The organism is Massilia sp. SYSU DXS3249 (assembly GCF_053668055.1).
Genome location: NZ_JBSIPX010000021.1, coordinates 1 through 96685 on the forward strand (window position 1 = coordinate 1; position 96685 = coordinate 96685).

At 65.1% G+C, this 96685-nt stretch carries 76 protein-coding genes; 31 read left to right on the top strand and 45 right to left on the bottom strand.

All coding sequences use genetic code 11. The features are described 5' to 3' along the window. From ACWCIA_RS19900 to rpsL, 4 genes are all read right to left on the bottom strand, one after another. On the bottom strand, positions 1-244 hold a 244-nt coding region (locus tag ACWCIA_RS19900; protein ID WP_229515617.1), incomplete at its 3' end, for a GTP-binding protein. Positions 245-338: 94 nt separating this feature from the next. After that, positions 339-2444 (bottom strand): elongation factor G, encoded by a 2106-nt coding sequence (fusA, locus tag ACWCIA_RS19905; protein ID WP_454166102.1) that lies wholly within the window; start codon positions 2442-2444, stop codon positions 339-341. A gap of 118 nt (positions 2445-2562) precedes the next feature. After that, on the bottom strand, positions 2563-3033 hold the full coding sequence (gene rpsG / locus ACWCIA_RS19910) for a 30S ribosomal protein S7 (RefSeq protein ID WP_454166104.1): 471 nt from the start codon (positions 3031-3033) through the stop codon (positions 2563-2565). Between the two features lie 135 nt (positions 3034-3168). Then, the gene (rpsL, locus tag ACWCIA_RS19915) at positions 3169-3555 is read right to left on the bottom strand and encodes a 30S ribosomal protein S12 (RefSeq protein WP_056336781.1); all 387 of its coding nucleotides are present in this window, start codon (positions 3553-3555) and stop codon (positions 3169-3171) included. A gap of 355 nt (positions 3556-3910) precedes the next feature. On the opposite strand from rpsL, the gene ACWCIA_RS19920 reads away from it, so the two are divergent. The 12 genes from ACWCIA_RS19920 (at position 3911) to ACWCIA_RS19975 (ending at position 20888) form a co-directional block, all read left to right on the top strand. Continuing rightward, positions 3911-5716: a phosphoethanolamine transferase gene (locus tag ACWCIA_RS19920; RefSeq protein ID WP_454166106.1), complete on the top strand. Its 1806-nt coding sequence runs from the start codon at positions 3911-3913 to the stop codon at positions 5714-5716. Between the two features lie 122 nt (positions 5717-5838). Continuing rightward, complete coding sequence (locus ACWCIA_RS19925; protein ID WP_454166108.1) at positions 5839-7014, top strand: FRG domain-containing protein; 1176 nt, start codon at positions 5839-5841, stop codon at positions 7012-7014. Between the two features lie 280 nt (positions 7015-7294). Beyond that, positions 7295-9088 (top strand): YbhB/YbcL family Raf kinase inhibitor-like protein, encoded by a 1794-nt coding sequence (locus tag ACWCIA_RS19930; protein ID WP_454166110.1) that lies wholly within the window; start codon positions 7295-7297, stop codon positions 9086-9088. A 363-nt stretch (positions 9089-9451) separates the two neighbouring features. Next, on the top strand, positions 9452-10720 hold the full coding sequence (locus tag ACWCIA_RS19935; RefSeq protein ID WP_454166112.1) for an efflux RND transporter periplasmic adaptor subunit: 1269 nt from the start codon (positions 9452-9454) through the stop codon (positions 10718-10720). Between the two features lie 33 nt (positions 10721-10753). Continuing rightward, on the top strand, positions 10754-11476 hold the full coding sequence (locus ACWCIA_RS19940) for an ABC transporter ATP-binding protein (RefSeq protein WP_454166114.1): 723 nt from the start codon (positions 10754-10756) through the stop codon (positions 11474-11476). A gap of 10 nt (positions 11477-11486) precedes the next feature. Continuing rightward, positions 11487-12797, top strand: a complete 1311-nt coding sequence (locus tag ACWCIA_RS19945) for an ABC transporter permease (RefSeq protein ID WP_454166116.1) — start codon at positions 11487-11489, stop codon at positions 12795-12797. A gap of 18 nt (positions 12798-12815) precedes the next feature. Further along, complete coding sequence (locus tag ACWCIA_RS19950) at positions 12816-14048, top strand: ABC transporter permease (RefSeq protein ID WP_454166118.1); 1233 nt, start codon at positions 12816-12818, stop codon at positions 14046-14048. A 30-nt stretch (positions 14049-14078) separates the two neighbouring features. Then, entirely contained in the window at positions 14079-15422 is a 1344-nt protein-coding gene (locus ACWCIA_RS19955) for a sigma-54-dependent transcriptional regulator (RefSeq protein WP_454166120.1), read from the top strand. 6 nt (positions 15423-15428) lie between these two features. Next, positions 15429-16760 carry a sensor histidine kinase gene (locus ACWCIA_RS19960; protein WP_454166121.1) on the top strand — a complete coding sequence of 444 codons (1332 nt, stop codon included), beginning with the start codon at positions 15429-15431 and terminating at the stop codon, positions 16758-16760. Between the two features lie 17 nt (positions 16761-16777). Continuing rightward, positions 16778-17377: a glutathione S-transferase family protein gene (locus ACWCIA_RS19965; protein WP_454166123.1), complete on the top strand. Its 600-nt coding sequence runs from the start codon at positions 16778-16780 to the stop codon at positions 17375-17377. Positions 17378-17420: 43 nt separating this feature from the next. After that, a complete protein-coding gene (locus ACWCIA_RS19970) occupies positions 17421-18200 on the top strand; it encodes a spermine/spermidine synthase domain-containing protein (protein ID WP_454166125.1) in 780 nt (259 codons plus the stop codon). 231 nt (positions 18201-18431) lie between these two features. Continuing rightward, positions 18432-20888 (top strand): TonB-dependent receptor plug domain-containing protein, encoded by a 2457-nt coding sequence (locus ACWCIA_RS19975; protein WP_454166127.1) that lies wholly within the window; start codon positions 18432-18434, stop codon positions 20886-20888. 121 nt (positions 20889-21009) lie between these two features. On the opposite strand, the gene ACWCIA_RS19980 is transcribed toward ACWCIA_RS19975, so the two are convergent. From ACWCIA_RS19980 to ACWCIA_RS20030, 11 genes are all read right to left on the bottom strand, one after another. Then, a complete protein-coding gene (locus ACWCIA_RS19980; protein ID WP_454166129.1) occupies positions 21010-21993 on the bottom strand; it encodes a gliding motility protein GldB-related protein in 984 nt (327 codons plus the stop codon). 31 nt (positions 21994-22024) lie between these two features. Continuing rightward, positions 22025-23548, bottom strand: a complete 1524-nt coding sequence (locus ACWCIA_RS19985; protein ID WP_454166131.1) for a hypothetical protein — start codon at positions 23546-23548, stop codon at positions 22025-22027. Further along, a complete protein-coding gene (locus ACWCIA_RS19990; protein ID WP_454166132.1) occupies positions 23545-25545 on the bottom strand; it encodes a DUF4175 family protein in 2001 nt (666 codons plus the stop codon). The genes ACWCIA_RS19985 and ACWCIA_RS19990 overlap by 4 nt, the downstream gene beginning before the upstream one ends. Continuing rightward, on the bottom strand, positions 25529-26524 hold the full coding sequence (locus tag ACWCIA_RS19995) for a BatA domain-containing protein (RefSeq protein ID WP_454166134.1): 996 nt from the start codon (positions 26522-26524) through the stop codon (positions 25529-25531). Before ACWCIA_RS19995 ends, ACWCIA_RS19990 begins: the two co-directional genes overlap by 17 nt. Then, positions 26521-27411: a DUF58 domain-containing protein gene (locus tag ACWCIA_RS20000; protein WP_454166136.1), complete on the bottom strand. Its 891-nt coding sequence runs from the start codon at positions 27409-27411 to the stop codon at positions 26521-26523. The genes ACWCIA_RS19995 and ACWCIA_RS20000 overlap by 4 nt, the downstream gene beginning before the upstream one ends. Position 27412: 1 nt before the next feature. After that, positions 27413-28417 (bottom strand): AAA family ATPase, encoded by a 1005-nt coding sequence (locus tag ACWCIA_RS20005; RefSeq protein ID WP_454166137.1) that lies wholly within the window; start codon positions 28415-28417, stop codon positions 27413-27415. Next, positions 28418-29038 carry a DUF4159 domain-containing protein gene (locus ACWCIA_RS20010; RefSeq protein WP_454166138.1) on the bottom strand — a complete coding sequence of 207 codons (621 nt, stop codon included), beginning with the start codon at positions 29036-29038 and terminating at the stop codon, positions 28418-28420. Then, on the bottom strand, positions 29038-30375 hold the full coding sequence (locus tag ACWCIA_RS20015; protein ID WP_454166139.1) for a TldD/PmbA family protein: 1338 nt from the start codon (positions 30373-30375) through the stop codon (positions 29038-29040). Before ACWCIA_RS20015 ends, ACWCIA_RS20010 begins: the two co-directional genes overlap by 1 nt. 19 nt (positions 30376-30394) lie before the next feature. After that, a complete protein-coding gene (locus ACWCIA_RS20020) occupies positions 30395-32032 on the bottom strand; it encodes a TldD/PmbA family protein (RefSeq protein WP_454166141.1) in 1638 nt (545 codons plus the stop codon). Positions 32033-32193: 161 nt separating this feature from the next. Then, positions 32194-33528: a TldD/PmbA family protein gene (locus ACWCIA_RS20025; protein WP_454166143.1), complete on the bottom strand. Its 1335-nt coding sequence runs from the start codon at positions 33526-33528 to the stop codon at positions 32194-32196. A 9-nt stretch (positions 33529-33537) separates the two neighbouring features. After that, positions 33538-35175, bottom strand: a complete 1638-nt coding sequence (locus tag ACWCIA_RS20030; protein WP_454166145.1) for a TldD/PmbA family protein — start codon at positions 35173-35175, stop codon at positions 33538-33540. A gap of 370 nt (positions 35176-35545) precedes the next feature. On the opposite strand from ACWCIA_RS20030, the gene ACWCIA_RS20035 reads away from it, so the two are divergent. Continuing rightward, positions 35546-36334: a class I SAM-dependent methyltransferase gene (locus ACWCIA_RS20035; RefSeq protein WP_454166147.1), complete on the top strand. Its 789-nt coding sequence runs from the start codon at positions 35546-35548 to the stop codon at positions 36332-36334. 70 nt (positions 36335-36404) lie between these two features. On the opposite strand, the gene ACWCIA_RS20040 is transcribed toward ACWCIA_RS20035, so the two are convergent. From ACWCIA_RS20040 to ACWCIA_RS20050, 3 genes are all read right to left on the bottom strand, one after another. Beyond that, a complete protein-coding gene (locus tag ACWCIA_RS20040) occupies positions 36405-36953 on the bottom strand; it encodes a PEP-CTERM sorting domain-containing protein (protein ID WP_454166148.1) in 549 nt (182 codons plus the stop codon). Between the two features lie 245 nt (positions 36954-37198). Further along, positions 37199-38830: a serine hydrolase gene (locus tag ACWCIA_RS20045; RefSeq protein WP_454166150.1), complete on the bottom strand. Its 1632-nt coding sequence runs from the start codon at positions 38828-38830 to the stop codon at positions 37199-37201. A 58-nt stretch (positions 38831-38888) separates the two neighbouring features. Next, entirely contained in the window at positions 38889-40739 is a 1851-nt protein-coding gene (locus tag ACWCIA_RS20050) for a M1 family metallopeptidase (protein WP_454166152.1), read from the bottom strand. A 184-nt stretch (positions 40740-40923) separates the two neighbouring features. On the opposite strand from ACWCIA_RS20050, the gene ACWCIA_RS20055 reads away from it, so the two are divergent. After that, positions 40924-41499, top strand: a complete 576-nt coding sequence (locus ACWCIA_RS20055) for a TMEM165/GDT1 family protein (protein WP_454166153.1) — start codon at positions 40924-40926, stop codon at positions 41497-41499. Between the two features lie 182 nt (positions 41500-41681). On the opposite strand, the gene ACWCIA_RS20060 is transcribed toward ACWCIA_RS20055, so the two are convergent. Further along, positions 41682-42614 (bottom strand): PfkB family carbohydrate kinase, encoded by a 933-nt coding sequence (locus tag ACWCIA_RS20060; RefSeq protein WP_454166155.1) that lies wholly within the window; start codon positions 42612-42614, stop codon positions 41682-41684. Continuing rightward, positions 42611-43225 (bottom strand): glutathione S-transferase C-terminal domain-containing protein, encoded by a 615-nt coding sequence (locus tag ACWCIA_RS20065; RefSeq protein WP_454166157.1) that lies wholly within the window; start codon positions 43223-43225, stop codon positions 42611-42613. The genes ACWCIA_RS20060 and ACWCIA_RS20065 overlap by 4 nt, the downstream gene beginning before the upstream one ends. Positions 43226-43372: 147 nt before the next feature. Here ACWCIA_RS20065 and purB point away from each other — a divergent pair, with 147 nt between their 5' ends. Continuing rightward, positions 43373-44752, top strand: a complete 1380-nt coding sequence (gene purB, locus ACWCIA_RS20070; protein ID WP_454166158.1) for an adenylosuccinate lyase — start codon at positions 43373-43375, stop codon at positions 44750-44752. A 233-nt stretch (positions 44753-44985) separates the two neighbouring features. Here purB and ACWCIA_RS20075 read toward each other — a convergent pair whose 3' ends face one another. Further along, positions 44986-46953 carry a TonB-dependent receptor plug domain-containing protein gene (locus tag ACWCIA_RS20075; protein ID WP_454166160.1) on the bottom strand — a complete coding sequence of 656 codons (1968 nt, stop codon included), beginning with the start codon at positions 46951-46953 and terminating at the stop codon, positions 44986-44988. A gap of 202 nt (positions 46954-47155) precedes the next feature. Between ACWCIA_RS20075 and ACWCIA_RS20080 the strand changes: the two genes are divergently transcribed. Genes ACWCIA_RS20080 through ACWCIA_RS20090 form a run of 3 tightly spaced genes read left to right on the top strand, consistent with a single transcriptional unit; the run spans position 47156 to position 48855 of the window. Beyond that, entirely contained in the window at positions 47156-47689 is a 534-nt protein-coding gene (locus ACWCIA_RS20080; protein ID WP_454166161.1) for a cytochrome b, read from the top strand. A 9-nt stretch (positions 47690-47698) separates the two neighbouring features. Then, positions 47699-48250, top strand: a complete 552-nt coding sequence (locus ACWCIA_RS20085; RefSeq protein WP_454166163.1) for a YceI family protein — start codon at positions 47699-47701, stop codon at positions 48248-48250. A 35-nt stretch (positions 48251-48285) separates the two neighbouring features. After that, on the top strand, positions 48286-48855 hold the full coding sequence (locus ACWCIA_RS20090; protein ID WP_454166165.1) for a YceI family protein: 570 nt from the start codon (positions 48286-48288) through the stop codon (positions 48853-48855). 82 nt (positions 48856-48937) lie between these two features. On the opposite strand, the gene ACWCIA_RS20095 is transcribed toward ACWCIA_RS20090, so the two are convergent. Beyond that, entirely contained in the window at positions 48938-50431 is a 1494-nt protein-coding gene (locus ACWCIA_RS20095) for a hypothetical protein (protein ID WP_454166167.1), read from the bottom strand. A gap of 297 nt (positions 50432-50728) precedes the next feature. Here ACWCIA_RS20095 and ACWCIA_RS20100 point away from each other — a divergent pair, with 297 nt between their 5' ends. From ACWCIA_RS20100 to ACWCIA_RS20110, 3 genes are all read left to right on the top strand, one after another. Then, on the top strand, positions 50729-50998 hold the full coding sequence (locus ACWCIA_RS20100; RefSeq protein WP_020656446.1) for a GlsB/YeaQ/YmgE family stress response membrane protein: 270 nt from the start codon (positions 50729-50731) through the stop codon (positions 50996-50998). Between the two features lie 69 nt (positions 50999-51067). Next, positions 51068-52345: a phospholipase D-like domain-containing protein gene (locus ACWCIA_RS20105; protein ID WP_454166169.1), complete on the top strand. Its 1278-nt coding sequence runs from the start codon at positions 51068-51070 to the stop codon at positions 52343-52345. A gap of 141 nt (positions 52346-52486) precedes the next feature. Then, positions 52487-54646: a S46 family peptidase gene (locus tag ACWCIA_RS20110; protein WP_454166171.1), complete on the top strand. Its 2160-nt coding sequence runs from the start codon at positions 52487-52489 to the stop codon at positions 54644-54646. A gap of 115 nt (positions 54647-54761) precedes the next feature. Here ACWCIA_RS20110 and ACWCIA_RS20115 read toward each other — a convergent pair whose 3' ends face one another. From ACWCIA_RS20115 to ACWCIA_RS20125, 3 genes are all read right to left on the bottom strand, one after another. After that, entirely contained in the window at positions 54762-56150 is a 1389-nt protein-coding gene (locus ACWCIA_RS20115) for an FAD-binding oxidoreductase (protein ID WP_454166173.1), read from the bottom strand. Between the two features lie 106 nt (positions 56151-56256). Beyond that, entirely contained in the window at positions 56257-56703 is a 447-nt protein-coding gene (locus tag ACWCIA_RS20120; RefSeq protein WP_454166175.1) for an SRPBCC family protein, read from the bottom strand. 178 nt (positions 56704-56881) lie between these two features. Then, positions 56882-58348, bottom strand: coding sequence for an APC family permease (locus ACWCIA_RS20125; RefSeq protein ID WP_454166177.1), 1467 nt, complete (start codon positions 58346-58348; stop codon positions 56882-56884). Positions 58349-58531: 183 nt separating this feature from the next. On the opposite strand from ACWCIA_RS20125, the gene ACWCIA_RS20130 reads away from it, so the two are divergent. Both ACWCIA_RS20130 and ACWCIA_RS20135 read left to right on the top strand, forming a co-directional pair. Next, complete coding sequence (locus ACWCIA_RS20130; protein ID WP_454166179.1) at positions 58532-58999, top strand: RrF2 family transcriptional regulator; 468 nt, start codon at positions 58532-58534, stop codon at positions 58997-58999. Positions 59000-59075: 76 nt separating this feature from the next. After that, a complete protein-coding gene (locus ACWCIA_RS20135; protein WP_454166181.1) occupies positions 59076-60269 on the top strand; it encodes a globin domain-containing protein in 1194 nt (397 codons plus the stop codon). A 205-nt stretch (positions 60270-60474) separates the two neighbouring features. On the opposite strand, the gene ACWCIA_RS20140 is transcribed toward ACWCIA_RS20135, so the two are convergent. The 8 genes from ACWCIA_RS20140 to astC all read right to left on the bottom strand — a co-directional run bounded on the left by ACWCIA_RS20140 (position 60475) and on the right by astC (position 74129). Then, complete coding sequence (locus ACWCIA_RS20140; protein WP_454166183.1) at positions 60475-61590, bottom strand: NADH:flavin oxidoreductase/NADH oxidase; 1116 nt, start codon at positions 61588-61590, stop codon at positions 60475-60477. A 308-nt stretch (positions 61591-61898) separates the two neighbouring features. Continuing rightward, positions 61899-62897, bottom strand: coding sequence for a succinylglutamate desuccinylase (locus ACWCIA_RS20145; protein WP_454166185.1), 999 nt, complete (start codon positions 62895-62897; stop codon positions 61899-61901). Between the two features lie 3 nt (positions 62898-62900). Continuing rightward, positions 62901-67592 (bottom strand): NAD-glutamate dehydrogenase domain-containing protein, encoded by a 4692-nt coding sequence (locus tag ACWCIA_RS20150; protein WP_454166187.1) that lies wholly within the window; start codon positions 67590-67592, stop codon positions 62901-62903. Between the two features lie 306 nt (positions 67593-67898). Further along, positions 67899-69242, bottom strand: a complete 1344-nt coding sequence (astB, locus tag ACWCIA_RS20155) for an N-succinylarginine dihydrolase (RefSeq protein ID WP_454166189.1) — start codon at positions 69240-69242, stop codon at positions 67899-67901. A gap of 3 nt (positions 69243-69245) precedes the next feature. Beyond that, complete coding sequence (gene astD / locus ACWCIA_RS20160; protein ID WP_454166191.1) at positions 69246-70727, bottom strand: succinylglutamate-semialdehyde dehydrogenase; 1482 nt, start codon at positions 70725-70727, stop codon at positions 69246-69248. Next, complete coding sequence (gene astA, locus ACWCIA_RS20165) at positions 70720-71751, bottom strand: arginine N-succinyltransferase (RefSeq protein ID WP_454166193.1); 1032 nt, start codon at positions 71749-71751, stop codon at positions 70720-70722. Before astA ends, astD begins: the two co-directional genes overlap by 8 nt. A 10-nt stretch (positions 71752-71761) precedes the next feature. Continuing rightward, complete coding sequence (locus ACWCIA_RS20170) at positions 71762-72793, bottom strand: arginine N-succinyltransferase (RefSeq protein WP_454166195.1); 1032 nt, start codon at positions 72791-72793, stop codon at positions 71762-71764. Positions 72794-72884: 91 nt separating this feature from the next. Next, positions 72885-74129: an acetylornithine/succinylornithine family transaminase gene (gene astC, locus ACWCIA_RS20175; RefSeq protein WP_454166197.1), complete on the bottom strand. Its 1245-nt coding sequence runs from the start codon at positions 74127-74129 to the stop codon at positions 72885-72887. A 709-nt stretch (positions 74130-74838) separates the two neighbouring features. On the opposite strand from astC, the gene ACWCIA_RS20180 reads away from it, so the two are divergent. Further along, positions 74839-75636, top strand: a complete 798-nt coding sequence (locus tag ACWCIA_RS20180) for a KilA-N domain-containing protein (RefSeq protein ID WP_454166198.1) — start codon at positions 74839-74841, stop codon at positions 75634-75636. Between the two features lie 101 nt (positions 75637-75737). Here the strand turns inward: ACWCIA_RS20180 and ACWCIA_RS20185 are convergent, their stop codons facing one another. Together ACWCIA_RS20185 and ACWCIA_RS20190 are read right to left on the bottom strand one after the other, a co-directional pair. Continuing rightward, positions 75738-76679 (bottom strand): GlxA family transcriptional regulator, encoded by a 942-nt coding sequence (locus tag ACWCIA_RS20185; protein WP_454166200.1) that lies wholly within the window; start codon positions 76677-76679, stop codon positions 75738-75740. 21 nt (positions 76680-76700) lie between these two features. After that, positions 76701-77603: a DMT family transporter gene (locus ACWCIA_RS20190; RefSeq protein WP_454166202.1), complete on the bottom strand. Its 903-nt coding sequence runs from the start codon at positions 77601-77603 to the stop codon at positions 76701-76703. Between the two features lie 280 nt (positions 77604-77883). On the opposite strand from ACWCIA_RS20190, the gene ACWCIA_RS20195 reads away from it, so the two are divergent. From ACWCIA_RS20195 to ACWCIA_RS20205, 3 genes are all read left to right on the top strand, one after another. Further along, the gene (locus ACWCIA_RS20195) at positions 77884-78309 is read left to right on the top strand and encodes a MarR family winged helix-turn-helix transcriptional regulator (RefSeq protein WP_454166203.1); all 426 of its coding nucleotides are present in this window, start codon (positions 77884-77886) and stop codon (positions 78307-78309) included. Continuing rightward, positions 78306-78587 (top strand): hypothetical protein, encoded by a 282-nt coding sequence (locus ACWCIA_RS20200; RefSeq protein ID WP_454166204.1) that lies wholly within the window; start codon positions 78306-78308, stop codon positions 78585-78587. Before ACWCIA_RS20195 ends, ACWCIA_RS20200 begins: the two co-directional genes overlap by 4 nt. Before the next feature lie 83 nt (positions 78588-78670). Then, complete coding sequence (locus ACWCIA_RS20205; protein ID WP_454166206.1) at positions 78671-79504, top strand: HDOD domain-containing protein; 834 nt, start codon at positions 78671-78673, stop codon at positions 79502-79504. Positions 79505-80147: 643 nt separating this feature from the next. Here the strand turns inward: ACWCIA_RS20205 and secF are convergent. The 5 genes from secF to queA form a co-directional block, all read right to left on the bottom strand. Then, positions 80148-81167, bottom strand: coding sequence for a protein translocase subunit SecF (secF, locus tag ACWCIA_RS20210; protein WP_454166208.1), 1020 nt, complete (start codon positions 81165-81167; stop codon positions 80148-80150). Between the two features lie 16 nt (positions 81168-81183). Continuing rightward, positions 81184-83061 (bottom strand): protein translocase subunit SecD, encoded by a 1878-nt coding sequence (gene secD, locus ACWCIA_RS20215; protein WP_454166210.1) that lies wholly within the window; start codon positions 83059-83061, stop codon positions 81184-81186. Positions 83062-83118: 57 nt separating this feature from the next. Continuing rightward, on the bottom strand, positions 83119-83451 hold the full coding sequence (yajC, locus tag ACWCIA_RS20220; protein ID WP_454166211.1) for a preprotein translocase subunit YajC: 333 nt from the start codon (positions 83449-83451) through the stop codon (positions 83119-83121). 291 nt (positions 83452-83742) lie between these two features. Continuing rightward, on the bottom strand, positions 83743-84882 hold the full coding sequence (gene tgt / locus ACWCIA_RS20225; RefSeq protein ID WP_454166213.1) for a tRNA guanosine(34) transglycosylase Tgt: 1140 nt from the start codon (positions 84880-84882) through the stop codon (positions 83743-83745). A 6-nt stretch (positions 84883-84888) separates the two neighbouring features. Next, complete coding sequence (gene queA / locus ACWCIA_RS20230) at positions 84889-85923, bottom strand: tRNA preQ1(34) S-adenosylmethionine ribosyltransferase-isomerase QueA (RefSeq protein WP_454166215.1); 1035 nt, start codon at positions 85921-85923, stop codon at positions 84889-84891. Positions 85924-86028: 105 nt separating this feature from the next. Between queA and recG the strand changes: the two genes are divergently transcribed. After that, the gene (gene recG, locus ACWCIA_RS20235; protein ID WP_454166216.1) at positions 86029-88089 is read left to right on the top strand and encodes an ATP-dependent DNA helicase RecG; all 2061 of its coding nucleotides are present in this window, start codon (positions 86029-86031) and stop codon (positions 88087-88089) included. Positions 88090-88199: 110 nt separating this feature from the next. On the opposite strand, the gene ACWCIA_RS20240 is transcribed toward recG, so the two are convergent. The 5 genes from ACWCIA_RS20240 to ACWCIA_RS20260 all read right to left on the bottom strand — a co-directional run bounded on the left by ACWCIA_RS20240 (position 88200) and on the right by ACWCIA_RS20260 (position 92444). Continuing rightward, the gene (locus ACWCIA_RS20240) at positions 88200-88535 is read right to left on the bottom strand and encodes a hypothetical protein (protein ID WP_454166218.1); all 336 of its coding nucleotides are present in this window, start codon (positions 88533-88535) and stop codon (positions 88200-88202) included. A gap of 100 nt (positions 88536-88635) precedes the next feature. Next, positions 88636-89622, bottom strand: coding sequence for a Gfo/Idh/MocA family protein (locus tag ACWCIA_RS20245; RefSeq protein ID WP_454166219.1), 987 nt, complete (start codon positions 89620-89622; stop codon positions 88636-88638). A gap of 11 nt (positions 89623-89633) precedes the next feature. Continuing rightward, on the bottom strand, positions 89634-90458 hold the full coding sequence (locus tag ACWCIA_RS20250) for a DUF3025 domain-containing protein (protein ID WP_454166221.1): 825 nt from the start codon (positions 90456-90458) through the stop codon (positions 89634-89636). After that, positions 90459-91508 (bottom strand): dihydroorotase, encoded by a 1050-nt coding sequence (pyrC, locus tag ACWCIA_RS20255; protein ID WP_454166223.1) that lies wholly within the window; start codon positions 91506-91508, stop codon positions 90459-90461. It lies immediately after the preceding gene. 210 nt (positions 91509-91718) lie between these two features. Beyond that, positions 91719-92444, bottom strand: coding sequence for an amino acid ABC transporter ATP-binding protein (locus ACWCIA_RS20260; RefSeq protein ID WP_454166225.1), 726 nt, complete (start codon positions 92442-92444; stop codon positions 91719-91721). A 194-nt stretch (positions 92445-92638) separates the two neighbouring features. On the opposite strand from ACWCIA_RS20260, the gene ACWCIA_RS20265 reads away from it, so the two are divergent. From ACWCIA_RS20265 to ACWCIA_RS20275, 3 genes are all read left to right on the top strand, one after another. Further along, positions 92639-93907 carry a dicarboxylate/amino acid:cation symporter gene (locus tag ACWCIA_RS20265; RefSeq protein ID WP_454166227.1) on the top strand — a complete coding sequence of 423 codons (1269 nt, stop codon included), beginning with the start codon at positions 92639-92641 and terminating at the stop codon, positions 93905-93907. Positions 93908-93990: 83 nt separating this feature from the next. Next, on the top strand, positions 93991-95280 hold the full coding sequence (locus ACWCIA_RS20270) for an amidohydrolase family protein (RefSeq protein ID WP_454166229.1): 1290 nt from the start codon (positions 93991-93993) through the stop codon (positions 95278-95280). Positions 95281-95343: 63 nt separating this feature from the next. Next, on the top strand, positions 95344-96432 hold the full coding sequence (locus ACWCIA_RS20275; RefSeq protein ID WP_454166230.1) for a type II asparaginase: 1089 nt from the start codon (positions 95344-95346) through the stop codon (positions 96430-96432). Positions 96433-96685: the final 253 nt, after the last annotated feature.

The following is a 96685-nucleotide window of genomic DNA, read 5'->3' on the forward strand; positions in this document are numbered from 1 at the left end:
AGTCGACGTGTGCGTAGTGACGGTTTTCCGTTTCGTACTCGACGTGCGCGGTGTTGATGGTGATGCCGCGTGCCTTTTCTTCAGGAGCCGCGTCGATCTGGTCGTACGCCTTGGCTTCACCGCCGAATTTCTTCGACAGAACGGTTGCGATTGCAGCCGTCAGGGTGGTTTTGCCGTGGTCAACGTGACCGATGGTGCCGACGTTGACGTGCGGCTTGGTCCGTTCGAATTTACCTTTTGCCATTTTGATCTTCCTTTAAAAGAACGACTTATTTATGTTTTTAAGCGTCGGCGCGGACCATGAGGTCCGCGCCAGGACGCGATTTTTTATTACTGAATTACTTGGCTTTTGCGGTGACGATTGCGTCGATCACGTGCTTAGGCGCTTCCGAGTAGTGCTTGAATTCCATCGTGTAGGTTGCACGGCCCTGGGTCGCCGAACGCAGCGAGGTCGAGTAACCAAACATTTCCGACAGCGGAACTTCGGCCTTGATGATCTTGCCGCCGCCGCCCGGGATTTCGTCCATGCCCTGCACCATGCCGCGACGGGACGACAGGTCGCCCATCACGTTACCGGCGTAGTCTTCCGGCGTTTCCACTTCCACGGCCATCATCGGCTCGAGGATGACCGGGTTCGCCTTGCGGCAGCCGTCCTTGAATGCCATCGAACCGGCCATACGGAACGCGTTCTCGTTCGAGTCGACGTCGTGGTACGAACCGAAGGTCAGCGTGACTTTCACGTCGACGACCGGGTAACCAGCCAGCACGCCGGTGGTCAGGGTTTCGCGCACACCCTTCTCGACTGCAGGGATGTATTCGCGTGGAACCACACCGCCCTTGATGGCGTCGATGAACTCGAAGCCCTTGCCCGGCTCTTGCGGCTCGATCGACAGGACTGCGTGACCGTACTGACCACGGCCGCCCGACTGCTTGACGAACTTGCCTTCGACGTCGGTGACTGCCTTGCGGATGGTTTCGCGGTAGGCAACCTGTGGCTTGCCGACGGTTGCTTCCACGCCGAATTCGCGCTTCATGCGGTCAACGATAATTTCCAGGTGCAGCTCGCCCATACCACCGATGATGGTCTGGCCCGATTCTTCGTCGGTACGCACGCGGAACGACGGATCTTCCTGTGCCAGGCGGTTCAGGGCCAGGCCCATTTTTTCCTGGTCGGCCTTGGTCTTCGGCTCGACAGCCTGCTGAATGACCGGCTCAGGGAAGACCATCTTTTCCAGCGTGATGATGGCCGAAGGATCGCACAGGGTTTCGCCCGTGGTCGCTTCTTTCAGGCCGACAGCGGCGGCGATGTCGCCGGCGCGGACTTCCTTGATCTCTTCGCGCTGGTTCGCGTGCATCTGCAGAATACGGCCCAGACGTTCCTTCTTGCCCTTGACCGGGTTGTAGACGGTGTCGCCCGAATTGACCATGCCCGAGTAGACGCGGAAGAAGATCAGCTGGCCGACGAACGGGTCGGTCATGATCTTGAATGCCAGCGCAGCGAACTTCTCGTCGTCGGCAGCCTTGCGGGTGACCGGCTGGTCGTCCTCGTCGGTACCGGCGACTGGCGGAATGTCGACTGGCGATGGCAGGTATTCGATGACCGCATCCAGCATGGCTTGCACGCCCTTGTTCTTGAACGCGGTGCCGCACATCATCGGGACGATTTCCGACGCGATGGTACGCTGGCGCAGGGCGGCCTTGATCTCGGCTTCCGACAGTTCGCCTTCTTCCAGGTACTTGTTCATCAGCTCTTCCGACGCTTCAGCGGCGGTTTCGACCAGCTTTTCGTGCCATTCGTTGGCTTGATCAACCAGTTCGGCCGGGATGTCGCGGTAGTCGAACTTCATGCCCTGCGAAGCGTCGTCCCAGATGATCGCTTTCATCTTGATCAGGTCGACCACGCCCAGGAAGTTCTCTTCCGCGCCGATCGGGATCTGCAGAGGAATCGGGTTTGCCTTCAGGCGAGCGCGCATCTGCTCGTAGACCTTGAAGAAGTTCGCACCGGTACGGTCCATCTTGTTGACGAAGGCCAGACGCGGGACTTTGTACTTGTTAGCCTGGCGCCACACGGTTTCCGACTGTGGCTGCACGCCGCCGACTGCGCAGTAAACCATGCAGGCGCCGTCCAGGACGCGCATCGAGCGCTCGACTTCAATGGTGAAGTCGACGTGGCCCGGGGTGTCGATGATGTTGATGTGGTGCGGCTCGAAGTTACCGGCCATACCCTTCCAGAAGCAGGTCGTCGCTGCCGAGGTAATGGTGATGCCGCGTTCCTGCTCCTGCTCCATCCAGTCCATGGTAGCGGCGCCGTCGTGCACTTCGCCGATCTTGTGGTTCACGCCGGTGTAGAACAGGACGCGTTCGGTGGTGGTGGTTTTACCAGCATCGATGTGAGCGGAAATACCGATGTTGCGGTAGCGCTCAATGGGGGTCTTGCGTGCCATAATTTTTCCTAAATCTTTGAATGGACAAAACCGGGCGGCATCTTGGAGTCAAAATGTGCCCGGCCTGAACAACAACTGATACTGCATGGCCGCACCCCCGGGGGGGCTGGCCTTTTTATTAGAAGCGGAAGTGCGAGAACGCCTTGTTCGCTTCAGCCATACGGTGCACTTCGTCACGACGCTTCATTGCGCCACCGCGCATTTCAGCCGCTTCCATCAGTTCACCGCCGAGGCGTTGTGGCATGGATTTTTCGCTGCGCTTGTTTGCGGCTTCGCGCAACCAACGCATGGACAGCGCCATACGACGGACCGGACGAACTTCCACTGGCACCTGGTAGTTGGCGCCGCCGACGCGGCGGGATTTCACCTCGACCATCGGCTTGCAGTTGTTGATCGCGGCCGCGAACACTTCCAGCGGGTCCTTGCCCGATTTCGACTGGATATGTTCAAACGCACCGTAGATGATGTTTTCAGCGACCGACTTCTTGCCGGACAGCATCAGAACGTTGACGAACTTGGCGACATCGGTATTGCCGAATTTTGGATCTGGCAGGATCTCGCGCTTGGGTACTTCACGACGACGTGGCATTTCAATTCCTTTATCTTCAGTTGAGTGCTTGTTCCGCACTCGCGAGGGCCATCATGACCACTCACTTACTCGGCCTTCCGGCCGGCTCAACTTAACGTTTAAATGTGACCTCGATATGACCGAGACCGCAGATGATTACTTCTTGGCGCCAGCTTTCGCGCGCTTCGCACCGTACTTCGAGCGAGCCTGCTTACGGTCTTTCACGCCCTGGGTATCCAGTGCGCCGCGGACCATGTGGTAACGCACACCTGGCAAGTCTTTCACACGACCGCCGCGCAGCAGCACGACCGAGTGTTCCTGCAGGTTGTGGCCTTCACCGCCGATGTACGAAATGACTTCGAAACCGTTGGTCAGACGCACTTTGGCGACTTTACGCAGTGCCGAGTTCGGCTTCTTTGGCGTGGTGGTGTACACACGGGTGCACACGCCGCGCTTTTGCGGGCAGTTTTCCAGTGCCGGCGACTTGCTCTTCACAACCGCGGCAACGCGCGGCTTGCGAATCAGTTGATTGATGGTTGGCATCGTTCCTAATCCAACAAAGTACTACAGTTGATGACCCGGACATGACGCCCGGGGACTGAAACCTAGTCCCGAGTTTCCGCTAGCGGAGGCGACGAAAGCCACTCACCGAAGGAGCGGCTGCGAATGCGTAAGCGATGTGCAGAATAAATCGAGAACTCGCGAGTATAGACTCCTCGCAAAATGCGGTCAACCAATTTGCTGATTTTCTGGGCAGCGGCCCCGTCGAAAGGGCGAACGGTTGTGGTAGCAGTGACACAATTGACAGCCATGCCAGCCGCATCCTTGCATGTGAGGAATAGCTTTCCCGGCGGTGATAAGCGGATAATGGCCGACTTTCCCCGGCCCTTCGTCCTGCATGCCGCCTTTCATTCCGCCTCTCATCCGACCGCTGCTGCGCCCCGCCAACCTGACGCTCGTGCTGACCTACCTGGTTTTGTCGCTGGTGCCGCTGTTCCCGCTGGCGCTGGGCCTGCCCGTTGCAGCCCCTGCCCGTCTCGTTGGCATGGCCGTGTTCGCCTGGATCGGCGCCTGGGCGCTCTTCAAGCGGCCCGCGTATTTCCACTGGCTGCTGCTGCCTGCCTTCCTCGCCCTGCCGGCCGAACTCTACCTGTATGCGTATTACGGCCAGGGCATCTCGACCCACCACCTGGGCATCATGGCGGAAACCAGCCCCCTGGAAGCCATGGAATACCTGGGCGGGCGCGTGTGGCTGATGCTGGCGGTGCTGGTGGCCGTGGTCGCCTGGTGGGCCGCCAGCTACCGGGCAGCCCTCGCCACGCGCGACCTCGACTGGAACGACCGCTCGCGCTGGCTGGTGCTGGGTGTACTGGCAGCGGCCGCCGCCCTGGCCGCCTATGGCCTCAAGGCCGGGGCGGCACCAAAGGCGGACGCGATGCGCCTCGACACGGCAGGCCAGGCTTCCGCCGCCACCCTGCCGCCGCTGCCCCGCTGGGCGCAGCCGCCCTTTGACCTCAAGGCCTTCGCCGGCTCCTGGCCCTTCGGCGTGGCCGTGCGCGGGCTCGACTTCTACAAGGAACGCGTGTACCTGTCCGCCCTGCACGAGCGCAGCGCAGCATTTCGCTTCGGCGCCGTCCAGGCCGATCCCGCGAACACGCCGGACGTGATCGTGATGGTGCTGGGCGAATCGGCCCGCTTCGATCGCTGGAGCCTGAACGGCTATGCGCGCGACACCAATCCCCTGCTCGCCAGGGAAGCGAACCTGGTGACGCTACAGGACCTGATCACCTCGGTGTCCGCCACCCGCCTGTCGGTGCCGGTCATCATCTCGCGCAAGCCGGCAATGCAGAGTTTGAAAGACGGGTTCACGGAAAAATCCTTCCTCAGCGCCTTCCGCGAAGCCGGCTATAAAACCTTCTGGCTGTCGAACCAGATCTCTTTCGGCAAATTCGACACGCCGGTGTCCGTGTTCGCCAAGGAGGCGGACGAGGTCGAATTCCTGAACCTGGGCGGCTTCACCAACCACTCGAACCACGACGAGGTGCTGCTGGCGCCTTTTGGGCGTGCGCTGCAGGACCCGGCGCCGAAAAAGTTGATCGTCCTGCATACGCTCGGCAGCCATTGGAACTACGCCCAGCGCTACCCGGCTGCCTTCGACCGCTGGAAGCCCTCGCTGGCGGGCGTGGCGAAACCGGTGCTGACCGACGGCGCCATCGAGCCGCAACTGAACAACAGCTACGACAACTCGATCCTGTACACCGACTGGTTCCTGGCCCAGCTGCTCGAGCGCCTCAAGGCGGACGACCGGGCGGCGGCGCTGATGTACGTGGCCGACCACGGCCAGACCCTGTACGACGGCGCCTGCCGCCAGGTCTTCCATGGCCACAACAACCAGCACGAATTCCACGTGCCCGCCTTCGCCTGGTATTCGGACACGTATGGAGAACGCTTCCCGGACAAGGTGGCGCAGCTGCGCGCGCACCGAAAGGCGCGCCTGTCGACGGAGAACATGTTCCATACGCTGGTCGACCTGGGCGACATCCGCTATCCGGGCGAACGCCTGGACCGCAGTATCGCCAGCAGCCGGCTGGCACCCCATAAGCGTTATGTGGACAGCTATGGCTGGACCGATTACGACGACGCACGCATGAAGGGCGATTGCCGGGAAGTGATTGCGAACGGGACGCCGCTGCCGCGCAGGTAATTCACAGATGCAGTACGAGAGATGTCAATTCAGACTACGACGTAAATAATGCCAACAAAAATTAGCGCCCTAAAAACTGTTCTCAACGTATATATGATCAATCAACACCTATTGGCAACCAAATGAACCTTCCGCTCCAGCTTTTTGGTTTTGTTGACACTCCCAATGGCCGCGCTCACGCAATTTTAACTAGAGATCAGGACCGCCCTAATGAAGCAATGCTTCAATGGTATGGCACTGAAATACAGGCTGGAGGTGTTCTTATGGAGATATTGTCGACTTCAGCTAAAAAATTTACACTTCGCCCGCTACGGTTCTATGAGCTGGATGCAGGTGGAGGCTTATTTGCGCCATCGCACATTTCAAACTTTGCGGAACTCATGAAATATTCAGCTGAGCTTTCCGTTCAAGCCGCACACCTTGCAGGAGTTTGGCGTAATCATCTCGGAGAATTGCGAGAAATAAGTTTCGCTTTAAAGACTCCTGAATTACGAGTTCGCGCTAAAAAATTAAAAACCTGGAGTGATTTTAAAAAGTGGGCAGGCGATCAACGTCGGAATGGAGAATATGAGGACTTTCGCGGCCATGGAAGCGATCAATTTGCACTTTCATCGACGTTACATAGGGCAGGTCGTGCCCGCCTCGAAAGATTTTGTTATGAGACAGTTCCCCATTTTCGAGGACTTGCTGAGGCAAATTTAGATATCAGATTTAAACCTGGGGATGCCGATGATTTCTCGGTCGTTTTGGGTCTAGCGCAACATCACGGTTTGCCTACACCTTTACTAGACTGGACCGCTTCCCCATATGTTGCAGCCTTTTTTGCGTTTTCGGATGCTTTAGAGAATTTGCAAAATCGACCTAAGCACAAGCATGTGCGAATATTTGCCTTAAGCAGAGAGGTAGCTAAACATGCGCCCGCGCACGTGACTCTTACGCTACCATCGCCCAACATTTCCCATCTTTCTATTTCGCCTAGAAAAAATCCACGCTTACTTGCGCAACAAGGCCGTTTTTTATTAACAAATATTGCGAACTTAGAATCGATGCTATGTTCAATCGAAAAAGATTCAGGGAAGAAATTGATTACTGCTGTCGACATACCGATCGATTGCGCTGCCGAGGCACTTGAGGATCTTTATTACATGGGCTTATCCGGCGCAACCATGTTTCCTGGCTTAGATGGTGTTTGCAAAATGATGAAGCATCAAATGGCTTATAGAGGACCAAGCGCACAAGCTGCACCATTACCAGAACCTCCTACGGAGCAATTACGATCATCCGAAAGTCAAAGCTGAAAATAGCATTTACGTTTAGCCACATTAATCGTGAACCTATATTAACAGCTATGGCTGGACGGATTGCGACGATGCCCGCTTCAAGGGCGATTGCCGCGAGGTGATCGACAAGGGGACGCCCCTGCCGCGCAAATAAGAGCGCCTTTTTGCCGGCCATGTGTGGCGTCCGCTGCACAGCGAGCCCGGCTACGTTCGTTTGCCCACATACCGTCATGCCCGGCTCTGTCAGGATGAAAAAACTGACATTCAACCGAGTCGATTGACGAGAAAGGAAGGCACGATGAAACGCGCGTTCGCGGCATCCCTGATGGCCATGGCCATTACCGGCGCCTGGGCCCAGCAGGGCGACGGCACCCAGGTCTCCATCAACAGCAACATCTTCAAGCCCAACAAGGTGGACCCGACGCCCGAGCGCATGCGCGGCATCAAGGCGCCGCCGGGCTTCACGGTTACGCCCTTCGCCACCGGCCTGAAGAACGCGCGCATCCTGGCGGTGGCGCCGAATGGCGACGTTTACCTGTCGCGGCGCGACCAGGGCGACGTGCTGCTGCTGCGCGATGCGAACGGCGATGGACGCGCCGACGGCGCCCCCATCACGGTGGCCAACCGCGCCGGCGCCCATGGCCTGGCGATCCGCGACAACAAGCTGTACCTCATCACGGTGAAGGAAGTCTTCGCCGCCGACATCAAGCCCGACGGCCGCCTGGGCGAATTGAAAATGCTGATTGGCGACCTGCCCGATTCCGGCCAGCACCCGAACCGGACGATCGCCTTCGGACCGGACAACATGCTCTACATCAGCGTGGGCAGCACCTGCAATACCTGCAACGAGAGCAATCCCGAAAACGCGACCCTGCTGCGCGCTTCGCTCGACGGCAAGCAGCGCAGCATCTTCGCCAGCGGCCTGCGCAACCTGATCGGCTTTTCCTGGCATCCGCAGACGGGCGAGCTGTGGGGCCTGGACCACGGCATCGACTTTTTAGGGGACAACCAGCAGCAGGAAGAACTCAACAAGATCGAGCACGGCAAGCAGTACGGCTGGCCGCACGTGTACGGCGCCAACGAGATTTACCCGCAAAGCACGCCGGTCGGCGAACTGACCAAGCAGCAGTGGCGCGACCGCAGTACGCCGATGGTGATGGGCTATACGGCGCACGCGGCGCCGATGCAGTTCGTGTTCGCCAACCGGAGCACCTTCCCCGCCGAGTACCGCGGCGACGCCTTCGCCACCATGCGCGGCTCCTGGAACCGCAACCCGGCCTCCGGCTACGAGATCGTGCGCGTGCGCTTCGAGAACGGCCAGCCGAAAGCGATCGAACCCTTCGTCACCGGCTTCCTCACCGACGGCGGCAAGACCCATATCGCGCGCCCGGTCGGCCTCGCGTTCGCGAAAGATGGATCGATGCTGATGGCGGACGACGGCAACGGCGTCATCTACCGTATCGCCTACTCAGGCAACGGCGCGGGCAGCGGCAAGCCGCCGGCCGGTGCGGCCGCGACGGCGCCGGCCGGGCCGATGAAGGAGCAGGCCAACAAGGGCAACGGTGTACCGCTGGCAAACAAGCGGGCCGAAACCCAGTCGGCCGGCACCCTGTCGGTGTCCTCGCCGAGCTTCCGCCACCAGGGCATGATGGACGAGAAGTACAGCGAATACGCGGACGGTGTCTCGCCGGCGCTGTCGTGGAAGGCAGTGCCGAACGCGAAGTCCTACGCCATCGTCATGGAAGACCCGGACGCGAAGCCGGTCACGCCCTTTGTCCACTGGCTGGCCTGGAACATCCCGCCGCACATTACCAGCGTGCCCGAAGGCGTGCAGGAACAGCCGCGCCTGTCCGATCCGGACGGCGTGCTCCAGGGCCGCAACACGCGCGGCTCGATGGGCTATTTCGGGCCGAAGCCGCCGGTCGGCGACGCCCCGCATCACTACCACTTCCAGGTGTATGCGCTGGACAACATGCTCGACGTACCGTTCGGGGCGGACCGCGACACGCTGCTCAAGGCCATGCAGGGGCATGTGATCGGCAAGGGGGAGGTGATCGGGCGGTATGGGCAGAAGCAGAAGCCGCAGAAGTGATGCGTCCGGTAGTGGAGCTGCTGCTGCACTGTTAGCGGTTCCTCCAATCTGCGTGGGCACGGCGTGCCCACCCTACGAGACACGTTAGCTGGTCCGGGGTTTGCATGAGCTCGCCACTACGGGTGACCGTAGGGTGGGCATTCATGCCCACGCGGATCATGCGCACCGATAACGCCACAGGCAACAGCCCCACGATGTACGCACACCACCCCGGACACGCCCGTGTCCGCGTACGTACGCCCCTGCGCGTACGGACACCCCGGACACCCCGTCCGCTTGCCGTCCACCCCAACAAATCAAGCACTTAGCTGCTGGCACGGATCGTGCAACAACGACCGCATTCACGTCGTTATCGAAACCATCATGATCCGCGATACATCCCATCAAGACACCGTCGTCGCCGCGCCGCCGGGACAGCAACTGAAACGCCGCGCCCTCTGGATCGGCGGCGCCGTGGCCCTGGCCGCCGTGGCCGCCTTCCTGCTGTCCGCCTGGGGCGACAGCGAACATTCCGTCAGCGCCAGCCGCCTGCGCATCGCCGAAGTCGGGCGCGGCACGCTGGTGCGCGACGCCTCGGTCAACGGCCGCGTGGTCGCCGCCGTCAGCCCGACCCTGTTCTCGACCGCCCCCGCCACCGTCAACCTGAAAGTGGCGGCCGGCGACACCGTCAAAAAAGGCGATGTACTGGCCGTGCTCGAGTCGCCCGACCTGTCCGACGCCCTGAAACGCGAGCAGTCGACCTACGAACAACTGAAAGCCGAAGTCGCGCGCCAGCAGATCCTGTCGCGCAAACAGAAGCTGCTGGCCCAGCGCGAGGCCGACGTCGCCGAGATCGACCGCCTGTCCGCCCAGCGTACGCTGGAACGCTACGAGAGCGTGGCGCAGGTCGGCGTCATTGCCAAGATCGACTACCAGAAGGCGAAGGATGCGCTGAACTCGGCCGGCATCCGCGCCAAGCACGCGGCCCAGGCGGCGAACCTGGAAGGCGACGACGTGGCGCTGGCGATCCGCACCAAGAGCAACGAGATGGAGCGTGCGCGCCTGTCGATGGCGAACGCCCAGCGCCGCGTCGACGAGCTGACCGTGCGCGCGCCGGTGGACGGTTTCATCGGCACCCTGAACGTCCAGAACCGGATGGTGGTCGCGGCCAATGCGCCCCTGATGACCCTGGTCGACCTGTCGCGCCTGGAAGTCGAACTCGAGGTCCCGGAAACCTATGTCTCGGACATGGGCATCGGCATGACGGCCGAAATCGCCCTGCCTGCGGGCACGGCCACGGGCAAGCTGGTCGCCCTGTCGCCGGAAGTGGTCAAGAACCAGGTGCTGGCCCGGGTGCGTTTCGACGGCGAGCAGCCGAAGGGCCTGCGCCAGAGCCAGCGCGTCACGGCGCGCCTGCTGATCGAGGAAAAGCCGAATGTCGTGATGGTGGCGCGCGGGCCGTTCGTCGAGAGCGAAGGCGGCCGCTTTGCCTACCGCGTCGAGAACGGCGTCGCGGTGCGCACCCCGATCCAGCTCGGCGCCACCAGCCTCTCGTCCATCGAAATCCTGTCCGGCTTAAAACCCGGCGACAAGGTCGTCGTCGCCGGCACCGATACCTTCGAAAACGCCGCACGCGTTTCCATTAATCGCTAACAAGAACCAAACCCTCTCCTGAAAGGACATCCCATGCTGCGCATGACCAACCTCTCCAAGGTGTACCGCACCCACATGATCGAGACCCACGCGCTGCGCGGCTTCGAGATCCAGGTCAACAAGGGCGAATTCGTCACCGTCACCGGCCCGTCGGGTTCGGGCAAGACCAGCTTCCTGAACATCGCCGGCCTGCTCGAGGAATTCACCAGCGGAGAATATGTGCTCGACGGCGTCAACGTGAAGGGCATGAACGACGACGCGCGTTCGCGCCTGCGCAACGAGAAGCTCGGCTTCATCTTCCAGGGTTTTAATCTGATCCCCGACCTGAACCTGTTCGACAACGTCGACGTGCCGCTGCGCTACCGCGGCTTCAATGCGGCCGAACGCAAGGAGCGCATCGAGGACGCGCTGGCGAAGGTGGGCCTGGCCTCGCGCATGAAGCACTTCCCGGCCGAGCTCTCGGGCGGCCAGCAGCAGCGCGTGGCGATCGCACGCGCGCTGGCCGGCTCGCCGAAACTGCTGCTCGCCGACGAACCGACCGGCAACCTCGATACGCAGATGGCGCGCGGCGTGATGGAGCTGCTGGAAGAGATCAACGCGGCCGGCACCACGATCCTGATGGTCACCCACGACCCGGAACTGGCCGTGCGCACCCACCGCAACGTGCACATCATCGACGGCCAGGTGTCGGACCTGGTGCGCAAGGGCCCGACCCTGGCCGCGGTCAGCAACGCGGCCGGCGCCACCGCAGTGTAAGGGAGCCAACATGTTCAGCTATTACTTCAAGCTCGGCGTGCGCAGCCTGCGCCGCAATCCGGCGCTGACCGCCCTGATGGTGCTGACGCTGGCCATCGGCGTCGCCGCCAGCGTCTCGACCCTGACAATTTTGCACATGATGTCGGGCGACCCGATCCCGCACAAGAGCGACCGCCTGTTCGTGCCGATCTTCGACGTCGCTCCGCTCGAGGGCTACAACCCCGGCGAGAAGCTGGGCGAAAACCAGGTCACCTACAAGGACGTGGTGAACCTCCTGAAGAGCGGCCAGGGCGTACGGCGCACCGGCCTGTACGGGATCGCGGGCCCGATCGAGCCGCCGCGCAAGGAACTGCCGGTCTTCATCGGGCCGGGCCTGGCGCCGACGCGCGACTTCTTCGCCATGTTCGACGTCCCCTTCCTGCACGGCCAGCCCTGGAGCGCGCAGGACGACGAGCGCGGCGCCGACGTGGTCGTGCTCAGCCGCGAGATCGCCGAGAAGCTGTACGGCACGGCCAACCCGGTCAGCCAGCGCCTGAACCTGCTGGGCTTCCCGTACACGGTCGTCGGCGTCATCGACAAGTGGAACCCGCAGCCGCGCTACTACAAGCTGGTCGGCGGCGAACAGTTCGGCGACAGCGAGGATTTCTTCATCCCGCTGGCCAGCGCCATCCGCCACGAAACCACGCATAACGGCGGCATGAACTGCTCCGAACGCTCCGATCCGGGCTACCAGGGCACGCTGCGTTCCGAATGCACCTGGTTCCAGTTCTGGTTCGAGACCGAGTCCGCCGCCGACCGCGCCGAACTGAAGAACTACCTCGACAACTACGCCGCCGAGCAGCGCAAGCTGGGCCGCATGAAGCGCGCCGCGCCGATCGGGCTGTACAACGTCAACGAGTGGATGGAAGAGCGCGAAGTGGTCGGCAAGGACACGAAACTGTCGGCCTGGCTGGCCTTCGGCTTCCTGCTGCTGTGCCTGGTGAACACGATCGGCCTGCTGCTGGCGAAGTTCTCGGTGCGCGCCGCCGAAGTCGGCATCCGCCGTGCGCTGGGCGCCTCGCGCCGCGAGATCTTCCGCCAGTTCCTGATCGAGAGCGCGGTGGTCGGCCTCGCCGGCGGCGTGCTCGGCCTGGTGCTTGCCTTCGGCGCGCTGGCCCTGATCGGGATGGGCAGCCGCGAAGTGGCCGCCGTCGCCCGCATGGACCTGACGATGCTGGCGGTGACCTTCGCGATGTCGGTGCTGGCCGCGGTGCTGGCCGGGCTGCTGCCGACCTGGCGCGCCTGCCAGGTGACGCCGGCCCTGCAACTCAAGTCGCAATAAACATAAGAGAGACACATCATGGAAATCCGTCCTATCCTGTCCGCGCTCCTGCGCAACAAGACCGGCGCCATCCTGGTCGCGCTGCAGGTGGCCCTCAGCCTGGCGATCCTGGCCAACGCGCTGCACATCGTCAGCGAGCGGCGCGAAGCCTCGGCCCGCCCGAGCGGCGTCGCCGAGGAGCAATCGGTGTTCGCGATCAGCGTGCGCAACCTGTCGAGCGGCAGCCCCGAGCAGCAGCTGGCTACCCAGAAGCGCGAGATCGACGTGATCCGCGCCGTGCCCGGCGTGGTCTCGGCGGCCAACGTCAACCAGATCCCGATGTCGCAGTCGGGCTGGAACAACAGCGTGGCGATCGACCGCAAGCAGGTCGACGAATCGGCGCCCTCGTCGTTCTATTTCTCGCCCGATTCGCTGATCAAGACCTGGGGCCTGAAGCTGGTCGAAGGCCGCGACTTCCTGCCGGGCGAGTACGTCGACATCGACGCCAACACCGAGGTCTTTCCGCGTCACGTCATCATCACCAAGGCCCTGGCTGAAAAGCTGTGGCCGGGCGTGCCCGCCACCGGCCGCACGATGTACTTCGGCACCGGCGAAGATGCCATCGAGGTGCAGGTGGTCGGCGTGGTCGAGCGCCTGCAAACCCAGAGCGCGCAGGTGACCGAACGCGGCGAGTTCTCCAGCATCGCGCCGATGCGCATCTACGGTAACCACCCGGGTGCGCAGTACACCATCCGCGCCGAACCCGGCCAGATCGAGCGCGTGATACGCGACGTCGAGGCGGCCCTGCGCAAGGCCTCGCCGACGCCGGTGGTGCTGGAATCGACCACCCTCGAAAAATACCGCAAGGACCGCTACCGCGCCGACCTGGCGCTGTCGTGGATGCTGGTCACGGTCAGCGTGCTGCTGCTCCTGATCACGGCCAGCGGCATCGTCGGCATGGCCAGCCTGTGGGTCACCCAGCGCCGCAAGCAGATCGGCGTACGGCGCGCGCTCGGTGCGAAGCGTTCGGATATCCTGCGCTACTTCGTCACCGAGAACTTCATGATCACCAGCGCCGGCGTGGTCGGCGGCGTGCTGCTCGGGGTGGCGCTGAACCAGCTCCTGGTGAGCAAGCTGGAGATGGCGAGACTGCCGCTCGAATACCTGGTGGCCGGCGGCGTCGTGTTCTGGTCGCTGGGCGTGATCGCGGTGTACGGCCCGGCCTGGCGCGCGGCGAGTATTTCGCCGGCGCTGGCAACCCGCAGTGCCTGATAGCAACGGAGCGATGTTATCCTGACGCCCATGCCTACCGTACTCATCATTGACGACAACGCCGCCGTCGGCATCGCCCTCGACGTGCTGTTCTCCCTGCACGACATCGCGGCCCTGCATGCGGCTTCGCCCGAGGAAGGGCTGGCGCTGCTGGCGCGCGAGAGCGTCGACCTGGTGATCCAGGACATGAACTTCACGGCCGACACCACCTCGGGCGAGGAAGGCGTGGCGTTATTTCGGCAGATCCGGTCGCTGTACCCGGATCTGCCTGTCATCCTGCTGACCGCCTGGACCCACCTGGATGCGGCGGTCGACCTGGTCAAGGCCGGAGCGGCCGACTACCTGCCCAAGCCCTGGAACGACGAGCGCCTGCTGGCCACCGTGACGAACCTGATCGAACTGGGCCAGGCCAACCGCGCGCTGCTGCAGCGCGTGGGCCGCGAGCGGCGCGAACGGCGCGAGCTGGAAACGCAGTACGACCTGCGCGGCCTGGTCTGGGCCGACCCGGCCACCGAGCGCGTGCTGCAGCTGGCCTGCCAGGTGGCGCGCGCCGATGTCCCGGTGTTGATTACGGGCCCCAACGGCACCGGCAAGGAACGCATCGCCGAGATCATCCAGGCCAATTCGCAAGTCGCCAGCGGCCCCTTCGTGGTGCTGAACTGCGGCGCCCTGCCCTCGGAGCTGATCGAGGCCGAGCTGTTCGGGGCCGAAGCCGGCGCCTACACGGGCGCCACCCGCGCGCGCGAAGGAAAATTCGAGGCGGCCGACGGCGGCACGCTGTTCCTCGACGAGATCGGCAACCTGCCGCCCGCCGGCCAGATGAAACTGCTGCGCGTGCTGGAGACGGGGCGTTTCGAGCGGCTCGGCTCGAACCGCGAGCGGCAGGTGAAGGTGCGGGTGGTCAGCGCCACGAATGCGGACCTGGCCGCGATGATCCGCGCCGGCAGCTTCCGCGAAGACTTGTTCTACCGTTTGAATGTGATCGAGCTGCGCCTGCCGCCGCTGGCTGCGCGCCCGCTCGACATCCTGCCGCTGGCCGCCAGCTTCCTCGCGCCCGGCAAGCGTTTCGATCCGGGCGCCGAGCGCGCGCTGCTGGCACACGCCTGGCCCGGCAATGTGCGCGAACTGAAAAACGTGATGGCGCGCGCCAACCTGCTGGCCCAGGGCGACACCATCCGCGCACCCGACCTCGGCCTGCCGGCCGCCCCGGCGCAGGCGCAGCCGCTGGCCCTGGAGGCGGAACCCGACCGCGAGGCGATCGCCGCCGCGCTGGCGCGTGCCGGCGGCGTGGTCTCGCAGGCGGCCGCCGAACTCGGGCTGTCGCGCCAGGCCCTGTACCGCCGCATGGAGCGCCTGGGCATCGAGCGTCCGTAATTGCCCATGCGCGCCGCTTTTCGCCTGTCTCTCGTCACCCGCTTCTCGGCCCTGGTCGGCACCCTGCTCGCGGTCGGCATCGTCATCGCCCTGACGCTCGACCACTTCCTGCCCGGGCGCCCCGTGCTGGTGGCGGGCCTGTGCCTGGCCTGCGTCGTCCCGATCGCCATCATCACCGTGCGCTCGCAGGTGCAGCCCATCCTGTCGCTGTTTCGCGCACTCGAGGGCACGGTGACGAGCTACCGCGACGGCGACTTTTCGTTCAGCCTGCACTGGCCGCAAAACGACGAGCTGGCCGACCTGATCCGGGCCCACAACGAACTCGGCAACGTGCTGCGCGAGCAGCGCCGCGACCTGGTGCAGCGCGAACTGCTGCTCGACACCATGGTGCAGAACACCCCGGTGGCGATGTTGCTGGTGGCCGATGCGCCGCAGCGCGCGGGCACGGTCGTCTACGCCAACCTGGCCGCGCGCCAGCTGCTGGCCGACGGCCGCAAGCTCGAAGGCCACGGCCTGCAGGAGCTGCTGGCGCAGGCCTCGCCGGCTTTGGGCGAAGCGTTAGAACGCGGCGGCGACGGCCTGTTCACGGCCGGCGAGGGAGAAGACGAGCAGGTCTACCACCTGGCGCGCAGCCACTTCAGCCTGAACGGGCGCCGCCACGAACTGCTGCTGCTGCGCCACCTGACGGCCGAACTGCGGCGCCAGGAAGTGCAGACCTGGAAAAAGGTGATCCGCGTGATCAGCCATGAACTGAACAATTCGCTGGCGCCGCTCGCCTCGCTGGCCCATTCCGGGGCGGAGCTCGTGCGGCGCGGCCAGACCGAGCGCCTGCCGCAGATCCTGGAAACCATCGGCGAGCGCACGCGCCACCTGGAAAGCTTCATCCTCGGCTACGCGCGCTTCGCCAAGCTGCCGACCCCGCGCCTGGAGCGCTGCGCCTGGGCGCCCCTGGTGGCGCGGCTGGCCTCGCAGGTCAGGTTCCGGGTGGTGGGCGAACTGCCCGCGGAGCCGGCCCTGGTCGACCAGGCGCAGCTCGAACAGGCGCTGCTGAACCTCCTCAAGAATGCCCACGAATCCGGCTCCGATCCGGACGCGGTCGAACTGCAGGTGCGCCGCGTGCAGGACCTGCTGCGCATCGAAGTGACCGACCGCGGCAGCGGCATGAGCGAGGCGGTGCTGACCAATGCGCTGGTACCCTTCTATTCGACCAAGCGCAGCGGCACCGGCCTGGGCCTGGCGCTGTCGCGCGAGATCGCCGAGGCGCACGGCGGGCGCATCCTGCTGTCGAACCGCGAGGGCGGCGGACTGGCGGTGACGCTGATCCTGCCGGCGGCCTGAGCATCGAAGGAACTCATATGCTGAAGATCATCGGGAAAGCGAGCTCCATCAACGTGCGCAAGGTGCTCTGGACCTGCGTCGAACTTGGCCTGCCCTTCGAGCGCGAGGAGTGGAGCGAGGCCCACGCCGCCCTCAATCCCAACCGCATGGTGCCGGTGCTGGTCGATGACGACTTCGTTCTGTGGGAGTCGAACGCGATCTGCCGCTACCTGTGCAACCGCCATGGCGGCGCAGCCCTGCTGCCGGCCGACGCGGCCCAGCGCGCGCGGGTCGAGCAGTGGATGGACTGGCAGGCGACGGAGCTGAACAACGCCTGGCGCTACGCCTTCATGTCCCTGGTGCGCCGCAGCCCCACGCACGGCGACCCGACGCTGGTCGCGGCCAGCGTCGCGGGCTGGAACCGGCACATGGGGCTGCTCGACGCGCAGCTGGGCGCGACCGGCGCCTGGGTGGCGGGCGACGCCTTCACGCTTGCCGACATCGTGCTGGGCCTGTCGGCCAACCGCTGGCTGATGACGCCGATGGAACGGCCCGCCTACTCCCATGTGGCGCGCTGGCTGGAGCGGCTCGCTGCGCGCGAGGGCTTCCGCCTGCACGGGCGCAACGGCATTCCCTGAAGCCCCCTCTGGTAAGATCGGCCTTCACTGCCGCTTCTCCACCATGTCCAGCAAGCCTCCCCCACTCGATCCCCGTTTCGCCCAGCCGGGCCACCCGCCGGCCACCATCACCGAATTCGAGGGCGTGCGTTCGCTGCACCTCGGCACCTCGTGGGAACAGGGCGCGATGCGCCTTTCTCGCCCGGACGCGATCGAACTCGAATACGTGCAGATGATGATGGCCTGGCTGCTGTTCCTGCCGAACCCGCGCCGCATCGTGCAGCTGGGCCTGGGCAGCGCGGCGCTGACCAAGTTCTGCTACCGCCGCTTCCCGGACGCGCAGGTGACCGCGGTCGAACTCAATCCGAACGTGATCGCCATCTGCCGCGCCCTGTTCGAGCTGCCGCCGAACGATGCGCGCCTCGATGTGCAGGGGATGAACGCGCTCGACTTCGTGCTCGATCCGCGCCACCACGGGCAAATCGACGTGCTGCAGGTCGACCTGTACGACGAAGAGGCGCGCGGCCCGGTGCTCGATACGCCGGAGTTCTACCAGGGCTGCTTCGACTGCCTCGCCCCGGACGGCATCATGACCGCCAACGTGTTCGGCGAGTCGGGCAACTACGACAAGAACCTGGCGGCGATGATCGACGTCTTCGACGCCGTGGTCTGGCTGCCCGAGGTCCACGACGCGAACATCGTCGTCGTCGCCTTCAAGCGCTCCCCGCAGCTGGACTTTTCGACCCTGTACGAGCGCGCGGGCGAGATCCGGCGGCGCTTCAACCTGCCGGCCAGGGACTGGGTGGACGGCTTGAAGGAGTGGATGCGGGATCAGGCGGGCTAATCGTTTCGCACGGCTATCCATACGCCTGTTGAACGCGTGGGCGGCGCATGCGTCACGTGGTTTCAGATTGCCCGGTGGAGCCGACCACCCTGCGTCCTGCTGCACCCGTCCTCTGTTGTCAACACAACACACCCACCCCCTTTCTCCCGCCCGCCTTGCCCCAGCGCAAACCCTAAAGAGTTACCACGAGCAAGATTCCTCCGTCACTGACCCTGTTCAAGAGGAACCACGATGCGCCACAACCCATTGCAATTGACCCTGCTCGCCGCCGCCCTGCTGGCTGCCTACCCGCATGCGCAAGCGCAAACGCCGGCGCCCGACGAGGACGCGATGCAGAAAGTGGTCGTGGTCGGTTCGCGCGCGGGCGCACGCTCGGAACTCGACACCGCCGTACCGGTCGGCCTGGTGAGCGCAAAAGACCTGGCCTCGACCGGCACCCTCGAACTGGGCAAGGCGCTGCAGGAACTCGACCCCTCGTTCAACTTCAGCACCACCTTCATCAGCGACGGCACCGACATCATCCGCCCTGCCACCCTGCGCGGCCTTGGACCGGACCAGTTGCTGGTGCTGGTCAACGGCAAGCGCCGCCACCAGCAGGCGCTGGTCAACGTCCAGCAGACCGTGGGCCGGGGTTCGGCCGGCACCGACATCAATGCGATCCCGATGGCGGCGATCAGCCGCATCGAGGTGCTGCGCGACGGCGCCGCCGCCCAGTACGGCTCGGATGCGATCGCCGGCGTCATCAACATCGTCTTGAAGGAAGGCGCGGGCAAGGGCCTGGCCAGCATCAGCGGCGGCACCAGTTCCGAAGGCGACGGCGACACCTATGGCGCCAGCGCCTGGCGCGGTTTCGCACTGGGCTCGGCCGGCGGCTTCATGAGCCTGGCCGTGGAGGGCCGCCGCCGCGGCGAGACCAACCGCGCCGGCGTCGACACGCTGCGCGTCGATCCTCCGCGCGTCACCCAGCGCATCGGCGACAGCCTGGCGAAGGACGTCCACCTGTGGACCAACGCCATGCTGCCGGTCGGCCATGGCGGCGAGCTGTACTGGTTCGGCGGCGCCTCGCGCCGCACCGGCGACGCGGCCGGCTTCTATCGCCCGAAGGACGACGCGCGCAATGTGCCGGCGGTCTATCCGCAAGGCTTCCTGCCGAACATCCTGACCGAGGTGCGTGACGGCTCGCTCGCCTTTGGCTACCGCGCCGACCTGGGCGGCGACTGGAAGTTCGACGCCAGCTTCAATCACGGCCGCAGCGAACTGGTGTTCAACGAACGCAACTCGATCAATGTCAGCTACTGGTACGAACCGAACTGCGCCTGCAGCGTGACCGGCGAGTCGCCGCGCGAGGCCTATACGGGCACGCTCGGCTTCCAGCAGTCGACCTTCAACTTCGACCTGAAAGGGCCGGTGCGCTTCCTCGGCCAGCAGATCTTCGTGGGCGCCGGCTTCGAGTACCGGCGCGACAGCTACCGCATCGAGGCCGGCGAGCCGGTCTCTTACCAGTACGGCCGCACCAACAATCCCGCCATCGTCATCCGCGACCAGCACGGCGGCATCGCCCAGGCCGGCATCCAGGGCTTCCCCGGCTATACGCCCGCCACCCAGGTCTACGAGGGGCGCCACAACACCGCGTTCTACATCGACACCGAACACAAATGGAGCGAGCAGCTGACCCTGGGCTCGGCCCTGCGGCACGAACGCTACTCCGACTTCGGCAATACCACGACGGGCAAGCTGATCGCGCGCTTCGACCCCAGCCGCGCCTTCGGCCTGCGCGCCAGCACCTCGACCGGCTTCCGGGCGCCGTCGGTGCAGCAGAAGTTCTACAGCTCGGTATCGACCAACCTGAACAACGCCGGCGTGCTGACCGAAACCCTGACCGCGCGTGAAGGCAGCGCCGTGACCCAGGCGCTCGGCATCGCGCCGCTCAAGGAGGAAAAGTCGCGCAGCGCCAGCATCGGCATGGTGCTGCGCCCGGCGGCCAACTTCTCGGTGACGGCGGACCTGTACCGCACCGACATCATTGATCGCATCGTCTTCTCCAGCACCATCTCGCCGGAGAGCGGCGCCTGCACGACGGCCGCCGCCTGCCCGATCCGCGCCGTCCTCGGCCCGCTCCGGGTCGGCCAGGCGCAGTTCTTCACGAACGCGATCGATACCGAAACGCGCGGGCTCGATGTCGTGGCCGAGCACACCACGCGCGACCTCGCTGCGGGCACGCTGGTGCTGTCGGGCCAGCTCGGCTTCAACCGCACCAAGGTCAAGGCGCGCCGTTCGCAGTCTCCCGTGCTCTCCGGCGCCCAGCTCTTCGACGACGCCCAGGTGACGCTGATCGAACGCGGCCAGCCGCGCCAGCACCATGTGGTCGCGGCCGACTACACGCGCGGCGCCTGGAACGCCAATGTGCGCGCCAACTATTACGGCGAGGTGCAGGGCCAGGGCTTCACGGCGCCTTTCGTCCAGACCTGGAAGGGCAAGTGGCTGCTCGACCTGTCGCTGCGCCACGCGTTCAGCCGCAGCCTGAGCCTGTCGGCGGGCGTGAACAACGCCTTCGACACCATGCCGACGCGCTGGGACACGACCCGCGCCGCGCCCTTCCCGCAGATGGGCTTTACGCACTGCTGGGAGACCTGCCCGTTCGGGATCAACGGGCGGACCATGTATGCGCGGGCGGAGTACGCGTTCTGACCGGGATGCGGGGCGCCAGCGAGGACCTGTACCGATACCCGTCACGTACTGCTCGGTGCGCATCCTGCGCGTGGCAAACCCGACGGCCGTGCCTGCCGACAGCAAGGGGAGCCGCTGCGATTCACAATCCGTAGCCGCTGGCCTTCAGGATCGCCGCTGGATCGCGCAGTTCGAGCAGCTCCCGAATGGCGGCGGGTTTGTCGGGTGCGCGCGCCACGTAGGCTTCGGCGATACGCATGCCGATCCAGTAGCCGGCTTCGTAAGGCCATCCTTCGGGCGCCGAACCGTAATTCGCGAGCCAGCGCCGAAAGCGCGGACTGGCCATCGGTTTGCGCACGCTCTCGCTGTCCGCCAGCATGGCTTGGCGGTCGCGCTGGAACTCTTGCCACAGCCAGGATTCGCGCTGGTGCGCCCATGCGTCGCGCTCCAGGTCCGGCACCGTTCCGGTGACCAGGCTGGCCAAATACTCGGCGACGCCCTCGCGCAAGGACTGGCCCAACAAGGGATCGGCCAGTTCCTGCGGCGTTCTCTCCTTCTGCCAGGTGTGGACCGTTTCATGCGCAAAAAAATCGCGCATGGTGGTGCGGAACTGCGCGGGCGTGGTACCCGGCAGGCAGGTGACCTCCAGGCCGATCACCTGCGCCTCGGCGTTCGCCGTGCCGCCCGAGTTACCGGCGCCGAATACGATGTGGATGGCGGGCAGCGGACGTTCCGGCAGCAGGCCGGCATACGCCAGGTAGATTGCCCGCAGGTCGCTGCGCAGGGCAGGCAACTGGGGCAGGCACTCGCGGATGGCGTAGCGATAGTGTTCGGGCCTGGCGGCAACCGCCTGCGCCAGGCGCTGCGCGTCGACGATCCGGTTCGGCGTAAAGATTTTGACGCCGGGTCCGGCGCCATCGAGGTAATCGCGTTGCAGGATGTCGGCCGTGGGCAGGGCGCCATCCTTCATCAGCGGCGCGAAGCGCAGCGCGTCGCGCGCGTCGATTTCGGCTGTCAGGGGAGCGACACCGGCACCAGGGGCCGGTGCGGGGACGGGAGCCGCCGTGGCCTGGTGTGCCAGTACGGCAGCAGAAAGAAGAGCGGCAAGCTTGTTCATCGTCGTCATGATCGGTTGACAGGTCAGTCGAACCAGCGCCTCAGCGCCGCTCTCTCCACCACAGCCCCAGCATGGCCAGTGCGAATACCACGGCAAACGGCCAGGGCGGCAGCATCCGCTCGGCTTGCGTCATCGGCACCGGGGTGCGCGCCGCATAGTGGGTAGTAGCATCGCGCCGCTCGGCGGCCTGCCACAGCGGCCAGTCGCCGGGCGCGTGCACGTACACCTGGCCCGTCACCGGTTTGCTGCCCTGGGTCTGCATGCGCAGCCAGCCCGCCCGCTTCGGCCACACCGCCACGCAGGAGGCGTCGACGCGGTCAAGGCGGCGCTGCCAGGCCAGGGTCTGGCCGAGCTCGGGGAAGCTCACGCTGCCGCGCACGCCGAGGGCGCACACTTCGAGGCGCTGGCCGGGCAGCGGCATCTCGCGTGGCTCCAGCCAGGTCACCTCTTCCAGACGTTCGACGCCGAGCTTGTCGAGCACGCCCTGCCACCACAGCGCCAGCGCGCGCGGTTCGCTGATTGCGTGGCGGTGCCAGTCGGCGGCGCCGACCCAGCCGATGCGGCCCTTGCCCCACTGGCGCGCCCATATGGCGCTCTCCGATCCGTTCCAGGCGCCAGCCTGGCGCGCGGCCGGGGTCAGGGGCGCCAGCGGCAGCGGCAGCGGTCCGCCGCTCATGCGCTCGGCCGGCTGCGCCTGCAGGTTCAGGGCCACCGTGCGCGCCCAGACGGCGGCGTCGTTGGCGTTCGCGCCCAGCACCAGCAGCGCGGCGCCCTGCCCCACCTGCTCCAGCAGCGCCGAGCGGGCGGGGGCGGACGCGCGCTCGAACCAGGCGGCGTCGACCACCAGCAGATCGGGCGTTTCCATTTTTTCGCGCGCGGTTTCGCTGCGGGTGACGGTCTTGCCGAGGGCGACCTGCCAGTCGATCACGGCGCGGCTGTTCGCCAGCAGTTCGTTCAGCACGCGCAGGTCGAACGAGGGCGCGCTGAAGCGGCCGCGCACGGCCAGCGGCCGCGTCTCTTCGACCACCACCGGCACCGGGCCTTCGGCCAGCAGCTTGTCCTTGTCGCCCAGCAGGCGCGCCTTGAGTTCCAGGGTTTCGGCCAGCGGCGGCAGCCAGGTGACGGTGAGCTCGCCGGCACCACTGGTCTCGCCCAGCACCTGGCCGTTCTCGGCCAGCAGTTGCAGGCGAACCGGCGACTTGTCCGTGCGTTTGACGGTGAGCGCGAACATGCGGCCCAGCGGCAGGCGGCGCGGGAAATCCAGGCGCAGGGTGTCGCTCGCCGGCGCGGTCCACGCCAGCGGGCGCGCCTGCAGGTCCCGCCACTGGGCGGCGCGCAGGCCGTCGCCATCGACCTGCACGCTGCGTACGCCTTCCAGCGATACGGGCGGCCGGTTGGCGTCGACCGTCAGGGTGCGGCCGGCCTCGCCGGGCAGCGTCAGGCCGCCGGCCAGCAGCGCCAGCGCGGTGGCGGCAATGGCCGACAGCAGGGCGTCGAGCCAGCGGCGGCGCCACAGGTAGAGCAGCACGCTGGCAAGGCCGATGAAGGCAATCGCGTAGATCATTTGGCCGCTCCTTCGCTCCAGGCGCGCGTGAACGGCGTGCGTGCAACCGGTTTCGCTTGCAGCAGCACGGGCGCCTGCGCAATGCCGGCGCGCAGCCAGGCACGCAGCGCCGGGCGGCAGCGCAGGCAGCCGTCCTGCACGTCCTGGATCGTGCGCTGGGCGCCGAGCCACTGCTCGTCGTTTGTCAGGCGCTCGCTCACCCAGTCGTGGGCAGTGCGCGTCCACAGGGCCGGCAGCGGCCCCTCGTTCGACAGCGCCGCCACCAGTTCGCGCAGCGGCGCGGGAATTGCCTCGTCGGCCCCGCCCTGCTCGCGTCCGTAGCTGGCGGCGCCGATCACGTCGCCCGTCATGCGGATCTCTTCCTTGATCGGCGGCGGCACGAAGGCGGTCTTGTGCAGGTAGATGCGGTCGGCCTGCTGCAGCTCCTTGATCGCTTCGAGCGCCTTGTGTTCGGGCCCGAGCGCCGCCTTCGGACTAATTGCGCGCAGCGCCTTCTCGGCATCCCACATCGCCACCAGCGCGCGGCGCAGGATGGTCTTCGTTTTTTCGTCGTACAAGGTCGCGTTTTCCGCTTCGTCGTGGGCGTGGCCGTACTGGTGCAGGATGTCCTGGGTGCCGCCCGCCTCGCCATGACCGCCAGGCTCGTCATGGTCGTCGTGCTCTTCTCCGCCGAACAGCGACGATTCCTCGCCCAGGAACTGGCCGTAGCGGCGGCGCAGCTGTCCCTGGTCGCCGGCGATCTTCTCGCTGCGCTCGCGCACCTCGTCGGCGCCGATGCGGGTCGACTTCATGTCGGCGACCAGCTGCTCGGTGTCGATGATGATCTGGCGCTGGCTGCGCAGGCTCTGGGGCTTGACCAGGACCGGCATGGCGGTTGTTTCCTCGTCGTCCTCGACCTCGGGCGCCGGCAGGCGCAGCGTGTAGGTTGCCGACTGCACCGTGTGCGGACGCGCTGCGTTGTCCGTGGCGCGCACAAAGAAGTACAGCTCGTCGCCCGGCTCCATGCCCAGTTCAAGCAGGGTCCAGGTCTTGGCCCAGTTGCGCACTTTCGGGTCGTTCGAGGCCGGCAGCGGCATTTCGCGGTCGGTGAACTTGATGTTCTCTCCGCTGCCGCGCGCCAGCGTCAGGTGCAGGGTCGCGCGCCGTACGGCGTAATCGTCGCGCACGCTGAGCGCCATCGCAGCCGTGGTGGCGCCCTCCTTCAGTTCCTGGATCATCTGGGTCGGCTTCGAGATCGTGATCAGCGGCGCCGCATCGGGCGTCACGCGCAGCAGGTAGCGGTTGCCGCGCCAGCGCCAGAACAGCGACTCGGTCGCGACCAGGGTCGCGCATTGGTCTCCGGCGACCAGAGTGCGGCCGTCGCTCAGCTCCAGCGTGGTGCTGCCCGCGGCCGGGTTCTTCAGACACCATTCCACCCTGCTGCCCTCGGGCAGGTCGATGTTGCGCGGCGCGCCGCTCGTGCGCGCGGCGCCGGTGTAGGCCGGCGGCGTGGCGGTCACATTCAATTCCGGCAGCACGACGGCTTTCGCCAGCTGCACGCCGGGCGGGGCCGCCTGGGCCGTGGCGGCCGGCTTCTGGCCGAAGAACCAGATCACGGCCGCCAGCGCGAGCCAGGGCAGCAGCCAGAACAGGCCGGTGTCCACGCGCGGGCGCACGACGCGACGCACGGCCTGCTTGTCGAGGGCGCTGTCGATGCGCGCCAGCAGGCGCTCGCGCTGCAGTTTCGCCAGCGGCGTGTCGGCCTCGACCAAGGGTTCGGCTAACAGCGCACTGCTGTCTTCCAGCTCGGGCACGGCGGCGTCGAGCCAGCCGGCCCAGCCGCGCGCCACCTGCTGGCGCAGGCGCGCGCCGTCCCACATGCAGAAGGCCACCCAGGCCAGCAGGCCGGGCAGCAGGCGCAGCGACAGCCAGGGCAAGGTGCCGAGCACCCACAGCGGCAGGCGCCGCAACAGGGCCGCGCGCCACAGGCGGCGGGTGATGTCAGCGTCGCCGTGCATGGGTCAACAACCTCTCCAGAGCAAACAGGATAATCAGCGCCATCATCAGCATGTCGCGCAGCGCACCGCTGGCGTAATGGACAGCCGGCGCGGCCGACGGCGCGAACGTCATCGGAGGCGCCGTGTACGCCACGGGCGCGTAGTGCAGCGCGCGCCAGGTTTCCAGCAGGCGGCGCGCCGCGTTCGGGTCGGCCGGCGGCCAGGCGCTTGAAGTCCAGACCCGCCCGCGCGCGCTGTCGGCGTAGCGGATGCCGTCCACGCTGTTTGCCTTCGCCAGTTCGGGGAAGGCGCTATCGCTCGTCACCCACCACAGCGGCGCGCGCAGGGCCGACGGCGGCACGGTGGCTGTGTCCCAGACGATCAGTTCGGTCTTCGCATTCGGTGCGGTGTCGACGACCACGCGCAGCGGGCCGTCGAGCGCGGCGAACATGCGCCGCCACTCGAGCGCACGCTCGCCGACGATCGCCACATGCACCTCGCGCCGCGCCGCCGCTGGCGCCAGCGTGCGCAGCGCGACCGGATGGCGGAACTGCGGCAACGTGGCCGGCATCGGGATGTCGCCCAGCACCAGCAGGCGTGCCCCGGATTCGAATTCGCGCTCGTGCGCACGCACCCAGGACAGGGCTTCGTGCGCCGGCAAGGGCAGGCGCGTGGCCTCCGCGAACCCGGCCGCCTTCACTTCGCGCTCGACCCAGCCCGGGTCCGTGCCCTGCGCCACCACGACGGTATTGCCGCGCCACGGGAACACGGGATCGGCCAGCCACGCGATCGCGCAGGCCAGCAGCAGGCAGCGCAGGATCAATAAGACGATGTCGGACCAGCGCCAGACCCGCATTTGCCGCGGCTCGGCGCGCGGCAGGAAGCGCGCGCTGGCCAGCGGCTCGGCTTTCACCTGGACGCGCTTCTTGCGATGCCACCAGACCGGCAGCAGCAGGGTCGGCAGCGCCAGCCACCAGAGGCTGCTCATCGACTCGATCATCGGCGGCCTCCCTGCGCCTGGCGCAGCCATGCGCGCAGCACCTCGCCCGGCGCCTGCTCGATGCGGGCGGCCACCAGCGGCAGGTCGCTTGCGCGTAGAGCAGCCGTCACGGCCGCGAAATGGGCTTCCCGGTTGCGCAGGTAACCCTCGCGCAGGTCGGCACCGAAGCGGAACACGCCGCCCTCGGCTTCCGGGTCGCGATAGGCGGGATCGGCATCGAAGCTGCCCGTGCACTCCGCCTCGGTCTGCAGGCAGACGGCACGCACGTCGTGGCGCATGTGGCGCAGGCGCACCAGGGCTTCCGACAGCGGCGAGGGCCAGTCGAGGAAATCGGTGGCGGCAAAGATGAGGGAGGGCGATCCGGTAAAACGCAGGCCGGATCTCAGCGTCTCGGCGTCCGGCAGGCCGCCTTCGGCCTGAACCGCCGTCAGCCTGGCGAGCACCCTTTGCAGCTGGCGCGGGCCGCGCGCGGCGGGCACGAACTGCACCCGCCCGTTACTCAGCACGGCCAGCCCGAAGGCATCGCCCTGGCGCTGGGCAATCGCCGCCACGCAGGCCAGCAGGGTGCGCGCGTAGCCCAGCTTGTCGAGGCCCGGGATGCTGCGGCTCGGTTCCGCCATCGAGGCGCTGGCGTCCAGCAGCAGCCAGACCGCGACATGGCTGTCGCGCTCGGCCTCGCGCACATAGTAGCGGTCGGCGCGCGCCAGCAGTTTCCAGTCGACGCGGCGCCACTCGTCGCCGGGCGCATAGGCCCGGTACTCGGAGAATTCGACGCCGGCGCCGCGTTCGCGGCCGGCGTGGATGCCCTGCCCCAGGCCCGCCAGCACGTGCCGGATGACGATCTCGAGCTTGGTCGTGTGCGCGATCAGCGCCGAACTCGCGAGCACCCTAGTCGACCTTGATCTCGGTGCGGATCGCCTGCAGGATGTCGGCCATCGCCACGCCGTCCGCTTCGGCCTCGAAGTTGCGCAGCACGCGGTGCGCCAGCACCGGCAGCAGCATCGCGCCGATGTCGTCGCGCGTGACGGCCAGCCGGCCCGCCATCAGGGCGCGCGCCTTGGCCGCCAGCACCAGCGCCTGGCCCGCGCGCGGACCCGCGCCCCAGCCGACGTGCTTCTTGACTGCGGCGACCGTGGTTTCCTGCGGGCGGGTGGCGCGCACCATGCGCGTTGCATAGCGCACCAGGTGCTCGCCGATCTCGATGTCGCGCACCAGCTGCTGCAGGCGCAGCAGGGTTGGCAGATCCATCGCCGGCTCGGCGTCCTGCAGGCCTGCATGGGTGGTCTTCGCGACCATCATGACTTCCTCGTCCTCGGTCGGGTAGACGACGTCGATGCGCAGCAGGAAGCGGTCGAGCTGGGCTTCAGGCAGCGGATAGGTGCCGGCCTGCTCGATCGGATTTTGCGTGGCCAGCACGAAGAAGGGGCGCGGCAGCGGATGGGTGTGGCCGGCGAAGGTGACCGAGCGTTCCTGCATCGCCTCCAGCAGCGCCGATTGCGTCTTCGGCGGCGCGCGGTTGATCTCGTCGGCCAGCAGCACTTGCGTGAACACGGGGCCGGGCTGGAAGCGGAACGAGCGCTGGCGCGTGGCCTGGTCTTCTTCCAGGATCTCGGTGCCGACGATATCGGAGGGCATCAGGTCGGGCGTGAACTGCACCCGGCGGAACTGCATGTCGGTGGCCTGCGCCAGCGATTTCACCAGCAGCGTTTTACCGAGTCCCGGCACACCTTCCACCAGCGCGTGCCCGCCCGCCAGCAGGCAGGTGACCAGCAGGTCGACGACCTCTTCCTGGCCGATGATCACGCGCGCCATGCTCTGTTTCAGCGCTCCTACTTTTGCCACCAGGTCGGTCACTTCCGACTCGCTCCAGCTTGTTGTTCCGTGCTCCGCCACTTAGGCTCCCAACGCATATTGAATGATGTTCACTGCAAAACGGGTATTGTCGACCGCCAGGAAGCGCTTGTTCCGGAAGTCGTAATCCCACTCGCAGCCGTAATCCTTGTTCGAGTACAGCACCCGCACGCGGCCGCCGATCTCGATCGCCTTCAGGTATTCGTGCACCAGGTCGTCGCCCCAGCCGTTCAGTTCCACCGAGGTGTTCGGCGGGCCGTCGAACTTGAAGAAGCTCGAGTAGACCGGGTGGTTGTTCGGGATCTTGCGCAGCGCCGAGGCGCCGAAGATCTTCGCCATCTCGGCTTCGAAACTCTTGGCGAACAGGCCGTCGATGTCGTGGTTGCAGTCGTCCACGAAGACGAAGCCGCCGCCCCGCACGTAGCGTTCGAAGTTCCTGCGCTCGGCCGGGGTGAACTGCACCAGCTTGTGCCCGGCGAGGTAGCAGAACGGGGCTTCGAGCACCTTCGGGTCGCTCAGTGCCACCATGCGCTCGGCCGGGTCCACCTTCAGGGTGGTGTACTCGACGAGCGAATTGAGCACGTTGCTGGGCATCCGGATATCGACGTCCCAGTCACCCGACTCGTACATGAGCCGGGTGAAGTAAAAATCAAAACGGGCCATTACACCGCGTCGGAAAGCGAGGTGAAGTTGAAGTCGCGGACCTTCATCGGCGGCAGCACCATCTGGTAAGGCACCTCGTCGCCGCCGATGACGACCGGCTTGCCCAGCTCTTCGACGTTGTTGAGCAGCGTGACCGGGCTCTCGTTGAAACGGAAGTTCTTGATCGGGTACTTGATCTTGCCGTTCTCGACGTAGAAGGTGCCGTCGCGCGTCAGGCCCGTCAGCAGCAGCGACTGCGGATCGACCATGCGGATGTACCAGGTGCGGGTGACGACCACGCCCTTCTTGGTCGACGCGATCAGCTCCTCGAGCGACTTGCTGCCGCCGGCCATGATCATGTTGCCGTGGCCGGCAGTGGCCGCCACGCCCTTCTTCTGCGCCCAGTAGCGCGAATAGTCGAGCGAAGCGATGCGGCCGTTCTTGATGATGTCGGTGCGCTGGCGCGCCTGCATCGTCTGCCCATCCCAGGGGGCGACCGGCACGTCCGGATTCCACGGGTCGGCCCAGACGTTGATCTTCTCGTCGAACAGCTTGTCGCCCAGGCGGTTCTTGCCGCCGGCTTTCGTCAGGAAGCTGCGGCCCTCGTCGGCATCGCGCGCATCAAAAGAGCTGAACATATTGCCCAGCACTTCGGAGGTGGCGGCCGGCTCCAGGATCACCGTGTAGCGGCCCGGCTCCAGGGCTTTCGCCTCGACCGAGCGCAGCGCCTTTTCGATGGCCACGCCGGCCGCTTCGCGCGCGTCGAAACGCGACGCGTCGACCGCCGAGCGCGTGACCCAGCCCGAGCCGCGCCCGTCTTCGGTGCGCACGGTGCAGGTGTAGGCGAGATCGGTCAGCTCCTGGAAGCCGAACACGCCGTTCGAGTTGGCGATCGCCTCGAAGCGCTTGGCGTCGTTGAAGAAGCCGGCCGCGACCAGCTTGGCCTTCTTCGCCGCCTCGATGCTGTAGGCCGCGACCTGGGCGCGGTATTCGGGGTCGATGTCGGCGGTCGCGCGGACAAAGGTCGGCGTCGTCTTGAATTCCTGCTTGCCCACCGCCGGCATGAACTCCGGATTTTCCGGCGCCAGGCGCGCCAGTTCCTCGGCGCGGCGCACGGCCTTTTCCAGCGACTTGTCGTCGAACTCGTTCAGTTGCGCGATGCCGGCCTTCTTGCCGAAGGCGACGCGCACCGTCAGCGTCATGTTCTCGTTCAGGCCCGCGGTCGAGATGCTGTTGCGCGCGAAGCGCACGTTGCCCTCGCGCGAGCCGTTGATCGAGACGCTGCACTCATCGGCCTTCGAGAACTTGATGACGCGCTCGCAGATGCGTTGTGCTTCTTCCTGGTTCAGCTGTTTCATGCTGTTCTCCTGTTTGTACCTAAGCGATCTTGCGGGCGGTGTTAATGACATTGATACCGTTGAAGCGCGTCGTGCTCGAACCGTGCGAGACCGCGCTGACCTGGCTGGGCTGGCCCTTGCCGTCGAAGAAGGAGCCGCCCATGCGCCAGTCGCGCTCGTCGCAGATCGCGCTGCAGGCGTTCCAGAATTCCTGGGTGTTCGACTGGTAGGCGACATCCTCCAGCGGATTCGTGATCTTGCCGTTCTTGATCTCGTAGAACAGGGTGCCGCCGAACTGGAAGTTGTAGCGCTGCTGGTCGATCGAGTAGGAACCGCGGCCGACGATGTAGATGCCCTTCTTGACGTCCGCCACCATTTCGTCCGGGGTCAGGCGCGCCTTGCCCGGCGCCATGGAGACGTTCGGCATGCGCTGGAACTGCACGCTGCTCCACGAGTCCGCATACGAGCAGCCGTGCGATTCCTTCTCGCCGATGATGTGGGCCTGGTCGCGCGTGGCCTGGTAGTTGACCAGGATGCCGTCCCTGATGATGTCCCATTCTTTCGCGCGCACGCCTTCGTCATCAAAGCCGATCAGGCCCAGCGAAGTCGGCTTGGTGCGGTCGGCGATGAAGTTCACGCGCTCGGAGCCGAACTTGAATTTCTTCGTCTGCCACTTGTCGAGCGTGGCGAAGCTGGTGCCGGCGTAGTTGGCTTCGTAGCCGAGCACGCGGTCCAGTTCCGTCGGGTGGCCGACGGCTTCGTGGATGGTCAGGAACAGGTGTTCCGGCGCCAGCACGAGGTCGTACTTGCCCGGCTCGACCGATTTCGCGGTCAGCTTCTCGCGCGCCTGCTTGCCCGCCAGGCGTGCGTCTTCGACGACGTCGTAGGACTTCGTGTAGAGCGTGGTGACGCCGCCGGCGGCGCGCACCTTGCCGCCGCCCGCCACGTCGAAGTATTCGTAGCCCATGCTGACCGGCGAACCGAGGCCGGCGCGCGAGCGGAATTTACCCGTCGCCTTGTCGACCGCGGTGGCGTTGATCGGCGCCCACAGGCGGTGGATGTCCTGGTCGATATAGGAGCCGTCGGTCGAGGCGAAATACTTTTGCTGGTTAATCTGGAACAGGTTCGCCGTCATGAAGCTGGCGCCCGCCTCCAGGCCCGCCTTGTTCGCGGCGATCAGCATGTCGGCCTTTTCCTTGACCGGCACCGCGCGCCAGTCCTTCTTGAACGGCGTGGCCCAGGCCACTTCGCCCACGCCCTTCACCGGCGCCAGCTGCACCGGTTCGGTCTGCAGCTTGGCGTTGGCCTTGGCAATGGCCACGGCCTGGCGCGCGGCGGCGGCGACCGCATCCGGGTTCATGGCGTTGGTCGCGGCAAAACCGTAGGCGCCGCCCGCGATCACGCGGATGCCGACACCGGTCGATTCGGTATTCGTGATGTTCTCGACGTTCAGGTCGCGCGTCGTGATGAACTGGTTCAGGTAGCGGCCGATACGCACGTCGCAGTACGAGGCGCCCGCTTTCGTGGCCTCGTTCAGGGCCGCGTCGGCGAGGGCTTTCTTGAAGCTCACCGCCATCGGATTGAGGAGGTCTTCGGCCGCGATCGCGTTGCCGAACACCGGGACCAGCATGGCGCCCGCCGTGCCGGCGCCGATTTTTAAGAAGTGACGTCGTTCCATTGTGTCTCCATGTCGTGGCCGATGCGGCCACGTTTTCGTAGGGTGGGCACCCCGTGCCCACGCGGATGCATGCGATGTGTTGACGCATCCGTGGAATGCGATGCGATACGCCGTCGCGACGCGAACGTCCGCGTGGGCACGGGGGTGCCCACCCTACGTTTTTACACCGCGTCCGACAGCGACGTGAAGTTGAAGTCGCGCACCTTCATCGCCGGCACCACCATCGGGTTCGGACCCTCGTCGCCGCCCAGCACCACCGGCTGGCCGATTTCTTCGATGTTGTTGAGCATCGAGACCGGGCTCTCGTTGAAGCGGAAGTTTTTGATCGGGTGCTTGATCTTGCCGTTCTCGACGTAGAAGGTGCCGTCGCGGGTCAGGCCGGTCAGGGCTACCGATTGCGGGTCGACCATGCGGATGTACCAGGTACGGGTGACCAGCACGCCCTTCTTGGTGTTGGCGATCAGCTCGGCCGTCGTCTTGTTGGTGCCGGCCATGATGAAGTTGCCCGGGCTGCCGATGGCGCGCTTGTTCTTCTGCTTGGCCCAGTACTGCGAGTACTGGAGGTCGGCCACGCGGCCATCCTTGATCCACTGCTGGCGCTCGCGCGGCAGCATGTTCTGGTCCCAGGGCAGCACCGGCACCAGCGGGTCCCACGGGTCGGACCAGATGTTGACCTGCTGGTCGACCAATTTGTCGCCGACGCGGTTCAAACCGCCCTGCTTCGACAGGAAGCTGCGGCCCTCGTCGGTGTTGCGGGCATTGAAGCCGTTCATCATGAAGTTCATCAGGTCGCTGGTGGCGGCCGGTTCCAGGATGACGGTGTAGCGGCCCGGTTCCAGTGCCTTGGCATCGACCGAACGCAGCGCCTTTTCGATGGCGACGTCGGCCGCCTCGCGCGGGTCGAAGCGCGCCAGGTCGCGCGCCGAGCGGCGCACCCAGCCCGAACCGCGGCCGTCTTCGGTGCGGATGGTGCAGGTGAAATCGAGCGAAGTCAGGGCCTGGTGGCCGAACACGCCGTTCGAGTTGGCCACCGTCTCGAAGGAAGTCGTGTCGGTCAGGAAGCCGGCGCTGACCAGGCCCTTCTTGCGGCAGGCCTCGATCGCGTAGGCGGCGGCCTGGGCGCGGATCTCGGGATCGATGTCGGCGGTCTTCTGGACGAAGGTGTTCGAGGCCTTGTACTGCTGCTTGGCGACGGCCGGCATGAATTCCGGATTTTCCGGCGCCAGGCGCGCCAGGTCCTCGGCGCGGCGCACGGCCTTTTCCAGCGACTTGTCGTCGAACTCGTTGATGCTGGCGGTGCCCTGGCGCTTGCCGAAGGCCACGCGCACGGTCAGCGTGGTGTCGTCGGTCAGGCCGGCGGTCGAGACGGCGTTGCGCGCAAAACGGATGTTGCCGGCACGTTCGCCGCCGATGCTGACGATGCACTCGTCGGCCTTCGAAAGCGACAGCACGCGGTCGCAGATGCGTTTGGTTTGTTCCTGGTTCAGGATGGTCATGGTCGTTCCTTAGCCGATCTTGCGAGCGGTGTTGATCACGTTGATGCCGTTGAAGCGCGCGGTCGATGAGCCGTGCGAGACGATGCTGATCTGCGGCGGCTGTCCTTTGCCGTCGAAGAACGAGCCGCCCATGCGCCAGTCCTTCTCGTCGCAGATGCCGGCGCAGGCGCTCCAGAACTCCTGGGTGTTGGCCTGGTACGCGACGTCTTCCAGCATCTCGCCGATCTTGCCGTCCTTGATTTCATAGAACAGCTGGCCGCCGAACTGGAAGTTGTAGCGCTGCTGGTCGATCGAGAACGAACCGTCGCCGACGATGTAGATGCCCTTCTTGATGCCCTTGACCATGTCGTCCGGGCTCATCTTCTTCTTGCCCGCCGCGAGCGAGACGTTCGGCATGCGCTGGAACTGCACGTTGCTCCACGAGTCGGCGTACGAGCAGCCGTGCGACTCCTTCTCGCCGATGATGTGGGCCTGGTCGCGCGTGGCCTGGTAGTTGACCAGGATGCCGTCCTTGATGATGTCCCACTGCTTGGTCTTGACGCCTTCGTCGTCGTAGCCGACCGCGCCCAGCGAACCCTTGGTGACCTTGTCGGCGTACAGGTTGACGATCTCGGAGCCGTACTTGAATTTCTTTGTTTCCCACTTGTCGAGGGTGGCGAAGCTGGTGCCGGCGTAGTTGGCTTCGTAGCCGAGCACGCGGTCCAGTTCCGTCGGGTGGCCGACCGATTCGTGGATCGTCAGGAACAGGTGTTCCGGCGACAGCATCAGGTCGTACTTGCCCGGGGTGACCGATTTCGCGGTGAGTTTACGCTTGGCGTCGCGGCCGGCGGCGCGTGCGTCGCCGATCATGTCGTAGGAATCCGTGTACAGGGTGGCGACGCCGCCGGCGGCCTTGATCTTGTGCTCGGGACGCGCGTCCAGGTATTCATAGCCCATGCCGACCGGAGCACCCAGACCCTGGCGCGAGCGGAACTTGCCGCTGGCCTTGTCGACCGCGGTCGCGCTGAACGGGGCCCACAGGCGGTGCAGGTCCTGGTCGATGTAGGAGCCGTCGGTCGACGCGAAGTATTTTTGCTGGTTCACCTGGAACAGCATCGACTGCATGAAGTTGGCGCCGCCGTCCATGCCGGCCTTGTTCGCGGCGATCAGCAGGTCGGCCTTCTCCTTGATCGGCACCGAACGCCAGTCCTTCTTGTACGGGGTCGCCCACGACACCTCGCCCACGCCCTTGACCGGCGCCAGGCGTACCGGTTCGGTCTGCAGCTTGGCGTTGGCCTTGGCAATCGCGACCGCCTGGCGCGCCGCGTTGGCGATGCCGTCCGGGGTCATGTCCGAGGTGGCGGCAAAGCCGTAGGCGCCGTTGCAGATCACGCGCACGCCGACGCCGGCCGATTCGGTGTTGACCACGTTCTCGACGTTCAGGTCGCGCGTGGTGACGAACTGGTTCAGGTAGCGGCCGATGCGCACGTCGCAATACGAGGCGCCGGCCTTGGTGGCGGCGTTCAGTGCGGTGTCGGCCAAGGCCTTCTTGGCCGCCGGGGCCATCGTGGTCAGCAGTTCCTCGGCGGCGATGGCGCGTCCGGCGACCGGGATGAGCATCGAGCCGAATGCCAGGGTGCTGATGTTGAGAAAGGTACGACGTTCCATGGTGTCTCCTGAATTCAACCTGCTTTGTGGGCGGCGCGCACACCGGCACTGCCGCGTATGTATGTGTCGATTTCCAATGCCATCGGGAACAAACTGAATGGCAAACCGCTAAACATTAGCAGCAACTCAAGATTTTGAATAGGCAATCTTTGTACCAGCGCAAAGTAGTAAATACATACTTGTGGTAAGCCGCTGACAGTGCGCTTCGTTCGCCCGGAATGCCCTGTCCGCGTAGCGTCCGACCTGTCCGCGCGGACACTTTCGGACAGTGCATATGGCATGCATACGCGTCATGCATACGCGACTTCGCTTGACTGCGCCTGTTGCTTGTTCGATCATCATGCGCGACCCACCACCCAACGGAGACTTCATGAAACGACTGATCCTGGCCGCATTGCTGGCCGCCGGCGCTGCAGGTGCCGTGCAAGCCGACGATGCACTGAAAGCCGTCATCGCCGGCGAGCACCGCGTGGAGAACGCCAAGCGCGACCAATGGCGCCATCCGTACGAGACCCTGACCTTCTTCGGCATCAAGCCGAACATGACGGTGGTCGAACTGGTGCCCTCGGGCGGCTGGTACACCGAGATCCTGGCGCCCTACCTGCGCGACAAGGGCAAGCTGATCGGCGCCGGCCAGGAGATCGCGCCGGGCAAGCGCTACGGCGAAGCGTTCAAGAAAAAGCTCGATTCCAACCCTGCGTTGTACGGCAAGGTGGTCCCGGCCGTGTTCGAGCCGCCAAGCCGCTTCGAGATCGCCCCGGCGGGCAGCGTCGACATGGTGCTCACCTTCCGCAACCTGCACAACTGGGTCGGCGCCGGCGACGAGGCCGTAAAGACCACCTTCAAGGAAATCCACAAGGTCCTGAAGCCGGGCGGCGTGCTGGGCGTGGTCGACCACCGCCTCCCAAGCTCGATGAAGCAGGACGACAAGGCATCGAGCGGCTATGTGCACGAAGCCTATGTGATCAAGATGGCGGAAAGCGCCGGCTTCAAGCTGGCCGCCAAGTCCGAAGTCAACGCCAACCCGAAGGACACGGCGAACCACGAAAAAGGCGTGTGGACGCTGCCGCCGGTGCTGGCCAACAAGGACAAGGACCGCGAGAAGTACATGGCGATCGGCGAGAGCGACCGCATGACGCTCAAGTTCGTGAAGCAGTAAACATGCCGCAGCAGTAGAAATAAAAACGGCCCGGTCATCAGACCGGGCCGTTTTTTTTATAACCGAGTGATCAGGCGCGGCGGCGACGAGCGGCGCCCAGGCCCAGCAGGCCCATGCCCAGCAGCGCCAGCGATACCGGTTCCGGCACTTCCGCTTCAACCACGTTGACATCGACATCCAGCGTCGCGCGTGCAAGATAAAACTCGCCAGACCTGGCGCTCACGGTTGCAATGATGATGCCGTCGTCCTTCAGATCGTTCAAAGCAGCCGTGCCAAATTCAATTTTTTCATTTTTCTCGGCAACACCATTGTTGACTTGGTTGCTTGGCGCTACGTTTTGTCCAGTAACGGCGATCGAATACAGTTCTCTGTCTCCGTTCTTGTCGGTCAGATAGACATTCAAAATGGCAGATACGATATCTGCCAAAGTTGCCGACTGGTCAGCCAGCAGCGTGTTGATATCGAACGTCAGGGTCGTCGAGCGTTTCGCCAAGACATCGTAATTCAGTTGAACGTTCGGGCTTTGTTCAAGTTGTTCGAGAGGAATGACAGTGGCGTTGGCAGAACCAAAGGCGAGCGAGCAGGCCGCGGCGACAACAAATTTTTTCAGCATGTTCATGAGTAGATCCCTGTAGTTGGAGTGACGTTATGTAATTCGGTTTGCATAACTATCCATAGCAGGTTTCATGCCAGAAACTAAATTCCCTTAAGAATCATAATCTTAGGAAACTTAACATCCATCCCGGAAACAGAACTGTAAATATTGCCGACAGATCATTAAAATTTCATATGAGAAATTTTACAATCTTGCGTCCGGTTTTCGCTCGTCTCGCGTTCATCTAGTCCCTACGCTAGTACGCAGTCTCACTTCTCTTTTTGCTTCACCGGCGTAAACAGCAAATCGTGGAAGTCGTAGCTGAAGTCGGTCTCCGTGGACACCGCCTTCATCTTGACGTGCTCGATGCTGCCGTCGTGGTCCAGCGCGAAGGTGACGTAGGCGTCGGCGTTGAAGTTGCGCTCCTTCCAGCGCACGATGAAGGTGTCGTGCTGGAAGTGCTCCATCTCGCCGGTCAGGTCCGGAGTACGCGTGAACGACATGATCAGTTTGTTCCCTGCCCCACGTTTGATCTGCATGGCGCCGTACCAGGGGTCGTCGTACTGCCCTTCGTAGCTGGCCAGCGCCAGCGAGGGCTTCGACGCAGCCGCGCGGGTGGCGGAGGCGCCCTTCAGGCGCGCCTTTTCCTTCTCGTGCGCCTCGTGCTCCAGGTCGGCGATGGCCTTGATCCAGTCGACCGGCGCCGCGCCCGTCATGTACTGGTCGAGCAGGCGGTACTGCAGGGCGTTGAGCGACCCGCCGCTCTCGGCATTGGTCAGGATGGCGATGCCCAGCTTCGATTCCGGCACCAGCAGCACGCGCGAATAGAAGCCCTGCAGCGCGCCGCCGTGCATGGCGACCAGCTGGCCCTTGTAGTCGCGCAGCTGGAAGCCCAGGCCGTAGGCGAAGAAGTTCGGCTTGGTCGCAGCCAGCGGCGGCTTGGGCGTGTTGATCTTCATCGGCGTCTGCGCAGTCCACATCTCGCGCGACTGCGCCTCGCTGAACAGGCGCAGCTCCTTGCCGTCAGCCCCCTGCTTGCCCTCGACCCGGCCGCCGTCGAGCAGCACCTTCATCCACTTGGCGATGTCTTCGGCATTCGTGTTGATGCCGACGGCGCCGACCGCGTTATCGACCGGCATCGACTTCACGGCCGCGATCCGGTCGTTGATCTTGCTGTGCGCGTTCGAAGCGTTCGGGTTGCCCTTGTTCTCGGCCAGGCTGGTCGTCGTCGTGTCCATGCCGACCGGCTTGAGGATGCGCTCGCGCACCGTGTCGCCCCAGGATTTACCGGACTTCTGGGCGATGATCTTGCCGGCCACGATGTACAGCAGGTTGTCGTAGGCATAGCTGCTGCGGAAGCTGGTCGCCGGTTTCACGTAGCGCAGGCGCTCGATGATCTCGTCGGTGCTGAAATTCGTCGTCGGCCACCACAGCAGGTCGCCCGCGCCCAGGCCCAGGCCGCTGCGGTGCACGAGCAGGTCGCGCACGGTCATCTCGCGCGTGACATACGGGTCGTGCATCTGGAAGTCGGGCAGGTGCCGGACGACCGGATCGTCCCATTTCAGCTTGCCCTCGTCGACCAGCATCGCCAGCGCGGCGGCGGTGAACGCCTTCGAGTTCGAGGCGATTTCGAACAGGGTCTGTCCGTCGACCTTGGCCGGCTCGCCGAGCTTGCGCACGCCGAAGCCGCGCGCAGCGATGATCTTGCCGTCCTTGACGACGGCAATCGCGATGCCCGGCACGTCGAAGGCTTGCATGACGCGGGTGACGTCCTGTTCAAGGTCGAACGCCCGGGCCGCCGCGGGCGCGGTGACTGCCGCCGCCGGCGTTTCGGCGTAGGCCGCAGTGGCGGCGGTGGTAGTAGCGGCGGCGATCAGGATCGCGGCTGCAATGCGTTTCATCTGTTGCACTCTTCGGTTCCTTTGCTTGTCGAGCCGTCTCCCGGCCCTTGGTTGAATCTTATTTCGCCATCGCCTTGTCGACGCTGGTTTGCGTTTCGGGGTGGTAGCGCTCGCGCGCCGCCTTGTAGACGTTCTCAGCCCAGGCGCGGTCCTCCGCGTTCGCGCGCAGCGCCGCGTACAGCGGCACCACGAACTTCTGGCGGCCGACGCTCATCAAGAAAGCCTGGAGTTGCGGGCGGATGTCGCGGTAGCCGGCGTGCACGGCCGCGCGGTAGAAGCGGAAGGCCACTTCGTTGTTGCCGGTCTTCGCCAGGCCAAAGGCGGCGTCGAGTTCCTTCAGGCGCCCTGCGTCGGCCTTGTTGTCGATGTCGTTCAAGAACTTCATCCACTCGTTGGCGGTCCAGCCCCTGGTGTCGAGCTGCGCCGTCGGCAGCGTGCCCTTCAGCCAGGCGGCGACCGTCGCGTCCAGCGCCACCAGGCGTGCCGATTTCGCGTACTGGGCGCCGGCCGGGATGCCGGGGCCGTACAGCCATTCGTCGAGCTCCTTCTCACTCATCACCTGCGGGTGTTTCGCCAGCAGCTTGGCGCGCAGGTAGGCGACGAATTGATCGGTGGTGACGCTCTGGAAGGCGTGGCTGTCGAACCAGCCGCGCAGGAAAGGATCGAACACGGCGCGGCCGGCGCGCTGTTCCAGGGTGCGCAGCAGCCAGGCGCCCTTCGGGTAGGCCAGGCCTTCGTCGGTATACGTGCCCGAGCCGGTGTCGGGGTCGCGCGTGACGAGGGCCTGCTTCGCCAGCGGCAGGTCCTTCAGCGACTCGATCGCCTCTTCCTGCTCGAGCTGCAGGTTCATGGTCGCGACCTCTTCGCCGTACAGCACTTCGAGGATGCGCGTGGTTACGTAAGTCGTAAACCCTTCGTTCAGCCACCAGTGCTTCCAGGTGGCGTTGGTCACCAGGTTGCCGGACCAGCTGTGCGCCAGCTCGTGGGCGATCAGGTCGACCAGGCTGCGGTCGCCCGCGATCATGGTCGGCGTAAGGAAGGTCAGGCGCGGGTTCTCCATGCCGCCGATCGGGAACGAAGGCGGCAGCACCAGCATGTCGTAACGCCCCCAGCGGTAAGGGCCGTACAGCGACTCGGCGGCGGCCACCATCTTTTCGGTGTCGGCCAATTCATAAGCGGCAGCGTCGATGCGTCCCGGTTCCGCGTACACGCCGGTGCGCCCGCCCAGGGTACGCGCCTCCAGTTCGCCGATGCCGATCGCCAGCAGGTAGGACGGAATCGGCTGCGGCATGCTGAACTTCCAGCCTCCCTTGCCCGTCGCCTTCGGATCGTTATCGGCGCTCATCACGACGCGCAGGCCTTGCGGCGCGTCGATGCGGGCGGTGTAGGTGAAGCGCACCGAGGGCGTGTCCTGCACCGGCACCCAGGAGCGCGCATTGATGGACTGCGACTGGCTGAACATGAAGGGACGCTTGCCGGACAGGGTCTGCGCCGGGTTCAGCCACTGCAGGGCGCTGGCGGTTGGCGCGGTGCGGTAGTGGATGCGCACCTTCGGCGCCTGGCGCGGCAGGTCGATGCGCAGCGCCTGGCCCTTCTCCTGGTCGAAGGGTTCGAGCGTGTACTTCACCGGCGCCCAGCGTCCGGTCGCATCCTGCGCCTCGACTTTCGAGATCGCCAGTTCGCGCGTGTCCAGGTCCAGGCGGCGCGCCGACTTGTCCAGCCAGTCGAGGGTCAGCTCGGCATGGCCGGCCAGCGTCTTCTTCGTGAAATCGGCTTGTAGATCGAGGTGCAAGGCGCGGGTCTTGACCTGGTCATAGTTCGCGTAGCTCAAGGGGTCGAGCGCGAAGGCGCTGGAGGACAAACCGAGGAGTGCGCAGGCGCTGGCGCGCAGGAGGGTACTGGTGTTCATGTGGTGTGCAAAGGCTGAGCGGAAGGCGCGAGCAGAATAGCACGCGCGGGATGGGCGGGAAAGCGTCTGCCCGCAGCCGCTGCCGGGGCCGCGCGCGGCGTGGCGTGCCGGCGTATTGACGCGCTTTGGCCGCCTCGACTCTGCTATGATCCGCGCTTTTGCGCTTTCGCCCCCTGCACCACTTATGGATGCCTTTCTCGTTGCAACCGGCATCGTCGCCCTCGCTGAAATCGGCGACAAGACGCAGCTCCTCGCTTTTCTGCTCGCCGCGCGCTTTCGCCGCCCGCTGCCCATCGTCCTCGGCATCTTCGTCGCCACCCTGCTGAACCACGCCTTCGCCGCCGCCGTCGGCGCCCTCGTCAGCGAGCTGCTGGGACCTTCGGTGATGCGCTGGGTGCTCGGCCTGTCCTTCCTGGCGATGGCGATCTGGACCATGATCCCCGACGAGATCGACGAGACCGAAGCCTCGCTGGCGAAGTTCGGCGTGTTCATGACGACGCTGATCGCCTTTTTTGTCGCGGAGATGGGCGACAAGACGCAGGTGGCGACCGTCGCCCTGGCCGCGCGCTACAACGAGATGGCGATGGTCGTCGCCGGCACCACGCTGGGCATGATGCTGGCGAACGCGCCGGCCGTGTATTTCGGCGAGCGCATCGCGGGCAAGGTGCCGCTCGGGCTGGTGCACGGGATTGCGGCGTTTATTTTCCTGGGGTTGGGGATTGCGACGCTGCTGGGCGTGGGCGAGGGGTTGGGGTTCTAACACCTGCGCGGTGTGCGACGGTGCGTTGAACGCGTGGACGGCATAGCCGTCCACCCTACGTCCTTCCGATATGCGCTAGCGTTCCCCGAGCCAGCGTAGGGTGGACGGGTTTCCCGTCCACGCGTTCAACGCACGGTTGAATATCGCCCCACGTATTTGCACCACATCGCGCATGGCAATGTTTACCGCCAGCGCGCCATCCACTTGTCATAAAACCCCAGATCGCGCGGCACCGCGCCCGGAATCGCGCAGATCGCACCCGCGAATTCGTTGGCGCGCGCCAGCGTGGTCTCGAGCGGCCAGCCGCGGGCGCGGCCCAGCAGGAAGATGGCCGAGAAGGCGTCGCCCGCCCCCACCGTGTCGATCACGAAGGGCGGCGCCGGCGTGTCGCGGGTGTCGATGGTGCTGCCGTCGGCGCCGAAATACACGGAACCGCGGTGCCCCAGCGTGACGATCAGCGCCTGCAGCCCGAACATCTGCAGCAGCGCGCGGCAAGCGGAGCGCGCCTCGTCGGCCGTCATCGGCGGATCGTGCGGGCCGAGCTGGAACCAGGTCTGGAACAGGTATTGCAGCTCGTCCTCGTTCAGCTTGGCGATGTCGGCGGCGTGCAGCGCGTCGGCGATGGTGCGCTCGTCGACCTGGCCGTCGCGCAGGTTCAGGTCGAGGAAGCGGGTGGCGCTCGCCGCCGACAGCAGCGCCTTCAATGTGCCGCGCGAACGGTCGCCGCGCTGGGCCAGGGTGCCGAAATACAGCATGCCGGGGGTGACGCCGGCGAGCGCCGCCAGCGCCTCCTCGCGCGCGATGTAGTCGTAGGCCTGGTTCGGCACGATGACGAAACGGTGCCCTTTGGTGGCGCGCTCGACCAGCACGCGGCCGGTTTCCTCGATAGCATCGACCTGCAGGCCGGCCTGCGACATGGCAAAGCGCTCGAACTCGGCGCGGATGGTGTCGCCATTGTGGTCGGCGCCGATGCGGGTGATCATCAGCTGCGGCGCCATGAAGGCAGCCAGGTGGCGCGCGACGTTGAAGGGCGCGCCGCCGACCACCTGCTCGGTAGCGAAATCGTCGACCAGGGCTTCGCCGAAGACGACGGTCGTGCCGAAGGCCGCGCTCATGCTTCGAACGGGACGGTGTCCTTGAAGGAGGCGCGCTCGCCCAGCTTGTCGGATAGCCGGGCCAGGTTCGGGTAGTCGCCGCGCCAGGCGATGTCGGGGAAGCGGAACGCGATCCAGCCGAGCGCGCAGCCGACGGCGACGTCGGCCAGCGTGTAGGACTTGCCCATGCAGAAGGGCTGCTCGCCCAGCTTTTCGGACATGACGGCCAGGCCCGCATGCACCTTGCCGAGCTGGCGCGCGATCCATTGCGGGCTCTGCTGCTCCTGCGGGCGCAGCGTCTTTTCCAGGCGCACCAGCACGGCGGCATCGAGCACGCCGTCGGCCAGCGCTTCCCACACCTTCACGTCGGCGCGGTCGCGCCCGTTCGGCGGCAGCAGCTTGCACACGGGCGTGAGCGTGTCGAGGTATTCGGCGATCACGCGCGAGTCGAACAGCGCGTTGCCGTCTTCCATCACCAGGCAAGGGACCTTGCCCAGCGGGTTGGACAGGTGCACCTGGGTCTCGGCGCCCCACACATTGTCGAGCTCGAAGGCGTAGTCGAGCTTCTTCTCCGCCATCACGACGCGGACCTTGCGCACATACGGGCTGGTGTTCGAACCGATGAGTTTCATAGATGCTCGGGAAAGAGGAATTTGATAAGAGTATAACATCGGCATACGGGCCGAATCCGGCCTTGCCGGCCCGTTTCGCTGTGCCCACCACAAAGCTCCAATATGCTTGCGGTGGTAAAATCCGCGTTTTTGCACGGACTGCCCGCCATGACCGCTACCGCCCCACTTTCCTCCCTGTCGGCCCTGTCGCCGCTCGACGGCCGCTATGCCGCCAAGACCGACAAGCTGCGCCCGATCCTGTCCGAAGCCGGCTTCATGCACCATCGCGTGATGGTCGAGATCGCCTGGCTGCAGGCGCTGGCCCAGGCCGGCTTTGCCGAGATCAAGCCCTTCTCCGCGGAAGCAAGCGCCCACCTCGACAAGATCGCAGCGGCCTTCAGCGAGCAGGATGCCGCGCGCATCAAGGAAATCGAGGCGGTCACCAACCACGACGTCAAGGCGGTCGAGTACTGGCTGAAGGAACAGGTGAAGGATGTGCCGGAACTGGTGGCAGCAAGCGAATTCATCCACTTCGGCTGCACCTCGGAAGACATCAACAACACCTCGCACGGCATGATGCTCAAGGCCGCGCGCGACACCGTCATGCTGCCGGCGCTGCAGGCCATCGTCGCCAAGCTGACGGACATCGCCCACGTCAACGCCGCGCTGCCGATGCTCTCGCGCACCCACGGCCAGACCGCCAGCCCGACCACCCTCGGCAAGGAATTCGCCAACGTCGTCGCGCGCCTGCAGCGCGCCGTGAAGCGCATCGCCGACGTCGAGATCCTCGGCAAGATGAACGGCGCGGTCGGCAACTACAACGCCCACCTGTCGGCCTACCCCGGCTTCGACTGGCCGGCCTTTTCGAAAGACGTGATCGAGTCGCGCCTCGGCCTGACGTTCAACCCGTACACCATCCAGATCGAGCCGCACGACTACATGGCCGAGATGTTCGACGCCATCGCCCGCGCCAACACCATCCTGCTCGACCTGAACCGCGACATCTGGACCTATGTCTCGCTGGGCTACTTCAAGCAGAAGCTGAAAGCCGGCGAAATCGGTTCGTCGACCATGCCCCATAAAGTCAACCCGATCGACTTCGAGAATTCGGAAGGCAACCTGGGCCTGGCGAACGCCGTGCTGCGCCACATGGCGGAAAAGCTGCCGGTCTCGCGCATGCAGCGCGACCTGACCGACTCGACCGTCCTGCGCAACATCGGCGTCGGCTTCGGCTACGCCCTGCTGGCCTACGACAGCTGCCTGCGTGGCCTGAACAAGCTGGAAGTGAACGCCGCCCGCCTCGAGCAGGACCTGGACGCGAACTGGGAAGTGCTGGCCGAGCCGGTCCAGACCGTGATGCGCCGCTACGGCATCGAGAACCCCTACGAGCAGCTGAAGGAACTGACCCGCGGCAAGGGCATCACGCGTGAAGCGCTGCAGGAATTCATCGGCAAGCTGGCGATTCCGCAGGAAGCCAAGGACCTGCTGCTGGCGATGACGCCGGCGAATTACACGGGGATTGCGGCGGAGCTGGCGAAGGCGATCTGATTCCGCCGGCTCTCGCGTCAAAAAAAGCCCGCGCCAGAAATGGCGCGGGCTTTTTTGTAGGGTGGACGGCTCCACCCGAAAATTGATTCACACGCACCGCATGCGCCGTCCACGCGTTCAACCAGTGGATGCAAAGAGGCGATTCGATTAGGACCCGTGCGTTGAGCGCGTGGACGGCGCCAAAGCCGCGTGAGCGCTGGTTCACGGGTAGAGCCGTCCACCCTACGACACCCTCAGTTCTGCCACACCAGCTTGACCGCCACCGTACGCGGCGCTTCCGAACGCGTCGCGATCCCGCCATATTCCGCATGGCTGCCGTTCAGGTTGACGCCCGCCACCGACAACTCCAGGCCGGGCCGCAGGCGCCAGCCGAAGCGCGCGTCGAGCGCGGTGTAACCGGGCACGGGACCGATATCGAGCGCGCCGACCTTGCGCACGGCCAGTTCCACCTCGCGCGTGGCATCGATGCTGTAGTGCGAGCGCAGCTGCAGACTGTGCGAGGGGTCGAAGCCCGCGCGCATCGCACCGACGGCATCGTTGCTGCCGGGTTTAAGGTGGACGCGCTCGCGCATCGTCGTCAGGCCGCCCGACAGGCGCCACGATTTCGTCGCCTGGAAACTGCCCCACATCTCGAAGCCGAGCGCGTGCCCGTCCATCAGGTTGGCGAAGCGGACCATGGTCTGGCTCGGCAGCAGTTCCTGGGTGCGCAGGTGGTCGTAATCGTTGTAGAACAGCGTGGCCGAGTAGGACAGGCGCGGCAGCGGCTGGCCGCGATAGCCGAGTTCGAATACCTTGGCCACTTCCGAACGCACGCCATTCCCGCCTTCGAGGATATACGGTGGACGTCCGGGAATATAGGTATCGGCATCGAGGCGCGACGGCGCGCGCACGGCGCGCGAGGCGGCGGCCCAGAAGGCGTGTCCCGGCGTCATGCTCCACGACAGGCGCGCGCTGGGCAGGAATTCGACGCCCGTGTAAGGGTTGCGCTCGACGCGGGCGCCGAGCGTGACGCGCAGCGTGGGGTTGAGCGTGATCTCGTCCTGCGCAAACAGGCTGAGCCAGGTCTGGTTCAGGTGCTCCGGCAGGAAGGCGACGTACTGGCTGCCCTGCACCCGATCCCAGCTGTGGCGGGCATTCGCCCCCCATGCCAGGCTGTGCGCACCGACAGCCGCCAACGTATGCTGGAACTCCAGGTCGACGATGTCGAGCGACTCGGTAAAGGTGGGCGGCACTTCACGCCGCGTGTAATCGTAATATAGCTGCAAGTTGACGCTGCCGCCGCCCTGCAGTGCATGCTGCCAGCCGGCGGTCAGGTTCACGCCTTGCGTGTCGACCGTGTCCAGCCGCGCATCGGTACCGCTGACGCGGATCGTACCCGGCGCCGGCTGCCCGAAGGCGCCGCGGTTGGCGTTGCCGTTCAAGGTAAAGCGGTCGGAGCCGCGCTCCCAATCGGCGCGAAAGCCCACCTGCCCCGAATGCCAGGCGTCATCGATGGGCGCGCCGCCGGCCGTCTCGGTGTGCGCGCGTCCTTGTGCTTTCCCATAAATGCGCCAGCTGCCTTCGCCCTGGCGCCCACCCTGGCGGAACGCGAGGTCGGCGCCGTTGTTCGCTCCGCGCAACACGGCCAGACTGCCCTGGGTATCGCGTGCCGAGCGCGTAGTGATGTTGATGACGCCATTGACCGCGTTCACACCCCAGAGAGTGCCGCCCGGGCCGCTGACCACTTCGATGCGCTCGATGTCTTCCAGCATCAGGTCCTGCACGTCCCAAAATACGCCGGAAAACAGCGGCGTATAGACCGAGCGTCCGTCGACCAGCACCAGCAGTTTATTGGGCGCGCTATTGCCCCCGCCGTTCAGCCCGCGCGCAGTGATCGCGTAGGTCGTCCCGTTCCCTTGCGCCACCTGCAGGTTCGGCGCCAGCCGCAGCGCTTCGGGCAGGGTCGCGGCGCCGGAGCGGCGGATGTCGTCCGCGGTAATGACGAAGACCGAGGCGGGCGCGTCGAGCAGGCGTTCCGGGCGCTTCGACACCGAGGTCACCTCGATGTTGGCCAGTTCCTCGATCGACAGATCGGCAAAATCCGAACCTTGCGGCTGGTCGACGCTCGCCGCCGTGGCGGATGCGGCGCCGGCGGCCAGCGCGCAGCCGAGCAGCAGGGCCAGGGGGCGCAGGCGTGGCCGATGTGGGTGACAGATGTACATACGATTCCTCGACGGTGCGAACAGGCTCGCCATGGGCTTCCAGACGCGCGCGCTTTTGTAGAATTTTACATTCCCTGCCGTTTGCGCCTGTGCACGTTTAACAATTCCTGATAGTGTACAAAAAGAAACAGTCGGCCGGTAAGCGATATCCGTTGTTTTTTGTTATAGTTTTGTTCTAGCCAGTACGATACCCGGGCATCCCATGCAGCGCTACTCTTCCATCGCCATCGCCTTGCACTGGCTGATCGCTGTCCTGATCATCGGCACCTTCACGCTCGGCCTGGTGATGACGGACATCCCCGGCCTGACGCCGACCAAGCTGCGTTATTTTTCCTGGCACAAATGGGCCGGCGTGACCGTCCTGGCGCTGGCCGCGCTGCGCCTGCTGTGGCGCCTGCGCAGCAAGCCGCCCGCTTACCCCGACACCATGGCGCCCTGGCAGGGCCGCGCCGCGCACATCCTGCACGGCCTCTTGTATGTGCTGATGTTCGCCGTTCCCCTGTCGGGTTATTTCTACAGCCTGGCGGCCGGGGTGCCGGTCGTCTGGTTCGGCCTGTTCCCGCTGCCGGTCCTGATCGAGGCCGACCCGGCCCTGAAACCCGTGCTCGGCGCCCTGCACTACTGGCTCAACATGGGCCTGGCAGCCCTGGTGGCGCTGCACGTGCTGGCCGCCTTCAAGCACCTGCTGGTCGACCGCGACGGCGTCATGGGACGCATGCTGCCCTTCTCCAAATAAGGAAATCCGATGAAAACCCTGCACCTGCTGAGCGCTGCGGCGCTGCTGTCGAGCTCCCTGGTATTCGCCGTTCCGCTCAAGACCGATCCTGCCAAAAGCAGCGTCGCCGCCGTCTTCCGCCAGATGAACGTGCCGGTCGAGGCCAAATTCAAGACCTTCACGGCGAATATCGACTACGACGCCGCCCGCCCGGAAACGTCGAAGGCCGCCGTCGAGATCGCGACCGCCAGCATGGACCTGGGCGATGCCGAATACAACCGCGAAGTGGCCAAGAAGGAATGGTTTAATACGGCACAGTTCCCAAAAGCGAGTTTCGTATCGACCGCGATCAAGGCGGCCGGCCCCGGCAAGCTGAACGTGGCCGGCAAGCTGACCCTCAAGGGCAGGACCGCCGATGTCAGCTTCCCGCTCACCGTCAGGACCGAAGCCGGCAAACAAGTGTTCGAAGGACAGTTGCCGATTCGACGGCTGGCTTTTAATATCGGCGAAGGCGAGTGGAAAGACACGAGCATGGTCGCCGACGAAGTTGTCATCAAGTTCCGCGTCACCGCGGGCCAGTAATCATTCACTGAGTCATTAATAAAAAGGATGTGCCCATGAAATTCAAGTTTCTGATCGCCGCCACGCTCGCCACCAGCACTGGCCTGGCCTGCGCCGCCGCCGACACCTATGCCATCGATCCCGGCCACACCTACCCGAGCTTCGAAGCCGACCACATGGGCATTTCGGTCTGGCGCGGCAAGTTCACCAAGACCAGCGGCACCGTCGTGCTCGACCGCGCGGCGAAGACCGGCAGCGTCGACATCACGATCGACATGAGCAGCGTCGACTTCGGCCACCAGAAGATGAACGAGCACGCGAAAAAGCCGGACATTTTCGACGTCGCCCAGTTCCCGACCGCCACCTTCAAAGGCAACAAGATCCGCTTCAACGGCGACACCCCGGTGGCCGTCGACGGCGACTTCACCCTGCACGGCGTCACCAAGCCGCTCACGCTGACGATCAACAAGTTCAAGTGTATCGACCACCCGATGCTCAAGCGCGAAGTCTGCGGTGCCGATGCCTCGGCCACCTTCCAGCGCAGCGACTACGGCGTCACCTTCGGCCTGCCGCGCTTCTCGCCGGAAGTGAAACTGGCGATTCAGGTGGAAGCGGTCAAGCAGTAAGTTTTACTGGTTACATGGAAAAAGCCCCGCTACCTTCCGGCAGCGGGGCTTTTTTTATCGCCTCTCGATCGATGCGGCTCGATTAACGGCCGTCACCGTCGGCGTCGCCAGGGATGGCGCGCTCGACCTTGTGCCAGGCAGCGCGGCTGGCCATCTTGGCCTGGTCCCACGACAGGCGCGATTTGCCCTTGGTCGTGTTCCACTCGTCGGCCAGATAGTGCTCGTTCTGGTCATAGCTGCCCGGGTAGCGGCTCTTGCCGTTGTAGCCCAGTGCGTAGGCCGGCTGGTAGTCGTCGTAGGTGTAGCCAGGCGTGTAGTGCGACTGGGTCTGGTAGTTGTCGCGCCAGTGCGCATCTTCGTGCGCCGGGTTGACCATGCCGCCCACACCCTTGCCGGCCATGCCGCCGACCGCGGCGCCGATGCCCGCACCGACCACCGCGCCGATCGGGCCGCCGACGGCGCCCACCGTTGCACCAGCCGCCGCACCGCCGCCCGCACCCACGCCCTTGGCCAGGTTATGGTCGTGCAGCTCGTCGCCCGGTTTCGAGTTGATGACTTCGCCGGCGCCCTTGCCCGCAGCGCCGCCAGCCAGGCCGCCGATCACGGCGCCTGCAGCCGCGCCGATCGGGCCGCCGACCGCGCCGACTGCCGCGCCTGCAGCAGCGCCACCGGCGCCGCCGACACCTTGTGCCAGGTTATGGTCGTGCAGTTCGTCGTCCGGCTTCGGATTGACGACTTCGCCCGCGCCACGGCCGGCAGCGCCGCCTGCCAGGCCGCCGACGACGGCGCCCGCAGCCATGCCGATCGGGCCGCCCACGGCGCCCACTGCGGCACCGGTTGCCGCGCCGGCGCTGGCGCCCACGCCCTTGGCCAGGTGGTGTTCGTTCAGGTCGTCACCGGCTTTCGGATTGACGACTTCGCCCACGCCCTTGCCGGCCATGCCGCCGGTGACACCGCCGATGGCGGCGCCGGCAATCGTACCGACCGGACCGGCTGCGGAGCCGATCGCAGCGCCGGCCAGCGCGCCGCCGACGGCGCCGACACCGGTGCCGATCACGTGCGAGCCGCCGTGTTCGGTCCACGAACGCTCGATGTGGGCAGCGTCTTCATCCGAACGGGCGTTCACGCCCATCAGGATGCCGCCCTTGTTGATGCCTTCTTCATAGTGCTTGGCACGCTCTTCCGGGATGCCGGCGCCGATCAGCGCGCCGATCAGGCCGCCGGTGATGCCGCCCGCGCCGGCGCCGGCCAGGGCCGCTGCCAGGGGACCTGCCACGACCAGGCCGACGCCCGGCAGCACGAGGGTGGTGCCGACGGCGGCGATGCCTGCCAGGACGGCGCCAATGGTGCCGCCGATGCCGGCGCCGATGCCGGCGCCTTCGGCGGCCTTGCTGCCAAGTTCAGTATCGGTGTCGCCAAAATGGGTCTTGCGGGTCGAATCCGACATCATCAGGTTGACGTCGTCACGGCTGTAGCCACGCTCATGCACGGTGCCGTAAGCGCGCTCTGCGCTGGCGCGGTCCGGGAACAGGCCGGTGACCATACGCGAATTCTGTTTATTGCTGTCGTAGCTCATGATGGATCCCTTTCAAAGGTCGTTATGGCGTTCAAGTCTTGCAACAGTTGGGTTGCCAGTGGACGAACGATATGCCCGCTGGACACTAGCTTCTGTTCGCTGACGCACCCACTTCAGGACATTCCAAATTGGCAACTTTCGATGCAAAAAAACGCTGCGGAACGCTGCGCACAGATTCGTCGTCTAACGTGAGTTGCCGCACCGACCCGCTGTGCCGTACATCCGTAGACTTTTTCACATGGCCACCGTAATCAATTGGCCTCGGGTAGGTTTTTTTTACTATGAGGAGGAATCAAAATGCTATTCATTATCTGGATCGTTGTCGGTGGTATCCTGGGCTGGCTCGCAAGCATGGTCATGAAGACGGATGCTGAGCAAGGTATGATTCTGAACGTCGTGGTTGGTATCGTTGGCGCCTTCCTGGGCGGCTGGCTGCTGTCGCCGCTGTTTGGTTCGGGCACCATCAATTCCGACGACTTCAGCGTCTCCTCGCTGCTGGTCTCGTTCCTGGGTGCTGTTATCCTGCTGGCAATCGTGAACCTGCTGCGTCGCGGCCGCGTTCGCTAATAAAAGTTGGTATGCCCCACATAAAACCAACGCTTTCATGCGTTGGTTTTTTTTCGCCCGGATTGTTCCATGCGTGCAAATACTGTCGCCGTCGCCATTTCCACGAGTATCTTGACCTTACTCGTAGGCTTTCTCGCCCTCAATTTCATGCCGAGCGAAAAGCAGATCGAGACCCAGTTGACGCGCCAGTACGATATCCACGACGCCCAGTTCCGGCGCTCGATGGGTGTCCTGCTGGGCCCGCCCATCATCGAAGGCAACCAGGTCGACGCCCTGCTCAACGGCGACCAGATCTTCCCCGCCATGCTCGCCGCCATCCGGGGCGCGCAGAAAAGCATCACCTTCGAAACCTATATCTACTGGTCCGAATCGATCGGCCAGGAATTTTCCGAGGCGCTGTCCGAGCGCGCCCGCGCCGGCGTCAAGGTCCACCTGATGCTCGACTTCGTCGGCAGCATGAAGATGGACGATGCCGCGATCCAGCGCATGCGCGACGCCGGCGTGCAGGTCCAGCGCTACCACAAGCCCACCTGGTGGAAACTCGCCCGCCTGAACAACCGCACCCACCGCAAACTCTTGATCGTCGACGGCACGGTCGGCTTCACGGGCGGCGTCGGCATCGCCGACCAGTGGCGCGGCAATGCCCGGAATGAAAAAGAATGGCGCGACACCCATTTCCGCATTGAAGGCCCAGTCGTCGGCCAAATGCAGGCCGTGTTCAACGACAACTGGACCAAGGCGACCGGCAAGGTGCTCGACGGCCCCCTGTACTTCCCGCCCCTGACTGCGCGCGGCACGATGCCGGCGCAAATGTTTTCCAGCTCCCCGACGGGCGGCAGCGCCAGCATGCACCTGATGTATTTGATGGCCATTACCGCCGCGCGCGAATCGATCGACCTCTCGGCCTCCTATTTCGTACCCGACGACCTCACCATCCGCGCCCTGGTTGCCGCCGCCAAGCGCGGCGTGAAGGTGCGCATCATCACCCCGGGCACGAAGATCGACGCCGAAGTGGTGCGCCAGGCCTCGCGCGAGCGCTGGGGAGAACTGCTCGAAGCGGGGGTGCACATCGCCGAATTCCAGCCCACGATGTACCACGTGAAGGCGCTCATCGTCGACGCCCTGATGGTCTCGGTCGGCTCGACCAATTTCGACAACCGCTCGTTCAGCATCAATGACGAAGCCAACCTGAACGTGCTCGACCCCGATTTCGCGCGTGCCCAGGTGGCCGTGTTCGAAGACGACTGGCGCCGTGCGCGCCCGATCACGCTGGCCGCCTGGAACAACCGGCCATGGGCGGAAAAGCTCGGCAGTGAAATCTTTTCGCTGTTCGGGGCACAGTTGTAAATACCTGCTCCTTTCGAAAAAAACACCATCAGGAAATAACGGTTGACGAGCCGACAGGGGATTACGGATACTCTCGGGATACTCCCTGGGATGCTCTACGGAGCGCCTGAAGTATCCGACAACCTTCCTGATCGATCGCGAATGAAAAAGACTCTCCTCTCGCTGGCCATCTTCACCAGCTTCGCCGCACAAGCGGACGAAGGCATGTGGATGCCGCAGCAGCTGCCACAAGTAGCCCAGCAACTGAAGGCCGCCGGCCTCGAACTCGACCCGGCCACGCTGACCAAGCTGACCGAATTCCCGATGGGCGCGATCGTGAGCCTGGGCGGCTGCTCGGCGTCGTTCGTGTCGCCGCAGGGCCTGGTGGTCACGAACCACCACTGCGTCTACAACAGCATCGCCGTCAACTCGACCCCGGAGAAGGACCTGCTGGCCAACGGTTTCCTGGCCAAGACCTTCGCCGAAGAAGTGCCGGCCTCGCCTGGCAGCCGCGTGTTCGTGACCGAGGAAGTGGCGAACGTCACTGACCAGATCATCGACAAGAAAGTCGCCAAGCTGACCGGCAAGGCGCGCATCGACGCGATCGAAAAGAATCAGAAGGAAATGGTTGCTGCCTGCGAAAAGACCCCGGGCTACCGCTGCACCGTGGCCAGCTACTACGGCGGCCTCGAGTTCTACCGCCTGAAGCAGCTGGAAATCCGCGACGTGCGCCTGGTGCACGCGCCGCCGTCGGGCGTCGGCAAGTTCGGTGGCGACACCGACAACTGGATGTGGCCGCGCCACACCGGCGACTACGGTTTCTACCGCGCCTACGTGTCGAAGGACGGCAAGGCTGCCGACTACTCGACCGACAACGTGCCTTACGTGCCGAAGCACCACCTGAAAGTGGCGGCCGAAGGCGCCAAAGAAGGCGATTTCGTCATGGTGCTGGGCTACCCTGGCCGCACCAATCGCCACCGCCTGCCGTCGGAAGTCGCCTCGACCTTCGAATGGAACTACCCGGCCTTCGTGCAAGCGTCGGGTGACGTGCTCGCCATCATCGAGCGCGAAACCAAGAACGACCCGGCCGCCAAGCTGAAGTACGCCGGCCAGATCGCGGGCGTCAACAACTACTACAAGAACCGCAAGGGCATGCTGACCTCCTACGGGGAAAGCGACTTCCTGGCGCGCAAGACCGCCGAGCACAATGCGATGAAGGCCTGGGTCAACGCCGATGCCGCCCGCAAGAAGCAGTTCGGCGCCGACATCGACGCCGTCGAAAAGCTGATCGCCGAGCGCGACGCCAAGACCAAGCAGGGCTTCTACGCCGGCTATGCCCAGCCACGCTTCCTGAGCTCGGCACGCACCCTGTACCGCCTGGCCAACGAGCGCACCAAGCCGGATGCCGCACGTAAATCAGGCTACCAGGAACGCGACATGGCGCGCCTGACCTCGGTCATCACCGGCCAGGACCGCACCTACGACGAAAAGGTCGACAAGGCCCTGGTTGCCCACTTCCTCGCCAAGTACCTGGCCCAGCCGGTTGCCGAGCAGGACAAGGCCTTCAACGACGCCCTCGGCCTGCGCGCCGGCATGAGCCAGGACGAGATCCGCGCCGCGCTCGACAAGGCCTACGCCGGTTCGACCCTGGCCAACAAGGAAGCCCGCACCGCCTGGCTGAAGAAGTCGCCTGCCGAATTCAAGGCCAGCAACGACAGCTTCATCAAGGCAGCGGTCGCCATGTATGACGCCGACCTGAAGAGCGAAGCCAAAGAGGAAGAACTCAGCGGCAAGATCCAGAAGTCGTACTCGGGCTACATGAAGGCGAAGATCGCCTACATGAACAGCAAGGGCCAGGCCGTCTACCCTGACGCCAACGGCACCCTGCGCGTCACCTTCGGCAAGATCGCCGGCCGCGACCACGGCGCCGACGGCACCGGTGCGTGGACCGCGTTCACCACCACCAAGGGCGTGGTTGCCAAGCACACCGGCGAAGGCGAGTTCAACGCCCCGGCCGCCCAGCTGGCAGCCATCAAGGGCAAGGACTTCGGCAAGTACGTCGACCCGGTCCTGAAGACCGTGCCGGTGAACTACCTGGCAACGCTCGACATCACCGGCGGCAACTCCGGTTCGGCAGCGCTGAACAAGCGCGGCGAACTGATCGGCTTGGCCTTCGACGGCACCCTGGATTCGATCATCTCGGACTGGGACTTCAACACGGCCAACACCCGCTCGATCCAGGTCGACTCGCGCTACATGCTGTGGAATATGAAGCATGTGGACAAGGCCGACAACCTGCTGAAGGAAATGAACGTTCAGTAATGCGTTCACGGGGCGCCGCAGGCGCCCCATCCATGGCATCGAAAGCCACGCCGCCCCTGGGCCGCGTGGCTTTTTTTTCGTCCCTTCCGTCCTGCCGCGAGGCGTCAACGCCCTTTCAGGCGCCGGGCCGGATGTTCTGGTTACTGCGGAACAGGTTGTCCGGATCGTAACGCGCCTTGATCTCCTTGAGCCGGCGGTAATTGGGGCCGTAGGCTTCGGCGATCCGGTCGACTTCGTCTTCGTTGAGGAAGTTGATGTAGACGCTGCCGGCGGCATGGGGCGCTGCCGCCCTGAAGAATTCGCGCGCCCAGGCCAGGCATTTGGCGTCGTCGAGGGGTTCCTGCCAGCGGGTATGCACGTTCATCGCATACAGCGCGTCCCGGTGCGGATAGGCCGCCTCGTCCGGCGCGTGGGTATTCGCCGCGCCACCGATCAGCCCGAGGAAAATTTCGCTCTGCTCGGACGGCAGCTTGCCGGCGTAGTCGATGACCACGTCGATGGCGTCGTCGCTGAGCCGGTTGAAGTTGTGGGATTTCCAGTAATTGCGCGCCGGCGGTATCAGGAGCGGGTCGAAGACCTGCTGCCACGCGGCATAGGGCACGGCGCCGATGTGTTCCCCCAGCGGCTCGCCGAAGCCGCGCACGCTCGCGATGGCGTCCTGCACCTCTTCCAGGGGCTGGGGCGAAAAGAAGGCGAGCGCCACGATCCCGGTGCCGTGCACTTCCGGCGCCAGGAAGGGCAGCGGCGGCGCCTTGCGCAGCACGGCCCAGACCGAAATCTGGTCGTCCAGCGCCTCGACGTAGTCGCGGTAGCGGCGCAGGAGCGGCGCGGCCTGCGCGAACGGGAAGACGATAAGACCGGCGGTGACCATCGGGCCGACCGCATGGAGGGCGAATTCGAAGCTCGTCACCACGCCGAAATTGCCGCCGCCGCCGCGGATGGCCCAGAACAGGTCGGGATGGTTGTCGGCGTCGATGTGCAGGCGCTCGCCGCTGGCCAGGACGATGTCGGCCGCGGCCAGGTTGTCGATTGTCATGCCGTACTTGCGCGTGAGCCAGCCGAAGCCGCCGCCGAGCGTGAGGCCGCCGACGCCGGTGCTCGAATTGATGCCGAGCGGCGTCGCCAGGCCATAGGCCTGCGTCTCGTGGTCGACGTCGCGCAGGACCGCACCGCCCTCGACCCAGGCCCGCTTTCTGTGCGGCGCCACCTGCACCGAGCGCATCATCGACAGGTCGATCACCAGGCCGTCGTTGACCAGCGCGCTCCCGGCGATGTTGTGGCCGCCGCCCCGCACCGCCAGCGGCAGGCCATGGTCGCGTGCAAAATTCACCGCCGTCCGCACGTCGGCCGCGCCGGCGCAACGCACGATCACGGCCGGACGCTTGTCGATCATCGCATTCCAGATCGTGCGGGCCTCGTCGTATGCCGCTTCGCCCGGCAGCAGCACCGCTCCCCTGAGACCGCCCTGGAGTGCTTCGATCTCGCTTACCCCTACGGTATTCATCACGCACCTCCGTGTTGGTTCGTTGACGATATCTCAGGATAGGGAAGCGAGGCCGATATGCAAGCAGGGTCGGCCCGCGCCGAGCGGCACGGGGCCAGGCTGCCGTCTATTCCTTTACCTCGGCCTCGGCCAGCTGCGCGAGCAGCGTCAGCGACTCCTGCCAGCCGAGATAGCAGGATTCGGCCGGGATGGCGGCGGGAATGCCCTCCTGCAGGACACGCAGCTCGACGCCGCAGAACACGTCGCGCAGCGTCACCGTGGTCTGCATCTGTCCCGGCAGCTGCGGATCGTCGAACTCGGCCGTGTAGCGCAGTTTCCGGCCCGGTTCCAGCTCCAGGTATTCGCCGCCGAAGGCGTGGCTGCCGCCGGTCGTGAGGTTGGTGAAGGACATCTGGTAGCGGCCGCCGACCCGGCCGTCCAGCGCGTGCACGGTGCCGAAGAAGCCGTGCGGCGGCAGCCATTTCGCCAGGGCGTCCGGGGTGGTGAAGGCGCGGTACACCCGGTCGGGCGTGGATTTCAGCACACGGTGCAGCTCAACGGTATTGGTGGACATGATCGATTCCCTTCGGTGAAGTGGCAGAGGACGACCCTCTGGCAGTACGACGAATGGCGCTGCCGGAATTCGACACCGGATGAGACTTTTTTACGCCCGGCAGCCATTTTTCGGGGCCGCCAGCCCGGGCAAAAAAAACGCCGCGTCGAGCGCGGCGTTTCCTTGACTGGACAGGTGCTTACACCTTCTTGTTCAGCCTGCTGTGCCGCACGCTGTACAGGAAATAGGTCGCCACCGCGGCCGCCATCCAGATGAAGAAGACGCGGTAGGTCGCCGGCGGCAGGTCCTTCATGATGTACAGGCAGGCGAGGATCGACAGGCCCGGGATCACGTAGGGGCCGAAGGGCACGCGGAAGCCGGTTTCAGCGTTCGGGCCCTGCTTGGCGCGGATCACCGGCACGGCGATCGAGACCACGATGAAGGCGGTCAGCGTGCCCATGCTGACCATGTCCCACAGGAAGGTCGAATCGACCAGGCCGGCGATCAGGCCGACCACGACGCAGACGATCAGGGTGTTCGATACCGGGGCGCCGCTGCGCGGGTTCACTTTCTGGAAGGTCTTCGGGATCAGGCCGTCGCGGCTGATCGCGTACAGGATGCGCGTCTGGCCGTAGATCGTCACCAGGGTCACCGAGAACACCGACACCACGGCGCCGGCCGACAGCACCAGCGCCGGCCAGGCCTGGCCCGTCACGTTCTGCAGGATTACCGACAGGCCGGCCTCCTGGCCTTCGAACATGTGCGCCGGCTGCGCGCCCATCGCGGCCAGGGCGACCAGCAGGTAGAACACGGTGACGATGACCAGCGCCATCAGGATGCCGATCGGCACGTTGCGGCGCGGGTCCTTCACTTCCTCGCCGGCGGTGGCGATGGTGTCGAGGCCGATGAAGGAGAAGAACACGGTGCCGGCCGCGGCGGTGACGCCGGCCATGCCGGCAAAACCCTTGCTGGTGTCGGTATTGAAGAAGGGCGTGAAATTGTTCGCGTCGAAACCGGTAAACGCGATCGCGGCGAAGAAGGCCAGGATCGCCAGCTTGATCACGACCATGACGGCGTTGGTCGTGGCCGATTCCTTGGTGCCGCGCACCAGCAGGATGCAGCACATGATCACGAGCAGCACCGGCGGCAAATTGAAATTGCCGGACTGGACGGAGAGGTTGCTGTGATCGGACACGAACATCGGCGAGCGCAGGTGTTCGGGGATCTGCCAGCCAAAGGCGTTTTGCAGGAAATTGTTCAGGTAATCGGACCAGCCGATCGCCACCGCGCTGCCGGCCAAGCCGTATTCGAGCAGCAGGCAGGCCGCGACGATGAAGGCGGCGAATTCGCCGACGGTGGCGTAGGCGAAGGAATACGAGGAGCCCGAGGCCGGCACGCGCCCGGCCAGTTCGGCGTAGCACAGCGCGGTCAGGCCGGCGGTGATCGCCGCGATCAGGAACGACAGGATGACCGCCGGGCCGGCTTTCGGCACCGCTTCGACCATCGTGAAGAAGATGCCGGTGCCGACGGTGGCGCCGACGCCGATCATGGTCAGCGGGAACAGTCCCAGCGAGCGGGTGAGGCCGCCGCCGTGGGCCTGGCTGTCTTCGTGCGCGCGTTCAGCCGGTTTGGTACGGATCAGCTTCTGGCCCAGTGTCAGATTCACAAAGTGTCCTTTTGTCTTGCTTTATAAGGGAAATGGCTGAGCGTAAAGCGCCGCCAAAGTTCGCGATTATAGGGCGGTTCGGGGCGCTTCGGCTGTTGTTGAGAAAATAGTTTTCGCTAAATATGCATTTCCAATGCGTATTATTCGCGCTAGAATAATCCTGTTCCCTTTCAACGGCATCCCATGCGTCTGACCCGCTTTTCCGACATTGGCCTGCGCGTGCTGATTTACCTCGAGCGCGCAGGCGAACGCCCGCATCCGGTGACGGTCGCCGAGATCGGTGCGCAGTTCGACATTCCGCTGAACCACCTGGTGAAGGTGGTCGGCCACCTGGCCCGGGTCGGCTGGGTGCGCGCCATGCGCGGCCGCAATGGCGGCCTGCGCCTGGCAGCCGACCCGCAGCTGCTGACGGTGGGCCAGGTGCTGCGCGAACTCGAGGGCGAAGACGAAGTCGTCGACTGCGCCGGCACCAAGTGCGCGCTCAGCCTCGATTGCCAGCTGCGCGGCGTCCTGAAGGCCGGCATGCGCGCCTTCTACCAGGAACTGGACCGCTATACGCTGGCCCAGATGACCGAAGGCGGCACCGGCGAACAGATCGTCCGGATGCACAAGATGTTTTGGAGTGGAACCGCCGCCGGCGCGGCAGCCTGAGCCGGCTTTGAATTCGCCCGTGCGGGCGTTTTTTTGAACTTAAAAGATGCATTTCAAATGCAATAAAGGAAAAACCATGATCTCCGTCGCTTCCCGTCCCTACATCGATGCCAGCGTCCCGGTCCTGCGCGAGCACGGCCTGACCATCACCCGCCTCTTCTACCAGAACATGCTGGCCGAGCACCCGGAACTGACGCGCATCTTCAACATGGGCAACCAGGCCAGCGGCGCCCAGCAGCAGTCGCTGGCCTCGGCGGTGTTCGCGTATGCGGCGAACATCGGCAATGCCGCGGCCCTCGGCCCGGTGGTGACGCGGATCGTCCACAAGCACGTCTCGGTCGGCATCCGCGCCGAGCACTACCCGATCGTCGGCCGCCACCTGCTGGCGGCGATCAAGCAGACCCTGGGCGACGCCGCCACTCAGCCCCTGCTCGACGCCTGGGCCGAGGCCTACGGCTCGCTGGCGAACCTCCTGATCTCGGCCGAAGCCGAGTTGTACAGCACGGCCGGCGTGCAGCCCGGCGAAACGCGCCCGATGCGCGTGACGCAGGTGAAGCGCGAGAGCGACAACGTGCTGTCGATCCGCTTTGTACCGGCAGACGACAGGCCGCTGCCGCCCTTCCATGCCGGCCAGTACGTCAGCGTCGCCGTCGACCTGCCCGACGGACGCCACCAGCTGCGCCAGTACAGCCTGTCCGATGCGGCGGGCAAGGACAGCCTGCGCATCTCGGTCAAGCGCGAAGACGCCTTGGCCGCTGCTCCGGCCGGCGAGGTGTCGAACTGGATCCATGCGAACGTCAAGGAAGGCAGCGTGCTGCAGGTGACGCACCCGTTCGGCGAATTCACGCCCGATACCGAATCGAACGCGCCGATCGTGCTGCTGTCGGCCGGCGTCGGCATCACGCCGATGGTGTCTGCGCTGAACCGCATCGCGATGGTCCATCCCGAGCGCCGGGTGATCTTCGCCTACGCCGCCCGCGACGCCCGCCACCACCCGCTGCAGGACGACGTGGCCGCCGCCCAGGCAGCGATGCCGAACCTGCACGTGGTGACCTTCTACGAAGACGTCGGGGATGCCGCCGGCGTGCTGGCCGGCCGCATGGACATCGCCCGCCTGCCGGCCTGGGACCTCGAGCAGACCGACGTCTGGCTGTGCGGCCCGCTGAAGTTCATGCAGGCCCAGTGGCTGGCCCTGCTGAACACCGGCGTGCCGGCCGCGCGCCTGCACCGCGAAGTGTTCGGGCCGGATTTGCTGGATCACCTGCTGTAATCGCGGAACCGTACTGCGTCCGTAGGGTGGACGGCTATACCCTGCAGCGTGCGTACACGCTGCCGTTGCGCCGTCCACGCGTTCAACGCACGCTTGAACATTCGTGGCTGCTCACCGGCTGCTTGAACGCGTGGACGGCGATCACGGAGCGTGCCCACCTGTCTCCCGGGTGGAGCCGTCCACCCTACGGGTATCGCGCTCCAGCTTAGCGCTGCCCGAGCCGCGTTTCGCCAAACAAGTGCTTGTACTGATGCGGCTGCGAGCGCCAGTACTGCGGCGGCGCGGCCACCGTCGCGCCCAGTTCGGCGGCGGCGTGCCAGGGCCAGCGCGGGTTGTAGAGCATGGCGCGGGCCAGCGCCACCATGTCGGCCTGGCCGGACTGCAGGATGTGCTCGGCCTGCTGCGGCTCGGTGATCAGGCCGACGCCGATGGTCGGCATGCCCGTCTCGCGCTTGATCCGTTCGGCAAAGGCGATCTGGTAGCCGGCGCCGACCGGGATCTTCTGCAGCGGCGACAAGCCTCCGCTCGACACGTGCATGAACTGGCAGCCCAGCTTTTCCAGCTCCTGGGCGAAGCGGACACTCTGCTCCACTTCCCATCCCCCTTCCACCCAGTCGGTCGCCGAGATCCGCATCCCGACCGAGATCGCCGACGGCACCGCCGCGCGCACGGCCGTAAACACCTCGAGCGGGAAGCGCATGCGGTTTTCCAGCGACCCGCCATACTCGTCCTCGCGCCGGTTCGACAGCGGCGACAGGAACTGGTGCAGCAGGTAGCCGTGGGCGCCGTGCAGCTCGATCGCGTCCAGGCCCAGCTCGCAGGAGCGCACGGCGGCGTCGACGAAACCCTGCTTGACGCGCTGCAGGCCCTCGGCATCGAGCGCCAGGGGCACGGTCTCCCCTTCCGCATGCGCGACGGCGGAAGGCGCGACCGTCTGCCAGCCGCGCGGCTCGTCGGGTTTGATGTTCGCGCCGCCTTCCCAGGGCGCGGCGCTCGACGCCTTTCTCCCCGCGTGCGCCAGCTGCACCGCGACCTTGATCGGCGAATGGCGGCGGATCGCGGCGATGACGGGCTTTAAGGATTCGAGGTGGGCGTCGGACCACAGGCCCAGGTCGTCGGGCGAGATGCGGCCCTCGGGGGTGACGGCGGTCGCTTCGATGATCAACAATGCCGCGCCGGACAGGGCCAGCTGGCCGAGGTGGATCATGTGCCAGTCGGTGGCGTGGCCCTCGTCGGCGGAATACTGGCACATCGGCGCGATCGCGATGCGGTTCGCCAGCGCCAGCGGGCCGAGTTGGTAGGGGGTGAACAACATGCTCATGCGGGGCTCCGGTTCTTGTTCGAACTGCAAAGTCTAGCGAACATTGGGAGATTGTGCAGAGGTAAGGGTTTGTAGGGTAGGCGCCCCGGACCCACGCGGACGTTGGCGTTTCGTTGGCCGTCGAACGCGGTGGTGATACCGAAAAACGAGATACGTTATCGCGAGATCATTGTTCACGTTATCGAGGCGCGCATGTTGGTGGGGTATGGGAGCAAACATGGCGCCGGCATTCGCGTGGGCACGGGGCGCCCACCCTACGAAAAAAAGCCGCGATCACTCGCGGCTTTTTCACATCCAGGCTTGCGCCATCAACTCACACGCACCACCATCAACCCGGCGCGCAATCCGACCCGCACATCCGGATTCGGAAACACCACCATCTCCTCCTCGTGGAACACGGTGTACACCGTCTCCCCATCGGTGGCGATCACGTCGCCCCGCTTGAGCGAGGCGAAGTTCGGGGTCTCCCGGCTGAAGCCCATCTTGAAATCGTCGGACAGCTTGACGATCTCCTGCGCCACCTTGAACACGTGCGGCTCGGTGTGGGTACCGGCATGCACGCCGCGCAGCAGGCCGTCGAGCGCTGCCGAGGCATGGACGAACTGGGCCATGTCGTTGCGCCCCAGGGTGCCGACGCGGCCCAGTTCGACGGTGCTGCCTGCCGCGCCGTGGTGCTCGGCCGAGTAGTAGCTGTAGGTGCCGGCCGACTTCGGGTTCATGATGATCGCGCCGATCGCCGCCTGTCCCAGCCAGTCGATCAGCATCGCCTTGCCCTCTTCCTCGATCAGGTCCGGCACGATCGCGAACATCGGGTAGTGCGAGGCGCGGATCGCCGTGTGCAGGTCGAGGTGCCAGCGCACCGGCCCGGCGCCCTCGAAGAAGGCGTCGGTGGCTGCGATCAGCTCGTCGGCCCGCATGGCCTCGAAGGTGTCGGCCAGCGCCCCGCGCTCCGGCTTGAACATGCGGTTCAAGTCGGCGTCGATGAAGCGCTTGCCGGCGGCGATGGCGTCGATGTTGCCGACGCAGAGCATCAGGTCCACCAGCAGGGCCTGCGGCGTGCGCGACAGCGCCTCGACCACGTGCGCGACCATTTCGATCGGCCCGGTTTCGTCGCCATGCACGCCCACCGACAGCAGCAGCGCCGGGCGCGAGATGTCGGGCTGCGCGCCCTGCACCGTGAGGATGCCCTTGGCAGGCATCCCGACCACGAAACCCGCGTCGCCGAAGCGCTGCGCGACCGTGCCGAAATCGGCTTCGGCCAGCGCGCGCACCGCGTCAGGGACCACAGGAATGACGGGCGCGCTCATGGTTTACGCTGCCAGGCGCTCGGGGTTCGAGCCTTCCGACAGCGACCAGACGTCCAGCATTGCCTGTTCGAGGTCGGTGGCCGGCGCGTAGCCGGTCAGGCCCTTTTCCGAGGTGACGGCATTCACCGCCGCCAGCGCGTCGCCGCTGCCGGCACGCTCGATCACCTGCAGCAGCAGGCGCTGCTGGGTGCGGCGCAGTGCCTGCATCGCGTAGTTGCGCAGCTGTTCCTGCGACTTGCTCTGCGGCGGCAGCTTCAGGCCACGCTCGAGCGTGTCGATGCCGGCGCGCTCGCGCAGCGCCATGCCGACTTGCAGGAACTGGGCCAGCGACATGCCCGCCGGGCGATGCACCGACACCGCGGCGAACAGGAAGGTGGCCAGCGACTCGATGGTCTCGACCGACTTCCAGGCCTGCACGAAGCCTGCGTTCAGGCCTGCATGGCCGTCCGCTTCCGACTTGGCCGGCATCAGCTGGCGCAGTTGCTCGCCATTGGCGAACAGCGATTTGAGCTCGTCCATGCCATCGGTACCCTGCGGCAGCGAAAGCACGCCTTCGATCACGGCGCGCAGCAGCGCACGGGTGCGGGCGTCGACCGCGACCGACACTTCACGCGGCACGTTCAGCGCATCGGCGTCGAGCGCGTCGAAGACCGGCGCCAGGTTCAACGCCGCCCAGGCGCGGCCCCAGGCTTTCACCACTTCCGCTTCGTCGACGCGGTGCTCGGTCGCCAGGTCGCGGATCATCAGCGGGCCGCAGCGGTTGACCGCCTCGTTGGCCAGCACGGTGGCCAGGATGGCGTTGGCCAGCGGGTGGTCCAGCGGGTCGCGGGTGGCGACCAGCTGCGCCGGGAAGTAAGGACGCAGCACGGTCTCGGCCCATGGCTCGTCGATCAGCGGCAGCGCGGCCAGGATGCGCTTGAAGCGGTTCTTGACGTTGGCGATCACGACCGCCAGTTCCGGTGCCGTCAGGCCCATGCCGAGCGCCTTGCGGCGTTGCAGTTCGGTGTCGAGCGGCAGCTGTTCCAGTTCGCGCGAGACCGCACCTTCGGCTTCCAGGCTGGTGATCAGGGCGGCATAGCTGTCCACCACCGAACCGTTGCCCTGGGCCTGGCCTTCGCGGGTCAGGAGGCGGGTCTGCTGCGCGTTGTCGCGCAGAACCAGCTTCTCGACGTCGCCCGTCATCTCGTTGAGGATGCGGTTACGGTCGGCTTCCGGCAGCTTCCCGGCGTTGACTTCGGTGTCGAGCCAGATCTTGATGTTGACCTCGTGGTCCGAGCAGTCCACGCCGGCCGAGTTGTCGATCGCATCGGTGAAGATGCGGCCGCCGTTCAGCGCGAACTCGATACGGCCGGCCTGGGTCGCGCCCAGGTTGCCGCCTTCGGATACGACCTTGCAGCGCAGTTCGTTGCCGTTGACGCGGATGCGGTCGTTGGCGCGGTCCTTCACCTGGGCGTGGGTCTCGCTCGAGGACTTGATGTAGGTGCCGATGCCGCCGTTGTAGAACAGGTCGACCGGCGCCAGCAGGATGCGGTGCATCAGCTCTTCTGGCGACAGCGCCGTCTCTTCGATGTCCAGCGCAGCGCGCACCTGCGGGGTCAGCTCGATCGAACGGGCCGAACGCGGGAACACGCCGCCACCCGCCGAGATCAGGCTCTTGTCGTAGTCTTCCCACGACGAACGCGGCAGCGCGAACATGCGCTGGCGCTCGGCGAAGGAGACCGCGACGTCCGGGGTCGGGTCGAGGAAGATGTGGCGGTGGTCGAACGCGGCCAGCACTTTCAGCTGGCGCGACAGCAGCACGCCGTTGCCGAACACGTCGCCCGACATGTCGCCCACGCCGACCATGGTGATCGGGGTGGTGCTCATATCGTGGCCCAGTTCGTAGAAGTGGCGCTTGACGGCCTCGAAGGCGCCCTTCGCGGTGATGCCCATCTTCTTGTGGTCGTAGCCGTTCGAGCCGCCCGAGGCAAAGGCGTCGCCCAGCCAGAAGCCGCGCTGCACGGCGATGCCGTTGGCGATGTCGGAGAAGGTTGCGGTGCCCTTGTCGGCGGCGACCACCAGGTAGGGGTCGTCCTGGTCGTAGCGCACGGTGTTTTCCGGTGCCACGATGGCGCCGCGCACGCGGTTGTCGGTCACTTCCAGCAGGCTGGAGATGAACAGGCGGTAGACGCCTTCGCCTTCGGCCGCAACCACTTCACGGGCGGCGTCCTTCGGCATCTGCTTGCAGACGAAACCGCCCTTCGAGCCGGCCGGCACGATGACGGCGTTCTTGACCATCTGCGCCTTCACCAGGCCCAGCACTTCGGTGCGGTAGTCTTCCATGCGGTCCGACCAGCGCAGGCCGCCGCGGGCGACCGGGCCGCCGCGCAGGTGCACGCCTTCGAAGCGGCGCGAGAACACGAAGATCTCGCGGTACGGACGCGGTTCCGGCGCCAGCGACAGGTTGCTGGTGTCGAACTTGAAGATGATCTTCTCGCCGGTGTTCTGGAAGTAGTTGGTGCGCAGGGTGACCAGCGCCAGCTCGACCAGGGCGGCCATGATTTCTTCGGTGTCGGCGTGGTTCACGCTCGACAGGCCGGCCTTCAGCGACACCAGCTTGGCGGTGCCGGCATCGCGCTCGGACTGCGACAGGGCCGGGTTGAAGCGCTGCAGGAAGGCGGTCACGAATTCCTTGACCAGGGCCGGCTGCGCGCGCAGCGTCTCGGCCATGTAGCGCACCGTGAACTTCGAGCCCAGCTGGCGCCAGTAGCCGATGTAGGCACGCACCAGCTGCACTTCGCGCATCGTGAGGCCGCCTTCGATCGACAGGCCGTTCATGCGGCCGTCTTCGGCTTCGTCGTTGAACAGCGCGGCGAACAGTTCCTCGGCCACGTCGACGATGCCCGGCTTGGCCAGCTTGGCGGCCGATTCGGCGTCGACTGCCAGCGCCGTCACGTAGTGGCGGCCGCCGTCCGGGGTGGTGATTTTATAGGTCTGCTCGCGGTCGATGGCGACGCCGGCGTTGTGCAGGGCCGGCAGGATGCGCGACAGCGGCGGCACGGTCTCGTCCGAGTACAGGCGTACCGAGGCTTGTCCGGCGTCGCCGGCTTCGATACGGGCCGAGACGCGGTTCGACTGGCCGTTCTGCAGGATGGCCTGCAGGTCGCGGAAGGCGACCGACGGTTCCGTCGCCGTGATGTAGTTGACCGGCAGGGTCGAGACGAGTTTACGCAGGCTGCTGCGCAGGGGAACGTCCTGCATGTCGTTGGTCAGCATGGCGAAGCGGTCGTGCCAGTCGTCGAGCACGGTCATCAGCGGCTGCTGGATATCGTTCTGCAGGTCGAGCGGGTTGCGCGCGCCGTGGGCGATCAGGTAGACGCGGGCCAGCGGGCCGTCGGCGACCAGGGTCTGCGAACGCACGTCGTGCGCGCCCGAGCTTTCCTTCAGCGCCTGGGCCAGCGAGGCGGCCATGGCGGCGCTGTAGCGCTCGCGCGGCACGTAGACCAGCACGTTCAGGTGGCGGCCGTACACGTCGCGGCGGGCGAAGACCTTCGCGCGCGGCTGCTTGTAGAGCGAGACGACCGAGCTGCACACCTGCGCCAGCCATTCCGGCTCGGCTTCCAGCGCTTCGGTACGCGGCAGGGATTCCAGGATCTCGAGGAACTTCTCGGCGCGGAAGCCTTCCTGGCGCACGCCGGCCAGGCTCAGGACCTTGGCGACGCGGCCGCGCGCGAACGGCAGGCGCGCCAGCGGGGTCGAGGTGGCGGCGCGGGTGAACAGGCCGACGAAGCAATGCTCGCCGAGGATGTTGCCCTGTGCGTCGGTGTTGCGCACGCCGATGAAGTCCAGCGGCTGGTCGCGGTGCAGCGTGCCCTCGACGTCGGCCTTGACGATCGACAGGGTCTCGGCGCGGCCGGCCAGGGTGTTCAGTTCGCCCGGGATGTTGGCCAGGCAGGTGCCGTAGACCGGATGCGCGGTGTCCTTCAGGACGCCGATGCGGCTCGGGATGTCGCGTGCCAGCTCGGTCTGGCCAGGCTGGACGACGTAGTAGGCATAGCCGAAGGGCTCGAAGCCTTCGTTCTTGGCCCACTCGAGGAAGGCGGCCACTTCCTGGCCGGCCGGGGTGCCATTGGCGGCGGCGGCAGCGGCCACTTCGGTCATGCGGTCGCCCATGGCGACGGCGTCGCGGTGCACGACTGCGGCGTCGTTGGCGACCATGCGGATGCGCGCGGTCAGGCGGTCGAGTTCGTCGAAGCTCAGTTCGTCGTTCATCAGCACCAGCACGACCGACTCCAGCGGTGCGCCTTCGGCGACGGCGGTAACGACGCCGTTCGCATCGCGCTGCACCGGCAGCACGGCGTTCATGACGCCGGCGGCGGTCAGGCGTTCCTTGCGGATGGCCATGACGAACGAGTCGACCAGGTAAGGCATGTCTTCGTTCAGGATCAGCAGCGCCGTGTCCGTATTGCCCTTGGCATCGGTGTAGCGCAGTTGCGCGATCTGGCAACCAGGCCCGGTGCGCTTGGCGGCCTGCGTGAAGCCGTCCCACAGGACAGGGGCCAGGGCTTCAGGCGTGGTGCCGGCCAGGTCTTCCTCGTCGAGCGAGCGCAGCCAGGCGCTGATCAGCGCGGCTACCGGTTCGGCGGCGCCGGCTGCCGGCTGGCTGGTGACCAGTGCCAGGGTCTGGGTACGCAAATCTTGCGGCATGTAGTTCATTGTGCTTCTCCAAAAGCTAATGTTGTCGCCCGCCCGCGCTACGGCTTGTGGCTTTGCGCGGACCGGCGTTTGGTGGACGGGGTTGGCCCGTCCAGGTCTCTGGCTTCCTTGTCCCGGAAGCGTGAAAGTTGTGCTTCATATGCGGTGCGTCGTGCACCGCGCGCTTTTTCCTGCTTTGCGGCTTCTTCTCGAGCCGTCTTCTTTTTACTGTCGTACCGCGTGGACTCGGGAGTCCACCCTACAAAGACGGTTTACCGTAGGGTGGAGTCCTGACTCCACGCGTTTTACCCTACGATCACCGGCAACTTAACTAAAATCGTACAAACCCGGCAGGCCGAGAATGCGTTCCAGCGCCTCCAGCGCCGTCCTGCACTCGATCGCCAGCTGCGGATCGGCCAGATCCTTCGGCTCGATCCGGTCGCGGTAATGCTTCTCGACCCACTCCACCAGCTGCGCATACAGCGCGTCCGTCATGATCACGCCGCCATGCAGCGCGCCGGCCTGTTCGTCGGTCAGCGCCACGCGCAGGCGCAGGCAGGCGGGGCCGCCGCCGTTGCGCATGCTCTGGCGCAGGTCGAATTCGAGCAGCTCGTCGATCGGGCCGCCGCTCGCCACCAGTCCGGCCAGGTAGTTGGCGACCGCCGCATTCTCGCGGCACTCGTGCGGCACCAGCAGCGCCATCTTGCCGTCGGGTTTCGACAGCAGCTGGCTGTTGAACAGGTAGCTCGCCACCGCGTCCGCGACCGGCACCATGCCGTTCTCGACCCGCACCGGCAGGAACTCGGCGCCCACCCCGCTCACCGAACGGCGCAGCGCTTCGATGGTCGCCGCCTCGTCCGCGAAAGCCTGCTCATGATAGAACAGGACGTTGCCGTTGCCGACTGCGATCACGTCGTTGTGGAACACGCCCTGGTCGATCACGTCCGGGTTCTGCGCGGCGAACACGGTGCGCGCCGGGTCCAGGCCGTGCAGGCGGGCCACCGCCTGCGAGGCTTCCAGGGTCTGGCGCGCAGGGTATTTTTTCGGGAATGGCGCCGACGGATCGAACTCCACGCGGCCATACACGAAGAACTCGACGCCGGCCGCGCCGTGGTTACTGGCGAAGCGCGTGTGGTTGGCCGCGCCCTCGTCGCCAAAGGCCGGCGTCGGCGGCAGCGGGTCGTGCACCACGAAATGGTCGTGGTCCGCGAAGATCGCGCGCAGCGTGCGCGTGGCCTGCACGTGCTCTTCCGAGCGGTGCAGCTTGTTGTTCAGGTTGGCGGCCGTGAAGTGCACGCGGCCGTCGCGCGTGTCGGCGGACGGGCTGACGGTGGCCGCGTTGGCGGTCCACATCGGCGCGGCCGACCAGGCGCAGGACAGGATCACCGGCGCTTCGCGCCAGGCTTGCGCCAGCACGTCGGCGTCGGTGCCCGAGAAGCCGAGGCTGCGCAGCAGTCTGAAATTCGGACGCGCCTGCGGCGGCATCACGGCCTGGGCGAAGCCCCGGGCGGCGAGGTCGCGCATCTTGGCCAGGCCCTGCAGCGCGGCCAGCTTCGGGTTCGAGGCGCTGCGCACATTGCTGAACGAAGCGACGTTGCCGAACGAGAGGCCGGCATAGTTGTGGGACGGGCCGACCAGGCCGTCGAAGTTGTATTCGCGAGCGTTACGCATGATTTAGAAAGTCAGTCCCGGCGACAGCTTGGCCGGCATTTCGAGTTCGGCCGTCTCGATCGAGGCGACCGGATAGGCGCAGTAATCGGCCGCATAGTAGGCGCTCGGACGATGGTTGCCCGATTTGCCGACGCCGCCAAACGGCGCCGAGCTGGCCGCGCCCGTGGTCGGGCGGTTCCAGTTGACGATCCCGGCGCGCGCCTTGATCGCAAAGCGCTTCCACAGCTCTTCCGACGGCGACAGCAGTGCGGCGGCCAGGCCGAATTCGGTGGCGTTCGCGACTTTGACCGCCTGGTCGAAGTCCTTGACGCGCACAACCTGCAGCAGCGGGCCGAACCACTCTTCGTCCGGGATGCCCTGGGCGTCGGTCACGTCGACGATGCCGGCGGTGACGAAGCCCGCGTTCGGATCGAGCTGGCGCATCTGCAGCAGCACCTTGCCGCCCTTGGCTTCCATGTCGGCCTGCGCCTGCACCAGGCGGGCAGCCACCGCGCTCGATACGACCGGTCCCATGAAGGGCTGCGGCTCGGCCTTCGACGGACCGACCTGCAGCTTGGCTGCCACCTCGACCAGGCGCTGGATGAATGCCTGGCCCTGCTCGTTGTCCTGCACCACCAGGCGGCGCGCACAGGTGCAGCGCTGGCCGGCCGAGATAAAGGCCGACATCACGGCGTGGTGGACGGCGGCGTCGATCGCTTTCGCATCAGGCTGGAGGTCCCAGACCACGAGCGGGTTGTTGCCGCCCATTTCCAGCGCCAGCATCTTGCCCGGCTGGCCGCCGAACTGTTTGTGCAGGGCGGCGCCGGTCTGGCTGCTGCCGGTGAACAGCACGCCGTCGATCAGCGCGTTCTGGCCCAAGGCGATGCCGGTGTCGCGGCCGCCGTTGACGAGGTTCAGCACGCCCTTCGGCAGGCCGGCCTGCTCCCACAGCTCCACGGTTTTCACGGCGGTGCGCGGCGCGTACTCGCTTGGCTTGAAGACCACCGTGTTCCCGGCGATCAGGGCCGGCACGATGTGGCCGTTGGGCAGGTGACCGGGGAAGTTATACGGGCCGAACACGGCGAACACGCCGTGCGGGCGGTGGCGCAGCACGGCGTTGCCGTCGGCGACCTTGGCGGCGGTCTCGCCGGTGCGCGCGCCGTAGGACTGGATCGAGATGTCGATCTTGTTGGCCATGGTGGCGGCTTCCGTGCGCGCTTCCCACAGCGGCTTGCCAACTTCTTCGGCGATGATGGATGCCAGCTCTTCGGCGTGTTCCTTCAACAGGTCGCGGAAGCGCGTCGCGATGCCGATGCGCTCTTCCAGCGGACGCAGGGCCCAGGCTTCGAAGGCCTCGTGGGCGGCTTGCGCGGCGCGCTGCACGTCCTCGCTGGTCGACTCGTTGCTGGTCCAGGTCTGGCGGCCGCTGGACGGGTCGACGGTAACCAGCTCCGCACCGCTTCCTGGGACCCATTCGCCGTTGATGTAGTTCGACAGGTTAGCCATTGTTCTTCCTTACGTTGAGTGACAGCGTGCGTACCGGGTCGCCCGCCTGGACGTGCAGCAGCGCCAGTTCCTGTGCCGAGAGGGATACCTCCGCGCCGTCGATCGTGGTCTGCGCCAGCACCATGCGGAAATCGTCCAGCTTCGTGTTCGACACCAGCAGGCATTCGGTTTCGCCTTCCGGGCGGCCTTCGGCGGCCACGCGCAGCACGCTGTCGCGCACCGAGCGCAGTTCCTTGACGCGCCCCTGGAGCACCGGGCCGGCGTCGAAAATGTCGACGTAGCCCTCGTAGTGCATGCCCTCCTGCTCCAGCAGTTTGCGTGCGGGCAGCGTCGAGCGGTGCACCTGGCCGATCACTTCGCGCGCCGACTCCGGCAGGTAATCCACGTACAGCGGCTGCCGCGGCATCAGTTCGGCGATGAAGGACTTCTTGCCGATCGCGGTCAGGCCGTCGACGTGATTGAAATCCATCTTGAAGAAGTGGCGGCCCAGGCCCTCGTAGAAGGGGCTGGTGCCGTCTTCGGTAAGGTAGCCGCGCATCTCCGCGATGATCTTCTCGGTGAACAGCTGCTGGAACTGGGCGATGAAGAGGAAGCGGCTTTTCGAGAGCCACTTGCCGTTGTAGCCCGCGCGGTAGTCCGGGCGCAGGAACAGCGAACACAGTTCGGTGGCGCCGGTGAGATCGTTCGACAGGTACAGCGTCTCCATGCGCGTAAACACGTTCAGTTCGCGGCTGGAGTGCACCAGGGTGCCAATGCGGTAGTTATAAAAGGGTTCGGTCAGGCCGACCGCGCCCTTGATGGCGCAGATGCCGGCCAGCTGGCCGTTGTCCGTGTCTTCCATCACGAACATGAAGTCGCGCTGTTCCGGCGGAATGGTACCGGCGAACGAGGCGACGGCGCATTCGACGCGGTCGCCCAGCATCTTGCGGTCCGGTTTCAGGGTGGTCATGCCGCCGCCGACCTGGTGGGCCATCTCGATCAGCGGGTCGAGGTCCGAAGCGGCAATGGAACGAATGACGAGCATGGTGCCTCTCTCAGATTCTGACGCAGATGACGGCGTCGCCCGGCGCGACACCGAGGGCCTTCTGCGCGTCGAGCGGCAGGCAGAGGGCGTCGGAGGTGTCGCATGGCGGGCAGGCCACAGTGATGGCGCGGAAGCGCTCGGCATTGGTCGCGACAGCGTAGGTCACGAGGTTGTCGGTGTCCCCTTCGCGCGCGGTCTCCACGCGGCGGTGCTGCGAGCCGCAGAAGGAGCGCAGCGACATTTTGTGCGCCGCGAGGATCGGGCCGCCGTCGAAGATGTCGACGTATTCGTCCGCCTCGAAACCCTCTTCCGTCAGCAGCTTGAAGGCGAGCTGGCCGCTCGGGTGGATCTGCCCCATCGCCGCCTGGGCGTCGCCCGGCAGCAGCGGCACGTAGACCGGGTAGTGCGGCATCAGCTCGACGATCATGGTGCGGTTGCGCGAACCGCCGATGACGCGCTCGGCGTCGAGGAAATCCATCTTGAAGAACTTGCGGCCCAGCGCATTCCAGAACGGCGACTGGCCTTCGTTGTCGGTGACGCCGGCCAGCGGCACGAAGAAGCGGTCGCCGAAGCGGTTCGGCGCCAGCACCGCGAACAGCAGGCGCGCACGCGACAGCAGGGCCGCCTCGATGCCGGCGCGCTGGCGTTCGCGGTCGCGCAGGTGAAAACCGGCCAGCTGCGAGCAGGCGGTCAGCTCCGAACACAGCGTCAGCGCATGCACGCTGTGACAGATGTTCAGGTCGCGCGAGACCTGCTGGATGACGTCGTTGCGGAAGGCAAAATACGTGCCGTTCGATCCGGCCGAGGCGTGCACGGCGGCGGTGCCGACGACCTCGCGGGTCGCGGTGTCTTCCAGCACGAACAGGTAGGACTCTTCGCTCGGGATGTCGACCTGCGCGGCAAAGGAGGCGATCGAGCGTTCCACGAAGGGCGCGATGGTCGCGCGCGTGCGCGGCAGCGTGTGCACGCCCGGCGTCAGCACGGCGGCCAGGCTTTCCAGCGCATCGATATCCGTCAGTTCAACCGGACGAACTACATACATATTGACTCCAAGGGTGATGTCACCTGCGCCTGCGAACGAACCACGGCCCGCGTCGGTGCGCGGGCCGGGCAATCATGAAAAGCGGGCAGCGTCAGGCGGCGGCCAGGAATTCCGCGACCGCGGCGCGCAGGATGCGGTCCGCTTCCATGATCTGCTCGTCCGAGACGATCAGCGCCGGCGCCATGCGGATCACGTCCGGGCCGGCGATCAGCAGCATCAGGCCCATCTTCTCGGCGATCTTGGTGATGTCCTTGGCGCGGCCCTTGAAGCCTTCGGCCAGCGGCAGGCCGATGAGCAGGCCCTGGCCACGCGCCTTGCCGAACAGCTGCGGGAAGTCGGCGGAGAGCTTTTCCAGGTTGGCGAAGATCTTCGCGCTGGCTTCTTTTACACGCGCGAGGAAGGCCGGCTGGTTGATCATCTCGACCACGTTCAGGGCGACGGTCGCCGCCAGCGGGTTGCCGCCGTAGGTGGTGCCGTGCGAGCCGACGTTGAAGTGCTGGGCGATCTCGTTGGTGGTCAGCATCGCGCCGATCGGGTAGCCGTTGCCGAGCGCCTTGGCGCTGGTCAGGATGTCCGGCGTGACGCCGGTGTCCATGTAGGCGTAGAAGGCGCCGGTGCGGCCCACGCCCGACTGCACTTCGTCGAAGATCAGCAGCGCGCCGGTCTGGTCGCACAGCTCGCGCAGCGCTTTCAGATAGGCCTTGTCGCCCGGGATGACACCGCCCTCGCCCTGGATCGGCTCGACGATCACGGCGGCGACGTCATCGCCGATGGCAGCACGCGCCGCTTCGATGTCGTTGTACGGGATGTGGTTGATTTCCTGCGGCAGCGGCTCGAAGCCTTCGGTGTACTTCGGCTGGCCGCCGACCGACACGGTGAACAGGGTACGGCCGTGGAAGGACGACAGGCACGAGACGATGCGCGACTTGTGCGGGCCGAACTTGGTGTGCGCGTACTTGCGCGCCAGTTTCAGCGCGCCCTCGTTGGCTTCCGCGCCCGAGTTGGCGAAGAAGGCACGCTCGGCGAAGGTCGCTTCGACCAGGGCCGACGCCAGGCGCAGCACCGGCTCGTTGGTGTAGCCGTTACCGAGGTGCCACAGGGTGTTGATCTGCTTGGTCATCGCATCGACCAGCACCGGGTTGCAGTGGCCGAGGCTAGAGACGGCGATGCCCGAGGTGAAGTCGAGGTAATGCTTGCCCTCCTGGTCCCACACGTCCAGTCCCGACGCCTTGACCGGCACCATGGCGGCCGGTGCATAGGTCGGGACGAGGACTTCGTCGAAGGTCTGCCGAGTGACAGGCCGCGTTGTGACACCCGAATCGAGCTTTGCATTCATGACTTTTTCCTCATCCATTGTTGGTGACTGGGCGCACCGGGAGACGGGCGCCGAACCTGGACATTATAGGAAGTCACCATGGCAAGTTCTTGCAGAAGTGCGACGGGGATTTTCATATTTGGCCGGGGGTAGCTACACGACCAAGCCTGCTTCCGTACCTAGTCCGAGACTGATGAAAAAGCTAAAAACAGCTTAAGCGAAACGGCATTATCGAATGATCATCACTACTAAGACTCAAACTTCTATGCCTACAGGCTTCTGCCCCCACGCCCGTCGTGCAGCACACGAAATACAAAAGATATCCACACAAACCATCTAACATGGACGAAAGTTGTGCACAGGCCATGATCAAAAGTTAGTGATTGCTCACCACGGAAGCACGATTTCTGCTAGAAGCTAGAAAAGTCAAGGATGACTGCGCAAAAAAAGTGCACGCCAAGTACTTGCGTCGCATGAAAAATAAGCACTACAATTAGAACTGTCCTCGGAGCAATACTTCACAAAAAGAAGTTACACCGAGGTACAAAAAGAAAAAGCCCAGACACAATGGCTGGGCTTGAGTAGCAAAGTAGCGGGCACTAGGAATTACTCTTGGCGGGGTACCTAGGCTCATTTTATGCGGACTGAATTATAGAACCTTTAAACTTATTTCTGCAACAGAATAGGTACATGGTGTTAGTTCGATCCGCGAAGACATAGAAAGGAAAGCATGTCATCGCAACAACTTAACTTAGAACTGATCCATCACCAAGCTGACGGCACCATCATCGATCAACGTACCGGAGACGGTTACATCAACGCTACTGCACTTTGCAAAGCATCTGGAAAGCAGTGGAGTGAGTACCGCCGTAACATGAGTACGGTTGCGTTCCTGGCCGAACTTGAAGCTGATATGGGAATGCCAACATCCAGCCTGATCCACTCGATCGTTGGTGGCGATTCACGACTACAAGGGACTTGGGTACACCCGCAAGTAGCTGTCAATCTCGCGGGTTGGCTTTCGCCAAAGTTTGCGGTACAGGTGTCCAAGTGGGTCGCTGATTGGATGAGCCGACGTGGTTCACCCCAAACCGCTGTATTGCCTGTGCATTTGCAGCGTTACATGGCAAATGACAACAAGGTGCCGCCGGGTCACTTCTCGATTCTTCAAGAAACCGGCATTGGCTTGTTCGGTCCATTGCATCAGTTGGGATTTGATATACCGAAAGGCTGGGTCCCCGATATTTCGGTCGGCAAGCTTTTCTGTGCTTGGCTTCGCAAAACGCACGGTGTCAATACTGACTCGTTCCCGACGTATGCTCACGATTACTTAGATGGTCGCCCAATAGTTTATCCAAACGCCTATCCTGACGACTATTTGGCAATGTACCGGACTTGGTTCCGAACTGTCTGGCTCCCAGAGAATGGCCGCCGGTATTTCAAGTCAAAAGATCCGAGCAGCATTGCCTATCTCGACCGAATGCCAGCGCTCGCGGCGCCAGTGATGGCTCCCAAACTCCCCAAGTAATAGGCTTTTCAACAATCTGTTCATGTCGAGCAGTTTCAGCGGCATGAACAGAAGTGATCGTCCTAGTAGATCTCTGCAATGTGCATTGAAGTAGGTAATGCCTACTCTGCCAACCTCCTCTGCCTCTCCTCCCGCGGCGTATTCCCAAACAACGCCCCAAACGCCGTCGAAAAGTGCGACCCCGACGAAAACCCGCACATCAGCCCCACCTGCACGATCGAGTAATTAGTATCGAGCAGCAGCTGCCGCGCTCGGTTCAGACGTAGCTCCAGGTAGTAGCGCGACGGCAAACTCCCAAGATACTGCTTGAACAACCTCTCCAGCTGCCGCCGCGACACCCCCGCCAGCTGGGCAATCTCGTCGGTCGACAGCGGCTCCTCGATATTCGCTTCCATCAGCGTCACCGCCTCGGTCAGCTTCGGCTGCAGCGTCCCAAAACGCGCTTGCAGGGCCACGCGCTGGCGTTCTTCCTTGCCGCGTACGCGGTCGACGCACAGCAGTTCCTTGACCGGCGCCTGCACGTTGGCCCCGAAGATGATGTCGATCAGGGTCAGTGCGAAATCGACGGAGGCGGCGCCGCCGCAGCAGGTCAGGCGGTTGCCGTCGATTTCGTAGAGGTGGGGCGTGAAGATGGCCTGGTCGGCGCGGCTGTCGGCGTCGGCGTAGAGGGACCAGGGGAAGGCGGTGCGTACGCCGTTGAGGGCGCCGGCTTCGGCCAGCCACAGCACCCCTGCCCCGACGCCGCCCCAGAAAGGCGCGGCGCGGCAGCGTTCCACCAGGGCGCGGAAGTTGGCGGGTTTTAATCCAGCCTGCGCTTCGTCGGCGGCCAGCAGGACCAGGTGCCAGTGGCGCTGGGCGTCGCTGGTGAACTTGTCTGGGCTGCGCACGTCCACGTGCAGGCGCTCGGGGCCGAGGATTTTCGCGGCCTGGCGCAGCGGCTGCACCAGGCCCGACCAGCTCAGGGAATCCGGTTCGCCGGCGTTCACCAGCAGGATGCGCAGCGGCCGTTCCTGGGCCAGGACGGACAGGTCAGGATGCGGCATCGGGAAGGGTCGGGAACGTCATCACTCGGGGGCGAGCGCGGCGGCGGGCCGGCGCTCGGAATTCCATTGACTGACTATCATACCGGAGATCAACAGCAGTCCACCCAGCCAGCCTCGGGCGGTGAGCGCTTCGCCCAGCCAGAGGAAGCCGAAGAAGGCGGCGGCGGCCGGTTCGAAGGCGTAGACGACGGCCGCTTCGTTGGCGGTCGTGCGCGACTGGCCCCAGGTTTGCAGGGAGATGATGGCGGCGGTGGCGATCACGCCGAGGTAGAGGAAGTTCCAGCTGTGCTGGCCGATCGCCTCAATCACGCCGCCCAGCCAGGCGCCGCGCGCTGCGGCCTCGCCTGGCACTTCGCGCGCCAGCAGCCAGAGCGCGGCGCACAGGGCGACGGTGGCGATCTGGCTGGCGGTCACCGTCAGCAGGCGTGTGGCGCGGCGGGTGCGCACTTCCATCACCTTGACGTAGACGCCGAAGCACAGCGCGCTCATCAGGGCGAGCGAGTCGCCCAGGCCCCAGGCGCCGCCGTCCCAGCACAAGGCAGCCAGCCCCAGCACCGACATGACCAGGGCCAGCACGATGCGGCGCTCGGGCAGGCGTCCGCCGAGCACGCCCAGCAGCGGCACCACCAGCACGTTCAGGCCGCAAATAAAAGCGTTGCGGTTGGAGCTGGTGAGCGCCAGGCCTTCGACCTGGAACACGAAGCAGAAAAACAACAAACCGCCGAGGATCGCGCCGGAGCGCATGTCGTCCAGCTTGCCGCGCCACAGGAAGGGGGACAGGATCAGGGCAGCGAGCGCAAAACGGACGAGGATGATCCAGACCGCCGAGAAATGACCGGTCAGGTCCTTCATGGCGGGGAAGGTCGTGCCCCACACGAGGGTGACGAGCAACAGGGCGAGGATGCCGTGGAGGTGGCGGGTCATGTGGTGCGTGCGATGTGGCAGATTGGCAAAAGCGACTATGGTACGCGCCTCGACAGTGAAAAGCTAACTGGCGCGCATGACAGATAGGAGCGCCTAACAAAACCTTCAGAGCAAGGCGCAGCGACGAAGACAGTACGACTGTACGGCGAGGAGCTGCAACGCAGCTATGGAGGTTTTGTTAGGCGCTCCAAGTGGTGGGAGGGCAAAGCGCTGCCGGAGGCTATAATTCCGCATCATGGGGGAACGATATTTAAAGAGCGTCCGCTTGCTGGCCGAGTGCATGCAAGGCTTCGAGCGGTATTCAGGCGAATCGGTGCGGCACTACGGCCTGACGCACGCACAGTTCGACATCATCGCCACGCTCGGCAATACGCCCGGCATGAGCTACAAGGAACTGGGCGAGCGCACCTTGATCACCAAGGGCACGCTGACCGGCGTCATCGAGCGCCTGGAACTGAAGGGCCTGGTGCTGCGCGAGCGCAGCAGCGACGACAAGCGCTCGTTTTTCGTGCGCCTGACGCGGGAGGGCGAGGCGGTGTTCCGCGACGTGTTCCCGAAAGTAATCGCGCACGGCAAGCAGCTATTCGCCGGGTTCAGCGATGCCGAGTTCGAGGAATTGGATGGCCAGCTTCGAAAGCTGCGCGAACGCATCAGCCAGGCGGCACGCCCGGTCCCGTTATCACTACAACAAAAGGAAGAATCTTGAAAACTACCCTGCTCGAGGGCAAAAAGCCCGCCCACTTCGACAAGCACATCATCGGCAACATCCTGCTCGACGTGGCGTCGGAGGAAGAAGTCCGCCAGCACAAGATGCTGATCGGCGTGCGCAACGAGGCCGGCGAGATCTATCGCCTGATCGGCGCCGCCAAATTGAACAGCTTCATGAACGCCGTCGAGGAACTGATCGACCTCGGCCTGGTCGACGAGCTGGAAGACACCGAAGAGCCGAAGGACGGCCTCGACGCCATCTTCAGCGAAGAGTAAGCACACATTCAGCGGCGTTGTAAAAGTGCCCTAGAGCAAACTTTGCCTGGGGCTGGCCTGACCATTGAGGTTATAATTTTTCGATGGACAGACTTGACGCCCTCAAGAGTATCGCGGCCCAGGCCATCCGCGGCGAACTCAGTTTCCCGACGAATGTCGACGCCACCCTCAGGCTGCAGCAAGCCCTGAACGATCCCGACTGCCACGCCGACGCCGCCGCGCGCCTGGTGCAGGCCGAGCCGCTGCTGGCGGCGCGTACCGTCGCGATCGCCAATTCCGTCACCTACAACCGCTCCGGCAACGACGTCACCAATGTGCGCGCGGCCGTGCAGCGCGTCGGTTTCCGCACGCTGGGGGCGCTTGCCGCCACCGTCATCGTGCGCCAGCTGAGCAGCGAAATCACCGATCCCGACCTGCGTGCCCGTGCCGACGCCCTGTGGCGCCATTCGGCCCACGTGGCCGCGCTGGCGCAGGTGATCGCGCGCCGGGTGTCGTTCGTCGACCCGGAGACGGCGATGTTTGCCGGCATCGTGCATGAAGTGGGCGGCTTTTATTTGCTGTCGCAGGCGCACGCGTATCCGGGGCTGCTCGACGGCGGCGCTGACGAATGGCTCGAGCATGGCGAAGTGGCCATCGGCCGCGGCGTGCTGCTGCGCCTGGGCGTGCCGGCGCCGGTGATGGGGGCGATCGAAGCCATGTGGAACGGCATGCGCGCGCTGCCGCCGGAAACGCTGGGCGACACCCTGCTGCTGGCGAACGATTTGTCGCCGGTGCCGTCTCCCCTGCTGGAGCGGCCGGGGGCGACCACGGTGGCGGCTGCGGCGACCATCGATTTCGCGGTGGGGGATGGGACGCTGGCGCGCATCATGGAAGAGTCGGCGCATGAGGTGCAGAGTTTGACGGCGGCGTTGATGTAAGACGCCGGCGTGCGGTTTGATTGGTTAAACCGTATGCGTCTGATGCTGGGGCTGTTGCCTGTGCCGTTCATGGCCTGCTGGGTCCGCGTGGGCACGGGGCGCCCACCTTACCGCCCGGAACCTCTCCCGTAGGGTGGGCGCCCTGTGCCCACGCGTTCAACCACAATATTCAAATCGCGATTCGATTTTTCCCCGCGCGTTGAACGCGTGGACGGCAAAAGCCGTCCCCCCTACGGTTCTTCCAAAAAAAAAATGCCCGCTCAGGGAGCGGGCAAAGTCCAAAACTAGGGATGTCCTGAAAGAGACAGTTCCACTATAGTTCCCGGTTCCCGCACACTCTGTGCGCCAATTCACACTGATGTGACATTTTTCCGTTTGTCGCGTGACGAGGCGCAAGGGCAAAAAAAAACCCGCTCCAGTGGAGCGGGTGAAGTCCAAAACTAGGGATGTCCTGAAAGAGACAGTTCCACTATAAGGTTCGGCAAGCGGGCTGCTCTGTGCGTCAACTCACACAAGTTCCCGAAATGTCACTTTTCGCGCACATCCTTGCGTAAACCGTGGTGTAACAATGTAAAACGCCGCCCGGGCCGGAGCCGGGGCGGCGTTTTTTCATGCAGCGCGCATGAGCGCGCCGCGGAACGATTTACACGACGGCGCCGTCGGTCTCGTCCTTTTCCTTGACCGGCTTGATCAGGTCCTCGCGCTTGACGCCGAACCACATCGCCAGCGCAGCGGCCACGAACACCGACGAATAGATACCGAAGCAGATACCGATCGTCAGGGCCAGCGCGAAGTGGTGCAGCGACGGGCCGCCGAAGAACAGCATCGACAGCACCATGATCTGGGTCGAGGCGTGGGTGATGATGGTACGCGAGATGGTGCTGGTGATCGCGTGGTCGATGACCTCGGTCACGCTCATCTTGCGCTGCTTGCGGAAGGTTTCGCGGATACGGTCGAAGATGACGACCGATTCGTTGACCGAGTAGCCGAGCACGGCCAGGATCGCCGCCAGCACGGTCAGCGAGAACTCCCACTGGAAGAAGGCGAAGAAGCCGAGAATGATGACGACGTCGTGCAGGTTCGCCAGGATGGCGGCGACGGCGAACTTCCATTCGAAGCGCACGGCCAGGTAGATCACGACGCCGACGATGACCATGATCAGCGCGTTCAGGCCGTCCTGGGCCAGCTCGTCGCCGACCTGCGGGCCGACGAAGTCGACGCGCTGCAGGGTCACGACTTCGGCGCCGGCCGGGTTGGCGCAGGTAGTGCGCGCCACTTGCTGGCCCTTTTCGGTGACGGTGATCTGCTTCGGCGTACCGCCTTCGGAGGCGCAGATGGCGGCAAACGCTTCCGACGACACGGTCGCGCCGGCGGCGGTTTTCACCGGCGGCAGGCGCAGCATGATGTCCTGGGCGGTGCCGAAGCTGGCCACTTCAGGCGCTTCGTGGCCGATCGAGCGCAGCGTGGCGCGGATCTTTTCCTGGTCGGCGGCGTGCGGATAACGCAGTTCCATCACGGTGCCGCCGGTGAACTCGACCGAGAAATGCAGGCCCTTGGTCACCAGGAAGAACACCGCGGCGACGAAGGTCAGCGCCGAGATCACGTTGAAGATCAACGCGTGGCGCATGAACGGGATGTCCCGTTTGATTTTGAAAAATTCCATGACGAGTCCCTAGTCCTTATTTCTTTTCAGCTGGCAGGCCTGGCGTCCAGACCGTGCCCACCGACAGCTTCGTGAGTTTCTTGCCGCGACGTCCGTACCACAGGTTCACCAGGCCGCGCGAGACGAACACGGCCGAGAACATCGAGGTCAGGATGCCCAGGGTGTGCACGACGGCGAAGCCGCGCACCGCACCCGAACCGAAGATCAGCAGCGCCAGGCCAACGATCAGGGTGGTGACGTTCGAGTCGAAAATCGTGTCCCAGGCGTGGCTGAAGCCGTTCGTGATCGCCTGTTGCGGCGTGGCGCCGGCACGCAGTTCCTCGCGGATGCGCTCGTTGATCAGCACGTTCGAGTCAATTGCCATACCGAGCGCCAGCGCGATTGCGGCGATACCCGGCAGGGTCAGCGTTGCCTGCAGCATGGACAGCAGGGCCAGCAGGAACATCACGTTGGCGGCCAGCGCCAGCGAGCTGAAGACGCCGAACATGTGGTAGTAGACGATCATGAAAACGGCGATGGCGACGAAGCCCCAGACCGTCGAATGCAGGCCGCGGCTGACGTTTTCGGCGCCCAGCTGCGGGCCGACCACGCGTTCCTCGATGAATTCCATCGGCGCCGACAGGGCGCCCGAGCGCAGCAGCAGCGCCAGCTCGTTCGCGTCTTCGATGCTGCCGATGCCGGTGATCTGGAAGGTCGAACCGAGTTCCTGGTTGATGGTCGGGGCCGTCGGCACCGTGTACTTGCCCTTTTCCTTCAGCAGCACCGCCAGGCGCTTGCCCACGTTTTCGCGGGTGGCCAGGCGGATCCGGCGGCCGCCGTCGCCGTTCAGGTCCAGCGAAACGGCCGGCTGCTGGTTCTGGTCGAAGGTCGCGACGGCGCTCGAGATGTAGTCGCCGGTCAGGATGATGTCCTTGTAGACGACCACCGGGGCGCCGCGGCCTTCGGTGAACAGTTCCGAATTCAGCGGGATGGTCGCCGACAGTTCGGTGTTCGGGGTGATGGTCGGATCGACCAAGCGGAATTCCAGCGTGGCGGTGCGGCCGATGATGTCCTTCGCGCGGGCCACGTCCTGCACGCCCGGCAATTGCACGACGATGCGGTCGGCGCCCTGGCGCTGGATGACCGGCTCGGTCACGCCCAGTTCGTTGATACGCTTGGACAGGGTGGTGATGTTCTGGTTGACGCCCTCTTCCACCGTGCGCTTGAGCGCTTCCGGCTTCAGGGTGACCAGCAGTTTCAGCTCACTGCCGTCGGCGGCGTCGGTCAGCTGCAGGTCCTGCGACTGGCCGGCCAGCGTGGTGCGGGCGGCGGCGCGGGTTTCGGCATCGCGGAAGGCGACTTCGACGGTGTTGCCGTTGCGCTCGATGCCGGCGTGGCGGATGTTCTTGTCGCGCAGGATGCTGCGCACGCTCGCTTGCATGCCCTTCATCTTGGTTTCCAGCACGGCGCGCGAATCGACTTGCAGCAAGAAGTGGACGCCGCCGCGCAGGTCGAGGCCGAGGTTCATCGGCAGTGCGCGCAGGGACTGCATCCAGGCCGGGGTATTCTTGACCAGGTTGACGGTGACGATGTAATCCGGGTCGGCCGGATCGCGGTTGAGCTGGCGCTCGAGCGCCAGCTTGGCCTTGAACTGGGCGTCGGTGGTGTTGAAGCGGGCGCGTACGGCCGCCGAGTTACCCACGCCGTCCAGCGAAATCTGGTTTGCCGGAACACCTTCGCGCTTGAGCGCATCGGCTACCTGCGTCGTGGTGTCGCTCGTGATCTTGACCGTCGTCTTGCCGGTGGTGACCTGCAAGGCCGGCGATTCGCCGAAGTAGTTGGGCGCCGTGTACAGCGCGCCCAACAGGAGCGCGACGGCGATCAGTATGTATTTCCAGACGGGATAGCGATTCATAGTGTTCCAGCGTTCAATGTTGAGCGGCGCGCGGCCCTTGCGGGCCGCAACGCGGGCTTACAGGGCCTTGAGCGTGCCCTTCGGCAGCAGCGTCGTGACGGCGTTCTTTTGCACGACCATCTCGGTGCCGGCCGCCACTTCCAGGGTGACGTACGCGTCTTTCACCTGCACGACACGGCCCAGGATGCCGCCGGCGGTGACGACTTCGTCGCCTTTGGCCAGCGCGTCCATCATCGCTTTCATTTCTTTCTGGCGCTTTTGCTGGGGACGGATCATCAGGAAATACATGACCACGAACATGATGATCAGCGGGGCGAAGGTCGTCAGGCTGCCCATCAGGCCAGGATCGGCGGCGGTGGTGGTTTGCGCGTACGCGTTGGAAATGAACACAAGGACTCCGATTGTGAGATAAAAAATTAGCGCTGTATTCTAGCACCGGCGAACTGCCAGCGGCCATTCCGCGGTATATGGGAATGACATTCAGAAATTGCAAGTTGGAAATCGGAGAAGATGCGAAGGGCGTTGACCGGATGGGTTCGCCGGATAGGAGGGGTGGGATAGGTATCGCTGGCTGAACGCGTGGACGGCGGAGCCGTCCACCCTACGGGTCGACGCGGCGACGTAGGGTGGACGGGTTCCCCGTCCACGCGTTCAACCACCGCCAGCGCAATCGAGGATGTATTACACCCCGCGCGCCCGGTCGGCCTTGAACTGGATCCGGAACGCATTGAAACCATCCGCATCGATCGCGTCGCGCATCTCCTGCATCAGGTTCAGGTAATAGTGCAGGTTGTGGATCGTGTTCAGGCGCGCGCCCAGGATCTCGTTCGAGCGGTGCAGGTGGTGCAGGTAGGCGCGCGAGAAGTTCTTGCAGCAGTAGCAGGTGCAGGACTCGTCCAGCGGCGCCGTGTCTTCTTTATAACGCGCGTTCTTGATCTTGACGTCGCCGAAGCGCGTGAACAGCCAGCCGTTCCTCGCGTTCCGGGTCGGCATCACGCAGTCGAACATGTCGACGCCGTTGGCCACGCCTTCGACCAGGTCTTCCGGCGTGCCGACGCCCATCAGGTAGTGCGGCTTGTTCTCCGGAAGGCGCGGGCCGACGTGGGCCAGGATGCGCTGCATGTCTTCCTTCGGCTCGCCGACCGACAGGCCGCCGATCGCCAGGCCCGGGAAGTCGATCTCTTCCAGGCCGGCCAGCGATTCGTCGCGCAGGTGCTCGTACATGCCGCCCTGGACGATGCCGAACAGCGCGTTCGGATTCTCGCCCTTGTTAAATTCGTTCATCGAGCGCTGGGCCCAGCGCAGCGACATGCGCATCGATTTCGCCGCTTCTTCGGCGGTCGCGGCGCGGCCGTCGATTTCATACGGCGTGCACTCGTCGAACTGCATCACCACGTCCGAGTTCAGGGCGCGCTGGATCTGCATCGACACTTCCGGCGACAGGAATTTACGGGAGCCGTCGATCGGCGAGGCGAAGGTCACGCCCTCTTCCGTGATCTTGCGCATCGCGCCCAGCGAGAACACCTGGAAGCCGCCCGAGTCGGTCAGAATGGGCTTGTCCCAGCCCATGAAGCCGTGCAGGCCGCCGAACTTGTTGAACACCTCGATGCCCGGGCGCAGCCACAGGTGGAAGGTATTGCCGAGGATGATCTGCGAGCCGACTGCCTTCAGTTCGACCGGGTCCATGGCCTTGACGGAACCGTAGGTCCCGACCGGCATGAAAATCGGCGTCTCGATGGTGCCGTGGTTCAGGGTGAGGCGGCCGCGGCGCGCGTGCGACAGGCCGCTGGTGTCTTTTTTAAGGAGGGTAAATTCGAGCATCGGGTCTTATTGACGTGAAGTGGTAGTCAGCAGCATGGCATCGCCGTAGCTGAAGAAGCGGTATTCGTTGGCGATCGCATGCGCGTAGGCCTTGCGGATCTCGGCATACCCGGCAAAGGCCGACACCAGCATCAGCAAGGTCGACTTCGGCAGGTGGAAGTTGGTGATCAGGCGCGAGACGGTTTTGAAGCGATAGCCGGGCGTGATGAAGAGAGCGGTGTCGGCGCTGCCGGCGACCAGCTCGCCCGATTGGGAGGCCGATTCCAGCGCGCGCAGGCTCGTGGTGCCGACGGCGACCACGTCGCGCCCGGCCGCCTTCGCCGCGCGCACGGCGTCCACCGTCTCCTGGGCGATGGTGTACCACTCGGTGTGCATGTTGTGCTGCGAGAGATCCTCGACGCGCACCGGCTGGAAGGTGCCGGCGCCCACGTGCAGGGTCACGTAGGCGATGTTGACGCCTTTCGCCACCAGCTTGTCGAGCAGCGGCTGGTCGAAATGCAGGCCGGCGGTCGGCGCGGCCACGGCGCCCGGCTCCTTCGAGTACACGGTCTGATAGCGCTGCTCGTCGAATTCGTCGGCCGTGTGCTCGATGTAGGGCGGCAGCGGCAGGCGGCCGTGGGCCTCGATCAGGTCGAACACGTCGCCCCCCTCCTCATCTATGTGAAGGGTGAAGAACTCGCCGGCGCGTTCGCCCGTGGTGACGTCAAAAGCGTCGGCCAGGCGGATGCGGTTGCCGGGCTTGGGCGACTTGGAGGCGCGTACCTGGGCCAGCACCGTACGGTTGTCCAGCACGCGCTCGACCAGCACCTCGACCTGGCCGCCGGTCTCCTTCACGCCGAAGAAGCGGGCTTTCAGGACGCGCGTGTTGTTCATCACGAGCAGGTCGCCGGCCTGGAGCTGGTCGACGATGTCGGCGAAATGGCGGTCCGTGATGCGGTCGCCATCGAGCTGCAAGAGGCGCGACGCCGAGCGGTCCGGCAGGGGCAGTTGCGCGATGCGCTCGGGCGGCAGGTCGAAATCGAAATCGGAAAGCGAATACATTCTGGTCAATTCTGGGAAAATAAGAGCTGGCAGCCTTACAATATGGCCCCAAGTACGTGCGGCGAACCTTCTATTTTACGCTGAACCACGTCAATTTGCCGCGATATGCCCGCCCCAAAGACCCCTCCCGCCCCGAAAACGACACAAACCAAACTCGCCAAGCTCGGCCTGCGCAGCGACATGGACCTCGTGCTGCACCTGCCGATGCGCTACGAGGACGAGACGAAGATCGTGCCGATCCGCGAGGCCTGCCTGCGTGGCGGCCACGTGTCGCAGGTCGAGGGCGTGGTGATCAAGAACGAGATCGCCCTGAAACCGCGGCGCCAGCTGCTCGTCACCATTAGCGACGACAGCGGCGACCTGCTGCTGCGCTTCATGAATTTCTACGGCAGCCAGGTCAAGCAGCTGGCCGAAGGGGTGCGCGTGCGCGCCCGCACCGAAATCAAGCACGGCTTCTTCGGGGCCGAGATGGTGCACCCGACTTATAAAGTGGTGAACGAGAACGCACCGCTGCCGACCTCGCTCACACCGGTGTATCCGTCGGGCGAAGGCCTGTCGCAGCCCATCCTTCGCCGCGCGATCGGGGAAGCGATGCGCCGCGTGGACTGGACCGACACGGTGCCGCCAAGCGTGCGGCGCGCGATGGGCCTGATCGACTTCGAGCCGGCCGTCAAACTGCTGCATTACCCGCCGGTCGACGTCGACGAATACGCGCTGATGGAAAAATCGCATCCGGCCTGGACGCGCATGAAGTTCGACGAACTGCTGGCGCAGCAGCTCTCGCTGAAACGCGCCCAGCGCGCCCGCCGCGACAAGGGCGCGCCGCATCTGCGCGCGATGGGCCAGATGACCGAAGGCTTGCTGGGTGTCCTGCCCTTCTCGCTGACCGGCGCCCAGCAACGTGTTTTAAAAGAGATCCGCGCCGACCTGCGCGAGGGCTATCCGATGCAGCGCCTGCTCCAGGGCGACGTCGGCAGCGGCAAGACGGTGGTCGCGGCGCTGGCCGCGGCGCAGGCGATCGACTCCGGCTACCAGGCCGCCCTGATGGCGCCCACCGAGATCCTCGCCGAGCAGCATTTCAGGAAGATCGCGGCCTGGATGGAGCCGCTCGGCGTGAAAGTCGCCTGGCTCACCGGCAGCCTGAAAAAGAAGGACAAGCTTGCCGCCAGCGAGATGGTCGAATCGGGAGAAGCGCGCCTGGTGATCGGCACCCACGCGCTGATCCAGGACACGGTGCAGTTCGCCAAGCTCGGCCTGGTGATCGTCGACGAGCAGCACCGCTTCGGCGTCGGCCAGCGCCTCACCCTGCGCAACAAGGGCAGCGACGGCCTGGTGCCGCACCAACTCATGATGTCGGCCACCCCGATCCCGCGCACGCTGGCCATGACCTATTACGCCGACCTGGAAGTGTCGGTGATCGACGAGCTGCCGCCCGGCCGCAGCCCGATCGTCACCCGCGCCATCGACCAGAACCGGCGGGAGGAAGTCATCGAACGCGTGCACGCGGCGGCGCTCGAGGGGCGGCAGGTGTACTGGGTCTGCCCGCTGATCGAGGAGTCGGAAGCACTGCAGCTGCAGACCGCGACCGAGACCTACGAGACGCTGGCCGAGGCGCTGCCCGACCTGCAGGTGGGGCTGGTGCACGGGCGCATGAAGCCGGCCGAAAAACAGGCGGTGATGGATGCCTTCACGGCGCGCGAGGTGCACGTGCTGGTGGCGACCACCGTCATTGAGGTCGGCGTCGACGTGCCGAATGCCTCGCTGATGGTGATCGAGCACGCCGAGCGTTTCGGCCTGTCGCAGCTGCACCAGCTGCGCGGGCGCGTCGGCCGGGGTTCGGCGGCCAGCGTGTGCCTGCTCTTGTATCAGAGCCCGCTCGGGCAGGTGGCCAAGCAGCGCCTGATGACGATGCGCGAGACGACCGACGGTTTCGAGATCGCGCGGCGCGACCTGGAGATTCGCGGGCCGGGCGAATTCCTCGGCGCGCGCCAGTCGGGTCAGGCGATGCTGCGCTTTGCGGACCTGGAGACGGACCAGTGGCTGGTGGAACACGCGCGCGATATCGCGGCCAGTTTGCTGGAGCGGGAGACGGCGGAGAGTATTGCGATTGTGGATGCGCACCTGGCGAGGTGGCTCGGTGGGCGCGAAGAGTTCTTGAAGGTGTAGGGTGGGCGGCTTCGCCGCTCACGCGTTCAACCCAGGCAAGAACACCCGAGCAGGTATTTCATACGGAGCTTGAACGCGTGGACGGCAAAGCCGTCCACCCTACAAAAGCCTCAGTCCACCTTGGTCAGCTCCACCCCATCCACCGTCATCTTCCACTTGTCCCCCACCCGATGCGGGGGCTTGCTGACCACAAAAGTCGAGCGCACGATGCTGACGCCGGCGTCGAAGTTGTCGCCGTTAAAACCCTTCAGTTCGATGTTCAGGTTGATGTTCTTGCCCGGCTGGTCGCGCTTGTATTGGACCTTGCCTTCTTTCGACAGTTGCAGGCGCATGTCCTTGCCCTGCCAGTCGCCGACGTAGTGCATTTTTTCCTGGGGAACGGGATCGGCGTACGCCGCCATAGGCAGTAGGCAGGCGGCGAGGAGGATGGTGCGCAAGGTATGCATGGGGACTCCGGAACGGGATGATGGAAGCGGACAGCAGCCGAGTATTCGCCTGCCGCGTTCCATTGTCAACATGCATACGCCGCGCAGTGTGGCGCAAAGATCAGCGGCGGTCGGCCTCGTAGACCAGCCCGATCTGGCGCCGGATTTCGTCCATCACGCCCATCAGCGCCAGCGTCTCGTCGTGCGTCATGCCCGGGCTTTCGACCAGCCCGGCGCGCCAGCAGCGCTGGGCCTCGATGACTTCGTGCACGTAGCCGTTGCCAAGATAGGGCGTGTCGACCGTGCGCGTGCTGCCATCGTCCAGGGCCACCGTCACCGAGCGCGCGCGGTGGAACATGGTGTTCATGCGCACATGGCCGCGGGTACCGGACACCGTCAGCTCGCCCGGCGTGCGCGCGAGGAAGGAGCAGCTGCAGGCCGACATGGCGCCGCCCGCATGCTTCAAGGTGAACGCGGTCTGCACGTCGACGCCGGTCGCGCCCATCTGCGCCTGCGCCTTCACCTCGACCACGGGGCCGAGCAGGCTGGCCGCGATCGACAAAGGATAAATACCGAGATCGAGCAGCGCGCCGCCGCCCAACTCCGGATTGAACACGCGGTGCTCGGGGCCGAAGCTGGCCGTAAAGCCGAAGTCGGCCACGACCTGGCTGACTTCCCCGATCTCGCCCGAGGCGATGATGCGCTTGACCTCGAGCAGCGAGGGCAGGAAGCGCGTCCACATCGCCTCCATCAGGAACAGGCGTTTCGACCGCGCCAGGGCGACGACTTCTTCGGCCTCGCGCCGGTTCACCGTAAAGGCCTTTTCGACCAGCGCGCCCTTCCCCGCTCCCAAGGCAAGCAGCGCATTGGCGGCGTGCTGCGGGTGCGGGGTGGCGACGTAGACCAGGTCGATGTCGCTTGCCGCCGCCAGCGCCTCGTAGGAGCCGTAAGCCGTCCCGCCGAATTCGGCGGCGAAGGCGTCGGCCTTGTCCTGGCTGCGCGAGGCGACGCCGGCCAGTACCGCATCCGGCACGTCCTTGATGGCTGTGGCCAGGGCGCGCGCGATCTTGCCGGTGCCGAGGATGCCCCAGCGTACGGGGTCGGTCATGATGGGTTCCTTCATGCGATGCGTTTCGGGCGGAAGACGCTCGCGTCCGAATAAAAGTCGCGGTCCTGATCCGGCCACCAGCCGGGCACGCCGAGCACCGGCAGCGGTGTGAAGCTTGACGTATGCAGGGCTTCGCTGCGCAGCGTGGCGGCGACGTTTTTATCGATCCAGGCGCGCCGGGCATCAGGGCCGAGGGCGAAATAATCGTCCTCCGCGAACAGCACGCGGGTATGCGCGGTGATCGCCTTGCGTGGTGCGACCAGCTTTTCCATCAGCGCGTGGCCGAACAGCCAGAGTTGGGCGTCGGGGCCGAACATGGCGCGCTTTTCGAACAGGGCTCGCTTTTCGAATAGTGCTCCTTCCCAGCAGTGCGCGCGCAGTTCGTCGACCAGCTCGCGTCCTGCGCTCGATGCGCGCACGACCAGGATCGCCGCGTTTTCGTCGAAGATGGTGGCGGCGTCGCGCGCCGGCCCGCGCGACTTGCCCACGCCGGCAGCCGCGATCTGCGCAGCCTGCAGCGCGTTCAGTTCGCGCTTGATCAGCGGGAAGGTCTGCCAGACGAGGCCATTGAAGAAGTCGTGCAGGTTGTCGCGCGTGGGTACGTTGCCGGTGGCGCTGATGAATTCTTCATAGGCCGTCCCTTCGGGCAGCGATTCCTGCGGGACGAAGCTGATCGGCAGGTCAAGGTGGTTGCGCAGGGCGAGACGCGCGGCGTTGCGGTTGAAGGCGCCTGCGAAATCCTCGCCCGCCAGCGCCAGCGCCAGCGCCTCGTACGCTGGCCGCACCGCGTCGTACCACGGCCGCGACCAGTCGATCAGCGCGATCTCCGACGCCACTTACAACATCTTCCAGTCGATCCGCTCGCCGGCGTTCAGCGGCACCAGCTCGTTCTCTCCCATCGGCACCGTGGCCGGCAGGTTCCACGATTCGCGCACCAGCGTGATCGTGCCCTCGTTGCGCGGCAGGCCGTAGAAGGCCGGGCCGTTGAAGCTGGCGAAGGCTTCCAGTTTATCGAGCGCGCCGGCCTGGGCGAAGGCTTCGGTGTACAGCTCCATCGCGTGCAGCGCGGTGTAGCAGCCGGCGCAGCCGCAGCTCGACTCTTTCGCGCCGATGGCGTGCGGGGCCGAGTCGGTGCCGAGGAAGAAGCGCTCGTCGCCGCTGGTGGCGGCCGTGACCAGCGCCAGGCGGTGCTCTTCGCGTTTCAGGACCGGCAGGCAGTAATAGTGAGGCCGGATACCGCCGCGGAAGATCTCGTTGCGGTTGTAGAGCAGGTGGTGGGCCGTGATGGTGGCGGCGATCGGGCCCTCGGCTTCGGCCACGTACTGGGCCGCGTCCTTGGTCGTGATGTGCTCGAAGACGATGTTCAGCGCCGGCAGGTCGCGGCGCAGCGGACGCATCACGCGCTCGATGAAGACGGCCTCGCGGTCGAACAGGTCAATGTCGTGATCGGTGACTTCGCCGTGGATCAGCAGCGGCATGCCGACTTCCTGCATCACTTCCAGCGTCTTGTAGCACTTCCTGAGGTCGGTGACGCCGGCCGCCGAGTTGGTGGTGGCGCCGGACGGGTACAGTTTCACGGCGTGGATGAAGCCGGTGTCCTGCGCGCGGCGGATCTCGTCGGGATCGGTGTTGTCGGTCAGGTAGAGCGTCATCAGCGGCTCGAACGACATCCCTTCAGGCAGCGCGGCCAGGATGCGGTCGCGGTAGGCGGCGGCGTCGGCGGTGGTGGTGACCGGCGGTTTCAGGTTCGGCATCACGATGGCGCGCGCGAACTGGCGCGCGGTATGCGGCAGCACGCTGGCCAGCGCCGCGCCGTCGCGCAGGTGCAGGTGCCAGTCGTCTGGACGGGTGATCGTGATGGATTGTGGGGTCTCGATGGTGGACATGGCGGCTCTCGGATTGCGGGACGGCGTCATTTTACCTGTATAGGGAATGGTTCGCCGCGCCTGTCCCGGGATGGAGGCGGAGGGTAAGCAAAATGGCAATGCATCGGAAGGGTTGTTGCGGTTGCGGGCTCGCGGAAGAGCGCGTAACGCGTGGAGTCGGGGACTCCGGTGAAGCCGTGGAGGAGGCCACTGGCCTCCTCCACCCCTACATTAGTGGATGATCCTGGCAAGGAACTCCTTCGCCCGTTCGGAGCGCGGGGAAGTAAAAAAGGCGTCCTTCGGCGTGTCCTCGACGATGCGGCCGTGGTCCATGAAGACGATGCGGTCGGCCACCTTGCGGGCGAAGCCCATTTCGTGGGTGACGACCATCATGGTCATGCCGTCCTGGGCGAGCTTCACCATCACGTCCAGCACTTCGCCGATCATTTCCGGGTCGAGCGCGGAAGTGGGCTCGTCGAACAGCATCGCCACCGGGTCCATCGCCAGCGCGCGGGCGATCGCGACGCGCTGCTGCTGGCCGCCCGAGAGCTGGCTGGGGAACTTGTCCTGCTGCGCCAGCAGGCCGACGCGGTCGAGGTAGGCCAGGCCGCGCTTGACCGCCTCCTCTTTACTGCGCCCCAGCACCTTCACCTGCGCCAGCGTCAGGTTCTCGCGCACCGACAGGTGGGGGAACAGCTCGAAGTTCTGGAACACCATGCCGATCTTCGCGCGCAGCTTCGGCAGGTCGGTGCTGCGACTGGTGACCGCCACGCCGTCGACGCGAATCAATCCCTGCTGCACGGCCTCGAGTCCATTGACGGTCTTGATCAGGGTGGATTTGCCGGAACCGGAGGGTCCGCAGACCACCACGACGTCGCCGCGCGCCACCTGCGTGCTGCATTCCGCGAGCACCTGGAAGTCGCCGTACCATTTGCTGACCTTGTCAATTTCGATCATCGGTTTACCTGTTGTTTCAGCATCTTGAGCGTGCTTGACAGCACTAACAGTGCCTAGGATACTGCGGAACTTGCCAAGATACTCAGAACGAGCCTTCGTTCGCCCTAGCACCACCGACAACAGCCCTGCCCGGCACGCCAGAACCACCAGTTCCGGCCTGCCGGGCGGACGCGCAGGCCGACCACTGGAAGCATATGAACAATCGAAACCGCCTCACTACTTACATCCTGATCGGCCTGGCCCTCGGCGTCGTCATGGGCTACATCGCCAACAAGTACTTCGCCGACCCCGCCGCCTTCGCCGACAAGATGTCGCTGATTACGACGATGTTCCTGCGCCTGATTAAGATGATCATCGCGCCGCTGGTCTTCTCGACCCTGGTGGTCGGCATTGCGCGCATGGGCGACGCCAAGGAAGTCGGCCGCATCGGCGTCAAGGCGCTGGGCTGGTTCGTGATCGCCTCGATCATCTCGCTGGCGCTGGGCCTGATCCTGGTGAACCTGTTCCGTCCGGGCGATGCGATGTTCGCGGCCGGCATGGCGCCGCCGATCGGCAGCGATTCGGGCATTGCCACCACCAACCTCACGCTCAAGGAATTCATCACCCACCTGATTCCTTCCTCGATCGTCGACGGCATGGCCAAGAACGAGATCCTGCAGATCGTCGTGTTCTCGCTGTTCTTCGGCGTCGCCGCCGCGGCCGTCGGCGCGCGCGCCACGCCGATGATCGACGCCATCGACGGCGTCGCCCACGTGATGCTGAAGGTCACCGGCTATGTAATGAACTTCGCGCCGATCGCCGTGTTCGCGGCGGTCGCCGGCGTCATCGCCAAGAGCGGCCTCGGCGTGCTGCAAACCTACGGCATCTTCATGGCCGAGTTCTACCTCGGCATCATCCTGCTGTGGGTGATCCTGATCCTGGCCGGCATGGCCTTCCTCGGACCGCGCGTGCTGCGCCTGATCGGCCTGCTGAAAGAGCCGACCATCCTGGCCTTCACCTGCGCCTCGTCGGAAGCGGCCTTCCCGAAAACCCTGGAAAGCCTGGAGAAGTTCGGCGTCAAGAACCGCCTGGCCGCCTTTGTCCTGCCGGTCGGCTATTCGTTCAACCTCGACGGCTCGATGATGTACTGCACCTTCGCGGCCGTCTTCATCGCCCAGGCCTACGGCATCGAGCTGTCGCTGTCGACCCAGATCACGATGATGCTGGTGCTGATGCTGACCTCGAAGGGCATGGCCGGCGTGCCGCGCGCCTCGCTGGTCGTGATCGCCGCCACGCTCTCCCAGTTCAACATCCCGGAAGCGGGCCTGCTGCTCCTGCTGGGCATCGACCACTTCCTCGACATGGCGCGTTCGGCCACCAACGTGATCGGCAACGGCATCGCCACCGCCGTCGTGGCGAAGTGGGAGGGCGACCTCGAGGAACCGGTACCGCACAAGGACGTCGCCACATCGCCGCTGCGCTAACAAGCAGCGGAAGCAGCGCGCATTACACCGGGCCTTCCAGCGATGGGAGGCCTTTTTTTATAAAAAAGCATGGGGGAGAACACATGAAGCAGCTGTATGCAGCAGGTTTACTGGTAGTCCTGAATGGCGCGAATGTGGCGCATGCCGCCACCCAGACGGTCGATTGCGGCCGCCTGCTCGACGTGAAAAGCGGCACCTGGCGCGAGCGCGTCAGCATCGTGGTCGAGAACGGCACCATCAAATCGGTCGGGCCGATGACCCAGGGCGCCGGGAACATCGACCTGTCGGGCAAATCCTGCCTGCCGGGCCTGATCGACATGCACGTGCACCTGACCAGCGAAACGGCGCCGGCGGTCGACGCCTACCGCGACCGCCTCACCGCCGATCCGGCCGACATGGCCTTCCGCTCGGTCAAGTACGCCGAGCGCACGCTGATGGCCGGCTTCACCACGGTGCGCGACCTCGGTGCGGCCGATGGCCTGAACGTGTCGCTGAAGCGCGCGATCGCGGCCGGCGCGGTGCCCGGTCCGCGCATGTTCACCGCCGGTAAATCGATCGCCACCACCGGCGGCCATGCCGACCCGACCAACAACCTGTCGCACTTCCTGAGCGAGAAGGTCGGCACGCCGGGACCGGAACAAGGCGTGATCGACAGCCCCGAACAGGGCCGCCAGGCCGTGCGCCAGCGCTACAAGGAAGGCGCGGACCTGATCAAGATCACCGCCACCGGCGGCGTGCTGAGCCAGGCGGCGAACGGCCAGAACTCGCAGTACACCGAAGACGAACTGAAGGCCATCGTCAGCACCGCCAAGGACTACGGCTTCCGCGTCGCGGCCCACGCCCACGGCGCCGAAGGCATGAAGCGCGCGCTGCGCGCCGGCGTCGACTCGATCGAGCACGGCACGCTGATGGACGACGAGACGGTGGCGCTGTTCAAGAAGACCGGCCACTGGTACGTGCCGACCATCTCGGCCGGCCGCTACGTCGCCGACAAGGCCAAGCAGGAGGGCTACTATTCGGCCCTGGTGCGCCCGAAGGCGGCGGCCATCGGCCCGCAGCTGCAGGCGACGTTTGCGCGCGCCCACAAGGCCGGCGTCAAGATCGCCTTCGGCACCGACGCCGGCGTCTTCCCGCACGGCGAGAACGCGAAGGAGTTCGGCTACATGGTCGAAGCGGGCATGTCGCCGATCGAGGCCATCCGTTCGGCCACTGTCCACGCCGCCGCCCTGCTCGACCAGCCGCAGCGCCTGGGCATGGTCGCACCGGGCTTTGCTGCCGACATCGTCGCCGTCGACGGCGACCCGCTGCGCGACGTGAAGCTGCTCGAGCAAGTGAAATTTGTGATGAAGGACGGCGTCGTCTACAAGCAGTAAGACGCCTGGAACCTGCTTCCTCGCTTCGGCCGGAAGCAGGTTTCGCATTTAAGGAGAAGTAGCATGCTGTTCCAAAAGACCGCCCGCTCGGCCACCGCGCTGTTCGGCTTCCTGTTCTGTGTTGCCGTCGCGGCGCAGGCCCAAACCCAGGCCGCGGCCAAGCTGCCGAACGTGAGCATCCTCGCCACCGGCGGGACCATCGCCGGCACCGGGGCCACCAGCACCACCACGGTCGGCTACACGGCCGCCACCGTCGGCGTGCAGGCGCTGATCCAGGCCGTGCCGGAGATGACGAAAGTCGCCAACGTCAGCGGCGAGCAGGTGTTCCAGATCGCCAGCGAAAACATGGGCAACGAGCAGTGGCTGACCTTGGCCAAGCGCGTCAACACCCTGCTGGCGCAGGCGAACGTGGACGGCATCGTCATCACCCACGGCACCGACACGCTGGAGGAGACGGCCTACTTCCTGAACCTGGTCGTCAAGAGTAAAAAGCCGGTGGTGGTGGTCGGGTCGATGCGCCCGTCCACCGCGCTCTCGGCCGACGGCCCGATCAACCTGTACAACGCGGTGATGCTGGCCGGCTCGCCTGATGCGGCCGGACGCGGCGTGCTCGTCGCGATGAACGACCAGATCCACGGCGCACGCGACGTCACCAAGGCGAACACGACCACGACCGACACCTTCCGCGCGGCGGAACTGGGCATGCTCGGCTACATCCAGGGCGGCAAGCCCTATTTTTATCGCGCGGCGCTGCGCCGTCATACGGTGGAGACCGAGTTCGATGTCATGAACCTGTCGGTCCTGCCGGCTGTCGAGGTGGCTTATGCGCACGCGAACGTGGGGCCGGCGGCGGTCGAGGCGCTGGTGGCGACGGGTGCCAAGGGACTGGTGCATGCGGGCGTGGGCAATGGCTCGCTGCCGGCCAAGGTGCGCCCTGCACTCTCGGCTGCGCGCAAGAAGGGCGTGATCATCGTGCGCTCCTCGCGCGTCGGCCAGGGTATCGTCGCGCGCAACGGCGAGGCGAATGACGACGAGCTCGATTTCGTGGCGGGGGATAATCTGTCGCCTCAGAAGGCGCGTATTTTGTTGATGCTGGCGCTGACCAAGACGAACAATACGCGGGATATTCAGCGGATGTTTAGTACGTATTAAAAGCGATTTGCACGGGCACGTGGCGCTGTTGCGTGCCCTGATCGTGGCCAGTTGAATCCGCGTGGGCACGGGGTGCCCACCCTACGGGACACGCTACGTATCCGGGGTTCGTAGGGTGGGCACTTGTGCCAGTTCTTTAAAGGTGTTATCTAACGAAGCCATCCTTTAGCACGCGCGCTGTCGATACATGGCGGCGCTTCTCTTCGGCTGAAACGTGGACTTTCTTCTTTGGCCGCTTGGGGCCCTGCGGCGC

Coding starts and splice junctions, on each gene's coding strand:
- fusA (WP_454166102.1), bottom strand. CDS start 2,444: ATGGCACGCAAGACCCCCATTGAGCGCTACCGCAACATCGGTATTTCC.
- rpsG (WP_454166104.1), bottom strand. CDS start 3,033: ATGCCACGTCGTCGTGAAGTACCCAAGCGCGAGATCCTGCCAGATCCA.
- rpsL (WP_056336781.1), bottom strand. CDS start 3,555: ATGCCAACCATCAATCAACTGATTCGCAAGCCGCGCGTTGCCGCGGTT.
- ACWCIA_RS19920 (WP_454166106.1), top strand. CDS start 3,911: ATGCCGCCTTTCATTCCGCCTCTCATCCGACCGCTGCTGCGCCCCGCC.
- ACWCIA_RS19925 (WP_454166108.1), top strand. CDS start 5,839: ATGAACCTTCCGCTCCAGCTTTTTGGTTTTGTTGACACTCCCAATGGC.
- ACWCIA_RS19930 (WP_454166110.1), top strand. CDS start 7,295: ATGAAACGCGCGTTCGCGGCATCCCTGATGGCCATGGCCATTACCGGC.
- ACWCIA_RS19935 (WP_454166112.1), top strand. CDS start 9,452: ATGATCCGCGATACATCCCATCAAGACACCGTCGTCGCCGCGCCGCCG.
- ACWCIA_RS19940 (WP_454166114.1), top strand. CDS start 10,754: ATGCTGCGCATGACCAACCTCTCCAAGGTGTACCGCACCCACATGATC.
- ACWCIA_RS19945 (WP_454166116.1), top strand. CDS start 11,487: ATGTTCAGCTATTACTTCAAGCTCGGCGTGCGCAGCCTGCGCCGCAAT.
- ACWCIA_RS19950 (WP_454166118.1), top strand. CDS start 12,816: ATGGAAATCCGTCCTATCCTGTCCGCGCTCCTGCGCAACAAGACCGGC.
- ACWCIA_RS19955 (WP_454166120.1), top strand. CDS start 14,079: ATGCCTACCGTACTCATCATTGACGACAACGCCGCCGTCGGCATCGCC.
- ACWCIA_RS19960 (WP_454166121.1), top strand. CDS start 15,429: ATGCGCGCCGCTTTTCGCCTGTCTCTCGTCACCCGCTTCTCGGCCCTG.
- ACWCIA_RS19965 (WP_454166123.1), top strand. CDS start 16,778: ATGCTGAAGATCATCGGGAAAGCGAGCTCCATCAACGTGCGCAAGGTG.
- ACWCIA_RS19970 (WP_454166125.1), top strand. CDS start 17,421: ATGTCCAGCAAGCCTCCCCCACTCGATCCCCGTTTCGCCCAGCCGGGC.
- ACWCIA_RS19975 (WP_454166127.1), top strand. CDS start 18,432: ATGCGCCACAACCCATTGCAATTGACCCTGCTCGCCGCCGCCCTGCTG.
- ACWCIA_RS19980 (WP_454166129.1), bottom strand. CDS start 21,993: ATGACGACGATGAACAAGCTTGCCGCTCTTCTTTCTGCTGCCGTACTG.
- ACWCIA_RS19985 (WP_454166131.1), bottom strand. CDS start 23,548: ATGATCTACGCGATTGCCTTCATCGGCCTTGCCAGCGTGCTGCTCTAC.
- ACWCIA_RS19990 (WP_454166132.1), bottom strand. CDS start 25,545: ATGCACGGCGACGCTGACATCACCCGCCGCCTGTGGCGCGCGGCCCTG.
- ACWCIA_RS19995 (WP_454166134.1), bottom strand. CDS start 26,524: ATGATCGAGTCGATGAGCAGCCTCTGGTGGCTGGCGCTGCCGACCCTG.
- ACWCIA_RS20010 (WP_454166138.1), bottom strand. CDS start 29,038: ATGGCCCGTTTTGATTTTTACTTCACCCGGCTCATGTACGAGTCGGGT.
- ACWCIA_RS20015 (WP_454166139.1), bottom strand. CDS start 30,375: ATGAAACAGCTGAACCAGGAAGAAGCACAACGCATCTGCGAGCGCGTC.
- ACWCIA_RS20020 (WP_454166141.1), bottom strand. CDS start 32,032: ATGGAACGACGTCACTTCTTAAAAATCGGCGCCGGCACGGCGGGCGCC.
- ACWCIA_RS20025 (WP_454166143.1), bottom strand. CDS start 33,528: ATGACCATCCTGAACCAGGAACAAACCAAACGCATCTGCGACCGCGTG.
- ACWCIA_RS20030 (WP_454166145.1), bottom strand. CDS start 35,175: ATGGAACGTCGTACCTTTCTCAACATCAGCACCCTGGCATTCGGCTCG.
- ACWCIA_RS20035 (WP_454166147.1), top strand. CDS start 35,546: ATGAAACGACTGATCCTGGCCGCATTGCTGGCCGCCGGCGCTGCAGGT.
- ACWCIA_RS20040 (WP_454166148.1), bottom strand. CDS start 36,953: ATGAACATGCTGAAAAAATTTGTTGTCGCCGCGGCCTGCTCGCTCGCC.
- ACWCIA_RS20045 (WP_454166150.1), bottom strand. CDS start 38,830: ATGAAACGCATTGCAGCCGCGATCCTGATCGCCGCCGCTACTACCACC.
- ACWCIA_RS20050 (WP_454166152.1), bottom strand. CDS start 40,739: ATGAACACCAGTACCCTCCTGCGCGCCAGCGCCTGCGCACTCCTCGGT.
- ACWCIA_RS20055 (WP_454166153.1), top strand. CDS start 40,924: ATGGATGCCTTTCTCGTTGCAACCGGCATCGTCGCCCTCGCTGAAATC.
- ACWCIA_RS20060 (WP_454166155.1), bottom strand. CDS start 42,614: ATGAGCGCGGCCTTCGGCACGACCGTCGTCTTCGGCGAAGCCCTGGTC.
- ACWCIA_RS20065 (WP_454166157.1), bottom strand. CDS start 43,225: ATGAAACTCATCGGTTCGAACACCAGCCCGTATGTGCGCAAGGTCCGC.
- purB (WP_454166158.1), top strand. CDS start 43,373: ATGACCGCTACCGCCCCACTTTCCTCCCTGTCGGCCCTGTCGCCGCTC.
- ACWCIA_RS20075 (WP_454166160.1), bottom strand. CDS start 46,953: ATGTACATCTGTCACCCACATCGGCCACGCCTGCGCCCCCTGGCCCTG.
- ACWCIA_RS20080 (WP_454166161.1), top strand. CDS start 47,156: ATGCAGCGCTACTCTTCCATCGCCATCGCCTTGCACTGGCTGATCGCT.
- ACWCIA_RS20085 (WP_454166163.1), top strand. CDS start 47,699: ATGAAAACCCTGCACCTGCTGAGCGCTGCGGCGCTGCTGTCGAGCTCC.
- ACWCIA_RS20090 (WP_454166165.1), top strand. CDS start 48,286: ATGAAATTCAAGTTTCTGATCGCCGCCACGCTCGCCACCAGCACTGGC.
- ACWCIA_RS20095 (WP_454166167.1), bottom strand. CDS start 50,431: ATGAGCTACGACAGCAATAAACAGAATTCGCGTATGGTCACCGGCCTG.
- ACWCIA_RS20100 (WP_020656446.1), top strand. CDS start 50,729: ATGCTATTCATTATCTGGATCGTTGTCGGTGGTATCCTGGGCTGGCTC.
- ACWCIA_RS20105 (WP_454166169.1), top strand. CDS start 51,068: ATGCGTGCAAATACTGTCGCCGTCGCCATTTCCACGAGTATCTTGACC.
- ACWCIA_RS20110 (WP_454166171.1), top strand. CDS start 52,487: ATGAAAAAGACTCTCCTCTCGCTGGCCATCTTCACCAGCTTCGCCGCA.
- ACWCIA_RS20115 (WP_454166173.1), bottom strand. CDS start 56,150: ATGAATACCGTAGGGGTAAGCGAGATCGAAGCACTCCAGGGCGGTCTC.
- ACWCIA_RS20120 (WP_454166175.1), bottom strand. CDS start 56,703: ATGTCCACCAATACCGTTGAGCTGCACCGTGTGCTGAAATCCACGCCC.
- ACWCIA_RS20130 (WP_454166179.1), top strand. CDS start 58,532: ATGCGTCTGACCCGCTTTTCCGACATTGGCCTGCGCGTGCTGATTTAC.
- ACWCIA_RS20135 (WP_454166181.1), top strand. CDS start 59,076: ATGATCTCCGTCGCTTCCCGTCCCTACATCGATGCCAGCGTCCCGGTC.
- ACWCIA_RS20140 (WP_454166183.1), bottom strand. CDS start 61,590: ATGAGCATGTTGTTCACCCCCTACCAACTCGGCCCGCTGGCGCTGGCG.
- ACWCIA_RS20145 (WP_454166185.1), bottom strand. CDS start 62,897: ATGAGCGCGCCCGTCATTCCTGTGGTCCCTGACGCGGTGCGCGCGCTG.
- ACWCIA_RS20150 (WP_454166187.1), bottom strand. CDS start 67,592: ATGAACTACATGCCGCAAGATTTGCGTACCCAGACCCTGGCACTGGTC.
- astB (WP_454166189.1), bottom strand. CDS start 69,242: ATGCGTAACGCTCGCGAATACAACTTCGACGGCCTGGTCGGCCCGTCC.
- astD (WP_454166191.1), bottom strand. CDS start 70,727: ATGGCTAACCTGTCGAACTACATCAACGGCGAATGGGTCCCAGGAAGC.
- astA (WP_454166193.1), bottom strand. CDS start 71,751: ATGCTCGTCATTCGTTCCATTGCCGCTTCGGACCTCGACCCGCTGATC.
- ACWCIA_RS20170 (WP_454166195.1), bottom strand. CDS start 72,793: ATGTATGTAGTTCGTCCGGTTGAACTGACGGATATCGATGCGCTGGAA.
- astC (WP_454166197.1), bottom strand. CDS start 74,129: ATGAATGCAAAGCTCGATTCGGGTGTCACAACGCGGCCTGTCACTCGG.
- ACWCIA_RS20180 (WP_454166198.1), top strand. CDS start 74,839: ATGTCATCGCAACAACTTAACTTAGAACTGATCCATCACCAAGCTGAC.
- ACWCIA_RS20185 (WP_454166200.1), bottom strand. CDS start 76,679: ATGCCGCATCCTGACCTGTCCGTCCTGGCCCAGGAACGGCCGCTGCGC.
- ACWCIA_RS20190 (WP_454166202.1), bottom strand. CDS start 77,603: ATGACCCGCCACCTCCACGGCATCCTCGCCCTGTTGCTCGTCACCCTC.
- ACWCIA_RS20195 (WP_454166203.1), top strand. CDS start 77,884: ATGCAAGGCTTCGAGCGGTATTCAGGCGAATCGGTGCGGCACTACGGC.
- ACWCIA_RS20205 (WP_454166206.1), top strand. CDS start 78,671: ATGGACAGACTTGACGCCCTCAAGAGTATCGCGGCCCAGGCCATCCGC.
- secF (WP_454166208.1), bottom strand. CDS start 81,167: ATGGAATTTTTCAAAATCAAACGGGACATCCCGTTCATGCGCCACGCG.
- secD (WP_454166210.1), bottom strand. CDS start 83,061: ATGAATCGCTATCCCGTCTGGAAATACATACTGATCGCCGTCGCGCTC.
- tgt (WP_454166213.1), bottom strand. CDS start 84,882: ATGCTCGAATTTACCCTCCTTAAAAAAGACACCAGCGGCCTGTCGCAC.
- queA (WP_454166215.1), bottom strand. CDS start 85,923: ATGTATTCGCTTTCCGATTTCGATTTCGACCTGCCGCCCGAGCGCATC.
- recG (WP_454166216.1), top strand. CDS start 86,029: ATGCCCGCCCCAAAGACCCCTCCCGCCCCGAAAACGACACAAACCAAA.
- ACWCIA_RS20240 (WP_454166218.1), bottom strand. CDS start 88,535: ATGCATACCTTGCGCACCATCCTCCTCGCCGCCTGCCTACTGCCTATG.
- ACWCIA_RS20245 (WP_454166219.1), bottom strand. CDS start 89,622: ATGACCGACCCCGTACGCTGGGGCATCCTCGGCACCGGCAAGATCGCG.
- pyrC (WP_454166223.1), bottom strand. CDS start 91,508: ATGTCCACCATCGAGACCCCACAATCCATCACGATCACCCGTCCAGAC.
- ACWCIA_RS20260 (WP_454166225.1), bottom strand. CDS start 92,444: ATGATCGAAATTGACAAGGTCAGCAAATGGTACGGCGACTTCCAGGTG.
- ACWCIA_RS20265 (WP_454166227.1), top strand. CDS start 92,639: ATGAACAATCGAAACCGCCTCACTACTTACATCCTGATCGGCCTGGCC.
- ACWCIA_RS20270 (WP_454166229.1), top strand. CDS start 93,991: ATGAAGCAGCTGTATGCAGCAGGTTTACTGGTAGTCCTGAATGGCGCG.
- ACWCIA_RS20275 (WP_454166230.1), top strand. CDS start 95,344: ATGCTGTTCCAAAAGACCGCCCGCTCGGCCACCGCGCTGTTCGGCTTC.